Origin of the sequence: Nonomuraea gerenzanensis (genome assembly GCF_020215645.1) — a bacterium.
GTDB lineage: Bacteria > Actinomycetota > Actinomycetes > Streptosporangiales > Streptosporangiaceae > Nonomuraea > Nonomuraea gerenzanensis.
Genome location: NZ_CP084058.1, coordinates 3,497,455 through 3,607,160 on the forward strand (window position 1 = coordinate 3,497,455; position 109,706 = coordinate 3,607,160).

A 109,706-nucleotide genomic window follows, 5' to 3' on the forward strand; every position below is an offset into this window, starting at 1 on the left:
GCCTGGACCACTCGCGGGCGGTGGCGATGCTGGTCAGCTCCCTGCGCGGCACCCCCGTGCCGAACACCTGATCGGCCGCCAGCCGGATCGAGCAGCCGGGCGGGCTGACGAGCAGGGGCGCCCGATCGCCGTCCGGCGCCGCGACCAGCGACAGCCGGACCTCGCCCAGATCGAGGTGATCCATCCCGGCGGGCCGGTCGAACCCCAGCCCGCCCACCCGGTCGCCCAGATCCAGCAGCAGCGCCGCGTCCAGCCGGCCGCCCGCCACCGCCTCCAGCAGCGGCTGCCTGGTCAGCGACTCGACGCTCACGTCCAGGTCGGGGCGGCGCGCCTCCAGACGGCGGATCACGGCGGGCAGCTTGGCGGCGGCCAGCATCTCCAGCGCGCCGATCCGCACCCTGCGGCGCGCGCCCGTCACAGCCCGCCGCACCTCCTCGGCGTGGTCGAGCAGCGCCTGCGCCCTGGCCAGCAGCACGCCGCCCGGCTCGGTCAGGCGCATGCCGCGCGGGGTGCGTTCGAAGAGCGCGACGCCGAGGCCCGCCTCCAGCCGGCGCACCTGCTCCGACACCGAGGCGGGGGCCAGCCCCAGCCTGTCGGCCGCCGCCGTGACGGAGCCGGACGCGGCCACCGCCACGAACCCCCTCAACTGCCGCAACTCCACGCCTGCCAGCATACGGCTTTCCCGAACGCTCCCCCAGGCCCCGCCTGTTGAGCCACCGGGCCGCGTTTCAGCAGGCTGAGGGCCATGTTCGGTTTCTCCCTCGCCTACTTCCTGGTGATACTCGACACCACGGTCCTGACGATCGCGCTGCCCGACCTGCACGCCTCGCTCGGCGGTTCGCTGGCCGGCCAGCAGTGGGCGGTGAACGCGTACACGGTCGCCTTCGCCGCCTGCCTGCTCGCCGGGGGAGCGGTCGCCGACAGGTACGGCGCGGCCCGCGTCTTCAAGCTCGGCGTGGCGGCCTTCGGCGCGGTCTCGCTGCTCAGCGCCGCAGCCCCGGACCTGGGCGTGCTGATCGGCCTGCGGGCGCTGCTCGGCGTGGCCGCCGCGCTGTGCACGGGCGGCTCGCTCGGCCTGCTCGCCGAGCTGTTCCGTGAGCCCGCCGCCCGGGCCCGCGCGACCGGCCTGTGGGCCGCCATCACCGGCAGCGCGCTCGCGGCCGGCCCGCTGCTCGGCGGGGTCCTGGTGGACCTGTACGGCTGGCGCGCCGTCTTCCTGCTCAACCCGCCCATCGCCGTGATCAGCCTGCTGGCCGTGCGCAAGGTCGCCTCGCCGCGCGGCAGCCGCGCCATCGACTGGTGGGTGCAGGTCCTGGCCTGCGCCTTCCTCGGCCTGGTCGCCGAGGCCCTGATCGACTCCGCGCCGGTGGCGGGACTGCTCTCCCTGGCCGTCCTGGCGGCCCTGGTGCTCGCCGAGCGGCGCAGCCACGCGCCCGCCCTGCCCGGCGGCCTGCTCGCCGCCACCTGGCCGGAGCTGCTCGCGGGCACGGTGGCCAACTTCGCCTTCTCCGGCGCCCTGTTCGTGCTGACGCTGTTCCTTCAGGACACCCGCCACCTGAGCCCGCTGGCCGCCGGGCTGGCGTTCCTGCCGCTCACGCTGCCCATGACGGTGAACCCGCTGCTCACCGGCCGCCTGGTGGCCCGCTACGGCCCGCGCCCGCCCATCCTCGGCGGCCTGGCCCTCGTCGCGGCGGGGCTGGCCGGCACCGCGCTCACCGACGCGCTGACGCCCTGGCTCGTGGTGCTGGGCTTCGGCCTGTCGTTCGTGCTGCCCGCCCTGATGGCCGGGATGGTCAACAGCGCCCCGCCCGGCACGGCCGGCACCGCGGGCGGCGTGCTCAACGCCTTCCGCCAGGTGGGCGCCACGCTCGGGGTGGCGGTCATGGGCGTCATCGGGCGTCCCCTGCTGGCGGCGGCCGTCCTGGCGGCACTGACCTGCGCGGGCTACGCCCTGGCCGCGCGTCGCGCCCGCTCCCGGGTGATCGGAGTATCGTGAGAGCCTCAGCCAGGGCGGCGACGACGATGGGGTGCACGTGTTCTTCCAGCATTCGAGCGACATCTGGCGCGACTTCCCCGAGCTCGTCCCGGCCGCCCTCTACGCCGAGGGCATCACCCCCACAGCCGTCCCCGACGCGCGCATCGCCGCCCACGCCGAGCGGGCCGCCGCCAGGCTCGCCACCTCCTCCGAGGGCGAGCTGCCGGAGATCCAGGCGTGGCGCCGCACCTTCACCCGGATGGGCCTCAAGCCGACCCAGTACAGGTGCGCCTCGGAGGCCCTGCTGCGCCGCTTCAGGAAAGAGGGCTCGCTGCCGCGCCTGCACCCCCTGATCGACCTGTGCAACGCGGTCTCCCTCGCCTACGCCGTGCCCATCGCCGTCTTCGACGTCTCCCGCATCAGCTCGTACGTCGAGGTGCGGCACGCCTCGGGCGACGAGACGTACCTGACCTTCGGCGGCGACACCGAGCAGCCGCCCGCCGGCGAGGTGATCTTCGCCGACGCGGCGGGCAGGGCGCACGCCCGCCGCTGGACCAACCGCCAGAGCGGCCACTCGGCCGTCCGCGACACCACGTCGAACGTGCTGATCGTCGCCGAGGCCCTGCACGACACGGCGGCCGGAGACGTGGAGTCGCTCCTGGCCACGCTCACCGACGAGCTCAACACCCTGTGGCCGGTCACCCCCAAGTCGGCGATCCTGACGCCTGCCGCGCCGCGCTTCGAGTTCCCCGGCCAGTGAGCCGCCCCGCCCGTCAGACGAACGCGCTCTTGTAGAAGATGCTGGCCAGCCGCGGCCCCGGCTCGGAGGCCAGGCCCAGGCACAGCCGCGGCGCCCCGGAGACGAGCTGGATGCCCATGCCCTCCGGCTCACGGAAGTCCAGCGACTTGCCCGCCACGCTCCTGGCCCGCTGCACCTGCTCCCCGGTCCGCAGGTCCAGGCAGGTGAGGTACGTGTTGCCGGGAGGCGGGCTGATGTCGTAGGAGTCGCCGGTGAGGAGATAGACGAAGTCCCCGTAGGCCGCGTAGCCCTGGAACGTCCCCAGGCCGCCGGGCTGGGCGATGTCGTACACCTGCTGCGGCGCGCCCGCCTTGACCGAGGCCAGCGTGAAGGCGGCCAGGCGGAACGAGCCGCCGGCCCGGTAGCGCATCACCAGCCGGTCGGTCGACGGGTCGATCGTGCACGTGGTGTTGGTCGCGCCGGCGATCGGCGCGTACGTGGTGAGCGCCGCCGACGACGTGGTCAGCGTCTGCCCGTCGGCGAACCTGAAGCGGCACAGCCTGGTGCCCCGGGAGCTGCCCTCGGAGTTGGGCACCCCGTCGGTCTCCGTCCACAGGTAGGCGGCCGAGCCGGACGGCTCCACGCCGATCTGCACGCCGTGGCCGAAGCCCATGAGGTACATGTGGCCGAGGATCGTGCCCGACAGGTCGAGCTTGGTCAGGCAGAGGTGGCCGGCCGCGTCGGAGCCCGCGCCGTTCTTGAGCTGGACGGTGTAGAGGTGACCGTGGGCGCTGTCGATGGCGAACGACTGCATGACGGTCTCGTCGTACAGGGCCTTGCGCCAGATCAGCGACGTGGACGGGGCGGTCAGCTCGAAGCGGCCCTCCGCGGCGGAAGCGGCCCGCGCGGGCGCGAGCGTGGTGGCGGCGGCGGATGCGGTCTGTGGGGGCGCGAGCGTCGTGGCGGCGGCGACCGCGGCGCCCGCCTTGAGCAGTCCTCTGCGGGTGACCGGGAACGGGGGGATCGTCATGCGGCATCCGTTCGGCTCGGGGGTCGATGCATGATCACCCTAACGGCGGACACGCCGGCGGCCCTGCCACCCGGGGAGCGGATGGGAGGGCCGCCGGCGGTCAGCTCTCGCAGTTGACCTCGGTCTCGGCCGTGCACGAGTCGACCCCGGTGCCGCCCTGGGCGCTGTCCACGCCGGCGTTGCCGGACAGGAAGTCGTTGCCGGGGCCGCCGTCGAGGAAGTCCCTGTCGGAGCCGCCGGAGAGCCGGTCGACCCCGTCGTTGCCGATCAGGGTCGTGTCGATGGTGGTGGAGCTGACGCGCACGACGTCGTCACCGGACCCCATCCTGGCCTGGACCGACAGCTGCGTGGCCGGGCACGACACGACGGCCCCCAACTGGACGCAGGGGGCGCCGCCCGAGGTGACCGAGTGCAGCACGGAGCTGATCCGCACGCTGTTCCCGGACTGGACGACGTCGATGCTGTCGTTGCCGGTCGTGCCCTGGATGATCACGATGCCGCCGACCACCCTGGCCGTGGCACCGGCCGCCTGGGCGGGTGCCGCCAGGGCGGCCGTGGCGCCGAGGGCGGCGGTGGTCAGCGCGAGAGCGGCGAAGTACCGACGGGCACGGAACATGGGTATCTCCCGAGTTTGTTCACGGAATTTCGTACGCCCGTGAAGTGAAGCAGGAGGGTCCGCGCTGCTCCGTGTCCTAATCCACGCAACAGCTGTGCCCTGCGGTACATCCCGGGACGGTTAGTCGCCGGCCTCGTACGGGATGATCTCGGACAGGGCGGAGGCCCCGCCCATGCCGTAGTCCACCCGCAGCCGCACGTACCTGGCCGTGACGCCGTCCATGCCGACGTCGTTCGGCTCCGTCAGGCGCGGCCACTCGACCCGCTTGACGTCGGTGAACGTCGTGCCGTCGGTGCTGACCTGCACCACGCCCTCGAGGATGGTGCCGTTCATGTTGGAGCGCAGCTTGGGCTGGAACCGCACCGCGGACAAGGTCCTGACCCTGCCCAGGTCGACCGTGATGTAGTGGGGCTGCGGCGCGACCTCCGGGTAGTAGGAGTGGTAGTCGGTCAGCGGGTTGCCGTCCACGGCGTTGCCCGGGTCGCCGATGCCCGGCTTGAACGTGGTCGCGGTCGCGCTGAGCTCGGCCGGCGGCACGCGGACACCGGCAGGGGTCGTGCGCCAGACCTCCTGCGCGCTCGCCGGCTCCTCGTTGACCGGGGGCCGGTCGGGGCCCGTCCCCCTGCCGCGGATCAGCACGTCGGTGATGACGGAGCCGTGGTCGGAGTAGAACGGGAAGGGCTGGTCGAGCCGGCTGTCCTGGTGCCGGGGCAGGCGCCGCACGTCCGTGCGGGAGCCGAGGACGCGCACGTCCCTGCCGCGCGCCCAGACGTAGTCGATGCGGCCGGGCGTGGCGGTGAAGCCGCTCAGCGGGCTGAAGGTGCGGCCCGGGTAGCGCCCGGCGTCGGGGTTGGCGTGGCGGAAGGTGTCGATGAAGCCCGCGTCGGTGTACAGCTTGGTGTACGGCCACGGCAGCGTCAGCCCTCCGTGCCCGCGCGCGTTCGCGAACTGCTCGGTCCAGTCCAGGTACGGCAGGGCGTTGAGGTCGCCGCCCATGAGCACCGGGGCGTCGTCGTCGCCGATGAACGACGGGATGGCCTTGTCCAGGATGGCCTTGCCCATGGCCATGCGGCGCTGGTGGTCGTTCTGCAGGATCTGCTCGTCGGTCTTCGTCCGGGGGAAGCCGTGCAGGTTCTCGATGGCCGCGGTGTGGGTGTCGCCGGGGCTCCAGCCGTCGTGCCAGGTCCACATGCTGAAGGCGTGCACGTGGCCGCCGTTCGGCAGGCCCAGCCGGGCGCCGCCCAGGTTGAAGGAGGAGATGTCGGCGTCGGCGTAGCGCGGGTAGACCTTCTCGATCTTGAGCTTGGTGTAGAGCCACAGGTTGTCGCCGTTGGCGCTGTAGTCCTCCGGCGTGGTCAGCCGCACGGCGGAGAAGCGGTCGCCCTCCGGCCGTCCGGCGTTGAGCCCGTCGAGGATCTTCTGGCCGGATCCGTACGCCTCGACCACGAAGAAGACGTCGGGATCGACCTCGTCGATGTACTCGATCATCTGCGTCAGGTTCTCACCCGTCGTCTCCTGGCGGTTGATCGTGCCGCCGACGAACAGGTTCCACGCCATCAGCCGCAGCGGCGTGCCGACGAACTGCTCGGGCATGGTGCTGGCCTTGACGTCCACCGTCACGGCCTGCTCCGGCAGCACGAAGGGCCGGCTGCGCACCTGGCTCTCGCGGCTGTAGACGGTGTCACGGGCCCAGACCCGGTCACCGCTCCTGACCGTGGTGCTGAACTCCGCCACCTGGCCCGGGCGCGGCTTGGCGGTCGTCACGACCGTGCAGGTGCTGCCGGGACGGTCGCCGTCGCAGTCGAGCCGGTAGGTGGCGGGGATCGGCATGGCGGGCCGGAAGGCGATCCGCCGCGCCCCGGGCTCGTCGGCGGCGGCGGGCGCCGGGGCGAGTAACGCGGTGAGGGCCAGCGCGGCGGCCATGGCAGGGATGGATCTGTTCATGAGCTGTCCTTCGCTCGAGGGAGGGGAGGGCTAGGAGGTGAGCTCGTACGGGATGATCTCCGCGAGGGCGGAGGCCCCGCCCATGCCGTGGTCCACCCGCAGCCGCACGTACCTGGCCGTGACGCCGTCCATGCCGACGTCGTTCGGCGCCGTCATGCGCGGCCACTCGACCTGCTTGACGTCCCTGAACGTGGTGCCGTCGTCGCCGACCTGCACCATCCCCTTCAGGACGGTGCCGTTCATGTCGTAGCGGAGCTTGGGCTGGAACCGGACCGCTGACAGCGTCCGCACGCGCCCGAGGTCGACCGTGATGTAGTGCGGCTGCGGTGCGATCTCGGGGTAGTCGGAGTGGTAGTCGGTCGTGAGGTCGCCGTCGACCGCCCTGGACGGGTCGCCGGCGCCGGGCTTGAAGGTGGTCGCCGTCGCGCTGAGCTCGGCAGGGGGGACCCGGGTGCCGGCCGGGGTGGCGGGCCAGACGCCGGGGGTGTTCTCGGGCTCGTCGGCGACGACCTGCCGGTCAGGCCCCGTGCCCGCGCCGCGGATCAGCACGTCGGTGACGACCGCGCTGTGGTCGGAGTAGAAGGGGTAGGTCCGGTCGAGGGTGCTGCCCTGGTGCGCGGGCAGGCGGCGGTCGTCGATGCGGGAGCCGAGCACACGGACGTCCTTGCCGCGGGTGAAGATGTAGTCGATGCGCGCGGGTGCGGAGCGGTAGCCGCTCAGCGGGCTCCAGGTGCGGCCGGGGTGACGGCCGGCGTCGGGGTTGGCGTAGCGGAAGGTGTCGACGAAGCCTGCGGCGGTGAACAGGCTGGTCATCGGCCACGGCAGCACCATGCCGGCGTGCCCGCGGGCGTTCTTGAACTGCTCGGTCCAGTCCAGGTGCGGCCAGGCGTTGAGGTCGCCGCCCATGAGCACGGGCGCGTCGTCGTCGCCGATGAAGGACGGCAGCGCCTTGTCGAGGATGGCCTTGCCCATGGCGACGCGGCGGTAGTGGTCGTCCTGGAGGAGCTGCTCGTCGGTCTTGGTCCTGGGCAGGCCGTAGAGGTTCTGCACGGCGGCCTCGTGGCCGTCCCAGTTGGCGGACAGGTCGTGCCAGGTCCACATGCTGAAGGCGTGCACATGCCGGCCGTCGGGCAGGCCCAGCCGGGCGCCGCCGAGGTTGAAGGAGGTGATGTCGGCGTCGGCGTAGCGGGGGTAGACCTGCTCGATGTCGAGCTTGGTGTAGAGCCACAGGTTGTCGCCGTTGACGCTGTAGTCCTCCGGCCGGGTGAGCTGCGCGCCGGAGAACCGCTCGCCGGTGGGCCGCCCGGCGTTCAGCCCGTCGAGGATCTTCTGGCCGGAGCCGTACCCTTCGACCACGAACAGGACGTCGGGATCGACCTCGTCGATGTACTCGATCAGCTGCTTGAGGTTCTCGCCTGTCTTCTCCTGGCCGTTGATCGTGCCGCCGACGAAGAGGTTCCACGCCATCAGCCGGAGCGGGGTCCCCACGCGCTTGTCCCGGAGCTTCGTGACGGAGACGTCGGCCGTCACCTTCTCCGCGGGCAGCACGAACGGACGGCTGCGCGCCCGCCCGTCGCGGCTGTGGACGGTGTCCCTCGCCCAGACGTGCTCGCCGCTCCTGGCCGTCATGACGAACTCCGTCACGTGCCGAGGGCCTGGCGGCCTGCTGGTCGCCACCATGGTGCAGGTGCTGCCGGGCTGGTTGCCGTCACATTCCAGGCGGACCTGGCCGGGACCGGCTGACTCGGTGGCCGCGAGGACCGCGGGGGCCGGGGTGAGCAGCATGGCGAGGGAGAGGGCGACGGCGAGGCGAGGGACGAATAAGCGCATGCGCGTGTCCTTTGGGTGGTCGTGCGGTGTTCTGGAAAGCCGGATCGGTCAGGCGAGCCGCTGGGGCGCGGCCGGGCGCGAGATCGAGCCGTCGGGTGAGAAGAAGTGCTCGTCCACGTGGTCCAGGGCCAGGCAGGCGGCGCCGAGCGCGACGCATTCCTCGCCGAGCGTGGAGGGCCGGATGTCGGGGACGCGCAGGCAGTGAGGTTCGAGGGCGCGGCGCAGGGCGGGCAGCAGGACGTCGGCCGAGCGGGAGAAGCCGCCGCCGAGCACGACCAGCTCCGGGTCCAGCGTCAGGACCATGGCCGCGGTGCCGAGCGCGAGGTGGTGGGCGTAGGTGTCGACGGCCGCGAGGGCGCCGGGGTCACCGGCGCGGGCGGCCGTGAAGACGCGCCCGGCGGCGTCCTCGGGCGTGCTGCCCTCGGCGGCGGGCGCGTCCTCCAAGTGGGAGGCCATGGTGCGCCAGCCGGTCATCTCCATGAGCCCGACCTCGCCGGTGGCGCCGCTGAAGCCGTGGTGCAGGCGGCCGTTGAGGATGAGCGCGGCGCCGGGCCGCCGGCCGGCGTGCAGGTAGACCAGGTCGTGGACGCCCGCCGCGACGCCCAGCCGCTGCTCGGCGAGCGCGGCGAGCTTGCTGTCGTTCTCGACGGTGGTCGGGCAGGACAAGCGCTGCCCGAGGTGGCCGGCCAGGTCGACCCCCTCCCAGTCGGGCAGCGCCTTGACGCGGGTGACCATGCCTTCCCTGTTGACCACGCCGATGCTGCCGACGGCGACGCCCCACAGGTCGCAGTCGTCCAGGCCGGCGGCGACGAGCGCGGCGTCCACGGCCCGCCACATGGCTCGCAGCCGATCGCGCTGGGTGGTGTCCGCGTCCACGGCGACCCTGCCGCTGGACAGGGTCCGGCCGGCGAGGTCGGTGACGACGGCGAGGACCTTGTGGACCCCGATGTCGATGCCGAGCACGCGGCCGGCGTCGGCGCGGAAGCGGTACCGCTTGGCGGGGCGGCCCATGCCGCCGGAGGCGGGCTCGACCTCGGCGATCCAGCCGCGTTCGCGCAGGTCGGCGATGACGTCGATGACGGAGTTGCGCGACAGCCCGGTCAGCGTGGCCAGCTCGGTGAGGGTCAGCGGGCCCGGCGCCTCGCGCAGGGCCCGGATGCTGTTCAGCGAGTTGAGCTGACGCAGCCGCTGAAGGTCCCCACCGCTGACCTGCACGGGCTCTCCTCCTTTTTCGGCGGTGTCCGGATTATGTGAGCGGAGGATGATCCTCGCCACCAGGATCATCCGCCACGGAGGGGCTTGACTGCAAGACCGAAGTCGTGACTATCTATGGACTCCGCATTAATTCGGGGAGTCCGGTACATGAGCGTGACCTTAGCCATCGTCGGGGCAGGAGCCCGCGGCCAGATCTACGCCAGGGCGGCCGTCGCCGACGGCAGGGCCCGGATCGTCGCCGTGGCCGATCCCGACCCGGCCAGGCGGGACGCCCTGGCCGACGAGCACGGCCTGCCGGAGGAGGCCCGCTTCCCGGGCTGGGCCGAGCTGGCCGCCGCGCCGAAGCGGGCCGACGCCGTGGTCATCGCCACGCAGGACCGCCTGCACGCCGGGCCGGCCGTGGCCTTCGCCGAGCTGGGTTACGCCATTCTCCTGGAGAAGCCCATGGCGCCCACCGAGCGGGAGGCCCGCGGGATCGTCGAGGCCGTCGAGCGCACCGGCGTCGTCTTCGCCGTCTGCCACGTGCTGCGCTACACCGCCTACACCAGGGCTTTCAAGGAGCTCGTCGGCGGTGGCCGGCTGGGCACGGTCTCCAGCGTCCAGCACCTGGAGCCGGTCGGGTGGTGGCACATGGCCCACTCCTTCGTCCGGGGCTCCTGGCGCAGCGAGGCCGAGTCGGGGCCGATGCTGCTGACCAAGTCGTGCCACGACCTCGACTGGCTGCTGCACCTCGTCCAGGACGAGCCCGTCAGCGTGGCCTCCTTCGGCTCGCTGACCCACTTCCGGCAGGAGAACCGGCCGCAGGGCGCGGGCGGGCGCTGCGTCACCTGCGCCGTCGAGCCCGCCTGCCCCTACTCCGCCAAGCGGCTCTACCTCGGCTGCCTCGGCGACCCGGACCGGGAGTTCTGGCCACTGGGGCCCGTCACCTCCGACGCCACGCCGGCCGGCGTCACCCACGCCCTGGAGACCGGCCCGTACGGCCGCTGCGTCTACGACTGCGACAACGACGTGGTGGACCAGCAGGTCGTCATGCTGGAGTTCGCGCGCGGCGCCACCGTGTCGTTCACGATGACCGCCTTCACCCCGCTGGAACACCGCAGGACCAGGGTCTTCGGCACGCACGGCTACGCCGAGGGCGACGGCAGGACCATCAGGGTCGTCGACTTCACGACCGGCGCCGAGGAGATCGTCGACACCGGGACGACGGCGGGCGCCTCGCTGGCCGACGGCCACGGGGGCGGCGACCTGGGCCTCGTGGGGGCCTTCATCGACGCCGTGGAGGCCGGTGACCAGGCGCCGCTCGGGGCCGGCGCGGCCGACGCGCTCGCCGGGCACCTCGTCGTCTGGGCTGCCGAGCGGGCCCGCGAGCGCCGGACGGTGGAGGCCCTGTGACCACCATCCCGGCGCCCCGCCGCCTCGTCCCGGCGGACGGGCGCTTCGTCCTCACGGCCGCGACCCGGCTGACCGCCGAGCCGCGGCTGGACAGGGCCGCGGCCTGGCTGCGCGCGGTCCTCGGCCCGGCCACCGGCCTGCCGCTGCCCGAGGGCCCCGGCGGGATCGAGATCCGGCTCGGCGAAGGGCTCGGGCCGGAGGAGTACCGGCTCACGGTCACGGCCGCGTCGGTGCTGATCGAGGCCGCCGCCCCGGCCGGCGCGTTCTACGGGGCCCAGACGTTGCGCCAGCTCCTCGATCCGGCCGCGTTCCGCGCCGGCCGCACGGGGGAGCGGGCCTGGAGCGTCCCCGCCGTCAGGATCGCCGACGCGCCCCGGTACGCCTGGCGCGGCTGCCTCATCGACGTGGCCCGCCACTTCCTGACCAAGAACGACCTGCTGCGCTACGTGGACCTGCTCGCCGCGCACAAGCTGAACGTCCTGCACCTGCACCTGACCGACGACCAGGGCTGGCGGCTGCAGATCAGGAAGTACCCGAGGCTGACCGAGGTCGGTGCGTGGCGGCGCGAGTCGCCCCGGGGCCACGTCCGGCACGGCCTGTCCGACGGCCGCCCGCACGGCGGCTTCTACAGCCAGGACGACATCAGGGAGATCGTCTCCTACGCGGCGGACCGGTTCGTCACGGTCGTCCCGGAGATCGACCTGCCCGGCCACACCCAGGCCGCCATCGCCGCCTACCCGGAGCTGGGCAACCTCGGCACGCCGCTGGACGTACGGACGGAATGGGGAGTCGGCGAGAACGTGATCAACGTCTCCGACGAGACCATCGCCTTCTTCCTCAACGTCCTCGACGAGGTGCTGGAGCTCTTCCCCGGCGAGTACGTCTGCGTCGGCGGCGACGAGGTGCCCAAGACCCAGTGGAACGACAGCCTGCCCGCCAAGGAGCGCATGCGGGAGCTCGGCCTGCGCGACGCCGAGGAACTGCAGAGCTGGCTCATGCGCCACTTCACCGACTACCTGCTCGCCAGGGGCCGCAAGCCGCTCGGCTGGGACGAACTGCTGGAGGGCGGCCTGCCTCCGGGGGTCACCGTGGCGGCGTGGCGCGGCGACAGGTGCGCGACGCTGGCCGCGCGGGCCGGCCACGACGTGGTCGTCTCGCCGTTCGCCGAGACCTACCTGGACTTCCGGCAGGCCGGCGGCGAGCAGGAGCCCGTGCCGATCGGCAGCGTGACCTCGCTGCGCGCGGTGCACGCCTTCGACCCCGTCCCGGCCGGTCTCAGCCAGGAGGAGCGGACCAGGATCCTGGGCGCCCAGGCGGCACTGTGGACCGAGCACATCGACTCGCCCCGGCTCCTCGACTACATGGCCTTTCCCCGCCTGGCCGCCTTCGCCGAGGCGGTCTGGAGCGGCGGAGGCGACTTCGAGGACTTCCTCGCCCGGCTCGCCACCCACGAGAAGCGGCTCGACGCCCTCGGGGTGGAGTACCGCCCGGCCGGCGGCCCGCGCCCGTGGCAGCAACGCCCCGACGCCCCCGGCCATCCCGTCAGCAGAGCCGCGATCGACGACAAACTCGCCGCCTGGACCGCCAACCTGCGGCCCTGAGACACCCCCTGGAGGACCCCTTGCGTTTCCGCCTGCCCCTGGCCGGGCTGCTCGGCCTCACCGTGCTGGCCGCCGGCTGCGGCTCGTCCGGTGAGACCGCCGCCGATGGCAAGGTCACCATCAGCTACGCCATCTGGGACAAGAACGACCAGCCCAGCTCCGAGAAGATCATCGCCGCCTTCCAGCAGGCGAACCCGAACGTCACGGTGAAGCTGGAGGTCACCCCCTGGGAGCAGTACTGGACCAAGCTCCAGACCGCCGCCTCCGGCGGCGTCACGCCCGACGTCTTCTGGATGAACAGCCTCAACGTCCGCATGTACGCCAAGGGCGGCATCATCGCCCCCGTCGAGGAGCCCAAGGCCGCCGGGCTGCCGGGCGCGGTCGTCGACGGCTACCGCTACGACGGCAAGCTGTACGCCCTGCCGCACCACGTGAGCATCCCGGCCCTCTGGTACAACAAGCAGCTCTTCAAGGAGGCCGGCGTGGAGCCGCCGACCGCCGACTGGACCTGGGACGACGTCAAGGCCGCCGCCGAGAAGCTGACCGACCCGGGCAAGCAGCAGTTCGGCATCCTGGCGCCGATGCTCAACCAGGTCGGCTACTACAACACGATGCTCCAGGCCGGCGGCCAGGTGATCTCGCCCGACGGCAAGCGGAGCGGCTTCGGCGACCCCGCCTCCGTGCAGGGCCTGGAGTTCTGGACCGGCCTGATCGAGGAGAAGACCGCGCCCGCCGCGGAGGTGTACGGCGACACCGACCCCATCCAGCTCTTCCAGTCCGGCAAGTACGGCATGTTCTACGGCGGCATCTGGTTCGCCTCCACCTACTGGGCCGACCCCGCCTTCCGCGAGCGGATCGACGTCGCGCCGCTGCCCAAGGGGCCCGCGCGGGAGGCCGTCATCCTGCTCGGCCTGGCCAACGCCGTCTCGGCCAAGACCGAGCACCCGAAGGAGGCGGCGGCGTTCGCCGAGTTCATCGCGTCCGAGCAGGCCCAGAAGATCATCAGCGACAGCGCCGGCGGCGCCCTCTCGCTGCGCCCCGGCACCCAGGACGGCTGGTTCAAGGCGTTTCCCTCCTTCCACCTGAAGGAGACCTACGACGCCTCCATGCCGCACGGCGTGCCGTACCCGGTGTCGCTGAACACCGCGCAGTGGCAGGAGGCGGAGACCCGGCTGCTCGCCGACGCCTGGGCGGGCAAGCGGCCGGTGGCCGACGCCGCCAAGGAGATCGCCGTGCAGATGAACGAGATCCTCGCCAAGGAGTAACGGATGCTCTCCAAGCGCGAGTGGGCGTGGGGCTACCTCCTCATCGCCCCGATGGCGCTGGGCCTGGCCGTCTTCTACCTGTGGCCCATTCTCCAGACCCTGTACCTCAGCTTCACCGAGTCGGGCGTCTTCGGCGGGTACACCTGGGTGGGGACGGCCAACTACGCCGGCCTGCTCGGCGACGAGGACATGGCGGGCGCACTCGGCAACACCCTGCTCTACGCCGTGCTCGTGCTGGCGGGCGTGCCGCTGTCCATCGTCGTGGCGGCCCTGCTCAACGTGCCGGGGCTGCGCGGGCTGAGCGTCTACCGGACGCTGTACTTCCTGCCGGTCGTCACCATGCCCGCCGCCGTGGGCCTGACGTGGAGATACCTGTTCAACGGGGACTTCGGGGCGATCAACCACCTGCTGGGACTGGTGGGGATCGACGGGCCGTACTGGATGGGCGACCCGGACGTGGCCATCTACGCGATCGCGATCGTCGGCGTCTGGAGCTCGATCGGCTACAACGCCGTGCTGTTCCTGGCGGGGCTGCAGGGCATCCCGCGGCACTACTACGAGGCGGCCTCGATCGACGGCGCCGGACGGCTGCGGCAGTTCTTCCGCATCACGCTCCCGCTGCTCACGCCGACGACGTTCTTCGTCGTCGTGATCACGATGATCAACGCGTTGCAGGTCTTCGACCTGGTCTACCTCATGATCGATACGACGAGCCCCGCGCTGAGGGGCAGCCGCACGATCGTCTACCTCTTCTTCGAGAAGGCGTTCGTGCACAACCAGCGAGGGCTGGCCGCGGCGATCGCCGTGCTGCTGCTGGGGCTGATCCTCGTGCTGACCGCGATCCAGTTCAGGCTGCAGAAGAAGTGGGTGCACTATGAGTAGGCCCAGGACGTGGCCCGCCCACGTGGTGCTGGCCGGCGGCGCGCTGGTGATGATCGCGCCCTTCGCCTGGCAGGTCGTGGTGTCGTTGCAGACCCTGCCCGAGTCGCTGAGCGTGCCGCCGAAGTTCACGCCCTCCTGGCAGTGGTCGAACTTCCCCGAGATCTTCCGTACGGTTCCGCTGGGCAGGCAGTTCCTCAACACGGTCGTGGTCACCGCGGCCGTCACCGCCGGGCAGCTCCTGCTGTGCTCGCTGGCCGCCTTCGCCTTCGCCCGGCTGCGCTTCCCCGGCAGGGGCGCCGTCTTCATGCTCTTCCTGGCCGTGCTCATGGTGCCCGGCGAGCTCTTCCTGATCCCGCGCTACGAGATCATGGTGGGTCTCGGCTGGCTCAACACGCTGCAGGCGCTCATCGCGCCGGGCGTCTTCGGGGCGTTCGGCACGTTCCTGCTCCGGCAGTTCTTCCTGACCCTGCCCAGGGAGCTGGACGAGGCCGCGCAGCTCGAAGGGGCCAACCCGCTGCAGATCTACTGGCACATCATGCTGCCGCTGGTCCGGCCCGGGTTGCTCGCCCTGGGGATGCTGACCGTGATGTGGTCGTGGAGCAGTCTGCTGTGGCCGCTGGTCGTCAACACCGACCCCGAGATGATGACCCTCTCGGCGGGGCTGGCCTCGCTGCGCGGGCAGTTCCAGACCAACTTCCCGATGTTGTTCGCCGGCTCGGTCGTGGCCACGCTGCCGGTGATCGTACTTTTCGTGATCATGCAGAAGCAGCTCATCGCCGGCATCGCGTTCACCGGCTCCAAGGGCTGAACATGGGACGGCCCGGCATCGCGGTGTCGGATGCCGGGCCGTCCCGGAAGGCGTGAGAGACCTACACGTCGTAGAACTGACATATGAACGTAGTTGACCAGGTAATCCCTTGATCATCCAGCGCCCTGTTCGGTCACTGTTCGGTCACCCGTCTACCGTGCCACGACGAGGCCCCTCCCGCCCCGCCGACGACGCGGTGAGCCTACAGCGCCGCCCGCCCCACCGCCTTCTGACGCCCGGACCAGGTGAAAAGTACACGCCTGAAGCCCTTGCCGTGCGACTGATCGACCCCGCCGAACGCCGTGTCGATGGCTCTCCGCGTCCTGTCCTCGCTGCCCGCCATCAAATGCGTGTACGTGCGCAACGTGTAGCCCGGGTCCTGATGCCCGAGGTACTCGGCCAGCGCCTTGATGGACTCGCCCGCGTGGAGCAACACGCTCGCGTAGTGGTGCCGGAGCGCGTGCATGCCGTGCTTGCGATACTCCTGGTTGCGCCGGCCCGGGATCGGGGCGGGCCGATCCTTGGGAATCACGCCAACCCGGACAAGGGCAGGCTTCCAGACGTACTCGTTGATGTAGTTGCGGTTCAGCGCCTTGGACTCCCTGCTGGTGACGATCAGCCGCAGAGTCCTCGGCCGCCCGTCCAGCTCCTCCCACGGCAGAGTGACCTCCCGCGCCGGAAACTTGGCCAGGTACTCCTCCAAGGCGCGAGCCACTGACTGGGGGAGTGGGATCGTCCGCTCGCGGTCGTGCTTGGGCAGGCCGAACAGCAGCTTGGCGCTGAGCATCTTGACCTGCTGCCGCACGTGAATGACCCTCGCCTCGAAATCCACGTCATCCACGGCGATACCGAAGATCTCGCCCTGCCGAAGCCCGCACCCAGCGCCCAGAAGCGCCATGATGGCGTACCGCTCGGGCAACGCCTCGATCACTGCAAGGACGCGGTCCGTAGACCACGGCTCGATCTTCCGTTTCGGCAGCTTGGGCTTCTGCACGGTCTTCGCCGCGCATGGGTTCTTGGCGATCAGCTCATCGTCCACCGCACTTTCAAAGAGCTGGTCGAGGAAGGCGAGTACCCGTCCGGCCGTACTTGGCGCCAGCTTCTTCTCAAGCTGATTGACCCAGGTGCGGATCTCGCTCGGCCGGATTGCGCCGATCTCTCGGTTGCCGAACTTCGGCTTGATGTGCTTGTCCCAGTAGATGCGCCGAATCTGGCGTGTGGACGGGTCGGCCGACTGCGAGTTCAGCCAGTTCTCGGCGAAGACGACCAGACGGGTCTTGGCTCCATTCGGGTCGAGGTAGCGCCCTCGCGCCTTGTCGGCCTCCATGAGTGAGCCGTGGCGCTCGGCCTCGACCTTCTTGGCGAACGCCTTGGTCTGCTCTCGACCTTCGGGGTTGGTCCAAGCAGCTAACCAGCGCTTTCCCTTGCCGTGGCGCTTGGTCGGTTCTCGGTGGATGCTGCCGTCCGGCAGCGTGGTGGTCTTGAACCACAGGTCCCTGACGTGAGCCATCGTGCTTCTCCTAAGGGGTTGAGGCCGGCGCGCGGCGGGCCGCTCCGGGCTGGCGATATCGCCTGGTCGCGAGCCTCTAAGCCCACGCGAACCGCCGTCTGCGGGGTCGTCCGATCGCGCTTGGTGATCTTCGCTCGCACGTCTCGTTTAGACGCATGCAGCGCGCTATGGTGTGTCTGACACGTCAGACGCGTCGAGTTGTATTGTTTGTATCACACGAGACCACCGGAACACGGCGAGAGCCCCCGGGACCGCCACCCCCTCAGGAGCCGCCCCAGACCAGACCACGAAAAAGGCGCCCCCCGCCTAAGCGGAGAGCGCCTCACATCACCAACGACACCGCACCCCTGACCGGCTCCAAGGTTGGTCGCCCAGGCGAGCCGATCGGGTTGGTGCCCCTAGATGCTTGGAGCAGAAGATATCACCTCGCCAAGCGTTCCCCTCGGCGCGCCCGCATCACCGGCGCCCGCCACGGCCGAACGCCTCACAACCCTCGCTCATCCCATCCCGCGCGGCGGTCCTGTCGGCCGTGCCCGAGGGCATGCGCCGCGCCTCCTCCCAGCAGGCGTTCATCCGCGCCGTCAAGCAACACCCTGACGCGCTCGCGCTGAAGTGCCACGCCTACCGCAACCTCACGGAGGTTGTGGCGAAGCTCGCCGACTGGGCGGACTGGACCACCCTGACCACCCGTCCCACCGAGCAGCGCATCGCTGATGACCTCGACCTGGCGCTGTCCACCGTGAAGCGCTGGATCCGGTGGCTGCGTGAGCGCGGCTTCCTCGGCGTCGTCGAGAAGGGCACGACGAACCGCTACCGCAGGGGCAACCAGTGCGGGCTCACTGATGACGGCTTGGGAAACCGGGCGGCTGTCTGGGTGCTCTGCACGCCCGCCCCTGAGCTGGACGAGGGCGACATGTGCACCGACAAAACGACAACTGAACCCCCTTCCTTGACTCTCCCTAAGAGAGTCAAGGAAGGTCCTACGCACGCGCGCGAGGAAAGATCAACTCCGCGCCGCCGAAACCGAATCTCGACGACGACCGAGGCCACCGCCACGCCGGGGACTCGCAAGCACGCGCTCCAGACCGCCCAGAAGATCCACGACGAGAGCACCACGATGCGGCGGCTGTCGCCGTGGTACATCCGGCACCTGACCAGGGTCTTCGTCGCTGCTGGGTGGACCGCTGGCGACGTGCTGCACGCCCTCGACCACCAGCCGGACGGCGCGGCCTGGACCTACACCTGGACCAGTCGCGACCAGATCCGCAACGTCCCCGGCTGGGTGCGGTTCCGGCTGTCGGCGTGGCTGGACGAGCACGGCCGGCCCCTGCCCGGCAAGTCGCAGCGGCTCGCGGCCGCTGCCGCCCAGCTCCGCGCCGAGCAGGCGGTCATGCGGGAGCGGCTGCAGGCGATGCACGCTGGTCGCGTCGGCGGGCCGGTCGAGCAGCCGACGAGGTTGAGCAGGGCGGAAGCTCTCGCGCGCCCGCCCGTGGCCGGGCCGGGTGGCTCGACAAGTCCGGGGGAGACCTACCGGGCGGCGCGGGCCGCCTTGGACGCGAAGCGGCTGCAGCGCGAGACCGAGCGTCTTCGGTGGCTGGCGTCATGAGTGACGAGTACGCCAAGCGGGCGCAGCAGGCGCGGGAGTTGCTGGCGTGGTCGTCGCCGGCTGCTGCTCGGGCGATGCGTGCCCGGGAGCGGGAGGCGGCGCGGCCACGTCGGACGGTGGAAGAGGGGCGGTGGGCCTGGATCGACTGGCGGGTGCGGCAGTCGATCGAGGAGCAGCCCCGGCTCGTCGAGACCTCGCCATCGGCGCCTGAGGTTGAAGTCGAGGATGAGCAGGCGGAGCGGCGCCGGGTGTCGCTGGCGCGGGCGCGGATGCGAGCCCGAGCGTACCGACAAAACGACAAATCCTGATCTACGCAGTAAAGCCGGACGCTCAGGGCAGCGACTGGTCAGAATCAGCGCTGTACGCGTGTCAGATCAACGCAGACGCGCGCATAGAGCGTGTCTGGTACATCTGACGCGTTATGCGCGTGCAACCTCTTAGAACGCGTCTGACGCGTTAACCAAATCGTTACATCGAGAGGAGTCGTTGGACCCCCACATGTATAGGTATCCCCCCTGCATGTGTTAACGTCGAAGACGTAACACCACGAAACACCGCACCTGACCAGCCGAAACGCCGAAGAGGGCGCCGCACTTCGGCCCCGCCCGGCTGGACAGATCCGACACCATGTGCTGATAGCGGCACCGCAATCAACGAACAGGCTCCGGCCCCGCAACCGCCACGGTCGCGGGGCCGCGGCATGTCACAAGGGAAACGACATGACCACGATGATCACCCGAACGCACGCCGAACTGCTCATCACAGTCAAGGCAATCCGCTACGCGGGCGGAACCACCAGCCAGATGCTCGCGACCATCGCCCGGATGCTGACCAACCCGGCCGCCCCCGAGCAGTACGAGGACAACCTGCACACCGTCACCGCGACGGCTGCCCACCACTTCGCCTACGAAAAGGACACCGGCCCCACGTCGTACCCGGAGGACGCCACGTACGACGACCTCACCCCCGAAGGACAGATGGTCGTCATCCGGCACGTCATCTTCGACCTCGGCGAGCGCGACCAGCCGGCCGAGACGGCTGCCACCACGGCCCAGACGATCGCCGCGACCACTCGCTACCTGGCCATCGCGATCGACGAGTCCGACACCTTCGCGCTCGGCCTCGACGGCGCTCCCCTCCCCGCGCACCACATGGTGGCCATCGCCGAAGCCGAGGAGGACACCGAAGACGGCGAGACGACGCTGTTCCCCCTGCCGAAGATCGTCGCGATCCTCGACTCCGGCGTCCCCCTCGACAACGACGCCCCCGCGCTGGACGGCCTGCTCGACCGTCACGGCTGGAAGCTGATCGGCGAGAGCGACGGTTACCCCGACAACGACGAGCACGAGGTCACCCCGACCAACCCGACGACGACGCCACCCGCCATCGAGTACCACGACGGCCGCCCGATGCCGTACTACGTCGCCGGCCGGAAGAAGCTCGACGAGCGCGGCTCGCTGGTGGACGCGCTCCTCGTGACCACGTTCACCGCCGCCCAGGCCACCGACCCCGGCAAGTGGGGCCTCGACCACACCGGCGTCGAGCTGCTGCTGACCGGCGCTGTCCGCGCCGCCGTGGACGACCGGCTCGACTTCGAGCAGGTCGTCCGGAGCAACGCCGGGCTCGACTGCAAGCGACGCCTGCTCATGGCCGCGTGCGCGGCGATCGACACCGCGCTCGACGTGATCGGGGAGCGCGCCACCTGCCGCACCTGCGACGGCCCCGCCGTCTCCCGCGCCACGGACGGCGAGCCCGTCTGCGCCAACACCGGCCACTGAGCCAGGACGAAAGGACCAGGAACATGCTGCGTGACCTGATCGACCTGCCCGAGGGCTGGGAGTGGAGCATCTACGGCGACACCCCGGTCTGTCCGGACGGCTACGAGATCGAGGTGGACGGCACCTGCCCAGACGGGCACGTCTCGCCCCTCCTCGACATGGGCCTCATCTGACCTTCGCTCCCGCCACCCCGAATGGAGCCCACCATGGACACCACAACCCGCGGCATCGCCGAAGACCTGCTGCTCCTCATGCGCCGCCTCAACCAGGCCGATGACCAGAAGCTCGCCCGCGACCCCGGACCGTACGGGCACGCCCAACGCGCGCTCATCGCGATCCTGGAGACCGCCGACTGGGGGCCCACCCACGCCAGCGAGGCCATCCAGCACGCCATGCAGGAAGGCTGCACGCTGTTCGATGCGATGATGGCCACCCGCGCAGGTGATTGCGGTGCCGCAATCAACAGCGCGAGCACGGTAAACGCGTCTATCGCCGAGATCAATGACGAGCTGGCGCAGCAGATCGCCGACGCGATCGGGGAGCACTTCCACGGCGACCGCAACTACTGGCCGCAGGTCATGGACGCTGACTGGGACGACGGCGACGGCCGCGTCATCGTCTGGGAGCACGGCGTGGATGAGTGGACGTTCCTGGTCTCCCACGGCGGCCGGCCGGACTATTCGCCGATCGAGTACGAGCCGGTCCCGCTGCCCGCGGGTGTGTGGGTCGAGGCGGTCAACCACTGCGCCCTGCGTGTCATGCCCTGTGAGTAGGCCCGCGAATGCCGATGGCCGGGCCCGCCACAGGCCCGGCCATCCCAACACCACAAAAGCCCCGGACCCTCGTTGCCACACGAAGACCCAGTACGTTACAGCGTAACGCACTGGGTCTGTCCTTACTGGGCTCAGGCCGCCAGCCATCGCTTGACTCCTGGGATCGTTCTACGTGTTGCCATAGCCGTCGTATATCCCTAGCACCATATGAGTCAATCTGATAGTTTCCAGCGCTTCTTGACGCATATCTGGTTCATCGAACTGGGCGCCTTGCAAGTTGGCTCCATTGAGATTCACGTGATGCAGGTCTACTGCAACAAGTATTGCGCCACGCAGGTCAGTGTTGCCGAACAAGGCTCCGCGAAGATCGGCCCCGACAATGCTGTAACCCCATCGCCGCCCCCAGATCAACCTAGTGGAGAGTCGCTTAGGGTCCGCGTGCACGAACGAATGAATAAATCTGGGAAGTATGCTTCCCAGCCGTGCTTGGCGCAAATCGGCCGAGCCGAGCCGGGTGTCACGCAGATCGGCCCCAACCAGAGAGGCGTTGCGCAAATTTATTCCGGTAAGGTCTGCGCGACGCAAATTCGCGCCGAAGAGGCGAGCATTGCGAAGGTCTGCCCAACTAATATCAGAGTCTCGCAGGTCGGCACCCTCTAAAGCTGCACCGCGAAGGTCTGCACCCTCAAGTTTGAATCGACGCATGTCCATCCCACTAAGCTGTGCGCCACGCAGATGCAGATCGCTCAGATCTACATGTCTGCGAAGCGCGTGCCCATTTGCAGGACGCGTTCCCTGACGGGGGCGACGTCCCAGAGCGGTCAATGCAGCCTGGACATCCTCCGAGGGGTGGAGAGGAAGATGGTTTCCATTCGACTGAGACTGCCACGGCCATCGGAACCGCCTGCGCTGCGATGGTATCGACACATCGCTTTGCGCCGGGGGAGTGCGCGCACGGATAAACGCGGCTAGCACCTGAGTGACATCGTCACGATGGCTGGGGGAGTCGCGTATGACCCGCTCAAGCGCGTAGATACCACCAATTCGTTCATATAACTCCGCAGAGCCAAGCCGCTCTAAGGCTTTACTGAAGCGGTCAGTGATTTGGCCGCGCCGGGACAAAAGATAGTTCACCCCGGTGAAGATGAGGCCGCCGAAGACGACGAGCGCACCAGCGATAGAAGTAACAAGGAGTCGGGCGCCTTGCTCGGCATTGAGGCGATCGCTGAGTGTGGCTTGTGGATTGTGAAAGATTTCCTCGTTTATCAGATGGCGTGGAGCCCACGCGATTGCCATCAGGTAAATGCCCAAGACCGTTGCCAATAGCGCCGTGAAGGCAGTCCATGACACCCATCTACTCCGCAAACGGCCACGCGTCATCCGCCCGCCTCCTTGATAAGCCTCGGCTGAGCCGCCGACAGGCAATCAGGATGACTGCAGCAGAAAGCGAAGTGCAAGAGCTAGCACTCCTGAACCGGGCTGGAACAACTGAAAGGAACCTCATGCCCCTCATGTACGTACCGGGCGTCGCCCGCGTCTTCTACGACAGCATCCAGAACAGCCGCCACGCCCAAGCCGACTACGTGGCCGTGCTCGACGGCTCCTGGGCGCTGGCCGTCGCGGTGTGCGACGGCGCGGGCGACGACTCCGACGCGGCCGACGCCGCCCAGATCAGCGCGCAGATCGCCGCGGCGGTCACCGGCTCCACCAATAGCGGTGTCCAGGGCCTGCACACGGCCCGGACCCACCTGCAGCAGCGCAACGAGGACGCCCCTCCCGGGCAGGAAGGCATCACCACGGCGGTCGTCGCCGCGATCACCCCCGGCTTCCTCGACATGGCGTGGGTCGGCGACTCACCCGCCTGGGCGGTGCGCCTGGACGGAAGGGTCATCCCGCTGACCGTCCCGTCCTGCCACCCCTGCGGGAAGCCGTGCAACGTCGAGGAGAAGCACGAGGGCGAAGGCACCTGGCCGCACCGGCTGCTCACCTACACCGACGACTACGCCCGCATCATCCTCGCGTCGGATGGCCTGACCGCGCACCTGCCGCTCGCAGGCCGGGCCGACCACATGAACGCGATGCTCGACGAACTGGCGCGTATGGCCGCGCCGGACCTGGCCGGCGAGTACGTTGCGGCGTCTCTGCTCGACCTGGCCAGACGAGGCCGCGGCGGCGACAACACGACGATCGCCGTGATCGACCTTCTGGCGCACGAAGGCGAGCCCGCGTGACGAGCACCGTGATCGGGCTGCTGCTCGCTGCAAGACCAGCCTGGGTCACCCGCGTGCAGCTCCGGACGGCTGACGACGGCGACAGCTTCGACACCCGGCACCTGACGGCCGCGCTGACTCTTGGCGACGGCGACAACGACACCGAGATCTCCGAGGTCGAGGAGTACCCCGCCGCCCGCCTCATCGTCGGCCGGCTGTCGCACCCCGGCGACCGGCCCCGCAACGAGTTCGCAGCGGCGCTGCTCAGCCACTACTTCCCGCCCGCCGCCAACCGGTGGTGGCTCAACATCCGCGGCGGCGTCATCATCACCGGCCTGTGCCAGTGCGGCGCCCCCGCAGACCTTCCCAACCCCGTCTACGACACGGCACGCGTCGTGTCCGCACTGAGAGGCACCCGATGAGCAGGAGAACCAGGCCCGCCATCAACCCGAACACCAGCCACAGCGTCATCACAACGAAGGCACGGGTCTGCGGGTGGGCCATCGAGCCCGGCGAGACCAGCGACGACGGCACGACGGAGCTGATCCTGACCCGCGACGACTGGAAGATCGTCGTGGCGTTCCAGGGGAGCACCGCCCTGGCGGCCGCCCTGCAGTACCCCGGCCGGTCGAAGCCCTCGGAGCTGATCGGAAGCGAGCAGTTGGCCCGCTTCCTGCGCGGCAACCGAGAGCAGATGGGGCGGTTCCGCATCGACCAGCGGGTCCTCGTCGGCGTCCAGGCCGGGACGGTGAAGGACATCAGGCCCGACGACGAGACGAAGGTCCGGCTCATCGTCCGCTACGACGGCGGCGCTATGGGCGACCCGTTCACCACGCACGTCCGCGCCGAGGGCAAGGCGGCGGTGTGACCTCGCGCGCAACACCCGTCAAGGCCGCGGACGTCGTCAAGGGTCGGGACGGCTCGTACGTCGTGCTGCGCGTCCGCGAGAACGGCGGCCTCATCAAGGCTCGCCACTCGGCCACCAACACCATCTGGCACCTGGAGGTGAGGGATGGAGCCTGGGCCCGTATCTGAACTGGCCATCCCGTCCCAGGCGGTCGAGCCCGACACGATCGCACTCGAAGGCGTCCTGCTCAGCCCGGACGAGCCGAACGCCCTGGTGCGTGAGGGCGTGATGGTCTGCCCGTACCCCGACTGCGGTACGGCGGACCGCATCGTCGAGCTTGACGTCGCCACCCGCACCAACCAACTGCAGATCGTCGCGCCCGGCGAGATCACGGCGGGCACTGGCGACGGCACGTACGAGACCGACGGCTACGAGTGCGAGGCGTGCTGCCGCCGGGTGAGCCTGCCGGACGGCTACGAAATCGTCTCCTGGGACTGATCTATCCACACTGGCCCTGCCATATGGCAGGGCCAGTAGGTCAATAGCGCTACCGCAATTAGTCAACTGAACAGGGAGAACGCCACCATGGCGACCACGAAGAGGGGCCGACGCCGCCCCGTCACGCAGGCCATGAAGGACCGCAGCGCAGCCAGCCGCACCGCGGCGCGAGAAGCGCTGCACGCCTATGCCGTGCTGTGCCTCAACGACCCGGCCGAGCTGGAGCAGTTCCGGTCGATCGCCGCGAGCATCGGCTGGAAGCTCGACCCCGCCAGCGACGACCCCGGCTACTCGCTACAGAACGCGCTGCTCCTGGCCGCGCAGCGCCGACCGCTGACCCACTGCGGCGGCTTCGACTACTGGATCAGCCAGGGCCGGTGCGTGGCCGAGGGGGAGAAGTCGCTCGACACGTTCCGCCACATCGGCCGGAAGAAGACCGACGAGGAGAAGGCCAGGGAGAAGGAACTGGCCGACGACGGCTGGCAGTCCTCCAAGCGCGGGCCCCGCTACTACGTGAAGAAGGGCACGTTCGACGTCGCCCAGACCGTGCCGCGCGAGCGGTGCCCGCACTGCGGCACGGCCCCGGCTGGCGAGGACGACCGCACCACGCAGTGCCCGCCGGACTGCGCCGTGTTCGTGCCCCGGCCCGTGTCCAAGCCGCCCCGCGTGATCGTCGTCGAGCTGCTGCAGGCCCAACTCCTCGACGGCGACGAGGCCGAGGGCGAGGCCGACCAGTGATCACGATCAGCCACACCCACGAGGAAGGCACCCTCGTGGACGGCACCGTCAAGGGCGACGGCGCCTGGGAGATCCTGCGCAAGCACGGCTTCCACTACTTCCGGTCCATCGGCATGATCGGGATCCGCCAGTCCCGGGACCAAGTGGCTAAGCGCTGGAAGATCAACGGCGCGGCTGACGCCCTGCGGGCGGCCGGGTTCGAGGTCACCGTCGAGATCGACGACACCCCGCGCGACCGCGCCCAGGTCCTCGCCGACCAAGCTGATCGGCTGGACGACCGGCGTGACGCGCTCGCGGCCAAGGCGCAGCGCCACGCCGGCAACGCGGCCTCGGCCGCCGACCGGGCCAACCAGCTCTCGGAGCGGTTCGCGGGCGGGCAACCGATCCTCATCGGGCACCACTCCGAGCGCGGCGCTCGGCGCGACCAGAAGCGCATGGACTCCGCCATGCGCAAGAGCGTCGAGGAGGACCGGACCGCGCAGGAGGCCGCCCGCCGAGCCAACGCGGTCGGTCGCCAGGCTGCATACTCTGCTCGGCCGCGCGTCACCGCCCGCCGGATCCAGCGGCTGGAGGCGGACCTGCGGCGGGTACAGCGCAACCTCGACGGCTACACGCGCAGGCACCTCCGGCACGACGGCACGCCCTACTACATCGACGAGCAGCCGCCCGCGAGCGGCGAGTACCGCGAACAGCTCCTCGCGCAGAAGGACCACATCGAAAACCAGCTCGCCTACGACCGGCAGCAGCTCGCCGCCGCCACCGGGCAAGGTGAATTCGTCGAGTGGGGCAAGCACAACATCCACGTCGGCGACCGCGTATGGGCCTGGGGATACAACGGGCTCGCCCTCAAGACCAACCCCACCACGGTCAAGCTCGACTTCCGGGACCACTGGAAGCCGAAGGTCAAGTACACAGACGTGGCCAAGGTCGAGTGCCCGCACGGCGACGAACCCACGGTCACCGTCCCCAACAAGCCCGCGCGCGCCCGGCCGGCGGCGCCGAAGGTGAACGTGCCGAAGCTCGACACGGACAAGCTCAAGGCCGCAGCGAACGTGGCCGACAGTGTGCGCGTCGGTCGGGACCGCGAGGCGTTCGTGTCACCGCCCGCCGTGGTGGACACCCTCATGGACCTGGCCGACATCTGGCCCGGCATGACGGTCCTGGAACCCTCGGCGGGCACCGGGAACATCGCACTGGCGGCCGTCGAGCGGGGCGCTGTCGTGGACTGCGTCGAGATCGATTACAACCTGGCGACCGTCCTGACCAGCCGCGTCCCCGGCGCGAACGCCGCCTCTGTCCGTGACTTCCTGGACGTCGATCCGACCGAGCGCGACGGCTATGACCGGATCGTGATGAACCCGCCGTTCTCCGGCGGCAAGGACATCGCGCACGTCACGCACGCGCTCGGCTTCCTCAAGCCCGGCGGGCGTCTCGTCGCGGTGATGGCTGCCGGGGTGCTGCACCAGAAGTTCAAGGCAGCCGAACGGTTCCGCGCCCTGGTCGAGGAGCGCGGCGGCTGGTTCGAGGAACTGCCCGAGGGGTCGTTCGCCCCTGTGACCGGCATCAACACGGTCGTCGTGGTCATCCCCGCCGAGCAGTAACCGCCACTTCAAGCCCCTGGCCTGGCCTGCCCTCGCCGGGCCTTCTACTCGCCCCCGTCTCCGCCGTCGCCAAATCCCCCGTCTCCGCTTCTCCCGCCCCTGTCGTACCCCGCGCCTCCGTCACGATCGGCACTCCCGCCTTGACCGGCACCTGCGTCCGGGAAGTCACGAAACACGTACGCGAGGAGTAGACAGATCAGGAAGATGCCGAGCGAGAGACCCCAAAGCCCGTCCGCGTCCCCTTTGACCGTCAAAAAGAGGACGAAACCTCCCATAAACGCCAAGATGAGTTGCGTGCTCGGGCGCACGACGACCTCCTTGTTTTCCGAGAAACCTCACCTTTCTCTTTGAAAGCAATGAAGTCAATACACCCCATTTTTCGCGGCGCAGGACGGGGGCCTCTCCGGAGACCCCGTGAAGATCATCTTTTCGTACGGGCTCGGCCTGGACTCGACGGCGATCCTGCTGCGGTGGCTCACCGAGCCCGCGTCGCGCTGGTTCGACCTGCGGGACCTCGTGGTGGTGACGGCGCAGACGGGGGACGAGTGGGTGGAAACCGCCTACCTCGTAGAGCAGCACATCTATCCGCTGCTCGCCCGCCACGGCGTTCGCACCATCCAGGTCGCCCGCGCCGGCCGCCGCCAGGCGGATGGCATCGTAGTCCTCGACGACACCACCCACCCGATCCTCTGCCTGACCTCAGCGCCAGGCGCCTACCGGCTCAGCGAGGAACTGCTGTCGGTGGCGACCGTGCCCCAGTCCGGAGGGGTACGCAAATGCTCGCTGAAATTCAAGGGCTGGGTCCTTGACCAGGTCATCGCCCAGATCGTCGGCGACGAGGAGTTCGTCCACGTCATCGGCTTCGAGGCAGGCGAGGCCAAGCGGATGATGCGCGACATGCCGCTCGGCCCCGGCACGCGGATCCCGTCCTACCCGCTGATCGAGTGGGGCTGGTACCGCGACGACTGCGAGCAGTACGTCCTCGACCAGCTCGGCGTGAAATGGCCCAAGTCGGCATGCGTCCAGTGCCCCTACGCATTTTCGCTGGCAGAAGGCCGTGACCGGACCATCCCGCGCTACCTGGCCAACCCCCATGAAGCGCTGCTCGGCCTCACGATGGAGCACCTGGCCGTCGCGGTGAACCCGCGCCAAGGGCTCCTCGCTGGCCAGCAGTTGTACGACCTCATCGCCTCGAACCCCGACAGCGGGCCGCTGCTGGACCTGTTCGAGCAGCACCTTGACCGCATGCCGTGGGCGATCTACGACGTGCGCCGCGCCATGGCGGCCAAGCCCGACGACGCGATGGCCCGCGGCCAGACCCACCGGTCGCTGGAACTCCTCGTCGAGGGCACCCGCGCCGACATGCTTGCCCACCTCGACCGGGCCGCGTACCTGCTCGGCCGCGAGGTCGAGACGGACGGCCGCCACCACCGGGTGTGGCTGCGGACCCGGAACCTCTACTACCCGTGCGTCGAGCACATCCTGACCGCCGCGCCCGCGCTGGCGCACGACAAGACCTATCGCTCCTTCGAGACGGCATGGCTGGCCGGGCTCAACGGGCCCGCCCAGCTCTCCCTCTCGTTCTAACCCCTCGCAATTCGCGAAAGGCAACACCACAGATGAACCGCCACTCCGCAGTACCCCCTGCCCAAAATCACTCCGCAAAGGCGCTCGTCAAAGCGAACCGAGCCCTGCGGGCCGTGTCCGTGTTCTGGTCATTCCCCGGCCGCTACGAGGCGGTCGTCACGGCCACCGGCCGCATCATCTACCGCCAGGTCCCCGAGATGATCCGCATGCCGCTCCTCATCGAGGGCGAGCTGGCCAAGGCTGTCGCGCAGACCCGCGCCGCGCGGGCCGCCGTCGAGGAGTCGTCCCGCAGGGAGTCCGGGTGCTGAACCGGCTCTTCCCCGACGACATCGACGTTGTCGAGATGTTCGCGGGCGGTGGCGGCTCCGGGACCGGGATCGCCGCCGTCCCCGGCACCAAGATTAGGTTCGCCGCCAACCACGCTAAGCCCGCCAAGTGGACGTACGTCGAAAACCACCCCGACGTGGACTTCTGGCTCGGCGACGTCCAGCAGGCCGACGCCATCGAGAAGTTCCCGTACGCCAGCTTCTTCTGGGCCTCGCCGGCCTGCTTCGTCGCGGGCACACTCATCCTCACCCGTCGTGGCCTCGTTCCGATCGAGGACGTCCGCGAAGGCGACGAGGTGTTCACCCACCAGCGCCGCTGGCGTCTGGTGACCGGCACCATGAGCAAACTTGCTCCCACCGTCATCGTGTCCGGCAAGGGCTTCCACCAGGGCATCGAAACCACTGCCGAGCACCCCTTCTACACCCGGAAGCGAACCCGGACCTGGGACAACGACGCCCGCACCTACCGATACTCCGTCGCCGAAGAATCCGAATGGACCGAAGCGAAGGACCTCGGGCCGGGCATCTGCTGGGCGACCCCGACCGACTTCGGTGAAGCGCTGCCGGTGCCGGAGGTCGGCGGGCGCGGCATGAAGTTCACGCCGGAGTTCTGGTGGATGGTCGGCCGGTGGGTCGGAGACGGCTGGCTACGAGCTAAGCGATCAACCAAACTCGACCCCAAGCCGCGCCGACGCTCCCAACCGGCTGGATCGCCGTGCGTGATGTGCGGCGGCAAGACACGACAGCACGGCAAGAGCACCACGGGCCGTGTCCGACTGTTCTGCTCGGACACGTGCAGGCGAGCCAGTGTCCGCCGCAACCCTCATCACGGGCGGTACGACCTGGCCATCACCTGCGGCTACCACGAGGTGGAGGACCTGGCCCAGAGGCTTCACGGCCTCGACGAGCTGACCTGGAACCGAGGCCGAACCAAGACCGCCGCCCGGTTCGTCGCGTCACACCGGGGCCTGGTCGAGTGGATGGCCGAGCACTTCGGGCAGCACGCCCACGGCAAGACCATCCCCGCGTGGGCGATGACCATGCCGCGAGCGTGGCGTGAGGCGCTGCTCGACGGCTACCTGTCGGCGGACGGCACCAAGGACGCGAAGTACACCAGGGCGTCCACCGTGTCCAAGAAGCTGGCGATCGGCATCCGGATGCTGGCCAACTCCCTGGGGCACGTCGCCAACCTTGGCTACCAGTCCGCCCGCAAGCGGCAGCGCGTCATCGACAGGAGGGCCGTCAACGAGCGGCCGACGTGGACCGTGTCCTGGATCACGGCCGGGCCGCAGCGCTTCCAGTACACCGAAGCCGAAGGCCACCGCTGGTCGAACACCCACCACCCGGCCCCCACCGGCCGCCTGGAACTGGTCTACAACATCCACGTCGCCGACGACGAGTCCTACGTCGCGGACGGCATCACCGTCCACAACTGCCCCGCGTTCTCCACGGCCTCGGGCGAGACGAGGTATTTCGACAAGGAAAACCAGATGGCCTTGTGGGCCGACGACCTGGACAACCTGACCGAGCACCAGAAGACCCGCATTCGGTCCCGGGCGCTCATGGAGGAGGTCGTCACCTACCTGCGCCACTGCCAGGAGAAGCACGGCAAGCCCGTGCTCGGGTTTGGCGTCGAGAACGTCGTCCAGGCGAGGTTGTGGGCGCACTGGGACCGGTGGATTCGCGAGCTGCGGAAGCTCGGCTACATCATCCAGATCCACGCCGTCAACGCCGCGCACGTCCAGGGCCGCACCACGCTGCCGACCCCGCAGTCCCGCGACCGGATGCTCATCTCCGGCATCCACGAGTCCGTGGGCCGGACGCCGAACTACCGCAAGTGGTTCGACCCGTACGCGTTCTGCCCCCGCCACGGCGGATGGGTGCAGGCCGTCCGCGCGTGGAAGAAGCGCGGCACCGACATGGGCGTCTACGGCATCAAGAACGGCCAGTACGTGTGGGTGTGCCCCGAGGTCGCCTGCCAGGGACAGCTCATCGAACCGCCCCGTCTACCGGCCGCGTACACGATCGACTGGACCGACCTCGGCACCCCAATCGGGTCCAGGAAGAAGACCAAGAAGAAGCCCGAGGGCCTGGCCCCGAAGACGATCGCCCGCATCCGCGCCGGAGTCGAGGAACATTGGATCAAGCCGTTCATCACGCCCGCTGGCGGCACCTGGAACGACGGGCCCAGGGGAGTGGACGAGCCGATCCCCGCGCTCACCACGCGCGAAGCCAACGCGCTCGTCGTGCCATGCGAAGGCCGGGACGGGAAGGTAGCGCGGCCGGTCAACATGCCGAAGCGGACCAGCACCACCCGGAATGAGGACGGCATCGCTTTCCCCCCGGACGCGCAGCCAGGCGTGTTCCCCTCGTTCCTGTCGCTGATGCGCTCGGGTAGGCCGCGTAACACCGACCCGACCACGGACCCGCTGGCGACCCTTGTCTCGAACGGCTCCAACCACGGGCTGGCCACTGACCCGGCCTTCAAGGACGACATGTTGCCGCTGGTGTTCCCGTTCCGGGGCGGTGGCGACGAGTTCAAGTCGAGGCCCGCGTTCGAGGACCCCGCGCACGCGGTCACGGCCGGCGGCTTCCACCACGGGCTCGGCGTCCCTCCCGGTTGGCAGCCGCCGCCAGCGCTGATCATGCGGAACAACGGCTCCAAGGGTGATGGGCGTGAGCACGTCACCCCAACGAGCGAACACATGCGCACGGTCACCACGACCGGGCACCAGTCGCTCGTCACCGCGCCGCCCGGCCTGCCCCTGCCCGAGACGCTGCTCATGGCGTACTACGGCAACGGCCGCACGCAGAGCGTGCACGAGCCCATGGGGACGATCCCGACCCGCGACCGGTGGGCGCTGCTCACCCCGGACGGCCAGATCGACGTGTCGTCCATCCTGTTCCGGATGCTTCGGATCCCGGAGCTCCAGCGGGCCCAGTCGTTCCCGGACCGCTACGTGTTCGTCGCCGACTCCGCCCGCGACAAGGTCAAGTTGATCGGCAACGCGGTCCCACCGCCCATGGCCGAGATCCTGACATGCGCCCTGATCGAGGCGTTCCTGGGCATCGAGCTGTCCAGGTTCGATTACGACGTCGCAGCTTGAGCGGCTAACGCAATTCGGCTCTGCCCCGCGCGGGCAGCCCCTTCGCCCGGAGATTGTCACGGTGCACGCGCCGCCGTACTCGGCGCTACCGAGCATTCGATCGGGTCCGAGAGCGCATCCACGCGGGCCAGCTCAGCGGGTTCATCGACCGATCCTCCGCGAATCACGTCCCGGAGGATTGGATGTCAACACTTGGGGATACCCGTAGGTGGCGCCTCTCCCGGTTTCTTCGGTAGGTCCGTGTAGAGGTCCGATATCCAGCTGCCGTTCGTAAGCCGATTCCACACCGGCCAGGGCTTGGAATATCGACTGGGGTCACCTTCTGGATCGGAAAGGGAATCTCCATTCCGTTCCTGGCATTCGACGTAAATCACGGCGCCTTCCGGCAAATGCTCGGGACTGCCTCTGGAGGAGTCGGTCCTTGGCTGTGTATGCGTATATAGACCTTTACCTTCGGTGTGTGAGACGGTTGTCGCCCGTGCCGTACCAGAGGATGAATGTTGGCCAGAGTCCTCGGGCGTTGGTTGGGCACTCTCTGCGTCGTTCCTTGCAGGAGGGGAGACTGATCTATCTTCCGCCCACCTCTGAACGAGGGGGGCTCCAAGCGACGCCCCTCCAGCGATGAGGGCGGCGATTAACGCTGCTCCCCCAGTGATGACGGCGGCGATCAGTACCGCCCGGTTTGCGGGTGATTTCAATGTCTGTTTGTCGCTTTCTTCTGACATGAAAGTCACTTAGATGCATGGTGCTGTACGCGAGTAACTAGGACTACCGGCCTGTAAGGCGACGGCGCAGTTGACTTGCCTTCCGTCGATCATAGGCGTGTGCTTCCAGGCATACCGGTCGCCCGGACGGGTGCCGATCTTGCCGCTGGATGGGTACCACACCGAGCCCAGTGTGTAAGGGTCCGTGTCTTGGATGAAGACGTCTACAGGTTCGATGGATCCAGAATAGATCCGCACTACCGCCCAGTTGGCTGCACAGGACGGGGAGTAGTGTTCCTCGACTCGACCTCCGTTTGCGCCGAACTGGAAGTATTCGACGGATACTAGACGATCATCGGCCGCGCAGTGAGTCGTGTACGGGTCTTTCCATTCGCACGTGGCGCCGCGACAAGGCGTCGCTTGGGCTGAAGCTGGCACCTGCGACAGAGATGTGCCGACTAGCACGACAAAGGAGAGGATGGACATCTTTGTCCGTTTGTGCATTGTTTGTCTCCCGGTGATCGGTGCCCTGCATGCGCCAGAACTACAGGGTAGCCAGCGACATAGGTCTATTGGGCGCAAATGGTGCACCAGTTATGCTTTGCCGCTCGCTCTTCGACTGCGACTGACCTCTGACGTATATGCGCATAGAGGCTTTCACCTGCAACATTTCGTCACAAGAATGGCCAATACAAGATCTGCAATGCATGTCTGTGTGACGCCTTTCACACAAGCATGCATCGTGCGGCCCTCTGCCTCGTTGAGCAAATGATCTATCGCAACCTGCTCACGCGTCCGGTGTGGACAAGCCGACTGCCATGGCTGCTCAGAGTTGCCTCAAGTCTGGAACTGGTGGGACTGCGACGATTTCGACTGCCTGTTCGTCGGCGGATCGACCGTCTGGAAGCTGTCGCCGGCGGCGGCCGTGCTCGCGCGCGCCGCGTGCGCTGCCGGGCTGTGGGTCCACGTCGGCAGGGTCAACTCGTTCAAGCGGATACGGTACGCCGCGGCGGCCATGGACGCCGACTCGGCGGACGGAACGCTCCTCGCCAACGGGCCCGACAGCACCTGCCCTCCGTTCTGGGGTGGACGTGGCAACTGCTGCTTGAGGAAGCGCCGTCGCTGCTTGACGCGCGCGAGCTGGTGCACGAGCCGTATGACGGCTGATACGACCTCGCATCCGCGCGCGGCCACGGCAGCACCGCGCACCCCCGCCCCCGCTATCGAACCCGTACAACTCACCCTGATCTGAAAGGGGCTTCTGATGCACGTCATGTGTTTCCACTGCCGCGAACCGCTCGACCAGTGCAGGCGCACCCTGCTGCAGGACGCCACCGACAAGGCCGTGGAGGAGATCGGCTTCGCCGCGCTCGTCGCCGAGTCCGACGAGGGCCAGGCCGTGCAGGTCGTCTCCGCGTGGGACGCCGCCCGCGCGATCAACAACCTGGTGGACCTCATCGTCGCCCAGAACTACGGCATCGACGTGGACGAGGCGTATGAGCGAGCCCGCGCGCTCATCGAGGAGACCGCCTGTGCCTAGCCGCAAGCCGGCCCGGACCCCGAAGCCGAAGATGTACCAGATGGCGACCGCGTGCAGCCCCGCCGCGCATACGGCATGGTCGGTCGAGTCGTGAAGGTGATCTACCGAAATAGGCCCGCCTTCTTCGGCTACCTCGTGGACTTCGGCGACCACCAGCGCGAGCTCGCTGGGACCGATGTCGTTGAGCCGCCTCGGCTGCTGCTGGAGGAGTACCGGAAGTGGCAGGACGACTACCTCGGCTGGGAGTACATCGCCCTCCTCGATCACACATCAGTCGATCGGCGTCGTCGCCTCGTGGAGAACGGAAAGGGCACACAGAAAGAGCGCCTTCTCCATACCTGCGGATCAGCTAACTAGGGGAGCAGCTCCATGCCATCGCCGCATTCAAGCTGTGCCTTCGATCGGTCGACCCTTCTCGGGCATCGCCTGCAGTGCTGTCAGTAGCTTGGCGGGGTCCGTCATGAGAGTCGGATTGCGTTCCATGTGAATTAGCTCTTGCATTGTGAGATCACGCACGATTACGATGCTTCCCGACTTAAGTACGAGAAGTGACCCGACCATGATTACGGCTCGCTCCTGTCCTTCTAGCGACTGGATCAAGCCTGCTACGGCTGCCGCCTTTTTCTCGTCAACCTGTGCTTGTGGCAGTTGAAGACCTTGGAGTCTCGCTGCCTGGTGAACCTCCTGCACGATCTCCTTCGCGATATCTGATGTGGCGACGTTCTTGGCTCGGCCGAATACTTGCCGGAACCAGGAGCCTTTCATGGCAGGAGGCGAGTTCATCTCCTCCAGTCCAAATGTCGCCATCAGCTCGAACAGCGCCTGTTCGGTGGACTGGTAAGTAGTCTCGTCTCCGAGGTAGATGGAGATCGGTAGGAGCGCAGGGTCGGCAGCGTCGGCGAATATTGTATGATCATGTAGCGCTGCCCGATATATGGCACGCTGAGCATTGGCTAGTTTGCTGGCACGTACACGGCCAGGCCTCCTGGCCGTCTTTGCAAGCTCCGCGAGCTCGGCTAATTTGTCCTCCGGAATTGACATAAAGTCGGCGAACGCCAAGAGGTCTACTTGGGCTAAGTAAGTCTGAGCGGTCTCAATTCGAGACACCTTGTCGACGGACCACTTCAAAGCCATGGCGACATCGTTCTCGGTCATCTGCAGCTTCTCGCGAATGGCGCGTAGTTCGCGGCCAAGCTGGATCGAAAAGGCATTTGGTACCCTCGACGGTCCGCCCCCAGTCACCTGTCTCTCCTTGCTGCCGTTGGTTAAGTGTTTCAGATTAGATCTCTTGATTTGGTACTCTTCGCGGTCAATCTAGTGTGGCTCATCGGCCTAGCCAGAGCGGCAACTCAGGGGTAAGAGTCTCGTTCGTGGTCCCGCCTGCGTAGACCCGTGCCCGCGCTGGTCCTGTCGGGCCGTGCGTGCAGGTGAGAGCCGCGCCAGCCTGCGGGCAGCAGGTTGGCGCGTCATCGCGCAGAGACGGCCCCGGTCCGGTTGGGACCGTCCATCCCGCCCGCGACAGATCACCGGCAGCGAAGGCATTCCCCGCACACAGTGGGAGGCAGTGTAGCCGCCGGAGTTGCGCGTCTGACGCAAATGATGTGTCATATGCGTCAGGCGCGTGCCATGCGGTGTCGTGCCGATCCAGTCGTCACTTTCGGGGGAGTACAGCGTGAATAAGACAGACGTCATCGAGGAGTTCCGCCAGCGCACCGACGCGCGTCCCGCGTCGCCGCGGCGCGGAGCGTTGAGGCGTTCATCGACATCATCGTGGGCACCGTCGCCGCCGGTGGTGAGGTCCGCATCGGCGGGCTCGGCGTGTTCGACCGCAGCTACCACAAGGCCACGGCCCGCCGGAACCCGAACACCAGCGAGGTGGTCGAGGTGCCCGGCAAGTGGGTCATGCGGTTCCGGCCTGCCATCAAGGTCAAGGCCGCCGTCAACAAGTAGCACCAGCTCGTCGGTGGTCCGTTGCGGGGGCGTGGACCGCCGACGTTTCCATTTGTGAAGGACACCACATGCGACGATCTGACATGGACGCAGCCCTCGATGAGCTGTACGCCAAGGTGCCGCAGCCCGGCTGTAAGGGATTGTGCGTCGATAGCTGCGGCCCGGTCGGGATGAACCCGCGCGAGCACCAGCGGATCCGCGAACGGGGCGTGAACATCCCGCACTACCGGGACGCGCTCGCCCAGCTCGCCGAGACGGGCCATTACACCTGCCCAGCGTTGAAGGACGGGCAGTGCAGCGTCTACGACGTCCGGCCGATGTCCTGTCACCTGTGGGGCGCGGTCGAAACGATGCCTTGCCCGTACGGCTGCCGCCCGGAGGAGGGACTACTTCCGGACGGGGAAGGGCACGCGCTCCTCGCGCAGTCCCTTGACGTCGGCAAGCCGGACGCGCTCGACGCTGAGCAGTTGGGGCGTCTCAAGCAGCGGTTCGACGATCCGCAGTTCCGGCAGACCGTACGACAGTACGTGCAGGAGAACCGGCCTGCTGCGAACCCCGGACAGGCCATCGAGCACTGGCGAAGCAAGGCCGCCGGGTACGGCCCCAGCGTGCCCGCTGGGCCGAAGAAGCGACCGCGCCGCCGGCGCAGATAGGGCGCGAGGCTCACGCGGTGGGATCGGAAGCGACCACCAGAACACCACGACGCCGGACGGCCGACCGGCCCCCGGGCAAGTTCACGGCCTTCTGCCCGTGCCAGTGCGTCACCAACCGGTCCAGGGCCCGCACATGAGTGGCCGACAGCACGCCGGACGGGGAGCCCGCGGCGATGGCCGCCCGGCGCAGTACCCGTCGTCTTACCGCGTCGGGAAGCTTCTCCAGCTCGGCCACGACCAGGGTCACCGACTCGCCAAGGTCGCCTCGTACAGAGTGTTGGTAAGCCGAGTCGGCCCACTCGTCGAGCGCGTCGGCGTCTTCCCGCGCGAGCGCGGCGGTTCGAGCCAGCGCCTCGATCACCCCCGGCCCCAGCTCTTGCTCCAGGAGTGGAAGGATCTTGTGGCGCACTCGGACGCGGGTGTAGCGCAGGTCGGCGTTGTGCGGGTCGTCCCACGGGGTGAGGTTCTGCGCCCGGCAGGCGGCCACGGTGGTAGCCCTGGGAAGATGCAGGAGGGGGCGCCGGTAGCGCCCCGTCGTGGCCGCCATGCCGGACAGGGACCGGGGTCCGCTGCCCCTGGCCAGCCCGAGAAGCACGGTTTCGGCCTGGTCGTCGAGGGTGTGTCCGAGCAGCACGGCCGATGCGCCATGCCGGTCGGCTGCCTCGCTGAGCGCGGCATACCGGACCTCTCGTGCTGCCGCCTCTGGGCCGCCCTCCCCGCCCACGGTGACGGTGAGGACTTCCGCGGGGGTGAGGCCGAGGTCCGTGCCCAGGGCCGCCACGGTTTCCGCCCTCTGGCGCGAGCCCTCTTGGAGTTGGTGATCCACGGTCAGCAGGCCGGCGCGCAAGCGGAGGCGTGGGGCGACGAAGGCCAGTGCTGCAGCCAGGGCCAGCGAGTCGGCCCCGCCGCTGCAGGCGGTGAGAATGAGCGCGTCCTTCTGGACGTCGGTCAGGGCTTCGCGGACGGCTCGGCGGACGTCGGCTACGGCTGGATGCGGACCCACATGTGTCATTGTCGTGGATCCGGGTGTCGATCAGTGCGCCTGCGGCTGCTGGGCGTCGCTCTGCTCCAGGTCGAGCTCGTCCAGGTATGCCTCCATGGCGTCGTTGAGGACGGCCATGCCACCCATCTGCTCCTGGTGGCACGCGGCGACGAGCCGCGCTCGCGTGTTCCGCTTGAGCCGCACTACGGAGCCTGGCGCAACCGGACGGTCGCGGGGTGTGCCAGGCGGCGGCGGGTTGGGGTCACGGGGCACTTTGAGCTTGGCCTTGTCGATGGGCTCGGGGAACACGGCGGGGATGGGCGGCTGCAGCGCGTCGCAGTAGGTGTTGATCGCCAGTTCCCACGCTTCCTGCGGGCCCATGCCCATGTCGTCGAGGGCGGTGGTGAGGCGGTCGTCGATGTCGCTGTACAGGTAGATCGTGGTGGGGACGAGGTTTGTCCAGCGCACTGCGCGGAGGCGACGTGGCCCACCTCGGCGGGTCGATTGCGGTTCCGCTGGCGGCTGTTGTCCGGCTGCGGAGTCCTTGGATGGGTTGAGCTGAGGTGGCTTCGGGGCGCGCGTCATGCGGGGCTTCCTGTGTGGTGTGTGGCGTGGTTCAACGGTACGGCGTTTCTGCCGCCGTGTCGTCTTCAACGTGCACCGTAGCGGTCCGATTACTGTATGTCATTATTGGTTTCCTGATTATCCTTATCGATCCCCCACATGTAATATCGAAGTGATCGCAGAGCTTCACGATCAACCCCTTCGCCACCTGGTGGCATGCCGCTACCAGCACCAACACCACAACCCGGAGAGGCTCACCGCATGGAAACCCGGCTCTACACCCGCACCAACCCCGACAACGGGCAGATCGAGATCAAGCACTACGAGATCACTCCCGACGCCCAGCCTGACGAGCCCGGTCCGGTCTTCATGACTCACTTCTGGGGCACCGAAGCTCCGGCCGACTTCTTTACCGCCCACAGCGACTACGACAACGATGACGTGCTGTGCCTCATGGACCTCTACGGGCGCGAACTCGACGGACCGCTGGACGAATTCCTCACGGCCACCTGGAAAGAGCACGACGCCGAAGGCTGGGTCCTCCTGCCCTCGCTCCCCGAGTCGCACGAGTACACCTGCGCAGGCTCGCCCGTCGCTGTCCTTCGTGCAGATGGCAGCAACCACATCGAGATCGCTGCCCTGCCCGGCAGCCGCACCGTCGAAGGCAGCCTCGAAAGGATCACTCTCGAAGAGGCCATGGGGCTCATCAACAGCCTCACCGACGCCATCGACGAGGAGAAATGGGCATGACCGCCCAGCAGTCCGAGCTGGCCCGGCGCCCGCGCGAGGTCTTCCGCTTCGGCTTCTACGCGTGGAACATCACCGCCGCCCTGCGCATCGTCGAGGGTCGCGAACCTGACCGCGTCAACGTCAAGGAGGCCGCCACTCTGCTGTGGCTGATCTACGTGAACGAGTCCCACGCCGCCACCGTGGACCTCGCCCAGCCCGTGCTCCTCGCCCCCTTCGCGGGCGCCGGTCACATCCCCATCGACGGCTGGCACCGCATCTGGAAGGCAAGACGTGAGGGCGTCGAGACGCTTCCCGCGCTCGCCCTCACGCCCGAGGAGGAATTCCGGGTCCGGATGCACGGAGGCGATAAAGGCCCTGGTTATTACCGCTAATAGCGGTACCGCCGTTTGCTTCCTTGCCCGCCCGGGCGGGGAAGCTTCCCCCTCACCTGGAGAGGCACATGAAGAAGCTCGCCTTCCTCGACCTTGAGACGACCTCCCTCGACGAACGCCACGGCGACCTGTGGGAGATCGGCCTCATCATGCGCGACCTACGCCAGCCGGTCAGAACCGACGTCGAATACTGGTGGCAGGTCCGCCCGGACCTGACGCTCGCCGACCCCAACGCCCTGAAGGTCGGTCGCTACTACGAGCGGTGCCGGGTCAGGCGCTCGTCCATCGGCGCCGGCCGGAAGCTCTCACCTGCCATCAACCTCGGCAGCCCGTGGATCCACGAGTACACCGGAGAGCCCCCGGCCGAGGGCGACTGGTACATGAACGCTACCGCCGGAAGCATCGCCGCCACGGTCGCCCGAGAGCTGGACGGTGCCACGATCGTCGCCAACAACCCCACCCGCGACCGCAAGTTCCTGGCGAAATTCCTGCGGGTCCACGGGCAGCTTCTCACCGCCCACCACCGCATGATCGACATCCGCGCCCTGCTAATCGGCTACGTCGATGGGCGGCTGTCCGCCTACGACGGCAAGGTGGACGAGGCGTTCGAGGCTGAGGCCGTCCCGTACGTCGATGACTGGCTGGGCGGCTACATGGACAGCCCGTCCTGGGAGATCGTCGGTGTCGCCCAGGACGCGGGCACCAAGCACACCGCGCTCGGCGACGCCCGCCTCGACCGTGACGTGTACGACGCTATCCGGAGCAGCCGGTGACCGTCGCCACCGTGAGCAGCATCCTCGCCGGTGCTGCAAACCGCATCGAGAGCGGTGGATGGGCATCCCGCCACCAGCAGCCAGGCGTCCCCCTCAGCGATGCCATCGCGCTGGAGGTCCGGGACGCCCCGGGCACGAATGCGAAGAGGGCTGCGCTCCTCGCCGCGGCGTTCGCCGCACTCGAGCAGCATGTCAGCGCGGCGTGCTTCCCCGACTGGCTCCGCGACCCCGACCGCACCCAGGCCGAGATCGTCGCCGCTCTCCGTGGAGCCGCCGAGTCGGCTCACGAGGAGAGGCGATCTCTGTGATCACCGGATGGGATGCACTGTCTTTGATCTGGGCCCTCGGAGTCGCCTACAACGCGCCGCGCATCCTCAAGCGGTGGTCGCTCATCACCACCTGCGACCCCATCGACCTGTGCCAGGGCTGCCGCGACGAGCGCAGACAGGTCATGCAGGACGCCATGGTCTACGACGCCATGGGGTCCGTGGGCGGCGCACTGCAGGTGCTGATCGAAGCGTTCATCTGGTACCTCAAGCCATTCGTCCCCGCCCTCCGCAAGCTCGCCGGGCGTGAGCCGCTTCCCACCTGCTCGAAGGGCCCATGCCTGGCCTACACCCGCAGGCGGGCGTAAGCCACAGCGTCACCCACTTCACCTCTCTCTACACCGAAAGGACTCATCATGAAGCCCACCATCCGCGTCGTCGTCTGCCTGATGGCGCTGCTCCTCATGCTGGCGATGTGGCTGACCTTCGCCTATCTGATGAAGGACACCGGCCTGATCACCTGGATCCTTGGCCTCGGCCTGGTCGCGGTGCTCGTCATGGGCAACTGGATCACCGACCTGGCGGCCGACCAGCCGGCCGCGCGCGAGCCCGCGCAGGACGGTGAGAAGTGACGGCTGTTGACTTCAGCCACCTCGGAGTCACTGACGACCAAGCGCGCGACCTCTTCAAGTTCGGCGCGGCGGCCTGCGCGGCCGCCGACCTCAAGTTCAACTCGCTGTGGTGGGCCCTCGACCACTTCGAGAACGAGGACGAGCTGGTTGAGACCGGCGCGCAGGTCTGGGAGCGGATCGATCAGCAGAACGGGAGCGTGTAGGGGCGGCTCACGCTACGTGTGGATGTGTCTTGACGCGGTAACGCCGAGAGATGGCGCGGCGTAGGCTGGTCCTGCGTATCTGCACACATACGCGGAAAGCCCCGGCGCCTGTTGGCGCCGGGGCTTTCTTCTCTTCGGGCGGCTCGTTGAGCCCCTATGTGTCTATAAAGGTTCCCAACATGTATGCTTCGGCCATGACGAAACGAGGCCCCCGCGGGCCGGTGCCGATCTACCAGGTGATCATCAAGGCCATCAAGGACGACATCGCCGCCGGCACGCTGAAGCCCGGTCAAGCCCTGCCCACAGAGGCCGAGATGTGCACCATTCACCAGGCGTCGCGACTGACGGTGCGCAGAGCCCTGGAGGTCCTGCGCGAGGAAGACGTCATCTACACCGTTCGCGCCGAAGGGTCCTATGTGGGGCCCCGCGACGCCCCGCAGATCCGCGAGCCGTGGGAGTTCGAGAAGATCGCGTCCGAGTTCGCCGACCGCATCAAGCGGGGCGACCTCAAGCCGGATGAGGTGCTGCCCTCGCAGTCGGAGCTAATCGAGCAGTACGGCGTGGCCAAGAAGACCGCCCGTGCCGCCATGGCCTTGCTGCGAGATCAGGGGTGGGTGTACACGGTGCCTACGATCGGAACGTTCGTTGCAAGCCGCGATAAATGGCCTACGGAGAGTTGACCTTAGCGATTGCTGAGAATGGCCTCGGCGCGCGATGTAGCCAATATGTAGACACGGCTGCGCCGCGTGTCTCTTTTGTCAGCGATCGGCGCTGACCTGCTGTAACTCTTCTGCGTAAATCTGCGCGGCGGTAGTGACGCCATTGATGCGCGGTCGCTGACGGCTGATCAGTGCCACCGTCGCACCCGCGAGCAGACAGGCCGCTCCCGCGCCGACGATGTCGATGCCGCCGACCTCGCCGGTCCAGGCGACGTGGACAACGGCTGCGACGAACGCCAAGCTGCCGACGACGAAGGCCGCCGTGAGGGCTGCCACCGCTCGGTTCATTGATTCCGCCTTTCTCGTGAACGATTCCAGAGCGTTCTATCATCCACGTCCGACAAGTATGCACCTCACTGGGGGTCGTTCTTGTCAGGGGACCCCTGCGTGAGTCATTGGCAATCTCGCGCAAGCCCGTGTCATAGAAGTGCCATGTCGTCAACATGCTGTCCGAAATTGCTAGACAACGGACGGTCAAGCCACTTTTATGGTCACTCCATGGCGTGACGCCCCGAGTGCCTTTAATGCCGCCCGGCGTCCGCAATCTTCTGTTGCATCGATCCAATCCTGAAGGAGTCCCACCATGTCCATGGGAGCGCTTCCGCGTCTGACCAGGTACGTCATCGCCTTCGCCGCTGCGGGCCTGATCTTGTCAGCGTCCAGCATCGCTTACGCTGACGACGTCATCCCGGCCCCCGAGCCGACCGTTACCGTCACCGCGCCGACACCGGCTCAGGAGACGGACCCCGCGGCCGAGGCGCCGTCGCCAACCCCCGCCCTGATCGACACTCCGGTGGAGTCGGCGCCGAACTCGCACACGGGCGGCATGTAGTTGGGGCGTCGAGCCCAGAGGACGGCAAGAACCCCAGCGAGTCTCGGAGAATCATGATCATCTGTCACGCCATCCGCATGTGGCTGCTCAGCCTGGCCGTGATGTCGGTCGCGGGCTGGGTGACGACCGCTCTTGCCTTCCTCGCCTTGTACGTCAACGAAGCTCTCACCGTGAGAGCCGCAGTCATGTTGGGTGTGTGGACGGCCGTGGCGCCCATGGCTGCCACGTTCCAGATCGTCTGGTGGCAGAAGAGGCTTCGTGTGGCTCGGCAGACGATCCTTCTCGGGCAGCATCACAAACGTTTGTTCGAGAACATGCGTGGGGAGATCAGCTCTATCGCGCGCTGACAGCGCAGTCACGCGCCATCGGGGAGGGAAACGACGTGCCGCACCGGATCGCCGGCCTCAGCCATGAGCAGGAGCGCCTCTATCGGCATCTCTTGGCCACCGGGCCCGCCAGCATCGGTGAGCTGGAGGGCCAGTTCGGTGAACAGGTCCACGATGACCTGTACGAGCTCACGGTCCGGGGGCTTGTGCACGGAGACCCCCCGATGGCGCGGCGTCCGTCCATCGCGCTGAATGGCGTCCTCACGGCGCACGAGGCGGAGCTTCGGCGGGTCCAGTCCTACGTCGAAGACCTGGACCGCATGTACGACAACGCCCACCAGCCCGAGGACGGCGACGCCACCACCGTGCTGCCCAGCCGCGAACAGGTCCTGCACTGGTACGAGGTCCTGAACGCTACGGCCGAGCACGAGATCATGCAGCTCGTCACGCACCCCTTCCTGCCCTTGAAGCGGCCCGAACGTACTGGCGAAACTTCGAGCCAAGATCGTGTAAACCACCCCGCGAAGTGCCGCGTCATCTTTGAGTGGCAAGCATTCCAGAGCCAGTCGGCGATCAACGGCCTGCATCACTCCCTCGATCGGGGGTGCGAAATCAGGCTCGCTGAAAGGCTGCCGCACAAGCTCCTGATCTCGGATCGGCGCATGGCCATGACACCTCGCTACCCTCGCGACCGCGAGCGCAGCCCCATGCTGCTCGTGCAGCCCGGCGCGTTGGTGGACTTCCTTGTCCACGCCTTCGAGTCCGAATGGGAACGGGCGCTGCCACTTCAGCCCGACCCAGGGCAGTTCACGAGCTCCAGCGGCTTGGACTCCGACGAGATGGCGGTCCTGGAGATGCTGGTGGGTGGCGCCCCTGTCGAGCGCATCGCCAGCGCGCTCAACGTGCACACGCGCACCGTGAACCGACGCCTCGAAGGCATCAAGCGCAAGGCCGGCGTGACCACTCTGTTCCAGCTCGGCGCATTCGCGTCGCGTCACTGGCTGAACTGAGCATCACTCCGGCCGGAGGATGCGCAGTTGGGCACCGTAGGTTTCCAAGGTCGTATTGATCTGGGCCAGCAGGATCGCTTCCATCTGGCTGCGCTGCTCCTTGGGGACGCCCTTCATGGTCCGTATCTCCTGGAGCATCGCCTGAAACCTCTGCTGAACATGCTCAGGCGTGACATCCGCGTCAATACTGGCCAGAGCGGAGTCCGTTCTCGTGCGCTCTCGGATCCACTCCTTGAACAGTTCGGCCGCCACCGGCCGGCCCCGCTCGTACAAGTCGTCCGGCGCGATGAGAGGATCGCCCGCCAAGTCGTTGATCGCGGCTGCCATCAGGACGAGTTCCCGATCCTCCGGAACCTTCTCGCCGGACTCAATGCGTCGCCATGTCGGCTCGGAGAGCGCGTCGCCGGCCAGGTCTTTCGCGCGCGCGGCGGCGGCGCGGGTGGAGATGCCTCGTTTAAGTCCTCCTGGGTTCTTGCGTCGATCAATGAGGAATTGAACCACTTTTGAGGGCTGGCTGATGTCGGCCACGGCGAGTCGGGTGTCCCTTCAAGGCGTCTGATGCGTCATACGAGTCTGGCGCAACGGTATCAACTGACGCGTGCACGCGTGCTATGTCATCGCAAAGATAGTGATTACAGAGCGTGACATAGACGAGGTAGCTGCGATGACGCATGAGACGCGTCAGACGTTGCACGATGCGTCAGGACGCGATAGTGTCGGTTATGTCGGTGTGATCGTGTGCGACCGAAACGGAACGCGCAGATGAACGCCCGGCGACCCAAACCCCCAAGCCACGGAGCGTCATATCGCCATGCCCATCGGCATCCTTCGCTGGGAAGACCCGGCGCCCGTCAAAACCCACATCAACAAGGAGTACGAGCCGATCGCCGCCGAACTGCAGAAGAACCCCAACCGATGGGCTGTCGTCGCAGAAACTCCCGACACCCCTGAGGGCAGGCGTGACGCCAACCGCCTGTACAACGCCGTCAAGAATGGCTACCGCGGCTTCCGCAACGACGACTGCGGAACATTCCAGGCGCGCACTCGCACCATCACCAAGGACGACGGCGGCAAGGCCGTCCTCGTCCACGTCCAGTACGTCCCCCGCTAACAGCGGTGCCGCAATCAGCATGACCAACATCACGCAAGCGCCGCATCCCGACGACCTGGTGCAGCTCATCGCCACAAGAGCTGCCGAGCACTGGAACTACCACGCCAAGTCCGCGCTCACTCATCTGCTCGCCGACGTCCTCGGCGACTACGACGCCGCCTACCAGCTCGTCGAGGAGACCGGCCGAAAACTTCTGGCCGCCGAATACGAAGAGGACCTCCCAGTGACCCCACCGAGCACTGCGCTCCCGAGCGGAGCGGAGCCGCTGCATCACCAACCCAGCTACCGCGGCGGGCCCGCGCTCGACTCGATGACCGAGGACGAGTACCGGTTCGGCTGGTTCGGCCAGGCCGACTATGACGGGCACCTCGGCGGTGGCGCGTGAGCGTCCAGATCCGCGAGGACGAGCGCGACGAGCACGACCCGAGCCACGCCGTACCGACCAGCGCGGGCCGCTACTACTGCGACCCCATGCTGGGCCCGGACGACCCGCACCGGATGAAGATCTCCGTCACCAACGCCATCGACCAGCACATGATCGAGGCGCTGGCCCCGGCCGCCGCGCGGGACACCGCGATCTGGCTGATGGACAACCTCCCCAACGCGATCCGCGCGGCCGGTGACCCCGACGACATGGAAGCGTTCATCAAGCTGGCCAAGGCGCAGTACCGAGTCCAGTGGGACAAGAAGGCCGACCTCGGGAGCCGGGTCCACAACATCGCGGAGGCGATCAACCTCGGCGCCCCGTACATCCCGGACGAGGAGGCCGCCCCGTTCGTGGACTCCTACCTGGAATTCCTGCGTGACTTCGGGGTGGACATCCGCCGCGACATCAAGGCGGCCGAGTGCACGGTCATCAACCGCACCATCCCGTACGCCGGTACGAGCGACATCTGGGCCGACCTGCGGTTCCCCGGCCCGACGTCGCCCATCATCCCGAAGTTCAAACCTCGCGCGGTCCCGGCCGACCCGCTCCCCACGCCGTCCGGGCTGTGGCTCGTGGACATCAAGACGAGCCTCACCAAGCCGGCCAGCGCCGTCTACGAGGACCACGTGATGCAGCTCGCCGCGCTGCGGCACGCAGAAGTCGCGCTCATCTGCCCGCCAGAGTGCAGGTACGGCGAGAGCGACAACCACGACGCCAGCCACGAGTTCGCCGTCCCGCCGTTCGTGGGGGCAGCGATTCTCAACCTCCGGGAGACGGGCTACGGCTTCGTGCCGCTCCCGGCCGACCAGGACGCGTTCTCCGCGTTCTGCGGGCTGCTTCCGCTCGCGCGCTACGTCCACGGGCTCGAAATGCGCGGCTTCAAGCCGATTCAGCCCCCGAGCAAGACCACCACCAGGAAGGACGCCGCCTGATGCCCATCGACCCCTCCGTACTGCAGCGCCGCCACTGGCAGGACGGCCGGATCCGTCTTGGCATCAAGAAGATGAGCCGGAACGGCAAGGAGTACCCCAGCAAGATTGACACGTTCCGGTTCACGTCGCCGTCCGAGGACATGATCCGGGGCGTCGCCGAGAAGTACGGCGGCGAGGTCAAGCCGTGGAAGTCGCCGCAGGGCCCGCAGTTCGAGGTCATCACCAACGCGCAGCGCATCCCCGTCATCGTCCCGCCCAACGGCCTGAGCCAGAACATGGAGCTCTGGGACGGCAAGCTGTGCATCCGTCGCTGCACCGGCGTCGCGATGCAGGCCCCGTTCGTCGGCCCGTGCCTGTGCGGGGCAGACGTCGAACTCAAGAGACGGCCGTGCAAGCCGCACACCCGGCTCGGTGTCTTCCTCAAGGAAGTGCCCAGCCTGGGCCTGTGGCGGCTGGACAGCAAGGGCGGCAACGCTGCGGCAGAGCTGCCGAATGCCGCCGAGTTCCTAGCCCACGCGGGAACGTACGTGGACGCCTGGCTGTACGTGGCCGAGCGCACCGGCTCGTTCCTCGACCCGAAGGACAACGTGGTCAAGGCCACGACGTACATGGTGCCCGGCCTGACGATCGAGGGCATCGGCTTTGACGAACTGATGTCGGGCGAGGTCGCACGCCGCGCCGAACTGGGCCGCGGTGGCGGTGGTCAGCGGGCGATCGAGGCCGCGCCCGCGACCGACTACCTCAAGATGATCGAGGCGGCCGCAGACCGAGACGCCGTCGAGGCGATCTGGAGGACGTCCAAGCTCGACCCCGCCTGGCAAGGTCGGGAGCAGGAAGTGGTGGCCGCTGCCAAGGCGCGCGTCGCCGCCTTCCCCCCGCAGCCGGAGAAGAACGCGCCGCAGGGGCAGCCCGCCCCCGCAGCCCCGCAGCCGGGCGAGGCCCCGCGCCGAGAGGAGCCTCCGCACAGTCCGCCGCAGGGGCCGGACGCGCCGCCGGCGGCGAGCGACCCCGAAGCCGACCGCATCCGCCAGCACATCATGACCGCCTGGTCCGGCACGACGAGCCAGCTCCACACCGTATTCCGCGACCGCACCGGCACCACCATGAAGGCCGCCACCGTCCAGCAACTCCAGGAGTTCGCCGACAACCTCGGCCAGCCCGCTGCTGGTCCGATCGCGGACGAGCCCCGCAAGGCGTCTGAGCGAGCCGAAGCGCTCCTCGAGGCCGCCCGCGCGCAGAACACCGCGGCGGCCGACGACGGCGACGACATCGTAGACGCGGTGGTCGTCGAGGACGAGGAGCAGCCGAAGCCCACCGCCAAGGCGCTGCGCGACCTCGGGGTGTGGTTCGGCGAGGCCGGCGTCACCATCCACACCGGCAAGGGTTCGGCCGCGAAGAACGACGAGGCGCGGTTCGCCTGGATCGTCGAGCACCTGGGCGTCGAGGTGACCTCGACGAAGGAGCTCAGCGCCGAGCGGGTGGACACCGGTGTCAAGCTGCTCATGCAGCAGGCCGCCGCCCGCCGGAAGGACCTGCAGCAGCGCATCGTCAACGTCTGGTCCGACCTGGACGGCAACAACCAGCAGCTTTCGGCCGCGTTCGAGCAGCACATGGAGAAGCCGGTCGGCGAGGCCACCAACGCCGACCTCGCCGCATTCCTGCAGAAGCTCAGCAACAGCGAAGTCACCCCCGGCGGCGGCCAGTGATGGCCCTGACCAACGACCAGCGAGCGGCGCTTCGCGCTGACCGACTGGCCCGAGACAAGCGCGAGCGTGAGCAGCGCGCCACCACCTTCGCCGAGGTCGCACGCCACGCGGGAACGTGCCCGGACCGCCGCCACTGTCTGCTCTGCAGGGCGTTCCGGCTGCTCGTCGAGTACATGCCCGAACCCACCGTCCGCGAGGACTACGCCAACGTCCGCTACCAACTCGACGAGCTCCGGGAGCGCCTGGAGCGGATCCGGGACGTGCACAAGACCGTCGCCGACGCGGCCCGCATCGGCACACCGCTGGCCCGCACCCCCAGCGACGCCGCATGGGTCTTCGCGGTCCGTCTCGCCAACGCCTGGCACGGCGACGAGGTCGAAGACCCCTACGCCCCGCTTCCCCCCGACTACCTCTAACCGCCCGGTGCAGTGCCCGCGCAGCCCGCGGGCACTGGCCGCCCCCTCAAGGAGTGCCTCATGAAGTCCATCACCGTCGAGTACGACGATGTCACCCCCGCCACGATTGAGCACCGGCTGGCCGCCGAGGAGACCGTCCTCGCGATGGGAAACCGCCGCTACCCCGCCGCCCTGAACGACCGGGCCGCCCTGCTGGAGGCCCTCCAGATCGCCGACCGGCTGTCCTCCGCAGTCGTCGGCTGGCGCGGAGACATCGTGGCCGCGCTGCAGAAGCTCGACAACGACCAGTACGCCCGCGAGAACGCCACCACCTGACTCCTCGCACCCCATGACCGGCACCACCGCCCCGGGAGTTCGCATGCACAGCGACCCGCACATCACCCCGACGATCGCCGCTCACGTCCTGTTCCACCTCGGCCGGGGCGGCTGGCCCGGCTCCACGTTCGTGCAGAAGCTCCTCGCCGCGTTCGACGCCGCCGACGCACCCAACCGTCTCCAGCTCGCCGCGGGGTTCCCCGGCTACGCCGCCGCGTTCGAGCTTGCCAAGTCCACCGCTGACGGCGTCGGGTTCCTCCAGGCCCGCGTCGACGCCGACCACTAAGGAAGTCATGAGCCGCTACACCATCCCCAACGCCCCCGGCTCACCCGACACGCGGGTGACCACGGTCGGCTGGGACGCCCCCCTCAACACCTACTGGGCCACAGCGTTCGACCCTCCCACCTCCATCGACGGGGAGGACGCCGAGGTCTTCTGGATCGGATACACCCCATGTGCGCTGCCCGACGTCGCATCCCTCGTCACCGCGCTCCACGAGTACGGCGTCAAAATCCCGCCCTTCACCCTGGACGCCCTCGGCAGGGACAAGCCGACCGAGGGCGAGCAGTTCGCTGGCCGGCCAGCGACCAAGCTCATCGCCGAGATGACCCGGCCGCACGTCCCCGCCGACCAGCAGGCGCGCATCGACGCCGCGCTCCAGGACGGTGGCCGATGAACCGCTACAACGACAACACCGGACTGTGGGGCTGCGGCATCCTCGTCCTCGGCGCGCTCATCTTTCTCGCAGTCAGCCTGTTCAAGCTGTCCACCGCTCGCGTCGAGACGATCACCGTCGAGGACAAGGAGCGGGTCTGCGACAGCTCCAAGTCGTGCCGCTACCTCATCTGGGACCGCAACGGTGACGTGTACGAGAACACCGACGCCTGGCTGTCGCTCAAGTTCGACAGCTCCACCCTGTACGGCGAGCTGAAGGAAGGCCGCACCTACCGCGTCAAGGTCAACGGCTGGCGCGTCCCCGCCACCTCGTCCTACCCCAACATCCTCAGCGTCGAAGGCGAGGTCACGAAGTGACAGTCGAGATCAAGGTCCAGCCGTACCAGAAGTACCTCATGCTCGGCGTGGCCATCGCATTCTCCGGCGGCCTGATCGTCTTCGGCGGCGTGCTGGCGCTCATCCTCGTGCCCGCCGGTCTGCTCGCCGCGATCATGTTCGGCCTGATCGTCGGAGCCGAAGTGATGCGGCAGGACATCGAAGCCGAGATGAGCGCACTGCGCACCCAGTACGAGGCCGTGTCCGAGCTGGCGTACAAGCTGAACCTGGAGCTGAACGCTGCGGCGCAGCGCGCCGAGTCGGCCGAGCGCGACCTGCTCGCCACCGCCGCCGAGAAGACCTCGCTGCGCGCCCAGCTCGACGCCCGCCTGGACGGCACCGCGTGAAAGACGTCCTGGCGGCGATCGGCGCACTCACAGTGCTGGCCGCCGCCGGGGTCGTCGCCCTCTCACTGCTCGCGCACCGCGCTGAGCAGCGACGCCTCCGAGGCAACCGCGACCAGCGAGCCGCCCGGCCGGCAGAGCAAGTCGCCGCCAATCCGGCCTTGTGGTCCGACTTCTTCGTTGACCACGACCTGCACAAGGTCCTCAAGACCCCGAAGGAATGGAAACCGTGATCCCCTTCCACATCGTCGGCCTCGACATCTCCCTCACCAGCACCGGCATGGCGACCGGTCTCGGCTGGTGCGAGAAGACCGGACGCGACGGCATCACCAAGCTGCCCCTGCAGAGCAAGTACCGCGCGCTCAACCGGCTGGCCAGCGACATCATCGTGCTCACCAACGCTGAGAAGGCTCACCTCGTCCTGGTGGAGAAGCTGGTGTTCAACCGGCAGGACGGCGGCCGCGGCGGCGCCGGGGAACGCTCGTACCTCTACTACCGGACGATGGGCATCATCGCGGACGCCGGGGTTCCCGTCGTCGAGGTGCCTCAGGCGACGTTGAAGACGTACGCGCTCGGCAAGGGCAGCGGTGAGAAGAACGAGATCGTCGATTCGGTCGCCCGCCGGCTCCCGATGTTCCACACCGGCGGCAAGCACGACATGGCGGACGCCGCAGTGCTCGCCGCGCTAGGAGCCGACTACCTCGGGCACCCGCTCGCGGACATGCCGAAGGCGCACCGCGCCGCGATCGACAAGCTGACATGGCCGGAGGTGGCCAGGTGACGCGCGACCCCTACGCCGAAGCACGACGCCGCTACTGGCAGAAACGCGACAAGGAAAGAAGATCGGGCACCTGGCAGGGCCTCGTCGATGCCGAAGAAGCGCGCCAACACGTGCGGGAGTTGCATCGAATCTGGCTGGTCAGCTACGAGGCAATCGCCGAACTCGCAGGAATCTCGCACACGACAGTCAGGCACCTCGCTGTAGGAAGTGCGACTCGGCAGCTACCGCCACCGGCTCGGATCGGGGCATACACAGCCGAAGCGCTTCTCACCGTCACCGTGGACGACCTGCCGAACAACTACCTGGTCAACGCGACCGGGTCAATGCGGCGGATGCGCGCGCTATCGGTCGAGGGGTGGCCCGTGCGGTACATCGCCAACCAGATGGACGCCGCCTGGGACGGTCTCAAGCAGCTGCGGCGCGGCGAGAGAACCACGGTCGTCCTACGAACTGCCCGCCTGCTCCGGCGGACGTACGACGAACTGATCCTCCTCGACCCGTACGCGCACTGCCGCAAGACCGTCGTGACGACCCTGCGCAAGCAGGCCGCCGCCAGCGGCTGGTATCCAGCGGCAGCATGGGCCGACGCCATCGACGACCCCGCCGCCAAACCATGGCAGGTCGTCCGCTGCTCCTACCAGACCTGCATCAACGGGTCCAAGGACGAGCGCCTGCTGTGCGACACCCACCTGAAGCTGCTCAAGAAGCGGGGCACCCTCGAAGGGGCCCGCCTGATGCGGAACACCCAGGCCCTGCTCGAAGACGCCCGGTTCATCCTCGCGACGGACCCGCCGATCAACCGGCGCACGCTGGAGATCGACAAGGAGCGGCTCGCCGAACGGCTCGGCACCACCTGGGAAGCGCTGGAGCGTGTCCTGCTCCGAGCGAACATCAACCTCGGCGAGCTACGCGAATCCGCATGAACCAGAAGCGGAACCGCAATCAGGCAGTCGAGCAGGAGCGACACCCATGAGCAACACGGCGACCGAGGTCATCTCCGACGCCCTCACGTCCACCTCACCCAGCGCCGACGACATCCTCGACGCCCTCGGCAACGCGGGCTACCACGTCATCCGACCCGAGGACGGACCGGCCTGGATCCCCGTCACGCCGAGAAGCCTCGCCAAGGCGCAACGCATCGCAGCGCTGATCAACGACGGCAAGACGCTGCAGCAGATCGCCGCTGAGACGCGGATGTCGCTGCGCCAAGTCGAACGGTACAGCGCCGCCGCCCGCGAAATGGAACTCATCGAGCGGAGGCGCTGATGCCCGGCCGCAAGGGGTGGCGGAACCGTGCCGCCTGCCGAGGACAGGACCTGGTCCTGTTCTTCGGCCCCGGTGAGGGCGAGCCCCGCGAGAGCCCCAAGCAGAAGGAGAACCGCATCGAGCGGGCCAAGCACTTCTGCCGCACCTGCCCCGCCCAGGCCGACTGCCTGGACTTCCATCTGCAGGTCAGTGCGGCGCAGTACGGCGTCGCCGGAGGCCTCGACGAGGACGAGCGCACGGCCTACCGGCGGCGCCTGCAACGCAAAGCAGCACGAGAAAGGAGAGCACCGTGACGACCGCTGCCCGAGAGAACGCGATCAAGGCGCTCGCGCACCGCGCGTACGACCGCGACCACTCCGAGCCGGGGGAGCGGGCCAGCACGACGGACTTCGCGTTCGAGTTCATCACCTGGCTCATCGCCCAGGGATGGAGCGAGCCGCCGGAGGCTCAGCCCGCACCGGCGCCCGCACCTCCGAGACCTCCGCACGGGCTGCGCGGACCAGCCCTCGCTCGCCACGCCCTGGCCCAGCTCGCCCTTACGAAGGGGGACGACGGTGACCACTGACCTCGACGACGACAAGGCGTTGGTGCCGTACGACGAGTACGGCAACCTCCTGCGCGCCGCATGGACCCCGGAAGGGGAGATCGTTTGGCGCGCACCGGAGTCGTTCACCGCGCGACTCCAGCTCGGCCAGTTCGCCCGCGGCCGCGCCGCCGGCTACGTCGTGTGGCTCAACGACGAGAGTCGCATGTTCCCCATGTCGATGACGGAGTTCGTCGAGACCGTACGCACGGTCGGCGTCGAGCCCGGCGGCTACGTCGAAGCGGAGTGGATCGCGCACCGCCGCGGCGGCGCGTACGGCATTCAGCTGTACATGTCGCGGCGCGAGCGGCGCCAGGTACGGCGCGGCCATGGATGAGCGGGTGCTGGCGCAGCCGTCCGGATGCCGCTGGTGCGGCCTCGCGCAGCGCGACCACTTCCAGCGCTGGACGCGAGCGGCCGGCTGGCACGGCTGGACTCCACCGACCCCAGAGCAGATCAAGCAGCGCATGAAGGCGCGCCGGACCTTTCAGGGCCAGCGCGCCTCTCTCGTGATCACCGATGAGGCCGTGAACTGGCCCGTCACCATCGGAAGGACTGAAATGCCCGCCACGGACGCCCCTCAGAACGGCGTTGACCTGCGCGCCGCGTTCGACCGGATCGACGCCCGCCACCAGCCCGCCACGACCGAGATGTGGGTCTCCTGCGACGCCCACTGCGGGCAGTGGGTGACCGGGGTCCTGATCATGTGCGCGATGTGCGCGCCCCGGCCCGTCACCGTCTGCACCAACGACGACTGCCCCACCTGGCCCTGCCCCGATCACCTCGCCCTGCATGGCGAGACCGCCGACACCTGCACTCACAAGGACGGCTGATGCTCAACCACCTCACCGCGAGCGAGCGAGCCGTCCTGCTCATCATGCTCAACCGCAGTCTCGACAACCAACTCGTCCCACCCGCAGCTGCCGACCACGTCCGGCAGCACTTCCGGGACCAGCTCGAAGCCTTCGTCAGCCCGCGCCCCGCCACCCTGGTCTACACCGGGTGGCGGGGCGCCGCCCGTCACCGGGTCCGCGCCGACCTCGAGTCCATGCTGGCGCGAGCCCGCGGACGCCTCCACGTGATCGTCGGCTACAACCCCGACACCGACGAACCCTCGGGCGGGGATCGGTGGACGTACGAATGGGCGATCCACACGCCGGGCGTGACCGTCGAGACGCACCCCGCGCCGTGTCACATCCCCGCCCTGTCGAGGTCAGCGGGGCCGTACCGGAACGGATTCATGCTCGGCGTCGCCGCCAGCCGCAGGGGCGCCTTCGAGGTCCTGGCCCACCTGCACCCCTCCAGCAGAGGCGCAGCCGGTACCGCCGCGTACGCCGACCACCTCGGCCTACGCATCCGGAAGGAGCCCGCCATATGACAAACAAGTCCGACGTCAAGAAGCTCGTCGAGACCGAGACGGAACGCCTCGGCTTCACGATGCAGCTCGCCAACGGCAAGTTCCTCATCACCAACCCGGAGAACGGCCGCACCGGAGAGATCCCGCTCCAGGCCATGGGCCGCGGCCTCGACAACTACAAGACCAAGATCCGATCCCTGCTGAACGACCACCCCACGAAACCCTCACCCATGGTCGCCGCCACCGACCCCGCCACACCCGAGAAAGCCGACACCATGCCCCGTGACACCTGGTGGAGCGTTGACGAACTCGTCGGCGCAGCCCTCGCGAACGGCATCAAGCCGTACGTGTCAGGAGGACTCCTCCACACCCCCGGCCCCGTCGAGTCCAAGTCGTACACGGACATGCTGCACGCCCGCGAAGCCGAAGTCATCGCCTACCTCACCAAGAACACCACCACCGCCACCACCGAAGGAGACACCGAAGTGCCGAAGATCGGCGACACCGCGACCGTCGTCCGGACCAAGCCCCGCGACATCTTCGCCGACGCAGAAGCGCTCTGGGGGCTGCTCCGCGACGCCGCCCGCGACCAGGGAGACAAGCCGCTGACCAACGGCAACGTCCCGGGCGTCCAGTGGGTCGGCGCCCTCGCCGACATCATCAAGGCCGCCTGCCCCGACTGGGACTCCGAGCACGAGAAGGACGTCCGCCAGTACCTGAACCGGACCGAGCACACCCGCTGCCACCGGCCCCGCGCCAACCCGCCCGTCTGGTGGATCGCGCTGGAGTGGAACGACGGCGGACTCACCGTCACCAAGACCACCCCGAAGCCCGATTTCAGGACCGTCGCAGCCGCCGCCGCGAAGGCCTCGACGAAGAAGACACCCACACCCGTCCCGGCCCCGGCTGACACCGCGCCGCCGGCCACAGCAGGCCCCGCGCTCCGGGCGCTCCTCGGGTTCGAGCAGGCCATCCAGCGGACCGAGGCCGAGCGGGACCAGGCCATCCGCGAACGCGACGACGCCCGCACCGCGCTGGAGGAGATGCGCGCCGACCGGGACAACCTCCTCGTCGAGCTGGACGAGATGAAGACCGAACGCGACCAGGTGAAGACGGAGCTGGACGCCATCAACGCCGTGTTCGCCCGGTACAACGGAGGCACCGCGTGATCGAACTGTCCGGATCGGACACGGGGGAGTGGCGTGTTCTCTCGCGCTGACGTGAAGCCGTGCAAGGGCAGCAAGGACAAGATGCCGTGCGGGCGGTTCGTCCGCTGGACCCGCACCGTGGCCGGCGTCCCCTTCGCGGTTGACCTGGCCCCGCACGAGGACGGCAACACCGCCGTCTGGAGGGACGTCCACGGGATCCTCCGATCCCGCCGCATCACCGAGGACCTGCCGCTCGTTCCGCCGGAGAAGCGGATGATGCCGCACGCTGCGACCTGTCCCGGCAAACCGCGCGTCCAGACCCCGCCGCCACCACCACCGCGGCCGCCACGCAGACCCGCACCACCACCGGCCGGACGGCTGTACGACCTGCTCGGCGTCACCAGCACCGCGGACCCGGACGACATCAGGAAGGCGTACCGCAGGCTCGCCCGCCAGCTCCACCCCGACGTCAACCCTGACCCGAAGGTGGCGGCGCGGTTCCAGGAGATCGGGGAGGCGTACCACGTCCTGTCCGATCCCGGCCGGCGGCGGACGTACGACCTGACGGGTCGGCCACCACGAGCCGGATGAACGCTAATAGCGGTACCGCTATCGTTGCGGGACGCCTCTTCCCTCGGTGGCTCCCTTGGAATACCAGCACGTAAGGGGCCTGATGGGTTACAAGTTGGCCGACGAGGTGGCGATCAACGCGCCTAAGAGCACGCCTCCGAGGGACCTGCTCGCGTTGATCGCCATCGCTCGCAGGATCAACGACGCGACTCGCACCGGCTGGCTGACCCGCGAGGAGATCGCGCACTGGGCGAGGATCGACGTGCGGTCGGTGAAGGCGATGCGGGAGCGGCTGGTCGAGGCCGGTCTGCTCGTCGTGCTCGAATCGGGGGGCGGCCGCCGGAAGGCGACCGTGTTCTACATCCCGCCGATGCCCGGGTACCTGCCCGGGCAGCCGCCGCGTCCGCTGGACCTGGAGCTCGAAGCGGGCCCCTCGGACTTCCCCGTTTCGGGGCCGGACGGGTCCACGGGGGACCGGAAAGGGGGAAGTCCAGACTTCCCCGTTTCTCCTGTGGATGACGCTGTGGACAACCGGGAGACCGGTGGAAAAGGGGGAAGTCCAGGCTTCCCCGTTTCCGCGACCGAAAGGGGGAAGTCTGGACCGCAAAAGGGGAAGTTTGGGGTCAAAAGGGGGAAGTCTGGACTTCCCCCCAATCCTCTCTCCACTCCTCAACTTCAATCCTCTTCATCTCCGTACGGGGTCGAGGAGGAACCGGACCGGCCAGCCGCCGACCACCACCCAGAAGACGACAAGATCAGTAAGGGGGAGAAGAAGGACACCCCGGCGGTCAGCCGCGCCGCCCGGGTCATCACCAAGCGCATCGGAGTGCCGCTCGACGAAGCCGAGCGCATCGCCCAGACCATCGCCCACGAAAACCGCGTCCGCCGGGCCCTGCACGTGTACGTCGCGGGCATCCCCGCAGCGGACCTGCGCACCTGGCGCGAGACCGCCCGCAACCACGAAGCCCGCGAACAGGCCAAGGCCACACGCACCAACCGCCCCGCCGGCCGGTGCAACCTGCACTGGCAGCCCATCCCCTGCATTGGGTGCGCGGCCGACGCCAAGGCCATGCCCGACGCGTGACCCGCAGGTTGGCGGATAGAACGACACCCCGCAAGCCTGCTACCAGCACAAACGCGGAACGCACCCGCAAGGCAGGCCGCCGGAACCACGCGAAAACAGGTCAAAGAGCAGCCAAACCGAGCCGGAAACCCATCAGAACGAGGCTGAGCCACCTCCTCGTCGCTGATGGGTTTTCGCATGCCCGGAGACGCTTCATGACGCATCTGACGCACCATGAGATGCGCGACGCACCCCACAGAACGCTCTGAGGTGGACGCAGAGGGACAAACACCGGTCCTCCGGTATCGAGGTGTACCTCCGGGATGGGGGAGCGCTCTACGTCGATCTGAGAGCGTTCAATCAAGATTAAGAGTTGGGAATGCGAGCCGGGGCTGGATGGCGCGTCGGCGGTCGGCGGTCTAGGCGATTCTGTGCCAATGCAGACGATCAGCCGTACCGACTATCAGTAGAACGCCTGTTCGATTTGCCCTCCGGCCGGCCCATTTTGTGATCTAACCGTTATAAAGCCGCCGGAAAACCGTTACAGAAATTGGGCCCCCCAAAATCCGCACTGGTCTACCGTTTGTCATGTGCAGATACGAACAAGCGAACGGCTCGCGTGGCTCACCGCAGTTGCGGCGCTCGCGTTCCTAGTAGCGAACACGCAGGCAGGAGGGGATGTGACCACGGCAACGCTGGTAGCGGACGAACCAACCGCGACCGTCACTGTCAGCGGTCCCCCCGGCCCGCCCGGACCCCAGGGCCCCCAAGGCGACCCCGGGCCGATGGGCCCCCAGGGACCGCAGGGCGAACCCGGCGCGTCCGGCCCGCCCGGACCCCAGGGCGACGCCGGGCCGATGGGAACCCCCGGACCTTCCGGGCCGCCCGGACCCCAGGGCGACCCCGGCCCAACGGCGACCGTCACCGCCGTACCGGTCCCCGGCCCCAAGGGCGACAAGGGCGACGCCGGACCCCAGGGCGAGCAAGGGCCCGCCGGACCGTCCGGCCCCCCGGGACCGTCCGGCCCGCCCGGCCCCCAGGGCGAGCAGGGCGACACCGGACCCAAGGGCGACCCCGGACCGACCGGACCCCAGGGCGACCCCGGACCCACCGGAAGCGCCGGACCGTCCGGCCCGCCCGGCACCGGCGACCCCGGGCCGACCGGAGCCGCAGGGCCCGCCGGACGGGACGGCACCGCAGGGAGCCCCGGCCCTTCCGGCAAGCCCGGATCGCCCGAACCCAAGGGCGACCAGGGCGACCCCGGAACGGCGGACACGCCGGAACCCGGCAAGATCGACGCGGCGAACACGGCCAACGGCGACCCCGTGACCGTGTGGGCCGCGTGGCTTGCCGCCCTGCTGGCAGTCGGAGCCGCCACGCTCGGACTGCTGATCAGGCGGCGACGCCGCAACCGCAGAGCGGCCAGCGAAACCGCTGGTCAGCCTGCTAACAGCGGTTCCGCTATCGACGACACACGGCAGCTCTAGCCAACTCGCCCGCCCGGACCGTGCGGGCGGGCACCCACACCACGAAAGGCACCACCCATGCAGATCAGCATCAACCCCGCCGAGATCTTCGACGCCATCGAGCGCGTGACCGTCGCCCACAAGGCCACGTTCTCCCGTCAGGGCATCTCCCGCCCGACCGGCAACGTCGTGATCGGTCTGGCCGCTTCCGGCCGCCTTGACGAGCTGGCGAACGCCGACGCTGAGGGCAGCGTCGCCGACCGCATCATCACCGGCGATGAGCTGAAGGACCTGCCCGCCGAGTACATCGCCACTCTCGGCACCGGCAAGAACGCGCCCAAGTTCACGACGTACGCCCTGATCGGCATGCGCGTTGCCGCGCAGCTCGGTTTCGGACAGGCGACTCTCGCGGAGCTGGGCAAGGTGCCCGGCACCAGCGCCACCAAGGTGCAGAACTTCCTTGCTGAGCTTCCCGAGATGGCCGAGTACCGCAAGGAGATCGAGGCCCGGAAGAAGGCCGCCGCGAAGGTCGCCGCCGACACGGCCGCCGTCCGCCTCGTGTGGAAGTTCGCCGAGAAGTTCAAGGCCGACCACAGCGAAGAGACGTACGCGGAGGTCATGGAGGAGCGCGGCATGTCGTTCGACCGCGTGCAGGAGATCATCCGGCTTCTGACCGCTGAGGCCGACGTCAAGGCCGCCGAGAAGGCCGACGCCTAACCCCCACCGGGCGCGCCCGTGTCGCCACCACGGGCGCGCCCGCCCACCCCTTACTCACCAACACCACAACGCCGCAGGAGGCCCCCAACATGATCCGCCGTGAGCAGGTAGAAGTGACCCGAGAGCACGCGCTGAACGCGCACCGGTCCGTCAGGGACCACATGAGCCGATGCCGCCCGTGCACCAAGGAGCCCATCCCGTGCGAGCTGGGCAGCATGTTGCAGCGCGGCGCGGGCAAGATCTCCCGCGAGGCAGCCGACGCCCTAGCCGCCTACCTCCCGCCCGGCACCGAGGTCACCTACCAGGGCGACCGGCCCGAGTATCGGGGAAGAACGTTCGTTGTCGTGGGGCTTGCCCCCCGAACCCCGTGGATCGGCTACGTCCTTCGTGGGAGCGGCATTCGACCGTTCTTCGCGACGCTGCCGAACGTCCAGCCGAGCAGCCGCGAGGCTCAGCAGCGGAACCGGCTCGAAGCCGTCAAGCGCACGGTTGCCGTGTGCTGCGCCGTGCTGGCTCAGCACATGGTGTATCTCGACGTGAAGACGGAGCGGAGCGACACCGGCGTTATCTGTGTGACCTGGAGTAGCGCGGAGTTCGTAGGCGCGGAGAACCGCGCGACGAGCGAGAGCGGCAAGCAGTCCGGGCAGTACATCGCCGGAGCGCTGTACCTGTTGCAGGTGCTACGCGCGCACACGCAGCGCCGTTCGTGGGATGACGTGGCGCGCGTCGCCCACAACGCGCAGAAGCTTGCCGACCGTGCGGGCGTTCGCGTGTAGCGCGACGCGCGACCAGCGCCGGACCGCATCGCGCGGTTCGGCGCTTCCGCATGCCCCCCGGGGGCCCCGGATCGGGGCCGGCCATGGCTGCATTCGGCTTGGTACCTGCGAAAAGAATTTGATCTTGTAGCCTTGTGGGCGTTTCGTCTCGGGGTCGGGGGTGCCGTGTCTGGTCTTGCTTCTGGGGTGTCGGTGGTGTCGGGCGCGTGTGTGGGTCCGTGTAACGCGAGGTCGCGGCGGGCGTGGGCTGCTTTCGAGGCGGCTCGTGATGAGCATGCGGACGCCGTGGATGAGTGGGTACGGGCGGGGGAGTCGGGGGAGCCGCCGGTGGAGCCGGAGGTTCCGGAGGTTCGGTGGCGGCCGGGGGAGCCGTTGGTGTGTGGTCGGTGTACGGCGTCGGTGCGGGCGGCGTTGTTGGAGGTGGACGCGTTCGCTGCGCAGCTCGCTCGGGAGGCGGATGGGTTCCGGCCGCCGTCGAAGTGGTCGAGGGTGTCGGGGTCGCGGCCGAAGCCTGCGGTGTCGCCGGTGGGGGAGCTGCTGGAGAAGCTGACGGGCGGGCTGCTGGAGTTCGAGGATCGAGCACGGGTGTGGTTGGGGGCTGGGTCGCGTCTGGGCGGCGCGAGGTCGGCGGTGGCTCGGTCGCGTGCGGTGGGCTGGCTGTCGGAGTCGGGTCGGCTGGAGAGCGTCTTGGTGCGGGAGGACCTGGTGGGCCTGGTGGACTTCGCTCTGTCGTGGCGGCTGGTGTTGGAGCGGCTGGTCGGGGATGAGCCGCCTGCGTGGACGCCGGCGCGGTGCCGGTGTGGTGAGCGGTCGTTCCGCTGGGATGTGAAGGCGGGCTTCTACGTGTGTGCCGCGTGTGGGTCGCACGTTTCGGAGCGGGAGGCGTCGGCGAGGGTGGAGGAGGAAGCGGCTCGTTGATTGCGGTGCCGCTGTCGGCTTGCGCTCGGTGGGTGGGTGTGTAACACTTCCGGGCGACGGAGAGACGTGTGCCCTCGGACCGATCATGGTTCGGGGGCTTTCCGCTGTTCGGGGGGTGCTGATGTCCCCTGCGACGGCGAAGACCGCTGCTGCCCGCCTTGACAGGTCTGCGGTGACGGTTCGGCAGTGGGCGCGACGCTACCGGGCGCGTGTCCTCGGCCGGGCCGGCCGTGAGGTCGTGTACGACTTCGACGACTTGGCCACGATTGAGGGCTGCATCTGGCGCGGCGATCCTGTCCCCTCAACCCCGGAAGCTCGTGATGGGCTTCGAGCCCGTCTCGCTCGGGCGGCTTGACGAAGGAGTTCCCCTCATGAAGATCGCGAAGAACAAGCGCATCGTCGGCCTGGAGCGGGCCCAGCTGGCGGCGGAGGTGGTCCGCCGGTACGCCGTCGGCGACTCGGTCCGCGACATCGCGGAGTCGATCGGCCGTTCGTACGGGTTCGTGCACCGTCTCCTGGAGGAGGAGCAGGTGACGCTGCGGTCGCGGGGTGGCGTGCGGAAGGTGCGCGCCGCGGTTTAGCTGATGATGTTTACCCAGATGCCGATGGGGACAGACAACATGGCGGAGATGATGAGGCCGGCGCCGAACATCCGCCATTGCAGGAGTCGCTCCGCTCTGGCTTCTATCTTGAGGATTTCGCGAACACGTTCGGCGTTCTCGTCGCTGAGCTCGATGAGGTTTTGGTAGTGTTCGAGCTTTTCCAAGGCCTCTTGGGTCGCTGCCATCGTCTTTCGTAGCTCGGCTTTGCGTCTTCGCAGGTCGTAGTTGATTCGGTCGGTGCTATGCCGGGCGTCTATCACGATCTTCGCCTGGAGGTTGTGAACTTTGTCCGCTTTGCGGAGGAGGCTCGCATGTCGTTGCGCTCGCCTGAACGTCTGGATGTGGTCCCAAAGACTAAAAACCACAAGCATCGGCACCACAAGGATCGCCCAGAACACCGCTTCCTCGCCTTTGGGCGTCAGAATGATCCGGAGGGTGTACTCGCCGCTCGCGCCTAACCAGTGAAGGCTGCCGAGCTCGTTCAACCATGTGAGGGCGGCGTCGATTATCCTTTCACGGTGTACCAGCAATGGGATCACGATGATGGCGCAGATGGTGCAACCTAGCGCGGTGATGAGTCGCTGAGTGGTTGGATCTAGCTCGTCCTCGGGTTCATCCTCGTTGAGCTGGTCCAGAAGCTTCTGCTGATCCTGCAGGTCCGGTTCTTGAACCGTCATTCTTCCATTGGACCCAATGTGGCAGAGCTGTCCGAGGCTGAAGTACCCTGTGAGCTATTTGGTGCAAATGAGTCGGAAATAGTGTCATGTGTGGTGGCGGCACATTGTGAATTCGAACGCTCTGGCGTCCCTCTAGCTGATGTTGTTCACCCAGATGCCGATGGGGATAGACAGCGCGGCGGACAGGAGCACGCCGGCGAGGAAGATGACCAATTCGCGCCGACGCTCGGCGCGGATGGTCTTCTTGGTCTCGCCGAAGAGGATTTGTCGGATGTTCTCGGCCTCGTCCTTGTTTAGTTCGAGGAGCCGCTGCTGGTGTTTGGCTTCGGCGAGGAGTGCTTCGCGCGTCGCCTGTTGAGCTTCGAGGTCGCGCTGGAGTTCATCCATCAGAGTGGCGGCTTCCGCGAAGGCCTGGTTGACGGCTTGGACGCGACGGTGGAGTTTCTCGGCAGGGTCTTCTTTGGCTTGGCTCAGTCGTTCATACGCGCCGCCGAGCACCCTGGCGTAGAAGTATGCCAGGACCAGGTATGTCACGACCGCCGTGAGTACGCCGCTTGTGGTGGCCTTCGGGATGCTGTCCTCGATGAGCCACACCGCAGCTGCCATAGCGACGCCCCCTACGAGGGACATGGCTGCGGCAATGTATCGACGATCCATTCCTTCATTGCAGCGCAGTGAATTGCGAGGTGCTGGCACCGTGATCGGATTGCTACGTGACAGCTTGAAACAAGATCACTAAGACCGGAACATAATCCAAATTATGTTCCGCTCTCTGTGCTACCGTCACGAGTGATCCACATCCCTCGTGAAAGGTGCTCTCATGAGCAACCACGGAAGCGACCGGCTCCACCCGGCCGCTACCGGCCTACCCGGTACTGAGCTGGCTGAGGCGCCACGCGCCGCCCTCGCGTTACCGCTCGATCTCCCGCCGATCATCCTCGACTTGACCCGCGCGTGGCTGTGGTCGTACGACTCGCCGAACACGCGCGAGGTGTACGAGCGGAACATCCGCCGGTGGTTCGAGTTCTGCGCGGAGACCGGCCTCGACCCGCTGGAGGCGCGCAAGCCGCACGGCGACGTGTTCTCCCGCTGGTACCAGGAGACGGCCCGCCGGCCGCCGAAGCCGAAAACGGTCGCTCAGGTGCTGTCGTCGGTGTCGTCCTGGTACGAGTACCTGCACGCGACCGAAGCCCTCGACGCCAACCGGTTCAAGAAGACGCGGCGGCCGAAGATCCCGCGCAAGCACTCCGAGACGGTCGCGCTCACGAAGACGGAGGCGCAGGACTTCCTGCGGGCGGCCGACGCCGACCACGGCCGGGAACGGCTGCGCACCTCAGCGCTGCTCCGGCTGCTGCTGCAGACCGGCATCCGCATCTCCGAGGCGATCAACGCGCAGATCGACGACCTCGGGTACGCCCGCGGCTATCGGACGCTGCGCATCACGGTGAAGGGCGGCGACACGATCACCCGACGTCTGCCGGTGGAGACGACGCACGCCCTGGACGTCTACCTCGCCGAGCGGGCGCGCCGCGAAGGGGTCGAGCTGCAGGACCTGGCGGGCCCGCTGTTCGCGACCTCGACAGGCCAGCGCTGGAGCAGGTCGAAGGCGTTCGAGCTGGTCCAGCGCATCGCCAAGCAGGCGGGCATCACGTCGAAGGTGTCGCCGCACTCCCTGCGGCACACCTACGCGTCGCTGGCGCAGGAGGCCGGCGTCGCGATGCGGCAGATCCAGCTCGACCTCAACCACGCCGACGTGTCCACGACGGAGATCTATTTGCACAGCCGGGATCGGCTGGAGAAGGACGCTTCTCAGGTGGTGGCGTCGCTGTTGGAGTAGGGGGATCACGTGCCCAGGTCGAGGATGAGCGCGCTGGATAAGGCGGCATGGCTGCACCATTGCGGTGCGATCAACCTGGGCACGTGGACCGACCGTGCGGTGTGCGGCGGCTGCCGGTACTCGGTGGGGCATGCCGAGGACGTAGAGCAGTTCCGGCTCGTGCGGGTCTGGTGATGCGGTGCACGAATCATCGTATTCGTTGTGCTCTGGAGCCTTTGGGACGCTGATCAGCGGGATGTGTATATCTCAGAGCAACATTCACGGGCGGCGCCTAGCTAAAGGGCCCACTGGCCGGAGTGTGGATGCTTAGGTGGAAGCCTGCGGGAAAGGGTTGAAGTCTACGGGCGCAAGGGCCAACTCTTCGCGCACCGCATTAACGAACTGTATGAATGCATCTTGCGAGTGCAGTCTTTCCCGGTGCCAGTCCTCTACCAGGAATACACGTTCCTGGGCGTCGTAGAACAGCTTCGTTATGGATTTGTCCAGCGAGTTGGCTGCGGCGACGACGGCGGGTGATCCGTGAAGCCATACCGCAGTGAGGGCGCAGTCCCAGGCGCGATCGCGCCGAGCCTCTTCGACCGCTTTCTGGAAGTTGTCAGTTCCGGGATCTGCCAAGGCGACGGAGCGAATGCCTTCATAGACCGACTGAAATTGCTCGGCGAAACGCTGATAGCTAGCTACCTTCTGATCGCGACGCCAGCGTGTGGACTCTGATCGAGTATCCCAGAGTCTGCCGATGATGATCCCGAGAATTCCTGCTATGGCAGCTATCACCGCCGTACTCATGCCTGCATTATCGCTTGCATCGCACATGTGGGCCAGGGATACCTGCTGTTGGCGGAGAGGAGATGATAGCCATGGAGATCAAGGAGTACCGGCACGCGTCGGAGCTCATCGAGGCCGTGCAAGTTGTCGGCGCCGAGGTCGTAGGCTGTCGGGCCTGAATCGGCACGTTCTCGAATCAGCACTGCCTCGTCTGTGAACCGCCATCCGTGGCCGATCGGGTGAGTACGTCCTACACGACCGTGGAGGCCAGTTCTGGCCTGCTCGAAGCCGATCTTCGAGCAGGGGTACACCCGCTCGCTTGTCGGATGCCTAAGATTGATCCCGCTTCACTCTGGTGTCGGGTGGGGGAAGGTTACCTGTAGCTCGTGGCGGACGCATGTGTAGAACGCGTCACGGGCGTGACTGAACTCTCTAGAAGCCTCCTTCCAGCTCCTCTCGGATGCTGGTGTGAGCTGTCGGGCTATCCATTCGAGTTGGAAAAGGCTTCGATTGAGACGGTGGCCAGCTTCGACCGTGGTGCTCTCTCCCAAGATGGCCACGGCCTGAAAGGCGAGGCCACGGTCTATCTCGCCGGAACTGAGCAGCTCAGCGGCCTGCTGCAGCTCGATGGTGGGGAGCTCGGGGCCGATGCCGATGGTAGCGGCAACTCGTCTAGAAATCGTGATCTGGTGGGTGACCGCCGCTAGGTAGTGGGTGTACGCGTCGAGTCGTTGTTCATCCCATCGGGTTAAGCGTTCCCGCCGAACGCGTCTGCTCTCGGTGAGCGTAGTGGCAGCGAAGGAAAGCAACGCGCCGAGAACGACCGCTGCGAGAGTCCAAATGGGACTACTCATGGCCGGGCCCTCCGTCTCCTTTTCGACAGTGCCTCTTGGGAAACCTGCGGGTCACCCCAAGCATTCGATGACATGCCCTCCCGAGGGCGTCAAGGGAGGGTTGATGGCGAAGATCGCGCTGCAGGAGTACCGGATGGTCGCGGTCGGTGACCTGGAACCGCACCCGGACAACCCGCACCGGGGCGACGTGGATGTGATCGCAAAGTCGATCGAGAAGAACGGCTTCTACGGCACGATCTTGGTGCAGAAGTCGCGGATGCGGATCATCGCCGGTGAGCACCGTTGGCGGGGCGCGAAGGCTAAGGGCCTGGCCCAGGTGCCCGCCTTGATCCTCGACGTGGACGACGACGCCGCGCTGCGCATCCTCCTCGCCGACAACCGCACGGCAGAGATCGGCGGGTACGACGACCAGGCCCTTACCGAACTGCTGCGCAGCCTGAACCACCTCGACGGCACCGGCTGGACGGAGCAGGATCTCGACGACCTAGCCGACGCCATCGCCGCCGACAACGCAGTGGCCCTCACCCCCGACCGCGCTCCGGCCTCGGGCGGTGGCCGCGCCGACCAAGCCGGCACCGACGACGAGGAGGAGCTGCCCGAACCGGGGGACGCCGAGACTTACACGCGGCCCGTCGTCTGGGGTGTTGTCGTCACCTGTGAAAATGAAGCCGAGCAGATAGAGCTGCTCGGACGCATGGTGGAGCAGGGCTATAAAGTCCGTGCCCTCATGTAAGCTTGAGCTTCTAAGATTCGATTCGGCGCAGTGTGGCTAGTCCGGCTCCATCTCTGAATGAATACGAGAGCTGGTCATGGTCGCGCCGGATAAGCGTTATTGTGGCCACAGCGCAGTTTAGGGTGTCAGGTTCTTCCTCCACTACTATCCGATTCCTGCTGAAGTCAATCAGCTTTAAAACGCCGTTACAGCCGAGCAAGCCATACGTTGTATGCCCGATCGGGTCCCCGAGCTCGCCACCCGTTATCGTCATGGTTACGGGATACTTCTTGTACGACGGAGAATCGGGCTGGCTAACGATACCCTTGAAGCTGCCGATAAATGCGCCGGGAACGTCGCCTACTTCGCTGGGCGGTCGAACGGTCTTGGTTGGGATCGGGTCTGTTGATGATGGAACGATTGTGGATGGAAATGTGCGTGCTGTAGTAGGAGTGTAAGACTCTCCGGAAATGCTCGACTGAGGTTGTGCAGGGCTGGTGCTCGAGGGTGTGTCATTCTGAAGGACCTGCACAATAAGTGTTAGTACGCCCACCACGAAGGCGCCTATAGTTGTGATAGCAACGGCCTTTGGCCAGTAGGCCGTCCTAGGCGATCTTTGCTCTCGTCGATCCACCTGATCCTCCCCTCGGTGAGTCGCTGACAGTCAATGAATATTGAAGCCCCGATTGGGCTGGCAGTCTTCGTTGTGACCTAACCGTGAGTGCGCAGATACCGACACAGGCACTCATAAACGTGCACGAGATCCGAAGGAGGCAAGGTGCGCGCTGACATCACTCTGTCGTCCCCCGTTCAGCTCTCGGCCCGGGTCCTCCAGCTCCAGGGCATGTTCGACGTCGCCATCGGAGAGAAGCTGAGCAACTCCTGGGCCATGAGCCTGCCCATCGAGGACCGGTCATGGAGCGTTGGCCTGATCGTCGGCCCCTCCGGGGCGGGTAAGACCAGCATTGCGCGGCACCTGTGGCCCGACCACATCGCCAGCCCGTATACCTGGTCTGGTGATCGATCGCTGGTGGACGACTTCCCGCCGGACATGTCCGTCAAGGACATCGTGGCGCTGCTGGGTGCGGTCGGGTTGTCCTCCCCGCCGGCGTGGTTGCGGCCCTTCCGAACACTGTCCAACGGAGAGGCGTTCCGGGCGACGATCGCGCGGGCCCTGGCCGAGTCTGGCGGCCTGGTCGTCATCGACGAGTTCACGAGCGTCGTGGACCGCCAGGTCGCGAAGGTGGCGAGCCACACGATCCAGAAGACCGTACGGCGCAGCGGCCGCCAATTCGTCGCGGTGACCTGCCATTACGACGTGCTGGAGTGGCTTCAGCCGGATTGGGTGCTTGACGTCTCAACGGGATCGTTCGAGTGGAGGTCGGTTCAACCCCGACCAGCGCTCCAACTCGAAATCCGGCCGGTCGATGGCCAGCTCTGGCCCGTCTTCGCACGTCATCACTATCTGAGCACGGAGCTGCACCGCTCCAGCAAGAAGTTCGCCGGGTTCATCGACGGCGAGCCGGTCGCGTTCCTGGCCTACCGGCACTTCCAGCACCCCGCGACGCGGAACTTGAAGATGGAGCACCGGCTGGTGGTTCTGCCGGACTATCAGGGGCTCGGCATCGGGAGCCGCTTCTCCGAATGGATGGGGCAGCGGCTCTACGAGCAGGGGTTCCGCTACCGGTCGGTGTCGTCACATCCGGCGCTGATCGCCTACCGAAGCGCGTCGCCGCGGTGGCGGATGATCCAGGGCCAGAAGAAGCTCGGCACCCGCTCCAAGCACCAGTGGATGCACGCGCAGACGCTCGACCCGCGCCGTCTCGGTGTCGTGTCGTTCGAGTACGTGGCACCGCGAATCTAGGCAGCGAAGGCCTTCGTCCACCCGGCCGGAGCCGGCCGTAGCCCCAGCGCCCCAACCGCGGGCATCGGCGTGACGGCCGGTCGAGCGTCGGTGACCAGCCAGTGATTCACCCCGGCGCGGGCCCACAGCGAGCTGCTGTCCTGGCGGATGTCCACGAGGTTCACCGACCCGAGGATCATGCCGCGCAGCATCGGCCCGTCGAGGACGATCCCCAGTTCCTCCATGAGCTCGAACCCCTCAGCGTCGATCTTGAGGCCCGAATGGATCAGGAGCCTGCCCCGATACGGCGTGCCCCAGCTCCGGTTCTCCACGTCCTTGATGCCCGCGACGAGCAACGCCGCCCATGGCTGCCGGACGGTCAGCATCCGCATCCGCACCCGAGAAGCGTAGTAGTTCAGGAGCAGCCCTCATGGTCGTCAGCAAGGCCCGTCAGGTCGAGATCTCCCAGCGGCGCTACCAGGCGGTCCAGATGCGGATCGCCGGAGTGTCGCCCACGGTCATCGCCGAGCGGCTGGGCTACTCGGGCGCGGCCTCGGTGTCGAAGGACATCGACAGGGCGCTGCAGAAGGCCGCCAAGCAGGAGCAGATGGCCAGCGAGCAGCTTCTCAAGCTGGAGATCGACCGGCTCGACCGCATCATGGCCTCGCTGTGGCCGAAGGTCGTCAAGGGCGAGGTTCAGGCCTGCGAGACGGCGCTGAAGTGCATCAACCGGCGGTCGGCTCTGCTGGGCCTGGACCTGATCAACCGGAACGGCATCGCGGACGGCGACATGGCGTCTCTGCTGGGCAACCTGCTGCTCCAGATACAGCAACGGCACACCATCCCCGACCCCGACACGGACACCATCCTCGAGGCCGAGGTGATCGGTGAGATCGAGTCGGGGGACGGCCTGTGAGCACGCCGGCGCCGACGCCGCTGAACCTGTCGCCTAAGCAGCTCCGGTCGATCGGCGAGTCCACAGCGCGCCTGAACATTTGGTCGGGCGCGATCCGGTCGGGAAAGACGATCGCGAGCCTGTTGCGCTGGGTCATGTACGTCGCGAACGCGCCGCGCGGGGGCTCGCTGGTGATCGTGGGCAAGACATCGGACACGATCGCCCGGAACGTCTTTGACGTGCTGCAAGACCCGGCGATCACCGGCCCGATCGCGCGGCGGATCATCTACACCCGAGGCGCTCCCACGGCGAACATCCTCGGGCGACGCATCGAGATCATCTCGTCGAACGACGCCCGGTCGGAGAACCGGCTGCGAGGCATGACCTGTGCCGGGGCTTACGTCGATGAGATCACGCTGATCGAGCGGGAGTTCTGGGACCAGCTCTTGGCCCGGCTCAGCGTCACGGGCGCCAAGCTGTTCGGGACGACGAATCCCGATGCTCCGAACCACTGGTTGAAGCGCCAGTTCCTTGACCGCAAGTACGAGCTTGACCTGCGGCATTGGCACTTCAGGTTGGACGACAACACCGCGTTGGACCCGGCATACGTCAAGGCGCTCAAGGCCGAGTACACCGGGCTCTGGTACAAGAGATTCATCTTGGGCCAGTGGGTCATGGCCGAGGGCGCGATCTACGACATGTTCGACCCAGACCGGCACGTCGTGGACGTGCTGCCGCCCATGGAGCGGTGGCTGGCCTGCGGCGTTGACTATGGCACCGTCAATCCGTTCGACGCCGTCCTCATCGGCGTGTCCACTCCGGACAACGCCGGCCAGCGGCGCCTCTACCTCGCGTCGGAGTTCCGCTGGGACTCCCGCGCCGAGCGGCGGCAGCTCACCGACGCCGAGTACTCGCAGAAGCTCGCGACGTGGCTCGACAATATCCCCGACACCTACGGCCCCGGCACCCACGGGGTGCGGCCGCAGTGGGTCGTGGTGGACCCGTCCGCCGCGTCGTTCATCACGCAACTCCAGCGCGACGGCTTCACGCCGACCATGGGTGACAACTCCGTCAACGACGGCATCCGCACCGTCAGCAACCTGCTCGGCGCGGATCATCTGCGGGTGCATCGTTCGGTGTCCGGGTTCCTCGACGAGGTCGGGTCGTACGCGTGGGACGACAAGAAGGCCGAGCGCGGCGACGACGTTCCCGTGAAGGTTGATGACCACGCGTTGGACGCTGTCCGGTACGGCCTGCACACCACGCAAGCGGCCTGGCTGCCACTGCTGCAGCCGGTCTACTGACCATGAACGCGCACCCCCGTTCTGTGGCGGGCTGAGGGGTGCGTTGCTCCGCACGTCCACCCGCGTGCGTCGAGCACCGGGCGCGGTTCCGGCCCTGTAGTTGAGGGGCTACCAGGCCGGGGCCGCGCCTACGCCACATCGTGCATTCACAACGTCAGGGCCATCCGCGTCGGGTGGCCCTTCTGCATGTCCGGGAGGGCACCATGCGGGAGACCGCGCGACTGACCGAGGGAAGCCACCTGGCGGCCGGCCTGGGCCGCCACGACGCCGCGCGGTGGCGCTGCACCTGGCGACTGGAGAAGTTCCACGGCGACGACACCGGCCCGGACGCGGTCCCGTTCGAGGTGATCGAGCGCGAGGGCAACGCGCTGATGTACGGCGGCGTGTCCGCGCTGTGGCACCGCCTCACCGGCGGCACCTCCGTAGCCGCGTTCGACGCGACCAACGCGAGGATCGGTGTGGGCGACGGCACCGCCGCGGCGGACCCGCTGCAGACCGACCTGCAGGGCACGAACAAGGTCCGCAAGGGCATGGACGCCGGGTACCCGCAGCACACGGACAGCACCGGCGCCGCCGCCAACACAGTCACCTTCAGGGCGACGTTCTCCACGGCCGAAGCGAACTTCGCTTGGGCCGAGTGGGGCGTGTTCAACGGCGCGTCCGGCGGGCGGATGCTCAACCGCAAGGTGGAAGCCCTCGGCACGAAGACGGCCGCCGCGTCCTGGGTCTTCACGGTGCAGCTCTCCCTGACCTGAGCCACGCGACTGCCTGACGGGGAGGGGGCGCGGTGGCGACCATCCTGGAGGACTTCGAGGACGACACCTTCGCCCTCACCATCGAGGGCGACTGGGCGCGGGACAACGAGTTCGCTGCCCTCGGCACGTCGTGGTCTTTGAAAAGCGCCGACATCGGCGGAGAAGCTACGACGGAGGTCGTGGTCATCGTCCCGGCTGGGGCGACATCCCTGAGCTTCTACTACAAGGTGTCGTCCGAGCTCGACTACGACGAGTTCCACGTCTTGATCGACGACGTGGAAGTGCTCCTCAACTCCGGCGAGGTGGACTGGACTGAGGCCACGTTCACCCTGACCGGCGCGTCGCAGGTGACCTTCCTCTACACCAAGGACGACTCGATAGACAGAGGGCGGGACGCTGCCTGGATCGACCAAATCCAGTTCACTGTCCCCGGCGAGACCAAGAGCGCCACCGACATCGGCGCGGTGCTGACCGAGACGGCTGCAGTCGCCCACGTGCCGGAGATCGCCAAGGCCAGCAGTGACAGCGGGCGTTTGGTCGAGGCACGCTGGGTGGGCGAGCCGCCAGCGGCCGGTACACCGCCGACGATCCGCTCAACCTCAACGGGCACGTCGGGCTCGTCGAGCTACAACGTCACTGCGCCGGCCGGGGTCGCAGCGAATGATGTGCTGATCGGGATCCAAGCGGCGGACCGGGGGTCCACCGCAAACATGACGACCCCGAGTGGCGGCAGCGCGTGGCAACCGCTGGACTCGCTGGACGGGAGCAGCGAACTCGGCGTCATTCAGGCGATCCGAGTGTGGTGGAAGCGTGCGGGGTCATCCGAACCGACCGCGTACGTCTTCGCCCAGGGCAGCGGCTCGGACGGCACCTGTCTGATCGTGGCCATCAAGGACGCATCGCTGACGGCGACACCCAAGATCGTCCGCTCGACGGACGGCACCGGCCTGAACATCACAACGCCAGGCATCACCCCGGACTCGGGAAGCAACGTTGAGGTCCGGCTGGTCGCGGCCTACGCGCTCGGCACTGCCATGACCTTTACAACGCCGGATGGGCTGACACCGCTGACTCGTGTCCAGTCGCGGACCTACACCGTCTTGGCAGCGGCGGCTCGTGCGCTGCAGTCGAACGCGGCCACGTCGCCCGCTGACTTCGTGGCTTCGGTTGATGCGGTGGAGTGGCGGGCCGGCTACACCTTGGCCATCGCCCCGGCTGTCAGCGGGCCTCCGCAGGTGACCAAGTCAGCGGCCGATGCGGGAGCTGTGGCGGAGTCGTCTGCGGTCACCGTCCTGCCGGACGGCATCCCCAAGGCGGGCAGCGACACCGGAACCCTGACCGAGATGGCAGCGGCTACGGCCGGCATCACGTCGTTGGACGCGGCGACGCTGGCAGAAGCCGCCGTCCTCGCCGCCGAGCAGGCCGGTGCCGATCAAGCGTCGCTGGTCGAGACGTCGATGCTGACGGTCGGCTGGTCCGGCACGGACCAAGCAGTATCAGCTGAAGCTGCCCAGGTGGACGTCCAGGTGACGACCAGCGACAGCGGCACGCTGGCCGAGTCGGTGGCCATCGCCGAGACGATCGGCCCGATCTCCAGCGACCACGCAGTGCTGAACGAAGCTGCCGCGCTGGCGGTAGGGACGACAGCCGAGGACCTCGGCGCGCTGACCGAGGTCTCAGACGTTGCCGTCCTCAAGCAGGCCAGCGACTTCGCGCAGCTCGTCGAGTCGGTCGAGGTGGGCCTGACATCGGCCGACACCGCAACGCTCGTCGAGACGATGCAGGGCGCAGCGGGCATCGCTGCCAGCGACAGCGCCGTGATCGACGACGAGGCCGTGGTCGAGGCGCCGCGTGCCGCGACGGACTCGGCGGTTCTGGTCGAGACGGCCACGGTGGCAAGCCTGGGCCGGGACATCACCGGGCTTGGCCCGATTTACCGCCGCTGGTCGGCGGGTTCCCCGTACCGCAGGTACTCCGCTGGTGAGCCGCGCCGCGACTGGGGCGCTGGCTCACCGCGAACGTAGGGAGGACCGTCCCATGGAACCAATTTCCTCCCTTAGTCGGGAGTTCCTGTACATCCCCGTCAAGGGCCCGTCCGGCGGTGAAGGCGTCGAAGTCGCCTTCACCAACGAGGACGGCAAGCCGGCCGAGACGGACTGGCACGCCGCGATGTGGGACAACCACAGCGCCGCCGGGGCTGACGCGAAGATCCTCGTCGGCCCTGGCGGTGACGGCGCGGTCGAGCTGCCTGAAGGCACCTACCGGGCGTGGGTCCGGGTGTCCGCCCTCGTCGAACAGCCAGTCCTACCCGGCGGCCTTGTCCCTGTCATCTGAGGAGACCCCATGCTTCGCAACCCAGCCACCGGCGACATCGTCCGCTACCGAGGCAAGCAGGGCCTCCACGCCGTGCGCGCCGCGATCGTCACGGCGGACACGATGACGCTCGACCCCGAGGGCGTCAGGGTCGGCGCGGTGCCCCCGCTGGACGACGCATCCCACGTCCACCTGTGGGTGTTCACGCCCGGTCAGGTGGGCGGGTTCCACGAGTACAACGTCGCGCCGGGCGACGAGCCAGGCACCTGGCACTGGCCGGTGACGGCCGGATGACCCAGCAGACGATCACCTGGCGACAAGCCGCGGCCCACGCCGCCGCTGTCCTGGAGCGCGCGGACTGCGAGCCCAACCCGGACATGGTCGAGGCCAAGGTCTCCATCGCCGACGGCTGGACCAGCCTGGCCGTCGCCCTGTCGGAGATCGAGAAGACATGAGGAGGGTGGCCGATGCCGCTTCCCGAGACTAATCAGGAGTGGCCGCCGCCAGCGATCCGACAGGAGATGCGGCTCTACGACACTCACGGCGCCTGGTACGCCGGCGACCCGGACAAGCTGGCGCAGGTGTACGGCGGCAACCGGGCAGCGCCGATGGTGGGGATGGACCCGAAGGGCTGGGACCGTCCGATCAGCCGCATGGGCGGCTACCTCGGGCGAGCTATCCGCTACTTCTGGGGAACGCCCACACCGGCCGCGCAGTCACGAGCGACCAAGCTGCATATCCCGCTCGCCGCCGACATCGCCGCCACCAGCGCCGACCTGCTGTTCTCGGAGCCTCCGACTCTGAAGCTGAAGGGCAAGAAGGGGCAGCAGCGGCTCGACAGCGTGCTGCACGAGGCTGGCGTGTACGGCAGCTTGCTGGAGGCGGCCGAGCTGGCCGCCGCGTACGGGGGCGTCTACCTGCGGGTCGGCTGGGACACGACGATGGCTGACCACCCGGTCGTGGACGCGCTGCCGCCGGACGCCGCCGTGCCCGAGTTCCACAACGGCCGGCTCAAGGCGGTGACGTTCTGGCGGGTCGTCTACGAGGACGACCGGTCGGGCGAGGTGTGGCGGCACTTGGAGAAGCACGAGAAGGGCCGCGTCTTCCACGGCCTGTACCTGGGCGATGAGGATCACCTGGGCAGGCAGATGCCGTTGGAGGATCACCCGGCGACCGCCGAGTTCGCGGATCTGGTGGACGAGGATGGGGGGTTCGACAGCGGGTTCGATCGGGGCCTGCTGGTCGAGTACATCCCGAACATGCGGCCGCACAGGACGATCCGGGGAACGGCGATCGGCCGCAGCGACTATGCGGGCGTCGAACCGCTCATGGATGCGCTGGATGAGACGTGGACGAGCTGGATGCGGGACCTGCGGCTCGGTAAGGCGAGGATCATCGTGCCGGAGATCTACCTGACGACGGCTGGTCGTGGCCAGGCCGCGTCTTGGGATCCGGACCGGGAGATCTACAGCCCGCTGGGCGGCATGCTGCCGTCGCCGCAGAACCCGGGCAGCATGATCACGCTGAGCCAGTTCAAGATCCGCGTGCAAGAGCACGCGGAGACGTCGAAGAACCTGGTGGAGCAGATCGTGCGCGGTGCCGGGTATGCGCTGCAGTCGTTCGCTGAGGGCGGCGGTGGTCAGGCGAAGACAGCGACCGAGATTCACATGGAGAAGCACCGCTCGTACTCGACGCGCGGTCGGAAGATCGGCTACTGGACGCCGCGGCTCGCGTGGTTGTCGGAGGCGATGCTGGCAGTCGATCATGCGGTGTTCGGGACGAAGGTCGTGGCCGAACGCGCCGTCGTCGAGTGGCCGGATGGCGTCATGCCGGACCCTGAGTCGATGGGCCGCACCCTCGACATGCTGAACCGGGCGCAAGCCGTCAGCCTGGACACCAAGATCCGTTGGGTGCATCCCGACTGGGACGACGTCCAGGTCCAGGCTGAGAAGGAGCGGCTTCGCGACGAGCTCGGGCTTAACGTGCCGGACCCGGCGGCCCTGGGCGAGACGTGGATCCCTGACGCGAGCGGCGACGACTGATGACCATCACTCCAGCCGCTGCCATCGAGGAGGGCCTGGAGCAGGCGCGCAAGGTCGCCGCCATGTACGCCGACGCGGAGACGGCGCTGCTGGAGCGCATCGCCGCGCGGGTCGGCAAGGACCTCGACAACGACGATGGCGACGACTGGGCGGACAAGCGGCTCTCCGAGGTGACGCAGCTCCGGAAGGAAGCCGAAGCGATCGTCCGCCGGTTGCAGGCCGCGTCGAGAGCTGCCGCTGAGGCGGCGGTGCTGGAAACGTGGGCTGAAGGCATGGACGCCGCGGTGCGTGGTGCCGTGTTGCAGGTCCACGACCGGAAGGTCCGCAAGCGGCTGGCCAAGGTGCTGGAGGACGCGAAGAACCTCGGCGCGAGCCGGGGCATCAACGCCGGCCAGGGCGTTGCCGAGCTGGCCGCGCACACCGTTCGTATGGTCACGTCCGTCCATGAGGGCGCGCTGCGGGCGGTGGACGACATCTTCCGCAACGTCGTCGCCGAGACTGCCAGCCGAGCGCTGATCGGCGCGGAGACTCGGCGGGAGGCGGCGCAGCGTGCGCTCGACCGGTTCACGGCCGAGGGCATCAAGGGGTTCACTGACTCGGCCAACCCGCCCCGGACCTGGAGCATGGCCAGCTACGCCGAGATGGCCATGCGGACGGCCGTCGCTCGGGCGGCGGTGGACGGGCACCTAGCGACGCTGCGTGACGCCGGGATCAACCTGGTCAGCGTGTCGCGGCTGCCGTACACGTGCGACCGGTGCGCCCGCTGGGAGGGCGAAGTGCTGGCCCTGTCCGGGACGGCGGGGACGCGCGTGGAGGAGAACCCGGCGACGGGCGTGCAGGTGTTCGTGCAGGTCGCGGGGACGGTTGCGGAGGCGCGGCTGGCGGGCCTGCTGCATCCGAACTGCGGCCACAGCCTGAACGCCTACTTGCCGGGCGTGTCGAGGCCGGCGGCCGCGGTGCAGTCGAAGACCACCTACAAGGAGTCGCAGCGGCAGCGCTACCTGGAGCGGAAGGTCCGGGAGAACAAGCGGCGCGCGGCGGTCGCGCTCGACGACGACGCTCGCGCGAAGGCGGACGCCAATACGGCCGCCTACCAGCGGCAGCTCAAGGACCTGACGAAGGCGACAGGGCTGCGGCGCAAGACCGACCGGGAGAAGGTCGACGCACCCCCCGCAGACCTGGGGAAGCTGACCGACAAACAGCTCGCCGACCTGGCCAGCAAGTTCGGCCATGACGAGCAGGTGTTGGCCCGGCTTGAGCAGGAGACGAAGCGCCGCGACGAGGCCGCAGCCAAGCAGGAGACCATCTCGGGCGCATAGACGCGCCATTCACGGGTCCGCCAGGCGCGGGCCTTACCCATGTTCCGACGACACGCTCCAGGAGGGCGATCTCGTCATGCCTGAAAACACTGTGCCGACCACCGATGGCAGCAGCGAAGGCCAGCCGCAGCAGGGGGAGCAGCGTCCTCCCGCGCAGGCCGAGGTCACGCCGCCCGAGCCGCCGGCGGCCGACGACTCGGCGGTCAACCCCGACGCCAAGCGAGTGGACGAGCTCCCCACGTGGGCGCAGAAGCTCATCAAAGACACTCGCGCTGAGGCGGCCGACTGGCGGTCCAAGCTTAAGGACGCGCAGAAGTCCGCCGACGAGGCGACCGCCAAGCAGGGGCCGTCCCCGGAGGAGATCACCGAGAAGGTCAAGACGGACTTCGCTCAGCAGATCGCTAAGGCTCTGGGCCTGGCGGCTGAGGAGGAGAAGCCGCTCGACCCGCAGCAGGTGATCGAGACGCTGACAGCCGAGCGGGACAGCACGGCCCAGGAGCGCGACAAGGAGCGCGAGCGCCACCGCCGCGCCCTGATCGAGCTTGCGGTCCACCGCGCCAGCCAGAAGGTCGGCGCGGACCCGGACGCCCTGCTCGATTCCCGGTCGTTCCTGAAGGCGGTCCGGGACATGGACCCGGACGCCGACGACTTCTCCACCAGTCTGGCCGAGACCATCCAGACGGCGGTGGAGAACAACCCGAAGTTCAAGTCGGCCACCCAGGCGGGGCCGCCAGCCAGGAGCGGAGGCGAGTTCACCGGCGGGCCTGGTGAGCGAGCGCCGAGTTCCGAGCCCTCCATCGACGAGTTCCGCGCCAGGCGTAAGAAGCGCGCCTTGTCCTAGCCGCTGATTGCGGGACCGCAATTAGCTTTCTGAAGAGGTGAAAGGCCCGAATGGCTAACACTTTCCTGACTCCGAGCATCATCGCCAAGGCGGCGCTTGCCACGCTGTACGAGACCTGTGTCATGGCTCAGCTCGTGCACCGTGACTATGAGCAGGAGTTCGTGTCGCGTGTCGGTGACACGATCTCGGTGCGGAAGCCCGCTGTGTTTCAGGCGAACGAGTTCGACCGTGCGACGGGCATCCAGATCCAGAACGCGTCCGAGGGCAGCGTGCCGATCACGCTGAACCACTTCGCCGACGTGAGCTTCGCCGTCACCGCCGAAGAGCTCACGTTGGAGATCGAGGATTTTGGCACGCAGCTCCTCAACCCGGCGATGGAGGCGATCTCTCAGAAGATCGACCGGGACATCCTGAGCCTGCGCAACGACATCGTGCAGCGTGTGGGCGTGACCGACGCGACGGTGCCGGGCGTCCCCGGCAAGGTGATCCACGAGTACTCCGACCCTAAGACGGCGATCGACGCCAGGCGCGTGCTGAACCAGAGGAACGTCCCGGCTGCGGACCGGTACTTGGTCGTCGGCCCGGAGATCGAGGCGCTCTGGCTGTCGGACCCGCTGTTCCACCAGGCTGACGTGAGAGGCGACACGGACGGCCTTCGCGAGGCTTCTCTGGGTAGGCGCGTATTCGGTCATGATGCCTTCCAGACGCAGAACATTGTGGCTCCGCCGACCACGCCCCCGCCGGCGACCGGCGCGCCCAACACCGAGATCGGTGTGGCGTTCCACAAGACGGCCTTTGCCTTGGTCACCAGGCCCTTGGTCCTCCCGCAGGGCGCGGCCAACGCGGCCGTAGAGAGCTATAAGGGCTTTGGCGTGCGCGTGGTGATGGACTACGACATCAAGGCCAAGCAGGACGTGGTCTCGGTGGACTGCCTGTACGGCGTCAAGACCCTGGACCCGAACAGGGCCGTGCTGATCCACGGGGTGCAGGCCCCGTGAGCTGGGTCAAGATCGGTTTGATTATCCGGCCGACCTCCGCGATCACGAAGATCGTTCTAGTGCAGCAGAACGGCGGAGGATGGGCCTTGCAGGTTCATTTCGCTGATCCGGCCGCCACGAGCGGATCCACATACGCGCAAACGCCGTCCGTCGCAACTAAGGACGAAGTCCTCGAAACAGCGCGGCAGGTGATGGTGGGCGCCTACTGGGACGGTACCTGATGTACGTCTACCGCAACTCCAACACCGGGCAGGTGGTCTCGCTCGAACAGCTAGACCCCTGCCTGGACATGTTGGACAACTGGCGGATCATCGGCGGGCCCGAGCCCGCCGACGCGTCCGGCCCGGCTTCTGCCGGGCCGGACCGCCCATCCGAGCACGACAACAAGGCCGCGTGGATCGAGTACGCGGTCGCGCGCGGCATGTCCGAGAGCGACGCCAAGGCGCTGTCGAAGGCCGCGCTGATCGAGGAATTCGGGGAGGACGACGATGGCGAGGACTGATCTGGCCGTCCGGCCCATGTCGCGAGCCGGCGTCGCGCTTGGCGTCGGCCTGGTTGCGGCCAACGTGGACGGCAACGCCTTCGACCACACCGACCGGCGCATGCTGCTGATCAAGAACAGCAACGGCGCGCCCGCGACGGTGACCGTGCAGATCCCGGCGACGGTCGAGGGCCAGGACGTGGAGGACCTGCCGGTCACCATCCCGGCCAACGACAGCGTGCTGCTGCCGCCGTTCAGAGCGGTGTACCGGCAGGAGAACGGCAAGGTGTACATCGACTACGCGGCCCCGGCCGGCCTCTCGGTCGGCGTGCTCGAACAGCCGGTGTAGCCATGGCGTACGCAACCGCTGCCGACTACACGGCATACAGCGGCCAGGCCGCGCCGCCCGACGACATCGACCGGAGGTTGGAGCGCGCGTCCGAACGCATCGACGAGATGCTGTTCGCCTCGATCTACCCGACCGACGACGCTGGCCTGCCCACCCGGCCGGAAGACGTCGAGGCGATGAAGCGGGCGACGTGCGCGCAGGTCGCGTGGACGATCGCCACAGGCGATGAGTTCGGCGTGGCTGCGGCGTTCAAGTCGGTGTCGATCGGCTCCGTCCGGCTGGACCGTGGAGGCTCCGGAGACGCGCCGCCCCCGCGGTACTCACCGGACGCCTCCTCGATCCTGCAGCGGGCCGGCCTGCTGCCCGGCTACATCCTCGACGGGAGCGTGTGGTGATGCTGCCCGAGTGGCTGCTGCGTCACACGGCGACCATCGAGCCCTTCCAGGGTGATGGTGCATACGGTCCCGTGTTCGGGGAGCCGGTCGAGTCCCGCTGCCTGGTGGATGACGAGCGGCGCCTGGTGCGCGACGCCCAGGGGGCCGAGGTCGTCAGTGATACGACCGTGTTCTTCCCTCCGGGCACTACTTGCCCGGAGGGGAGCAGGGTCACCGTCAACGGGCGGCAGACCACCGTCATCACGTCCTTTTCCCGCGATGGCGGTGGCCTGCCGACGCCTGATCATGTCGAGGTGGTGTGCCGCTGATGGCCAAGGCCAGGTTCAGGGCGAAGATCAACGGCGAGGAAATCACCGCTGAGACCCGCCGCGCGGCGGCGCGCGGTCTGCGTCTGGGCACTGAGCACGTGCTGTCGGTGTCCAACCAGAAGGTGCCGCACGACGTGGGCGACCTGGAGCGGTCGGGCGCGACGGTGGTTGACCGTGAGGACCTGGTTGGCGTGATCTCGTACGACACCCCATACGCGCGCATTCAGCATGAGAACTTGGACTACCAGCACAAGCCGGGGCGGACGGCGAAGTTCTTGGAGCTCGCGCTGCGCGAGGAAGCCGAGACGGTCAAGCTGCTCATCGCCCGGCAGCTCCAGCAGGTGTTCAAATGAGCTGGACGCGCGACTTACTGACCGGGTTCGCGGTTCTGCTGAGCGAGGCCGGCGTGGCGACGTGGAGCCCGAACGGGATCTACACCGACACCCAGACGGCCATCACGATCGGTGGTCTCCCGGCTAAGCCGGACACCGCGATTGCGCTCGCCGTGTACGGCGTGGGCCAGGCTGGCGACGACGTCGAGCAGCCGGACTCCAGCGTGCAGATGCAAGCTCGGTTCCGCGCCAAGACGGACCCTCGGGTTGTGGACGACCTGGCGGACGGCGTGTTCGACGCGATCCACGGCCTGGCCAATCACCCGCTCTCGACAGGCGTGCTTGTGCTGCTCTCGCGCCGCACGCTGATCGCCCCGCTTGGCCGCGACTCCAGCGGCCGGTGGGAGCGGGCCGACTCCTTCGACCTGATGGTTCACCGGCCGTCGCCGCACCGCGACTAGTGACCTCACTTTCTCCGCTGATTGCGCTGCCGCAATCAGCGCTTTGACGTGCCCATTTATAGGAGTGATCATGGCGCTGCGAAGCCTGCTCGCTAAGGACTGGAAGCTCGACGTCGCGACCGGTTCCGACCCGGAGAACCCGACCTGGCTCCCCGTGCGGGGCCTCACCAGCTTCCAGGAGACGACCGACGACAACACCGAGGAGGACTCGGACTTCGACGACGAGGAGGGCTGGGGCAGCTCCGTCGTGACCGGCCGGACCTGGCAGATCGAGGCCGAGGGCCGCCGCAAGCGGACCGACGCCGCGGTGTTCACCGCCGACCCCGGCCAGGAGGCGATCCGGAAGGCGGCCCGCAAGGTCGGCTTCGAGGCGAACATCCGCGCCCGCTGGTACCGCCGGGACGGCGCGAACGACGCCTACGAGGGCACCTGCACCGTCTCCGAGTTCACCAAGGGTGGCTCGGTGACCGACCTGGAGCCGTTCAACTTCACCCTGCTGGGCCAGGGCGCCCCGGTCGAGATCGAGAACCCGGTGGCCGCCCCGTGACCGAATTCCGGGATCTCGACGAGTTCTTCGACGACAGCCTCCGGCTCCCGGTGGGCGGGAAGGTCTACGTCATCCCCGCCCCCGACGCCGAGGTCGGGCTGCTGTGTCAGCGGCTCATGCACGCCAGCCTGCAGGCCGAGCAGGGCGAGACGGTGGACGACCCTAAGCTCAACGAGCTGGCCGAGGTCGTGCTCAACGACGATGAGGAGCGCGACCTGTACCAGCGCATCCTCGGGCCGGTCTGGGACGAGCTGCACGCCGACAAGGTGAAGTGGCCCCGCATCCAGCACGTCGGCGCAACCGCGCTGGTGTGGGTCGCAGCCGGCAAGGAGGCCGCCGCGAAGATCTGGGCCTCGGGCGGCACGGGGGAAGCCCCGGCCCCGAACCGGGCGACGCGCCGGGCGACGGCCGCGGCGGCGACCTCGACCCGGTCACGGGGCTCCGGGACTACTACGACCCGGACGACGGCCTCTCGATCTCGAAAGGCCGCACCGTCTCGTGGCAAGACATCCTGACACGCTGGGCGCTCGTCGAGCCGGACCTGCACGAGGTGTACGGCATCGACCTCGGCGAGCCCGGCGCTCTGCGCGCCCGGTCGTGGCGCTGGTTGCGGACACGGGTCCACGGGCTGCTGACGTGTGACTCGCGGCTGGCCCGCGTGCTGGATCCAGGCGAGGAGCGGTGAGGCGGGTCCTCGACGCGTTCTGCGGCGTGGGCGGGGCGGCCCGCGGCTACCAGCGCGCGGGGTTTCACGTCGTGGGCGTGGACCTCCGGCCTATGCGGCGGTACTGCGGGGACGAGTTCGTTCGCGGCGACGCGATCGAGTTCATCGCCCGGCACGGTCACGAGTTCGATCTCATCCACGCGTCCCCGCCATGCCAGGCGCACACCGCGCTGACACTCGGCACGAACCAGGGCCGCTCCTACCCGGAACTGATCCCGGTGACGCGGCGCGTGCTGCGCGGGACCGGCCAGCCGTGGGTCATCGAGAACGTCCCGACCGCGCCCATCCGCCGGGACCTGATGCTTTGCGGCGCCATGTTCCCTGAGCTGGCGGTGCTGCGGCACCGCTGGTTCGAGTTCGGCGGCGTCCGCGTCGCCCAGCCCGAGCATCCGCAGCACCGCGGCCGCGTCGCAGGGTTCCGCCACGGCGAGTGGCACGAGGGCCCATACGTCGCGGTGTACGGCAAGGGCGGTGGCAAAGGCGCGCTGTCGCTGTGGCAGCAGGCCATGGGCATCGACTGGCCCGCCGCCCGCCGCGAGATCCGGCAGACGATCCCCCCGGCGTACACGGAGCTGATCGGGCTTGCTGTCCGCGATCAGCTTCCGGCCGCTGGCTTCACCCCATTCGACACCCCAGGAGGTGAGATCCGGTGGCGCTGAACGTGGGCGAACTCTTCGCGACCATCGACGTGAAGGACCGGGGCACGAGCAAGGTCAGCCGCTTCATGGCCTTCATGCGCGACGCCGCGAAGAAGCTCGACATCGACGTGGGCAAGCTCGGCAAGTCGGCCGCCGCGACGGGCGCCAAGTTCACTGCCACGGCGCTCCAGATGTCCTCCATGGCGGCCTCAATGGCTGCGGCCGCGCAGGGCGCGGTCGGTCTGGTCGCGGCCCTGGCCCCGGCGGGAGGCATCGTCGCTGCCCTGCCGGGCGTGATCGCACTCGGTGTCGGCGCGATGGCCACCCTCAAGGTTGCCCTGCTCGGCGTCGGGGACGCCTTCGGCGCAGCCCTGGGCGACGACCCGAAGAAGTTCGAGGAGAGCTTGGCCGGGCTCTCACCTGCGGCGCAGGCCGCCGCGCGTGAGCTGCGCTCGGTCAAGCCCGCGATCGACGGGCTGCGGTCCGCCGTCCAGGACGACTTCTTCGCGCCGCTGGCCGGCCAGATCCGAGCTGTAGCGGACGCCGTGGTCGGGCCGCTGCGCAGCGGAATGCAGGGCGTGGCGCGGGAGTTCGGTCTCGCTGGCGCGGAGGCGGCGCGGTTCGCCTCCTCCTCGGCGACGGTGGCGGCGATCTCGTCCATCTTCGGATCGCTGCGTTCGGCGGTCGCTGCACTGCAGCCCGCCATCCAGCCCGTGCTGGCTGGCTTCCGCGACATCGCTGTGGTGGGCGCGTCCTTCTCCTCCGGGCTGGCTCCCGGCATCGCTTCAGCGGCTCAGCGGTTCGGAGAGTTCCTATCGAACGCTGCTAACAGCGGTACCGCACTTAGCTGGATGCAGGGTGCGCTGGACGTGTTCAAGCAACTCGGCCAGGTCGGTGGCGACGTGATCGGCATCTTCAAGTCGATCTTCTCGGCGATGTCCTCCGGCGCGTCGGGGGCGCTGGGCGCGATCGGCCAGCTCCTTGATCAGCTCAACGCGTTCCTGGCCAGCGCGCAGGGTCAGCAGGCCCTCGTCGCGATCTTCGGCGCGTTGTCGCAGGTCGGAAGCGCCTTGATGCCGATCTTCCGAGCGCTCGGAGGCTCGCTCGCGCAGGTCGCACCGCACATCGGCGCCATCGCGACGGCGCTCGGTCCGGGGCTCGCTGCTGCGGTCTCCGCGCTCGGGCCAGCCCTGGCGGCCTTGGGTCCGGGGCTGACCATGGTCGCCCAGATGCTCGCACAAGCGTTCGCGAGCCCTGAGCTGCAGTCCGGCCTGCTCATGCTGGGGCAAGGGCTCTCCGCGGCTCTGGCTGCGGTGGCTCCTCTGCTGCCAGTGGTAGCGCAATTAGCGGGGATCTTGGGCCAAGTACTCGGCATTGCGCTGAGTAATCTCTCGGCTGCGCTCGGTCCGGTGATCAGTGCCTTGTCGAGCGCCCTACAACCGGCCCTGGCGTCCATTTCGTCCGCTTTTGCCCAACTAGGGCCCGCGATGCAGCCCATTTATGCAGCTTTTGGGCAGATTGCAGGCGCAATCGTGCAGTCTGTGCTGCCGCCGATCTTGCAGCTCGTCCCGTCGCTGCTGGATGGGCTAGTTCCTGCCTTTGTCGAACTGATCAATGCTGTTAATCCGCTTATTCCGCTCTTGACCGATTTGCTGGTCATGGCGATCAAGGACATCCTGCCAGCGGTCGTCCCCGTCATCCCGATCGTGACCCAACTCGGAGTCGCCTTCGTGCAGATGGGCGCCAAGGTGGCCCAGATCGTCGCGCAGATCAAGCCCGCCATCGAGGCCGGAGTCGCGATCTTCCGCTGGATGTACAACGTCCTTGTCGGTCACAGCGTGATTCCAGACATGGTCAACGCCATCGGCACGTGGATCGGGACGAAGTTGGTCGGCTGGTTCACCGCGCTGCCCGGCAAGATCAAAAACGCGATGTCGTCCATAGGCCCGACCATGGCAGGCATCGCCTCGGACGTCGTTTCCGGCTTCTGGAACAAACTCCAGTCGCTGGCCAGCGGCCTGTACAACAACGTCCGCAACTTCTTCTCCAACATCGTCAAGAGCGCCAAGGACGCCCTCGGCATCAAGTCGCCGTCGAAGGTGTTCGCCCAAATCGGAGCCTTCATGATGCAAGGCATGTCGATCGGCGTGGACAAGGGCCGCGGAGTCGTCGTGTCCTCGCTGAAGAAGGTGGCCACGCTCGCGACGCGGACCGCGATGCCAGACCTGTCGGTGCCCGGCGTAACCGTCCCGGACGGTCTCGGCGGGGGTCGCGCCTCGTCGCGGACGGTAGTGAACGTGACGAACCACTACCCGCAGGCCGAACCGACCTCCGTGACCGTGAACCGGTCGCTCCAGTACGTCGGCGCAATGGGGGTGATCTGACATGCCGAGCTACCAACTCGACGGCGTGCCGCTGGACCACCCGGCCGGCTGCTGGCGAACCAAGAAGGGGACGCAGAGGCGGCCATTGCCCGGCGCGAGGGCCGTGAAGGTCTCCGTGCCGGGCCGGCATGGGGACATCCCGGTTGCGGGCCTCGACCTGGAGGCCACGACGTTCGGCCTGACGTTCAAGGTGACGTCAGCCACCCCCTCGGGGGCGGACGGCGGCTACGAGCAGATGGAGCGCAACCTGGAAGCGCTGTCGGCGCTCCTTGGGACGCGCCACCGGCTGATGAAGCTGCGCTACCAGGCCGGGTCGCTGGTCCGCGTCGCCGACGTGCAGATCACGGCCGCCAGCGAACCGGACGTCAACACCGGCGCCGCGACCGCCCGGCTCACAGCTGTGGTCGAGGTGCCCGGCGCGCTGTGGCGGGACGAATCCGAGTCCACCTGGGCAGGCGAGCCCAACCAGCTCGCCCAGGCGGTGACCACGCTCGCGGGTGCGACCGGGCCCATCACGGATGCGCTGTTGCGGTTTACCGGCCCGGCCGTGCAGCCGTCGATCGGGGACGTCGCCACCGGCGGATGGGTGCTGCGTCCGGGCGGTCTGCTGGCGGGGGAGAGGCTGCTGATCGACTGCGGGCGCATGCAGGCAGCGGTCGTCACCGACGATACGTGGGACTTGGCCGCTGGGGACGACGTGACGGGGGAGATCGACGCGATCGGCCCCGGCTCGCAGTTCCGGTGGTTACACCTGACGCCGTCCGTCGCAGTAGCCGATCCCTTCTCGCGCGCGGTGCTCGTCTCCACCTCGGCGACGAGCACTGACGCCTTATCCACGGTGGAGATCAGAGCCCGCCGCGCTTACCTATAGACCGCAAGGGCAGGCACAGTCAGCAGAACGATGGAGTGCGCAGAGGATTGGCAGGGGCCATCTAATTCATTTCATTCCATCCATGGATGAAATGAAATGAATCCCCGGATGGAAAGAAAGTTAGATGAAAAGAATCCATCCATGGATGGATTCTCGGCGGACGGCGGAGTGAACCGCAGAGGAGGGGTTGCCCTGACTGGGACGCGTAGTTGCTAGACTGTGTCTGCTCGGACGGGCGGCTAGTACCGCCGCCACGTCGAGAGATCTGGGGTGACCCCGCTCCTGGCCGCCTAAACCGTAGAGCGGGGCCTGACGGACCAGCTAGCGCTACTACTAGCTAGGCCCGATCCCCTTCAGTAGGTCAAGCAGGGCGATCAGGAGTTGGATCATCACTAACCACTCCTGATCGTCCGGCTCGCCGGAGCCTACTGCTTGCATTCGTTCCTCCATCCGGACCGATGTGCCTTGAGGGGCGGCCGCGGTCCGTTCAGCCGCTCCGCGAGACACCCACGTGGACTGGGCCAGTTGGATCTCTCGCGGCACGGCCGAGCGAAATGTGGAGCGAAGGCGAAGCGTGGGCTACGAGCCGTAAGTCTAGCGTGACTAAAGCCTACGTACGCCATTCTCTGTGGATGTCTGTGCAGCGAAAGGAAGCAATCGTCATTGACGAAGACCTTGACTTCTCCATAATTCTGAAGTCAGGAGCCTGTAAGGCGAGTTCATGGCAGGTTTTCTGGGCGAAGTTGCTTTCTCTTGCAGCTTGAGTCAAGGCGGTGCGTGGCGTGACTTATGATCTTCGTCTCGTCGTCTTCGCCCCGACTGGCCCTCGTCGAGGAGTGCTTTCACATCCATCGAGCCTTGAGGTCGCCTTTCCTCTCAATGACGTGCCATCGCTCAAGCTCAGCTACACCACCATGGCGACCGGCGCTGCCTTGCTCGACCAGCCGTGCGAGATCGCCGTCGAGTGGAGCACGGATGGAACCGTGTGGACCGAAGCGCCGGACTCGCGCTTCCTGCGTATCAAGCGCCGTGGCGACGACTGCGACACAACCGGGCTGGCCCAGTTCGAGCTGCCGGGTTTCGTGTGGATGCTCCGCAAGATCGTGCTCCATCCCGGTATGGCGCCGCTGGCGGACGGCAAGAGGGCGTTCCTCAGCGCGACCGCCGGGGAGATCCTGCAGACGTTCATCGGGGAGGCCAAAGGCCGGGGCGCGGTGCCGGGCCTGCAATGGGACTTCACACCGGACGAGGACAGCGCGGGCCAGGCGTGGGACAAGGTCATCACGATCTACTACCAGCCGGGCATGGACGCGCTCACGGCGCTGCAGAACCTTGCCGAGCAGGGCGTGTGCGACTTCCGCACGTCCGGCCGTACCGTCCAGGTGTTCAACGCCGACACTGCGATCGGCCGCGACCTGGCGTCCGGGCCCAGCCCGGTGGACTTGCGGTACGGGCGCGACGTCGCCGAAGCGCCCGACGAGGGCACGCTGGAGGACACGGCGTCATCCGTGCTCATCGTCGGAGACAACGGGCTCGTCAAGACGTTCACCAACCCCGCCGCTGTCCAGCCGTGGGGCCCCTGGGAGCAATACGTCGGCGCGGGCGGCGTCTCCGACGAGGGGACCGCGACGATTCTCGCGCAGTCCGCGCTCGAACGCGCCGGAGGCGAGCGGGTGCAGCGGACACGCGGCGTCGTTTTGTACGGCGCGCGCTGGCTGCCGCTGAAGGACTACCGGCCCGGTGACCGGGTGCTCGCGCCGGGAGACGGCGGGACGCTGGAGCCGCTGCGGATCCGGCAGGTGACGTTGGCGCGCAATTCGACAGGCGTGCTCGGTGGGTCGCTGGTGCTGCATGACCGGTTCCTGGAGCGGGACATCCGGCTGGCCAGGCGGACGGCTGGGATCGTCGGTGGTTCGACGGCGGACGGAGGGTCCGGGGCGCAACCGAGCCCGGAAGCGCCCGAGCCGCGCACGCCGACGGCCCCTGCCGGGCTGATCGTGAACCCGCTCCCGTACATCGACGAGCACGGCCTGCCGCACGGGCAGGTGACGGTCTCGTGGGGCGCGGTCACCTCCGACGTCGGCGGGGTCGCGTTGAACGTGGGCGGCTACGAGCTGTTCATGCGGCTCAACGAGACTGGCGCGCCGTGGTTCTTCGTCACCTCGACGGAGGCGGGCGACACCACGGCGACGTACTCGCCGCTCGTCATCGGCGAGTCGTACGTCTTCAAGGTCCGGGCGGTGAACCTCGGCAAGGTCGGAGCGTTTTCGCCCGAGGTGGCAGTTACGATTCCCGACGACGACGAAGCGCCGCCGGTCCCGACCGTGCCGCAGCTCTCCACGCGTCTGGGCGTGGTCCGGGCCACGTGGAACGGGCTCGGGGTCGGCTCGGTGCCGATGCCGCCGGACTTCCTGCACGTCCGCGCATGGATGCAGGACCCGCTTGCGCCCGGCTGGTCGGAGATCGGCATGCTGGGCGAGGCCGGGGCGATCCTCGTCCCGAACCTGCCGTACGGCGCGGACAGGCAGTTCCGGTTCACGTCCATCGACCGGTCCGGCAACGAGTCGGCCCCGTCCGCGTCGGCGACGATCGCCGCGGTGCAGCTCGTCCAGGGCGACGCCGCGAACGAGAGCATCACGACGGGCGCGCTGGTCGCGAACGCGGTCACCGCCGACAAGCTGGCCGCCGGGGCGGTCGAGGCCGAGCACATCACCGCTGGCGCGGTGGTGGCCGACAAGCTCGCCGCGGTCCTGACGCTGTCCACGCGGGTCGTCGCGGGCGGCGCGTCCGGGGCTCGGGTCGAGCTCAACAGCTCGGGCCTGGTGGCGTTCAACGGCTCCGGCCAGCAGACCGCCAGCATCTCGGCTGCCACCGGCGCGGTAAGCATCGTGGGCCAGCTCGCGTCCGGGGTGACCGGCGCGCGGATCGTGGTCAACCCCGCGGGTGCGGCGAATCCGGAGATCCGTTTCATCCCGGGCAGCGGCGTCAACCAGTCGCGCATCTACAGCGACGGCTCCCGCTTTACCGGGGAGGCGACGCTGGTCATGGAGTCGGGCACCAACCAGGCGAGCACCGCGATGTGCCGTCTGACCCACGCGGCCGGGTTCTGGCAGGCGGCCATCTTGAATCCGTCGAACGGGGAGCAGCGCGGCGGCGCGGTGTCGGCGGTTGAGGGGCAGGCGTCGATCGGGTGGGTGCACCCGAGCCAGCAGGACCAGCTCCTCGTGTTCGATCAGTCCGGGACGTTCCACCGGGGGACGTGGCTGTATGCCAACGACTCCGGCTTGATCATGCTGTCGGTCTCGGTGTCCAGGGGTGCCACCTACTACCAGGTGGCTCTCGGCTTCTCCTTCCCGACCGTGCCGAAGGTGACGTTCACGGCTGAGCAGGTGACCACGATGCAGTTGTTCTCCCGGACCAACAGCGACTTGTTCTTCTTCGACCCGTCCGCCGGGACCTCGCCGCCGGTGCGGACCTTCCATATCTGGGCCTGGAGGTGACGCGGTGCCGGACGACTGGCAGGTCACGGAGGTGACCGACACGGCCGATGAGTCGGGGCGGGTTGAAGCGTGGGAGATCACGCTGACCCGGGCGGCCGATGGCGTCACGGTCGGGGTGTTCCTGCCGAAGGTGGCGATCGAGTCCACCGCCGTGGCGTGCGCGCTGGCCTCGACGGATGAGGCGATCGACGTGCTGATGCACCGCGCGGTCCATCCAATCTACGAGCCGAACCTGCCCGAGACGAACCCGTGGCAGCTCAGCGGCGAGCAGGCCCGCGCCGCCGTGCTTGAGCGGGTCGAGCGATGCAAGCGCGACCATGCGATCGTCACGACAGCCGTGCCGAGGGCTCCTACTGCGGCCGCGCGGAAGGCAGCCGACGTGCTCGCCCCGGTGAGGTCGCACGTGCGGATCGACCCGGTGAAGGCCGCCGCCACGCGACTGGAGCACCAGCGGGCTCTCCTGCAGACGAGGGCGTGATGGAAGACCTGGTGGTCGAGCCGGGCCGGATCATCGCCGTGCTGCGCCGCCGCATCGAGGACCTGACGTACGAGAACGCTGTGCTGTCGGCGGCTGTCGATCAGCAGCGCGATGAGATCAACGAACTGAGGGGGAGCAGCGGTGCAGGTGATCATCCCGGGTGAGCCCACGAAGTTCGCGCTACGGCTGGTGGCGTACGAGCCGAACCGTGATCGGCTGGGTGTGCTGCCACAGCACAACGGCTTCGAGCTGGGCGACCCGCTCAACGACGTGCCCAGCCTCAAGGTGACCTACCCGGACGGCGGCCTGAACGCGAACCTCATCGCTGGGCACTGCGAGGTCGCGGTGGAGTACGCGGCGAACGGCGGCCCGTGGGTCGAGCCGCCCAACGCGCGGTTCCTCCGCATCAAGAGGAGCGGCGACAGCATCGACCGGGCCGGTTCCCGGTCCTACGATCTGCCGGGCTGGGCGTGGCTGTTGAGGAAAGTCGTGCTGTACCCCAACGGCGCGATGGTGGACGGCAAGCGCCAGTTCAACGCGGTCAGCGCCGGGGCGATCCTCCTGACGTTCATCCAGGAGGGCAAGGCGCGCGGCGCGCTGTCCGGTCTGACCTACAACTTCTCCGACACCCGCGATAGCGACAACAAGGAGTGGGACAGCGCGCGGCGGCTGACGCTGGCCATCGAGCCGGGCAAGGACCTGCTCAGCGTCCTGATCAACCTCAGTGAGCAGGGCGTCCTCGACTGGCGGATGCAGGGCCGCGAGTTGCAGGTGTTCAACCCAGACACGGTGCTCGGCACGGACCGCGCATCCGGGCCCTCCCCGGTTGACCTGCGGCTTGGCCGTGACATCACCGAAGCTCCGGACACGGGGACGCTGGAGGACGCCGTGTCCGCCATCCTCATCGGTGGCGAAGCCGGCCTCTCGGTGGAGGTGACCAACCCGGCCGCCGTCGCGCCGTGGGGCAGGTGGGAGACCTACCAGTCGCAGAGCGGCGTCTCTGACGCCGGCACGGCGAGGCTGCTGGGCCAGAACGCGCTGGAGCGTGTCGGCAGGGAGCGGGTCCAGGTCACCCGCGGCCTGATGCTCGACCTCGCGCGGTGGCTGCCGTTCGAGCACTACCAACCGGGGGACTACTTGCTCGCGCCGGGCGACGGCGGGGCGATGGAGTCGCTCCGTCTGCGGCAGATCACTCTGTCAGTGGGTACGGACGGCCAGGTCGGCGGCAACGTCGTCTTGAATGATCGTTTCCTGGAACGCGAGATCCGGTTGGCCAGGCAGGCCGCAGGGATCCTCGGCGGCGGGGTGGGATCGGGCGGCTCCGGTGGCGAGCCGGCGCCGGAGACGAACAACCGGATCCCGGCCGCGCCGCAGGGCCTCGTCGTGGCGGCGGACGCCTATCTGGATGAGCACGGATACGCGCGCGGGCAGGCGACGGTGACGTGGAACGCGGTGGCCGCCGATGTGAACGGGGTCGCGCTCAGCATCGACTCGTACGAGGTGTATGCCCGCCGCGACCTGCCGGGTGAGCTGTGGCTGATGGTCGCGCAGACGGCCTCGGGCGACACGAAGGCGACGGTCTCGCCATTGGTGGTGGGCTGGGAGTACGCGTGGAAGGTGCGCGCCGTCTCGGCCGGTGTCAAGGGCGACTTCTCCGGCCAGGTGGTCGAACTCGTGCCCGACGACACGACACCACCACCGGTGCCGACCGCTCCGCAGCTCTCAACTCGGTTGGGCGTGATCCACGCTGCATGGGACGGAAGGGGCGTCGGCGGGGCGGTAATGCCTACCGACTTCGACCGGCTGCGCATCTGGATGGACGACCCGCTCACGCCCGAGCCAGCGATCGAGGTCGGGTACCTCGACGCTGCCGGGTCGATCGTCGTGCCCGGCGAGCCGTACGGCGCGGACCGGACGTTCTGGTTCACTTCTGTGGACCGGTCGGCCAATGAGTCGGGCCCTTCTGCCTCGGCGACGATCGCGACGCAGCCGCTCGTGGACGCGGACCTGATCGGTCAGATCATCGACGGCGCTGAGCACATCATCGACGGCACGATCCCCGGTGACGCGAAGATCACCGCCGACTCCATCACAGGCCGCCTGATCCGGGCACTGGCGATCGAGGCCGACAAGATCGCCGCGAACGCCATCACAGCCGACAAGATCGCGGCAGGGTCGATCCAAGCGGGTCACATCAGCGCGAACGCCATCACAGCCGAGAAGATCGCCGCGAATGCCATCACGGCCGCGAAGATCGCTGCCGACGCGATCAACGGTAAGACGATCACCGGTAGCGTGATCCGGACAGGCGCAACAGGGCAGCGGATCGTGATCGATCCAAGCACACTGGACATCCGCTTCTACCCGGACGGCAACACCAACTACAGCCGGTTGTGGACGTCCGACGACGACTTCGCCGGTGAGGCGACCTTCCGCATCACGTCCGGCACAAACCCGGGCATGACGGCCAGGACGTACTTCACCCTCGCCGCAGGCTGGACGAAGCTCGAAGTCCTGAACCCGAACAACTCCAACGCCAACGGCGGGTTCCTGGAGAGCGCGGAGGACTACAGCCGGATCGGCTACGAGAACGACACCTCCGACAACCAGTACATGTGGTTCGACGCGTCTGGCATGACGACCCACTACGGCAAGTGGTGGGACAACAGCTTCGCCTCGAACACCTGGGGCGTTCATGCCGGATCGCGGATCGCGAGCGACGGCTGGACCGGTATGGAGATCAAATACGGGCCCACCATGCAGGGGAACATGGGGCCTGTCGCGGTGCTCAGGGACGGCGCGATGCTCAACAACCCGAACCTGCGGCCGAACTTCTACTGGTGCATCGAGTTCTCCACGCAGACGTCATTCATGATCTCGTGGTCGGACGGCGGCGGCGTCCGGTCCGGCAAAGGGATCTATTGGTGGGCCCATCGACACAACGGGAGCGCATGATGCCTTTGACCTGGACCCTGTGGGATGCCGAGCTGTCGTACGGTCCCGTCTACTACTCACAAAGGGACGCGGCCCGCGCTAACCCGCTGGGCGCTGAGCCGCTGTGGGGCGTCGCGGTCGTCAAGGAAGACGGCAGCAGGTTCCTCAAGACGTTCCCGCACAGCACGCTGGAGTGGCGGTCCGCCGAGTACGGTATCGACCCGGACGACAAGGACACCCTGCTCGACGTCATCCTGCACGAGAGCTACATCCCGCGCGAGGACGACCCGCTCGCCCTCATAGACCCGGCCTCGGCGAAGATCCTGACCGAGACGCGGGACATGCCGACCTGCTGGACGCCCGGCGTCTCGGACAAGGACCGGCTGGACGCCCACCTGGCCCGGATCGCCGCGGTGAAGAAGCACCGTGTGCGGCTGGACCCGGCCAGCATGGATGACCGACAGGGCGCTCTCGCGTTCGTGGGGTCGCGTCGGATCGCGCCGGCTGACCCGCTGGACCTGATCCGTGCGGCACAGCTCGACCCGATCCGGGTGGAGTCGCGGCGCCTGGCAGTGAAGTGGGCCCGCTCGACAGGCGGTATGGCTCAGGAGCCGAACTTCCTGTTGAAGCCGCCGGACGCGTTTCTGGGCATGCCGACCGAGATGGGCGCTGCGTCGGTATGACCGAGGAGACGCCCAACCTCGCGCTCGCCCTCGCGGAACTGCGCAGCGCGGTTGAGCTGGGGTTCGAGCGCACCAACGGCAGCACGGCGTTGATCCTGCAGCGCCTCGAATGGGTGGACGATCGGCACGCCGAGCTGGTCAAGCGCGTCGAGGAGGACCGCGCGGCGGCCGAGCTCCGGTACGTCGCGATGGAGGGGCGCCTGGACGCGGTGGAGCGGGAGGCCGTGACTCGCACGCAGTTGGCCGAGCGGACGCGGCAGATCATCGCCGTCGTCACCGTCCTGGTTGCCGTGGCGGGCGCGGTGATCGCGCTGATCCAGCTCACGCGCGGCTGACCAGCCGCGACGACACCAAGGAGGACATCGCCATGCCATGGCTGACGCAGCTCGCCGACATCGCCCGCCGGACGGGCTTCCCAGTGACGGAGGTGGGAGGCTGGCAGAGTCGCGGGCACGGACCGCAGCCCTCCGTGGAGGGGGTGGTCTGCCACCACACCGCCGGGTGGAATGACCGGCACATCGTTGTCCACGGCCGCCCCGGACTCGATGGGCCACTGTCGCATATATGGCTGCAGCACACCGGCCGAATCTGGGTCGTCGCCGCAGGCCGGTGCTGGCACAACGCGCCGAGCACCAGTCCGCACCACATGAACTCGACGAGCATCGGCATCGAGGCCGAGAACGACGGTCGCACGCCATGGCCCGACGTGCAGATCGACGCCTACGAAGCGCTGTGCGCGGAGCTCTGCCGAGAGTTCGGCCTGCCGCCCTCGCGGGTGAAGGCCCACAGGGAGGTCAACACCGGCAAGCCGGACCCTCACTCCATCAACATGACCCACTTCCGGGAGCGCGTGGCCGCACTGATCAAGAGTCCCGGAGCCCCGACCAAGCAGGAGGAAGACGTGCCCGAGGTCATCTCTCTGGGTGCCGGTGAGGACCAGGAGGCCCCGGCCGGCGGCGAGCTGGCGGTGCGCTGGCACACCGAGTACACCGACGACCCGCCCGGCCACAACGCGGACGGAGTCGCCGTCATGGCCAAGGCCGCGCGTTGGTGCATCGTGGACGGCCTGGTGAAGATCCGCGGGCTGAAGCCCGGTACGGAGATCGACGTGGCCTGGTCTCGCTACTCGCGCGACGGCAAGACGTTCGAGGACGACGCCTGGCGGCTGTCCTTCCGCGCCGACGCCAACGGGCGGGTGGAGGAGTCCGTGGGCGGCCAGTTCGCGCTCAACACCAAGAACCAGCTCCGGCTCCGGATCATTAACCCGACCGACGCTGCGGCGGTAGTCGAGAAGGTGACCATGGCCAAGCTCGCGATGTTCAACCGCTGATAGCGGTTCCGCTTTCGACAGGAGGCACTTCCATGTCCACCCCCACCGAGACCGCGCCGACGATCGGCCGGATCGTTCGCTACAAGCTGTCCGGCCACGACGTCAGCATGATCAACCTGGAGAGCATGCAGTCGTTCGGCGGCCAGGGCGTAATCCGCTCTCCGGCCAAGCTCGGCGACGTCCTCCCGGCGATCATCACGCGCACGTACGAGGGTTCCGGGACCGCCGTGAACCTTCAGGTGTTCCTCGACGGCAACCACTCCTACTGGGCGACGTCGCGCTCGCAGGGCACCGACCACGGCCAATGGTCGTGGCCGCCCCGAGCCTGATCTTCAACCCCCGAACCCTCCCGCCATGGTGGCGGGCTGTCCCGAAGGAGGGGCATATGCACGCAGATCCCCAGATCAGCTACTCCAAGCCGCCCGTCGAGACCAAGGTCAAGGCCATGGGCCTGACCGCCTACCTCGCTGGTGTCGCCGGTATGGCGGTGCTTCAGGCGGTCGCTGACGACCCCAGCATGATCGCGGTCCTGCCCGACTGGATCGAGGCGATCACGCTGCCGCTCGTGCCGACCGCGCTGGCGGCCGTGGCCGGCTTCAAGTCCAAGCACACCCCGCGGCCGGACCTTCCGGCCGACCAGCGATAGTTTTCGCCGTTCACCTGGACGCCCCGCTCCTCCCCTGGTGGGAGGAGCGGGGCGTTTTCGGTTTCCTCAGCTGATGCTGATGGCCGGGTAGAGCGGATATCCGGCCATCAGGTCGGCTGCCTCCTCGCTGACTTGGTCGCGGATCTTCGCATCCAGGGTGTACTTGGCTGGCGAAGTCTTGCCGTCGGGCGTGGTGGCGGGCTGCGTGCTGGCCAACACCGTGTGGATCAGGTGGGCGATGCGGTCCATGTCGGCCTGGTTGAGGCCGCGGGTGGTCAGGGCGGGAGTGCCGAGACGGATGCCGGAGGTGTACCAGGCGCCGGCGGGGTCGCGCGGGATGGCGTTGCGGTTGGTGACCACGCCCGCGTCGAGCAGGGCGGCTTCGGCCTGCCGTCCGGTCAGCCCGAAGGGGGAGACGTCGAGCAGCACGAGGTGGTTGTCGGTACCGCCGGTGACCAGGGTGACGTCCCTTCGCCGCAGGCCCTCGGCAAGCGCCTGGGCGTTGGCGACGACGGCCTCGGCGTAGCGGGCGAAGTCGGGCGTGCGTGCTTCGGCCAAGGCGACCGCCTTGGCGGCCATGACGTGCGGGAGCGGCCCGCCGAGCACCATCGGGCAGCCGCGATCAACCTGGTCGGCCAGCTCGGACTGGCACAGCACCATCCCGCCGCGGGGGCCGCGCAGGGTCTTGTGCGTCGTGGTCGTGACGATGTGGGCGTGCGGGATCGGGTCGAAGTCGCCGGTGAAGACCTTCCCGGCGACCAGGCCGGCGAAGTGCGCCATGTCCACCATGAGGGTGGCTCCGACCTCGTCGGCGATCTCCCTCATGATTCGGAAGTTAATCTTCCTGGGGTAGGCGGAATAGCCTGCGATGAGGATGAGCGGCCGGAACTCGCGGGCCTTGGCGCGCACCTGGTCGTAGTCGAGCAGGCCGGTGGCGGGGTCGGTGCCGTAGCTGGCCTGGTGGAACATCTTGCCGCTGATGTTGGGCCGGAACCCGTGGGTCAGGTGGCCGCCGGCGTCGAGGCTCATGCCGAGCATCCGCTGATTGCCGAGGTCGCGGCGCAGTTCTTCCCAGTCGCTGTCGGACAGGTCGTTGACGTGACGGGCTTGGGCGCGGGCCAGGGCCGGCGCTTCGACGCGCTGGGCGAGCACGGCCCAGAACGCGACCAGGTTGGCGTCGATGCCAGAGTGCGGCTGCACGTAGGCGTGAGCGGCGCCGAACAGGGCGGTGGCGTGTTCGGCGGCGATCTGCTCGACGGTATCGACGTTGCGGCATCCGGCGTAGAAGCGGCGGCCGATGGTGCCTTCGGCGTACTTGTCGCTCAGCCAGTTGCCCATCGCGGCCAGGACGGCGGGTGAGGCGTAGTTCTCGCTGGCGATCAGCTTGAGGCTTTCACGCTGGTCCTGGAGTTCTTGCCGGATTGCTTCGGCGACGCGCGGTTCGACCTTCGTGATGAGGTCCAGCGCGGCGGTGAAGGCGAGCGAGTCGGCGGGCTCAGCAGGCAGGGCCATGATCGTGTCTCCGAAGTATGGGCGAGGAACGGCAGCACGCTAGGGCGCAAGGCTTTCACACTCCGTGCTCGTTGCGCTGCCATGCGGGCGGGGCGGCGGCTGCTACGGCCACGGCTCACTGGCCAGCACGACGAACCTCGTTCCCTTCGGCCCGATGATCAGCAGCGTCTGGAAGGCGTCCATCACTGCTTGGAGCTGCGGCAGCTTGCCCTGACGTTCTACCGCGTCTTCGTCGGCGTAGACCTCGATCGACACGAAGCGGTGGGGATCGGCAGGGTCTTGCAGGATGTCGAAGTCGATCACTCCTGGCACTTGGCGGCTGGCATCGACCAACTCGGCGAATAGCCGATGAGCGCGCTGCAGGTGGCCAGGGTCCACCGTGACGGCCACGCGGTACAGGATCATCCGTCCTCCTGGCGGGAATCAGTAGCGGGCGCTGAGCGGATTGAGCCCGCCGTGGCCGAGCAGTTCCAGCAGCGGCTCGTCCTCGCGCGTGCGCGCCTGTTCGAGCACCCGTTGATAGGCGGCCGAGGGGAGACTGGGCTCGAAGTTGAACTCCGGCATGAAGATCGACGACAGTTGCAGAGTGAGCAGGCGGCGCGTCTGCTCACTGTGGTTGGCGCCGCCGCGGTGCCACAGGGCGGCGTTCATCAGCACGATCTGGCCAGGCTCGATGCGGATCATGACCTGGTCGTCGAAGGTGTCGTCCGTCGCCGGTGGCTGGTCGTGACGGTGGTGGCTGCTCGGCACCACCAGCAGCGGGCCGGTCTGGTCATCCGCCGCGTCGAGGTAGATCAGGCAGGTGATCACGGTGGGTGCGGACACCAGGCGTGACGGTGGTGAGGTGTGGGGCCGGTAGTCGGTGTGCCACACGGTTCCGTCCCCGGTCCGGGGGCGGGTGACGCGCACGTTCGAGTTGCGCAGCACGATCCGGGGGCCGAGCAGGCAGCGGACGGTGTCGGCCAGGCCGAAGGACTGCAGCGGGATCATGGCGATCCGCGGGTCCTGCTTGTGCGGGTCACGGACGTACTGCCCGGCGAACTCCTTGTCGTACGTCTTGTCGCCGGGTGAGGGGAAGTGGGCGGCCACCTGCTGGTCGATCGCCTCGCGCAGCAGGTCGAGCAGGCCGTCAGGAATGCGGTTGTCGGGGACGACGACACCTTGACGGACGAAGGTGTCTTCCTCCTGCTGGGTGAGCATCGTGGTGCAGGTCCGGTCGGGCCGGGTGACGTCGGCGTTGTGGATGACGAACGTGGTGGTGGGCATGGTCACCTCTCACTGGGGGCTTTGCAGCAGGCAGGTGCGCTGCAGGATGTGATCGGGGAAGGTGTGCCTCTTGAACTCGTACAGCGGCCTGGTTTCTGAACCGCCGAGGTTCAGCGCCGAGGCACCGGCGCGGCGCTGCTGCAGGTAGATCAGCCACAGGAAGTAGGTGACCAGACGGGGCTCGCTGCGGGCGGCCAGGTAGTAGCCGTGGGCGATGCCGGTGATGTCGGCGGTGATGGCAAAGGCGGCCAGCCGGTCCCGCCGGGTCAGATAGTGGTAGGTGAGCCGATCATGGTGCAGGGAGATGAGGCTGGCCGTGACGGCGTCGTTGAACCCGAGCTCGTGCAAATCGTAGTCGTTGGCCCGCGCTGCGTCGGCGTGGATGAGCGTGGTCTCGCCGATGCCAAGCGGCGTGGGCCGGGCGGTGTAGTGGTAGCTGGAGGCGTGCCGGAACACCGCCTCCCGCAGCGGCTTGTACTTGCGGCCGCCGGGCAGCTCGACGGCGGGAGCGGTGACGATCACTTCAGGGTGGGTTTCGTCGTCGGCCGGCGCGTCGGCGTGCCAGGGCCCGCTCATCTCCGTCCATCCCTGGTCGCGTAGGTAGTCGGCGACGGCTGGTGAGCAGTACCGGACGACCAGGGGCTGCTCTGCCCGGTCATGGGCCACCCGGGCGACATCGTCGAGGAGCCGCACCACGGCGTCAAGAGGGCCGACCGGGCGGATGGCGATCAACCGTTCAACGTCGTCGCGCCAGGACAGGCCCATCGCGGCGTTGTCGCGGCTCACGACGTGCCCCCGGCCGCGGGCACGCAGCCAGTAGAACAGGCTGTGGCTGCCGTGCACGTCGGCACCGGCCTGCAGATAGGTGGGCAGCAGATCGACACGGTTGAGGGTCGCCAGGGTGATCGGGCGTATGTCCGTGCCGAAGTGGTGATGCAGCTCGCGGGACATGGTGGCCAGGGGCATGTCTACCTCGCCTTCTTCCGCAGAGTCCACACGTGGGTGAACGTGGCAGGGTTGTAGCGGTCGCTCTCCAGGTCGCGGACGCGTTCCACGTGCATGCCTGCTGCGTCGGCCAGGTCGTGTAGCTGGTCGGCGTCCACCGCGTACTGGGTGTGGGTCTCGCGCCAGCAGGTCGCGTGGGCAGCGTCGCGGCGTTCGACGACGCTGACGCACCGGTCGCGCTCGGGGTCGTAGCGGTGGTGCCAGTGCACGGTGCCGTCTCTGAATTCCTGCACGTCGTTGTGGTCGCGCCAGTGGCAGCGCAGCAGGTGCGGAGAGGACAAGTCGGCGATGAGCCGGCCGCCCGGCCGCAGGCAGCGTGCCACCTCGCGTAGGCACTGGCCGAGTGCCGGGATGGGCAGGTAGTTGAGGGTGTCGAATCCGGACACCATCAGGTCGGCTGACTCGTCGCTCAGCGGCAGGACGTCGATGGAGGAGAGCAGGGTGTGCTCGTAGGCATCAGCGGCCTGGGCGAGCATCGCCGCCGAGCGGTCCACGCCGATGCGCGTGAGTTGGGGCAGGTGGGTGGCGAGGAGCCGGCCACCGATGCCGGTCCCCGCCCCGAGATCGACGACCACCGCGGACGGGCGCGGCCGGGTGCTTACGGCCTCGGGCAGGATGCCGACGCGCCAGGTGTGTTCGGCCAGGTCACCGAGCAGTGTGTGATAGTCGTCGGCGAGCCCTCTGTAGGGCTCTGCCCCCATGGTCACCTCTCTCCAGCCGATCCAGCGCATCAGCGTTCGGACCCATGGCCGTGGCGGGCCGCTGGGGATGTAGTAGGGGTGGGCGATGAACGGGTCCAAGGGGTTTCCTTCGTGAGGGAGGGCAACCGTGGGACGGCATGAGCGGCTTCGCCGCCCCACGGCTGGGGCCGCCCCGGACCGGGCCCAGCCGAGGGCGGCGAGAGGCATGCGGGCATGCCTCCCTTCAGGTGGTGCGGGTGGTGGCGCGGAACATGTGGGCGAGGTGCTGCTGCTGGGCCAGCGCGGGGGCCAGCGTGTAGCAGTCGGGTGCGCGGATGACGAGCTTGACTCCCGCCGCCTCCATGGGCTTCGTGATCGTGAAGCGGGGAATGGCACCCCACACCTCAACGTCGTTCTCGCGGCCACGCATGATGTCCCAGCCCGGGTATACGCGGCGAAGGGCGTGAAGCTGCAGGTGTGCCCTCGTGGTGGGGTTGTCTCGGCTCATATTGATCACCGGGTTGTGCTCGTGGCTTGGTTGGTGATGTGCGGCCGTGGGACGGCGGGTGAGCAGTTGCGAACGCCGTCCCACGGCCCCCTTCACCCTGGCCAGGGGGGAGAGCGCGCAGGGTGAAGGCACGGCGGGTCCGAGACGGGGTAACTCGGGATTCGCCGCGTGAGGAGGGGTCTCCTCGGTCCTCTGGACGCCGTAACTAGGAAGCCCGGCTCGTGCGGGCAGGCGCCGCCCAGGGGAGTCTGGTGCTCGCCGCTTCCGGTGGCCATCCCACCGGAAGCGGCGAGCGTCGGCCAGCGCGGGCCATGACGGTGCTGGATCCTCCGAGGCCCGCGCCGGTAGCGCGTGACCGGCCGTGGACGAGCGGTGCAGGCCGGTCACGCTGAGACGCGGCGTAGCTGCCCCGGCTGCGTACGGGGGCGTCTGTCTGGCCGCGTCTCGTCTCATCACCCGACCGCCGTCCGCAGCGCGTCGGGGAGCTGCTGCTCCAGGACAGGCGGTACAGGCCGCACGCCGTTCTGGATCGCCCACAGACGGCTCTGATGCTGCGTGTCGCGAATGCACGCCCACAGCGCCTCGGGGTCGTAGCAGTCGCCCGTGTGGTAGACGCCAGCCGGGTTCCAGTAGCCTCGGTAGAACGCGATGACCAACTCCTCCACCTGGAGAACCAGCCACCAGTAGCCGGTCTCCAGCTCAAGGCGATCCGCCCACCCGCGGTCCGTACGATCGCTGACCCGATTCACGACGCCACCGCCATGGATCGGCCGAACGCCGCCACCGCGGCGACGAAGTGAGCGCGGCCAACGTCGAGCGGCATCGCAATATCAGGTCTCCAGGCGGAGGCCTCCACCAGGCCCGGCTCAAGGAGTTCGAGGCCGCCGAGGAACATGGATCCAATCACATCCAGGGAGCGGGGATAGATGTCGGCCGTCGCCTTGTAGTCCGCGATCATCTTGGCCCGCTCCTCCGACCTCAGGAGATCGTCCCGGGCGTGGCTGAAGATGAAGTATCCGGACGGAAAATGCGCCATGTAGCGACGCAAGATGCTGGCTGGCTTCTGCTCGTCCGGCGCGAAATGCGCGAGCGCCGTGGCGATGATCCCCACGGGCTGGCCCGGGTCGAGCAGGCTCCTCGTCGCCTCGTGCCTGAGCACGGCGTCCACGTCCCAGGCATCGCCCTCGATCAGGCCGGCCGCGCCGGGGATGTCGAGCAGCGCCCGCCCGTGGACCGCCACGTGCCGGTCGTTGTCCACGTAAACGACGCGTGTCCCCTTGTGGTGCTGAACGGCTGTGTCGTACGTGGTCTCGCCGTTCTGCGGCGGGAGACCACACCCCAGGTTCAGCCACTGGCGGATGCCGTGCTCCTTGGCGATCACCCTGGTGGCGCGGGTGACGAACTCCACCTGCGCGCGGGCGGCCGTGCGGATCTGTCCCGCGGTCTGCTCCAGTGCGTCCAGCACATCCCGGTCCGGAGGGAGGTTGTCCTTGCCGCCCGTGGCGAAGTCCCAGACGCGGGCGATGGACGGTTTGGTGAAGTCGTAGCGGCCTCCACCGGCCGCATCGTGGGGAGCCATCCTGCTGACGCTCATGAGGCTTGCTCGTTGTGGTGCCGTGGAGCTTGGATGGCTTTACGCTTCTGCATGGGTCAGGACCTCGATTCCTGATCAAGGCCCCGGGCTTTCCCGGTGTTCACGCACCGGGCCGGGGCCGAACCATTTCTGGAGGCGAATCAGGGCCGACAAGCAGGTTGGCCAGCGTGATATGCCTTCTGTCAGCCATGGAATCGCCGACTGGGGCTACCGTGGGAGATGTTGACCGTTGCCCTTCGGTCAGCAGGCAACAGTGGTCAACAGGTCAACACCGTTTCCGACGCGTGGGCAGGCAATGACTAGCTTCGGTGAGAAGATGCGAGCGCTGATGGAGGAGCGCGGCGTCTCATTGCGCAAGCTGGCCACGGCCATCCATTACGACGTCGGATATCTGTCAAAAGTCGCGAATGACCTGAAGCGCCCGTCTCTGCCGCTGGCTCACAAGCTCGATGGGGAGCTGCAAGCTGCTGGCGAACTCGTGGAGTTGGTTCCCGAACGCGCGAATGCTCGAAGCCGGACGAGGGCCGCTACAGTTCCGCCTCACGACGACATGAAGGTGGTGAATCCGCTGGCTCTGCCTGTACCCCTTGAGGACCCGCTGGTGGATCGCCGCATGCAGCGTCTATCTCCGAGTCATACCGAGGAACTGCTTTCGCATGTGGGAGAGCAGTGGCACACGCTGGTTCGGACAGATAACTTGCTGGGCCCGCGGCATGCCCTTGGCGGCGTTTGCACTCAGCTCACGATCTTGACGGCGTTACTTCGCCATGTGCGTCCGCCGCTTCGGGACGGTTCCCTCCGCCTCGCAGCGAAGTACGCCGAGTCCGCGGCATGGCTGTATGAGGATGCTGGCGACCTGACCGCGAGCCGTCTTTGGACGGGGCACGCGATGGAGTGGGCGTTGGAAGCTGGCGACCGTCCGATGGTCGCGTGGACGTTGTTCCGGCGCAGCCAGCAGGCGCAATCGGTTGGCAATGGCGCTCAGGTGGTGAGTCTCGCCGAGGCCGCATGCCGTGAGCAAGGCAACGTCGCTGGTCCCATGTTGGCTGCGATTCTTCAGCAACAGGCACATGGATTGGCGCTGGAGGGAGCTGAGCTGGCATCGCACGACCTGCTTGATCGCGCGCGCGAGTGCGCGATCACGGACGATGCTGGCGACGCTCGGGCTGGCCACGGCTCTTTCTGCACGCCGGCGTACATCGAGATGCAGCGCGGCCGGGTCTGGCTCACTCTCGGGCGTCCCGGGCGGGCAGTGCAGGCGTTCGAGTCCGCGATCACGGATCTGTCGCCGACGTACCAACGGGACCGCGGGCTTGCCCACGCCGGGTTGTCGGTCGCGCTTGCTGCGGAGCGCCAGCCGGAAGCTGCGGCGAGCGCCGCCATTCAAGCGCTTACTGTTGCCCAGGACAGCGGATCGACCAGAATCCTCTCCATGGTCACTTCGGTCGCACCTCAGCTCGCACGCCATGCACATCTGAACCCTGTCGCCGAGTTCCTGGCCGAGCTCGACGCCACGTCTGCGGTCTGATGGCGTCCACAGTAGAGGTCGCAGCGATGCGGCGTGCGATTGCGGTGTCGGCGCTGGGGCTCGGCACGACGAGCCCGAACCCGCCGGTGGGCTGTGTGATCCTCGACGCTGGCGGACGGGTGGTTGGCGAGGGCTTTCACCGTCGCAAGGGTGAGGCGCATGCGGAGGGCAATGCCCTCGCTGCGGCCGGCGCCGCTGCACGCGGCGGGACGGCTGTGGTGACCTTGGAACCCTGCAACCATGTGGGTCGCGCTCCTGCCTGCCGCGCGCTGCTGATCGAGGCTGGGATTGCTCGCGTAGTGGTTGCCGTCATTGACCCTACGTCCCGAGGAGAAGGTGGCGTGGCCGAGCTGCGCCGGGCAGGGGTAGACGTCGAGGTTGGGGTGTTGGCCGACGAGGCCGAGCTGGTGCTGCGTCCCTGGCTGACCGCGCTGGGGCGAGGTACCCCGTTCGTGACCTGGGCGTACAGCGCCGGCGCCGAGGATCACAGCCAGGTTCCTGCTCTCGACGCGCACGGGTACGACGCTGTGGTGGGCCCGGATGGGCAGTTGCGGGAGGGCACACCGGGCGGGCATGGCGACACGTTCGGCCTGCCTGGCGAACTACCGCGGGGCAAGCCGGAGAAGGTGCTGCAGGCCCTATACGCAGCGGGAGTCCGGTCGCTGCTGATGCTCAGTGCAGGTGGACTCGCCGAGCTGTACGCCGATGCAGGTCTGGTTGACGAGATCCTTGTCCACCTGCCCGGCCGCGCGGCCTCCTCGACGGGAGGCGAACTGCCTACCGCAGGCTTCCGTGTCTCAGCCGTTCGTCGTCTGGAAGATCACGTGCTGGTGCGGGCTCAGCGAGAGGATCCGCCGTTCAGGGCGACGTGAGCGGCAGCCGCTGATCCACGATGTGCACCCTTTGCGGGTTGGCCAGCCGGCGCAGCAGTTGAAGAGGCTGGCCAGCCTGGTTGTAGGTAATACGGGTGAGGTCGAGCAGAGGACTGCCGCGACTGACCCGGAACGTCAGTGCCTCCTTCGGGCTGGCCGCACGGACACGGGTCTGCAGCTCTACAAGGGCCGTTGAGCGCTCCACATCGTAGCTGCGGGCGTCGTGCCGCTCCATCGACCAGTACAACTGATCGAGGCACACGAGTTGGCCTTCTATGTCGCCGCGTATCTCGCCGATGATCACTTTTGCCTTGGCCGGAAGACGGAGGATGTGGGAGACCTCCTCAGTCGCGGGCGTGGCAAGACTATTGACGGTTGTTAGATGGCCAGTGATCCCGGCTCGACGGCACGCGGCTGCCCACGCGGTGGGCTCGTCGCGGAAGTCGATGGCCATAGGGATCTGGATGGCGACGGCTGGTCCGAGGACGATCATGCCCTTGTTGGCGACGCGCCAGACCAGTCCCTCCTCCTTGAGGGCCCGCATCGTGTTGGTGATGACCTGTCTGCTGACGCCGTAGGCGCGCATGAGGTCTTCGGTGTGGGGGAGGGGTTCGCCCGGGGGATAGGTGCCGTCGAGGATCTTGGTCCTGAGGTCGGCGAGGACCTCGGGAAACCTCGCGACCGGCACGGGCGGGCTCCTTCGTTGGGCTGTTCTGGCTGGCGTTGATCGTAGTACGGCGACGCGGATGGTGCTTCTCACCTGCGGGCTTGACAGTGATCGTCCGGTGATGCAGCATGGCTATTGCCACGCTGTTTACTAGTAAACACAGCGTAGCAGAGCATGAAAAAGCGGCCCTCCGCTCCACCGGAAAGCCGCACACCACAAGCCCCTGCGGGCCCACACCCGGAACTCCACTTCCAGGCGGGGCCCTAAACACCAGGTCTCTCCACCCTCGTGAAAGGAACCGAGACCCGATGCCCAGCCACATCGTGGCACCGCCGTTCGGCGTTGTCACATCCGACCCCACCCCTGACCTCGACGCGATCCTCACCAGCGACGCCAAGTGCCGCCAGCCCGGCACCGACCCCGACGACTGGTACCCCCTCGACGACAGCCAGGCCCACGACGAGGACTACGCCCGCGGCCTCTGCGCCGGCTGCCCGTTCACCGGCCTGGCCGGCGAGTGCGTGAACCGCGCACGGACGATGCCGTTCGACGCCTGGGGCGTCATCGGCGGCACCACCCCGACCGAGCGCCGCCGCCTCGGCATCGGCTTCTACGAGGTGGCTGCGTGAGACTGCTCGCCCCGAACCCGAACCGCGAGCACGCACGGCTTGAGGCGGAGCGCATCCGCCTGGAGCAGGCGGGGCTTCGCGAAACGGCCCGGCGCAAGCAAGAGCTCGAAGAGGCCGAGCACCGCGCCGCACTGTCCGAGCGGGCGGGCGAGCTGGCCGAGCAGGAGCAGACCCGGATCGTCGCCGAGGCCGACGCCGAGGCCGAGCGCAACCGCGCGAAGTGGCGGAAGCGGCGCGAGGTCTGGACCGAGCGGACCCGGACGGCTGGCCGCCTGCTGGTCATGAGCACGACAAACCTCGGGGTCAACCTCGTCGCTGTCAGCGGTCAGGCGATGGCGTTCCTGCAGCGCGGTCTCCCGCCTGTGTGGGCCATCCTCGCGGCCGGGATCGTCGAGTCCGTCGCCGTGTACGTCTCCTGGCACGCTCACGTGGCGCTGCGGGAGGGTGACGCAGCCTGGACGACCCGGATGACCTCGTACCTGATCGGCGCGGGCGCCGGGTACCTGTCGTACACGCACGTGCAGGACTACCCGGAGCTGTTCGCCGCCTGCTCGCTCGCCTCGCCGTGGCTGTGGTCGATGCACTCTCGGCATCTGCACCGCCAGGACCTTCGGGCCCAGGGGTTGATCGACCCGAGGGCGCCGAAGTTCAGCGTGCTGCGCTGGCTGCTGCACACCAAGGAGACGTTCGCCGCGTTCAAGTGGGCGATCAGCGAGGGCGTGCAGTCGCCGCACGTCGCCGTCGAGGTGGTGCGGACGCGCCGCGCCGTCCGGGCGACGTGGCGGACGGTGGACGAGGCGCAGACGGCGGTGGTCGTCGCGCAGCGGACGCAGTTGGAGCTCGCGCTGACGCAACTCGCCGCCCTGTCGGAGGAGCTGCACGGCGTGGACCCGGACGCGCTGGCGGCCAAGCAGACGATCGCGCAGTTCGTCCACCGCGTCGGCGGCGGCATGTTCCCGATGTACCGTCCGCTGGCCGTGGCCGAGCTTCGTCCGGCGGACGAGCGGACGGACGGGGCGCGGACGGACGGCGCGGACGACAGCCGGACGGACGGCGGCCGGACGGCGGACGAATCGGCCCGCCGCGCGCGCTGGCGGGACGTGCTCATGCGCAGACGGACTGCGGACGAGAACTCCACGGACGAGCAGACGAGCCCGGCGGACGAAGGCCAGACGGACGGCGGACGGACGGCGGACGACGAGCCCGAGCAGAAGCGGACGGACGATGTGGTCAGCAAGTCCCGTCCGGCCGGACGGCGCGGCAAGAAGCGCGCGGACGGACGACGCCTGTCCGGGCGGACGAACGGCGGACGGACGGCGCAGACGGGCGGACGGTCCGCAGGTACTGCGGACGTCGCGGACGTGCTGCCGCTCGGACGGACGATCCTCGCCGACCATCAGCGGGCCGGCGTCCGGCTGACACGCGACCGCCTCGCGGCCGGGGTCAAGGCGGCCGGACAGACGATCAGCAACGAGCGTGCCAGCGCGCTGCTGAGGGCGCTGCAGGCGAACGGCCCGTCCGCCACGGACGGCGCAGACGAGACCGGCTCGTCCGCGCAGACGGAGCGGGCGACTGCCGACGGCCCGTCCGCCACGGACGGCGCGGACGAGAACAGTTCGTCCGCCGACGACAACGACGACAAGGGGACGAACTGATGAGCACCAACCGGACGGACCAGACGACCGAACTCGGCTGCTACCTGCCCATGTGGGACGAGGCCAACGACGAGTTCCACAACGGGTGGCTGACCTACCGGACGGACGACCCGTTCTTCGTCCGCCTGGAGATCGAGGACTGGCCCCTCACGGTGGCTGCGCCTCGGATCGTCCTCCTGGACGGCTTGAACGGTCGGGCCGAGTGCCTGTCGAAGCCGGACCGCACCGCACTGCGGGTCCAGCCGTCCTCGGACGGCGCGTACGTGCTACTCGGGATCACGCAAGGGGACCTGCTCCTGGCGGTGTTCCGCACGCCCGCTGACGTGCTCGCCCGGCACCTAGTCGGCATGCACGAGCTGGTGCCGGAGCAGGAGGAGATGACCTGGATCGACTGGGACACCGTGATCGCCACCCTCATGCAGGCGTGACCGCCCGTGACCAGCCGCCAGGCCGCGCTCACTGCCGATCAGAGGCTCAGACCGCCGTCGCGAGGCGACCCAACGCGCGCGGGTGTACGTGCGCGCACGTGCGCGAGAGCGTACCACGGCCCCGCCAGCCGTAACCGTCCGTGACGATCGGGAGGAGTCACGTGTCCACCAAGCCGACCCGCCGCAAGGCCCGCAAGGCCCGCTTCCACGCCCGCATCGCGGGCGCGCAGACCGCCAAGGAGGCGTTCCACGAGGCCATCCGCTACCTCACGGCCGAACTCGCAGACGTGCACAACGCCGACGAGGCCGAGGGCGATCGGCTCTACACGCACTACGCCGCCGAACTCCGTAGCAGCGGCGACGACGTCAACCGCCAGAGGAGGTGAACATGCGCAGTATCCGCTCCCCGTACCCCGCCGAGTCGCAGCCGAAGGACGAGCAGCCCGACCAGAGCGCCGAGCAGCCCCAGCCCGCCACCGACGAGGGCGAGACGGTCGCCCCAGTCGTGCCCCTGCGCGACGACCAGCCGCCGGCGCCCACCAGGCCCGCCGCACCGCGACTGGACCAGTTCGTCGAGTTCGTCCAGGGCCCGCTGTCGGACTGGATCGCCCGCGAGCGGCCCTCCTACCTGGCCAGCCCGGTCACGTTCGTCCGGGAGCGGTGGTCGCCGCCGTGGCTGCCGGGCGACGTCGGCGCGCTGGTGTGGGCGTGGCGGGTGCTGCTGCTGGCCCGCGCGCTGCTGTACACGGCGTTCTATATCCCCGCCATGACGATCTTCCTGCCCGAGCTGACCACGGCTGCGATCGTCGCCTCGCTCATCCTGTACTTCTTCGCCTGAAAGGACCCCTCACGGTGGACAACCTGCTCGTCGGACTCGGCGGCGTAACCGCCCTGATGCTCGCATTCGGTGTCGGATTCATCTGGAAGAAGACCGCGCCGAAGTTCACCGCCTGGTGGATGCTCGTCGCCGGCGTCGGCCTGATCGGCACGTTCTTCGAGGCCATCGTCCGCGCGGTCACCGGCCGTCTGCACCCCGTCATCCCGGCGATCCTGCTGGGCGTCTGCGCGGCCATCTGGCTCGCGGACGTCTGGGGCAAGTCGAACAAGGTCGGCCGCGCCACCGCGATCGTTGCCACGGTCATCCCCACGTTGCTGGTCGTCAGCGCCATCACGGTCTTCGGCATCAACACCGCCGACCTCGGCCGCGACGCCAAGAAGGCATGGCAGGACACCATGACCGCCGACGTCGAGGGAGGCCGCAGGTGATCACCGTCCTCCTGCTGCTGGCCCTGTCCGGAGTCATCACCGCCGCGCTGGTCAAGCGCCCCGACGCCCGCGCCGCCACCATGGGCGGCCTCCGGGCCGGCACGGCGCAGGCAGAGCTCGAGTTCCGGCGCGGTTTCACCGCCGCGCGCACCCACTACGACCAGGCCCAGAAGTACCT

Annotated in this window: 137 protein-coding genes and 1 pseudogene (2 of these 138 only partly in view); 110 read left to right on the forward strand and 28 right to left on the reverse strand. The window is 68.0% G+C overall.

Going from position 1 to position 109,706, the window contains the following annotated elements:
* Positions 1–661, reverse strand: partial view of a LysR family transcriptional regulator gene (locus tag LCN96_RS16635; RefSeq protein WP_225273538.1) — the 5' portion only. Its footprint begins 170 nt before the window's first position; the window shows 661 of its 831 coding nt (coding positions 1–661); it begins with the start codon at positions 659–661; the stop codon falls past the left edge of the window.
* 84 nt (positions 662–745) lie between these two features.
* On the opposite strand from LCN96_RS16635, the gene LCN96_RS16640 reads away from it, so the two are divergent.
* Both LCN96_RS16640 and LCN96_RS16645 read left to right on the forward strand, forming a co-directional pair.
* Entirely contained in the window at positions 746–1,996 is a 1,251-nt protein-coding gene (locus LCN96_RS16640) for an MFS transporter (RefSeq protein WP_225273539.1), read from the forward strand.
* A 37-nt stretch (positions 1,997–2,033) separates the two neighbouring features.
* The gene (locus LCN96_RS16645) at positions 2,034–2,735 is read left to right on the forward strand and encodes a B3/B4 domain-containing protein (protein ID WP_225273540.1); all 702 of its coding nucleotides are present in this window, start codon (positions 2,034–2,036) and stop codon (positions 2,733–2,735) included.
* Between the two features lie 13 nt (positions 2,736–2,748).
* On the opposite strand, the gene LCN96_RS16650 is transcribed toward LCN96_RS16645, so the two are convergent.
* From LCN96_RS16650 to LCN96_RS16670, 5 genes are all read right to left on the reverse strand, one after another.
* The gene (locus LCN96_RS16650) at positions 2,749–3,744 is read right to left on the reverse strand and encodes a phage baseplate protein (RefSeq protein WP_225273541.1); all 996 of its coding nucleotides are present in this window, start codon (positions 3,742–3,744) and stop codon (positions 2,749–2,751) included.
* A 100-nt stretch (positions 3,745–3,844) separates the two neighbouring features.
* Positions 3,845–4,360: a calcium-binding protein gene (locus LCN96_RS16655; RefSeq protein WP_225273542.1), complete on the reverse strand. Its 516-nt coding sequence runs from the start codon at positions 4,358–4,360 to the stop codon at positions 3,845–3,847.
* Positions 4,361–4,480: 120 nt separating this feature from the next.
* The gene (locus LCN96_RS16660) at positions 4,481–6,304 is read right to left on the reverse strand and encodes a discoidin domain-containing protein (protein ID WP_225273543.1); all 1,824 of its coding nucleotides are present in this window, start codon (positions 6,302–6,304) and stop codon (positions 4,481–4,483) included.
* A 30-nt stretch (positions 6,305–6,334) separates the two neighbouring features.
* Positions 6,335–8,134: an endonuclease/exonuclease/phosphatase family protein gene (locus LCN96_RS16665; RefSeq protein ID WP_225273544.1), complete on the reverse strand. Its 1,800-nt coding sequence runs from the start codon at positions 8,132–8,134 to the stop codon at positions 6,335–6,337.
* Between the two features lie 48 nt (positions 8,135–8,182).
* Positions 8,183–9,349: an ROK family transcriptional regulator gene (locus tag LCN96_RS16670; RefSeq protein WP_225273545.1), complete on the reverse strand. Its 1,167-nt coding sequence runs from the start codon at positions 9,347–9,349 to the stop codon at positions 8,183–8,185.
* 147 nt (positions 9,350–9,496) lie between these two features.
* On the opposite strand from LCN96_RS16670, the gene LCN96_RS16675 reads away from it, so the two are divergent.
* The 5 genes from LCN96_RS16675 to LCN96_RS16695 are packed head-to-tail and all read left to right on the forward strand — an operon-like array spanning position 9,497 to position 15,297.
* Positions 9,497–10,741, forward strand: coding sequence for a Gfo/Idh/MocA family protein (locus tag LCN96_RS16675; protein ID WP_225273546.1), 1,245 nt, complete (start codon positions 9,497–9,499; stop codon positions 10,739–10,741).
* Complete coding sequence (locus LCN96_RS16680) at positions 10,738–12,342, forward strand: beta-N-acetylhexosaminidase (protein ID WP_225273547.1); 1,605 nt, start codon at positions 10,738–10,740, stop codon at positions 12,340–12,342. Before LCN96_RS16675 ends, LCN96_RS16680 begins: the two co-directional genes overlap by 4 nt.
* 20 nt (positions 12,343–12,362) lie before the next feature.
* Positions 12,363–13,607 (forward strand): ABC transporter substrate-binding protein, encoded by a 1,245-nt coding sequence (locus tag LCN96_RS16685; RefSeq protein WP_225273548.1) that lies wholly within the window; start codon positions 12,363–12,365, stop codon positions 13,605–13,607.
* Between the two features lie 3 nt (positions 13,608–13,610).
* Positions 13,611–14,489, forward strand: coding sequence for a carbohydrate ABC transporter permease (locus LCN96_RS16690; protein ID WP_225273549.1), 879 nt, complete (start codon positions 13,611–13,613; stop codon positions 14,487–14,489).
* On the forward strand, positions 14,482–15,297 hold the full coding sequence (locus tag LCN96_RS16695; RefSeq protein WP_225273550.1) for a carbohydrate ABC transporter permease: 816 nt from the start codon (positions 14,482–14,484) through the stop codon (positions 15,295–15,297). The genes LCN96_RS16690 and LCN96_RS16695 overlap by 8 nt, the downstream gene beginning before the upstream one ends.
* 202 nt (positions 15,298–15,499) lie before the next feature.
* Here the strand turns inward: LCN96_RS16695 and LCN96_RS16700 are convergent, their stop codons facing one another.
* On the reverse strand, positions 15,500–16,807 hold the full coding sequence (locus tag LCN96_RS16700; protein ID WP_225273551.1) for a tyrosine-type recombinase/integrase: 1,308 nt from the start codon (positions 16,805–16,807) through the stop codon (positions 15,500–15,502).
* Between the two features lie 529 nt (positions 16,808–17,336).
* Here LCN96_RS16700 and LCN96_RS16705 point away from each other — a divergent pair.
* The 5 genes from LCN96_RS16705 to LCN96_RS16725 all read left to right on the forward strand — a co-directional run bounded on the left by LCN96_RS16705 (position 17,337) and on the right by LCN96_RS16725 (position 20,964).
* The gene (locus LCN96_RS16705) at positions 17,337–18,413 is read left to right on the forward strand and encodes a hypothetical protein (RefSeq protein ID WP_225273552.1); all 1,077 of its coding nucleotides are present in this window, start codon (positions 17,337–17,339) and stop codon (positions 18,411–18,413) included.
* Positions 18,410–18,721, forward strand: a complete 312-nt coding sequence (locus tag LCN96_RS16710; RefSeq protein WP_225273553.1) for a hypothetical protein — start codon at positions 18,410–18,412, stop codon at positions 18,719–18,721. Before LCN96_RS16705 ends, LCN96_RS16710 begins: the two co-directional genes overlap by 4 nt.
* A 411-nt stretch (positions 18,722–19,132) precedes the next feature.
* Positions 19,133–20,191, forward strand: a complete 1,059-nt coding sequence (locus LCN96_RS16715; RefSeq protein WP_225273554.1) for a hypothetical protein — start codon at positions 19,133–19,135, stop codon at positions 20,189–20,191.
* A 23-nt stretch (positions 20,192–20,214) separates the two neighbouring features.
* On the forward strand, positions 20,215–20,364 hold the full coding sequence (locus tag LCN96_RS16720) for a hypothetical protein (protein ID WP_185112792.1): 150 nt from the start codon (positions 20,215–20,217) through the stop codon (positions 20,362–20,364).
* Positions 20,365–20,397: 33 nt separating this feature from the next.
* Entirely contained in the window at positions 20,398–20,964 is a 567-nt protein-coding gene (locus tag LCN96_RS16725; RefSeq protein WP_225273555.1) for a hypothetical protein, read from the forward strand.
* Between the two features lie 168 nt (positions 20,965–21,132).
* On the opposite strand, the gene LCN96_RS16730 is transcribed toward LCN96_RS16725, so the two are convergent.
* On the reverse strand, positions 21,133–22,314 hold the full coding sequence (locus tag LCN96_RS16730) for a pentapeptide repeat-containing protein (RefSeq protein ID WP_225273556.1): 1,182 nt from the start codon (positions 22,312–22,314) through the stop codon (positions 21,133–21,135).
* Positions 22,315–22,466: 152 nt separating this feature from the next.
* Here LCN96_RS16730 and LCN96_RS16735 point away from each other — a divergent pair, with 152 nt between their 5' ends.
* From LCN96_RS16735 to LCN96_RS16780, 10 genes are all read left to right on the forward strand, one after another.
* Positions 22,467–23,195, forward strand: coding sequence for a protein phosphatase 2C domain-containing protein (locus LCN96_RS16735; RefSeq protein WP_225273557.1), 729 nt, complete (start codon positions 22,467–22,469; stop codon positions 23,193–23,195).
* On the forward strand, positions 23,192–23,596 hold the full coding sequence (locus tag LCN96_RS16740; RefSeq protein ID WP_225273558.1) for a hypothetical protein: 405 nt from the start codon (positions 23,192–23,194) through the stop codon (positions 23,594–23,596). The genes LCN96_RS16735 and LCN96_RS16740 overlap by 4 nt, the downstream gene beginning before the upstream one ends.
* Positions 23,593–24,042 (forward strand): hypothetical protein, encoded by a 450-nt coding sequence (locus LCN96_RS16745; RefSeq protein WP_225273559.1) that lies wholly within the window; start codon positions 23,593–23,595, stop codon positions 24,040–24,042. The genes LCN96_RS16740 and LCN96_RS16745 overlap by 4 nt, the downstream gene beginning before the upstream one ends.
* Positions 24,039–24,209 carry a hypothetical protein gene (locus LCN96_RS16750; protein ID WP_185112800.1) on the forward strand — a complete coding sequence of 57 codons (171 nt, stop codon included), beginning with the start codon at positions 24,039–24,041 and terminating at the stop codon, positions 24,207–24,209. The genes LCN96_RS16745 and LCN96_RS16750 overlap by 4 nt, the downstream gene beginning before the upstream one ends.
* Positions 24,187–24,519 carry a hypothetical protein gene (locus tag LCN96_RS16755; protein ID WP_225273560.1) on the forward strand — a complete coding sequence of 111 codons (333 nt, stop codon included), beginning with the start codon at positions 24,187–24,189 and terminating at the stop codon, positions 24,517–24,519. The genes LCN96_RS16750 and LCN96_RS16755 overlap by 23 nt, the downstream gene beginning before the upstream one ends.
* An 87-nt stretch (positions 24,520–24,606) precedes the next feature.
* The gene (locus LCN96_RS16760; protein ID WP_225273561.1) at positions 24,607–25,257 is read left to right on the forward strand and encodes a hypothetical protein; all 651 of its coding nucleotides are present in this window, start codon (positions 24,607–24,609) and stop codon (positions 25,255–25,257) included.
* Positions 25,254–26,858 carry a DUF3560 domain-containing protein gene (locus tag LCN96_RS16765; protein ID WP_225273562.1) on the forward strand — a complete coding sequence of 535 codons (1,605 nt, stop codon included), beginning with the start codon at positions 25,254–25,256 and terminating at the stop codon, positions 26,856–26,858. Before LCN96_RS16760 ends, LCN96_RS16765 begins: the two co-directional genes overlap by 4 nt.
* A gap of 414 nt (positions 26,859–27,272) precedes the next feature.
* Positions 27,273–28,445, forward strand: a complete 1,173-nt coding sequence (locus tag LCN96_RS16770) for a hypothetical protein (RefSeq protein WP_225273563.1) — start codon at positions 27,273–27,275, stop codon at positions 28,443–28,445.
* A gap of 113 nt (positions 28,446–28,558) precedes the next feature.
* Complete coding sequence (locus tag LCN96_RS16775) at positions 28,559–28,753, forward strand: hypothetical protein (protein WP_225273564.1); 195 nt, start codon at positions 28,559–28,561, stop codon at positions 28,751–28,753.
* Positions 28,747–31,878, forward strand: a complete 3,132-nt coding sequence (locus LCN96_RS16780) for a DNA cytosine methyltransferase (RefSeq protein ID WP_225273565.1) — start codon at positions 28,747–28,749, stop codon at positions 31,876–31,878. The genes LCN96_RS16775 and LCN96_RS16780 overlap by 7 nt, the downstream gene beginning before the upstream one ends.
* Positions 31,879–32,612: 734 nt before the next feature.
* Here LCN96_RS16780 and LCN96_RS57415 read toward each other — a convergent pair.
* Both LCN96_RS57415 and LCN96_RS16790 read right to left on the reverse strand, forming a co-directional pair.
* Entirely contained in the window at positions 32,613–33,086 is a 474-nt protein-coding gene (locus LCN96_RS57415) for a DUF2690 domain-containing protein (protein WP_404823971.1), read from the reverse strand.
* A gap of 333 nt (positions 33,087–33,419) precedes the next feature.
* Complete coding sequence (locus tag LCN96_RS16790; RefSeq protein WP_225273567.1) at positions 33,420–33,731, reverse strand: hypothetical protein; 312 nt, start codon at positions 33,729–33,731, stop codon at positions 33,420–33,422.
* Between the two features lie 115 nt (positions 33,732–33,846).
* Here LCN96_RS16790 and LCN96_RS16795 point away from each other — a divergent pair, with 115 nt between their 5' ends.
* Entirely contained in the window at positions 33,847–34,122 is a 276-nt protein-coding gene (locus LCN96_RS16795; RefSeq protein WP_225273568.1) for a hypothetical protein, read from the forward strand.
* A 90-nt stretch (positions 34,123–34,212) separates the two neighbouring features.
* Positions 34,213–34,479 carry a hypothetical protein gene (locus tag LCN96_RS16800; RefSeq protein WP_225273569.1) on the forward strand — a complete coding sequence of 89 codons (267 nt, stop codon included), beginning with the start codon at positions 34,213–34,215 and terminating at the stop codon, positions 34,477–34,479.
* A gap of 27 nt (positions 34,480–34,506) precedes the next feature.
* On the opposite strand, the gene LCN96_RS16805 is transcribed toward LCN96_RS16800, so the two are convergent.
* Positions 34,507–35,364: a helix-turn-helix domain-containing protein gene (locus LCN96_RS16805; protein ID WP_225273570.1), complete on the reverse strand. Its 858-nt coding sequence runs from the start codon at positions 35,362–35,364 to the stop codon at positions 34,507–34,509.
* A 492-nt stretch (positions 35,365–35,856) separates the two neighbouring features.
* Here LCN96_RS16805 and LCN96_RS16810 point away from each other — a divergent pair.
* Positions 35,857–36,072, forward strand: a pseudogene (locus LCN96_RS16810) (HU family DNA-binding protein); the annotation flags it as partial.
* Between the two features lie 68 nt (positions 36,073–36,140).
* The gene (locus LCN96_RS16815) at positions 36,141–36,725 is read left to right on the forward strand and encodes a YkgJ family cysteine cluster protein (RefSeq protein ID WP_225273571.1); all 585 of its coding nucleotides are present in this window, start codon (positions 36,141–36,143) and stop codon (positions 36,723–36,725) included.
* Positions 36,726–36,735: 10 nt separating this feature from the next.
* Here LCN96_RS16815 and tilS read toward each other — a convergent pair whose 3' ends face one another.
* Positions 36,736–37,737, reverse strand: a complete 1,002-nt coding sequence (tilS, locus tag LCN96_RS16820; RefSeq protein ID WP_225273572.1) for a tRNA lysidine(34) synthetase TilS — start codon at positions 37,735–37,737, stop codon at positions 36,736–36,738.
* A 21-nt stretch (positions 37,738–37,758) separates the two neighbouring features.
* Positions 37,759–38,175, reverse strand: a complete 417-nt coding sequence (locus tag LCN96_RS16825) for a hypothetical protein (RefSeq protein WP_225273573.1) — start codon at positions 38,173–38,175, stop codon at positions 37,759–37,761.
* Positions 38,176–38,532: 357 nt separating this feature from the next.
* Here LCN96_RS16825 and LCN96_RS16830 point away from each other — a divergent pair, with 357 nt between their 5' ends.
* From LCN96_RS16830 to LCN96_RS16865, 8 genes are all read left to right on the forward strand, one after another.
* Complete coding sequence (locus LCN96_RS16830) at positions 38,533–39,021, forward strand: hypothetical protein (protein WP_225273574.1); 489 nt, start codon at positions 38,533–38,535, stop codon at positions 39,019–39,021.
* Positions 39,018–39,392 (forward strand): hypothetical protein, encoded by a 375-nt coding sequence (locus LCN96_RS16835; RefSeq protein WP_225273575.1) that lies wholly within the window; start codon positions 39,018–39,020, stop codon positions 39,390–39,392. Before LCN96_RS16830 ends, LCN96_RS16835 begins: the two co-directional genes overlap by 4 nt.
* 68 nt (positions 39,393–39,460) lie before the next feature.
* A complete protein-coding gene (locus LCN96_RS16840; RefSeq protein WP_225273576.1) occupies positions 39,461–40,165 on the forward strand; it encodes a hypothetical protein in 705 nt (234 codons plus the stop codon).
* 11 nt (positions 40,166–40,176) lie between these two features.
* Entirely contained in the window at positions 40,177–40,473 is a 297-nt protein-coding gene (locus LCN96_RS16845) for a DUF6197 family protein (RefSeq protein ID WP_225273577.1), read from the forward strand.
* A gap of 23 nt (positions 40,474–40,496) precedes the next feature.
* Complete coding sequence (locus tag LCN96_RS16850) at positions 40,497–40,799, forward strand: hypothetical protein (protein WP_225273578.1); 303 nt, start codon at positions 40,497–40,499, stop codon at positions 40,797–40,799.
* Between the two features lie 48 nt (positions 40,800–40,847).
* Positions 40,848–41,063, forward strand: coding sequence for a hypothetical protein (locus LCN96_RS16855; protein WP_225273579.1), 216 nt, complete (start codon positions 40,848–40,850; stop codon positions 41,061–41,063).
* Positions 41,060–41,266, forward strand: a complete 207-nt coding sequence (locus tag LCN96_RS16860; protein ID WP_225273580.1) for a hypothetical protein — start codon at positions 41,060–41,062, stop codon at positions 41,264–41,266. The genes LCN96_RS16855 and LCN96_RS16860 overlap by 4 nt, the downstream gene beginning before the upstream one ends.
* Before the next feature lie 194 nt (positions 41,267–41,460).
* Positions 41,461–41,946, forward strand: coding sequence for a GntR family transcriptional regulator (locus tag LCN96_RS16865; RefSeq protein ID WP_225273581.1), 486 nt, complete (start codon positions 41,461–41,463; stop codon positions 41,944–41,946).
* A 78-nt stretch (positions 41,947–42,024) separates the two neighbouring features.
* Here the strand turns inward: LCN96_RS16865 and LCN96_RS16870 are convergent, their stop codons facing one another.
* Positions 42,025–42,273: a hypothetical protein gene (locus tag LCN96_RS16870; RefSeq protein WP_225273582.1), complete on the reverse strand. Its 249-nt coding sequence runs from the start codon at positions 42,271–42,273 to the stop codon at positions 42,025–42,027.
* Between the two features lie 301 nt (positions 42,274–42,574).
* On the opposite strand from LCN96_RS16870, the gene LCN96_RS16875 reads away from it, so the two are divergent.
* The 3 genes from LCN96_RS16875 to LCN96_RS16885 are packed head-to-tail and all read left to right on the forward strand — an operon-like array spanning position 42,575 to position 44,153.
* Positions 42,575–42,817 carry a hypothetical protein gene (locus LCN96_RS16875; RefSeq protein ID WP_225273583.1) on the forward strand — a complete coding sequence of 81 codons (243 nt, stop codon included), beginning with the start codon at positions 42,575–42,577 and terminating at the stop codon, positions 42,815–42,817.
* 53 nt (positions 42,818–42,870) lie between these two features.
* Positions 42,871–43,164, forward strand: coding sequence for a hypothetical protein (locus LCN96_RS16880; protein ID WP_225273584.1), 294 nt, complete (start codon positions 42,871–42,873; stop codon positions 43,162–43,164).
* A 35-nt stretch (positions 43,165–43,199) separates the two neighbouring features.
* Positions 43,200–44,153, forward strand: a complete 954-nt coding sequence (locus LCN96_RS16885) for a LuxR C-terminal-related transcriptional regulator (protein WP_225273585.1) — start codon at positions 43,200–43,202, stop codon at positions 44,151–44,153.
* A 3-nt stretch (positions 44,154–44,156) separates the two neighbouring features.
* On the opposite strand, the gene LCN96_RS16890 is transcribed toward LCN96_RS16885, so the two are convergent.
* Positions 44,157–44,681 carry a hypothetical protein gene (locus LCN96_RS16890; RefSeq protein ID WP_225273586.1) on the reverse strand — a complete coding sequence of 175 codons (525 nt, stop codon included), beginning with the start codon at positions 44,679–44,681 and terminating at the stop codon, positions 44,157–44,159.
* A 283-nt stretch (positions 44,682–44,964) separates the two neighbouring features.
* Between LCN96_RS16890 and LCN96_RS16895 the strand changes: the two genes are divergently transcribed.
* The 26 genes from LCN96_RS16895 (at position 44,965) to LCN96_RS17020 (ending at position 61,681) form a co-directional block, all read left to right on the forward strand.
* Positions 44,965–45,264, forward strand: coding sequence for a hypothetical protein (locus LCN96_RS16895; RefSeq protein WP_225273587.1), 300 nt, complete (start codon positions 44,965–44,967; stop codon positions 45,262–45,264).
* 19 nt (positions 45,265–45,283) lie between these two features.
* Positions 45,284–45,649 carry a hypothetical protein gene (locus LCN96_RS16900; RefSeq protein WP_225273588.1) on the forward strand — a complete coding sequence of 122 codons (366 nt, stop codon included), beginning with the start codon at positions 45,284–45,286 and terminating at the stop codon, positions 45,647–45,649.
* Positions 45,646–46,623, forward strand: coding sequence for a hypothetical protein (locus tag LCN96_RS16905; RefSeq protein WP_225273589.1), 978 nt, complete (start codon positions 45,646–45,648; stop codon positions 46,621–46,623). Before LCN96_RS16900 ends, LCN96_RS16905 begins: the two co-directional genes overlap by 4 nt.
* Positions 46,623–48,329, forward strand: coding sequence for a recombination directionality factor (locus LCN96_RS16910; protein WP_225273590.1), 1,707 nt, complete (start codon positions 46,623–46,625; stop codon positions 48,327–48,329). The genes LCN96_RS16905 and LCN96_RS16910 overlap by 1 nt, the downstream gene beginning before the upstream one ends.
* 173 nt (positions 48,330–48,502) lie before the next feature.
* Positions 48,503–48,745 (forward strand): hypothetical protein, encoded by a 243-nt coding sequence (locus tag LCN96_RS16915; RefSeq protein WP_225273591.1) that lies wholly within the window; start codon positions 48,503–48,505, stop codon positions 48,743–48,745.
* A 60-nt stretch (positions 48,746–48,805) separates the two neighbouring features.
* Positions 48,806–49,060: a hypothetical protein gene (locus LCN96_RS16920; RefSeq protein WP_225273592.1), complete on the forward strand. Its 255-nt coding sequence runs from the start codon at positions 48,806–48,808 to the stop codon at positions 49,058–49,060.
* Positions 49,061–49,103: 43 nt separating this feature from the next.
* Positions 49,104–49,346, forward strand: coding sequence for a hypothetical protein (locus tag LCN96_RS16925; protein WP_225273593.1), 243 nt, complete (start codon positions 49,104–49,106; stop codon positions 49,344–49,346).
* 7 nt (positions 49,347–49,353) lie between these two features.
* Positions 49,354–49,737 (forward strand): hypothetical protein, encoded by a 384-nt coding sequence (locus tag LCN96_RS16930; protein ID WP_225273594.1) that lies wholly within the window; start codon positions 49,354–49,356, stop codon positions 49,735–49,737.
* Complete coding sequence (locus LCN96_RS16935) at positions 49,734–50,093, forward strand: hypothetical protein (RefSeq protein WP_225273595.1); 360 nt, start codon at positions 49,734–49,736, stop codon at positions 50,091–50,093. Before LCN96_RS16930 ends, LCN96_RS16935 begins: the two co-directional genes overlap by 4 nt.
* Entirely contained in the window at positions 50,090–50,458 is a 369-nt protein-coding gene (locus tag LCN96_RS16940) for a hypothetical protein (protein ID WP_225273596.1), read from the forward strand. The genes LCN96_RS16935 and LCN96_RS16940 overlap by 4 nt, the downstream gene beginning before the upstream one ends.
* Entirely contained in the window at positions 50,455–50,688 is a 234-nt protein-coding gene (locus LCN96_RS16945; RefSeq protein WP_225273597.1) for a hypothetical protein, read from the forward strand. The genes LCN96_RS16940 and LCN96_RS16945 overlap by 4 nt, the downstream gene beginning before the upstream one ends.
* Positions 50,685–51,236: a hypothetical protein gene (locus LCN96_RS16950; protein WP_225273598.1), complete on the forward strand. Its 552-nt coding sequence runs from the start codon at positions 50,685–50,687 to the stop codon at positions 51,234–51,236. Before LCN96_RS16945 ends, LCN96_RS16950 begins: the two co-directional genes overlap by 4 nt.
* Entirely contained in the window at positions 51,233–52,159 is a 927-nt protein-coding gene (locus LCN96_RS16955) for a hypothetical protein (protein WP_225273599.1), read from the forward strand. The genes LCN96_RS16950 and LCN96_RS16955 overlap by 4 nt, the downstream gene beginning before the upstream one ends.
* A 46-nt stretch (positions 52,160–52,205) precedes the next feature.
* On the forward strand, positions 52,206–52,502 hold the full coding sequence (locus LCN96_RS16960; protein WP_225273600.1) for a hypothetical protein: 297 nt from the start codon (positions 52,206–52,208) through the stop codon (positions 52,500–52,502).
* Entirely contained in the window at positions 52,502–52,795 is a 294-nt protein-coding gene (locus LCN96_RS16965; RefSeq protein ID WP_225273601.1) for a WhiB family transcriptional regulator, read from the forward strand. Before LCN96_RS16960 ends, LCN96_RS16965 begins: the two co-directional genes overlap by 1 nt.
* Positions 52,792–53,067 carry a hypothetical protein gene (locus LCN96_RS16970; RefSeq protein WP_225273602.1) on the forward strand — a complete coding sequence of 92 codons (276 nt, stop codon included), beginning with the start codon at positions 52,792–52,794 and terminating at the stop codon, positions 53,065–53,067. Before LCN96_RS16965 ends, LCN96_RS16970 begins: the two co-directional genes overlap by 4 nt.
* Positions 53,057–53,422, forward strand: coding sequence for a hypothetical protein (locus LCN96_RS16975; RefSeq protein ID WP_225273603.1), 366 nt, complete (start codon positions 53,057–53,059; stop codon positions 53,420–53,422). The genes LCN96_RS16970 and LCN96_RS16975 overlap by 11 nt, the downstream gene beginning before the upstream one ends.
* Positions 53,423–53,426: 4 nt before the next feature.
* Positions 53,427–53,918 carry a hypothetical protein gene (locus tag LCN96_RS16980; protein WP_225273604.1) on the forward strand — a complete coding sequence of 164 codons (492 nt, stop codon included), beginning with the start codon at positions 53,427–53,429 and terminating at the stop codon, positions 53,916–53,918.
* Positions 53,918–54,463 carry a hypothetical protein gene (locus LCN96_RS16985; RefSeq protein WP_225273605.1) on the forward strand — a complete coding sequence of 182 codons (546 nt, stop codon included), beginning with the start codon at positions 53,918–53,920 and terminating at the stop codon, positions 54,461–54,463. Before LCN96_RS16980 ends, LCN96_RS16985 begins: the two co-directional genes overlap by 1 nt.
* Positions 54,460–55,611 (forward strand): hypothetical protein, encoded by a 1,152-nt coding sequence (locus tag LCN96_RS16990; RefSeq protein ID WP_225273606.1) that lies wholly within the window; start codon positions 54,460–54,462, stop codon positions 55,609–55,611. Before LCN96_RS16985 ends, LCN96_RS16990 begins: the two co-directional genes overlap by 4 nt.
* A 33-nt stretch (positions 55,612–55,644) precedes the next feature.
* Positions 55,645–56,181 carry a J domain-containing protein gene (locus tag LCN96_RS57105; RefSeq protein ID WP_318528353.1) on the forward strand — a complete coding sequence of 179 codons (537 nt, stop codon included), beginning with the start codon at positions 55,645–55,647 and terminating at the stop codon, positions 56,179–56,181.
* Between the two features lie 82 nt (positions 56,182–56,263).
* On the forward strand, positions 56,264–57,244 hold the full coding sequence (locus LCN96_RS17000) for a hypothetical protein (RefSeq protein ID WP_225273607.1): 981 nt from the start codon (positions 56,264–56,266) through the stop codon (positions 57,242–57,244).
* 1,523 nt (positions 57,245–58,767) lie between these two features.
* Entirely contained in the window at positions 58,768–59,406 is a 639-nt protein-coding gene (locus LCN96_RS17005) for a hypothetical protein (RefSeq protein WP_225273608.1), read from the forward strand.
* A gap of 89 nt (positions 59,407–59,495) precedes the next feature.
* Complete coding sequence (locus LCN96_RS17010; protein ID WP_225273610.1) at positions 59,496–60,182, forward strand: hypothetical protein; 687 nt, start codon at positions 59,496–59,498, stop codon at positions 60,180–60,182.
* A gap of 327 nt (positions 60,183–60,509) precedes the next feature.
* On the forward strand, positions 60,510–61,100 hold the full coding sequence (locus LCN96_RS17015) for a TFIIB-type zinc ribbon-containing protein (RefSeq protein WP_225273612.1): 591 nt from the start codon (positions 60,510–60,512) through the stop codon (positions 61,098–61,100).
* Positions 61,101–61,471: 371 nt separating this feature from the next.
* Positions 61,472–61,681 (forward strand): helix-turn-helix domain-containing protein, encoded by a 210-nt coding sequence (locus LCN96_RS17020; RefSeq protein ID WP_225273614.1) that lies wholly within the window; start codon positions 61,472–61,474, stop codon positions 61,679–61,681.
* Here LCN96_RS17020 and LCN96_RS17025 read toward each other — a convergent pair.
* Positions 61,678–62,379: a hypothetical protein gene (locus LCN96_RS17025; RefSeq protein WP_225273615.1), complete on the reverse strand. Its 702-nt coding sequence runs from the start codon at positions 62,377–62,379 to the stop codon at positions 61,678–61,680. The two genes, LCN96_RS17020 and LCN96_RS17025, sit on opposite strands and share 4 nt — an antisense overlap.
* A 132-nt stretch (positions 62,380–62,511) precedes the next feature.
* The gene (locus tag LCN96_RS17030) at positions 62,512–62,985 is read right to left on the reverse strand and encodes a hypothetical protein (protein ID WP_225273616.1); all 474 of its coding nucleotides are present in this window, start codon (positions 62,983–62,985) and stop codon (positions 62,512–62,514) included.
* A gap of 337 nt (positions 62,986–63,322) precedes the next feature.
* Here LCN96_RS17030 and LCN96_RS17035 point away from each other — a divergent pair, with 337 nt between their 5' ends.
* Positions 63,323–64,216, forward strand: a complete 894-nt coding sequence (locus LCN96_RS17035; RefSeq protein ID WP_225273618.1) for a tyrosine-type recombinase/integrase — start codon at positions 63,323–63,325, stop codon at positions 64,214–64,216.
* Positions 64,217–64,240: 24 nt separating this feature from the next.
* Positions 64,241–64,390, forward strand: coding sequence for a hypothetical protein (locus tag LCN96_RS17040; protein ID WP_225273619.1), 150 nt, complete (start codon positions 64,241–64,243; stop codon positions 64,388–64,390).
* Positions 64,391–64,522: 132 nt separating this feature from the next.
* Here the strand turns inward: LCN96_RS17040 and LCN96_RS17045 are convergent, their stop codons facing one another.
* Positions 64,523–65,002 carry a hypothetical protein gene (locus tag LCN96_RS17045; protein WP_225273621.1) on the reverse strand — a complete coding sequence of 160 codons (480 nt, stop codon included), beginning with the start codon at positions 65,000–65,002 and terminating at the stop codon, positions 64,523–64,525.
* Positions 65,003–65,499: 497 nt separating this feature from the next.
* Here LCN96_RS17045 and LCN96_RS17050 point away from each other — a divergent pair, with 497 nt between their 5' ends.
* The 3 genes from LCN96_RS17050 (at position 65,500) to LCN96_RS17060 (ending at position 68,411) form a co-directional block, all read left to right on the forward strand.
* Positions 65,500–65,688, forward strand: a complete 189-nt coding sequence (locus tag LCN96_RS17050) for a hypothetical protein (RefSeq protein WP_225273622.1) — start codon at positions 65,500–65,502, stop codon at positions 65,686–65,688.
* A gap of 250 nt (positions 65,689–65,938) precedes the next feature.
* Positions 65,939–66,568 (forward strand): ParB/RepB/Spo0J family partition protein, encoded by a 630-nt coding sequence (locus tag LCN96_RS17055; protein WP_225273624.1) that lies wholly within the window; start codon positions 65,939–65,941, stop codon positions 66,566–66,568.
* A gap of 757 nt (positions 66,569–67,325) precedes the next feature.
* A complete protein-coding gene (locus tag LCN96_RS17060) occupies positions 67,326–68,411 on the forward strand; it encodes a GNAT family N-acetyltransferase (RefSeq protein ID WP_225273625.1) in 1,086 nt (361 codons plus the stop codon).
* Here LCN96_RS17060 and LCN96_RS17065 read toward each other — a convergent pair.
* Positions 68,408–68,782: an ASCH domain-containing protein gene (locus LCN96_RS17065; RefSeq protein ID WP_225275995.1), complete on the reverse strand. Its 375-nt coding sequence runs from the start codon at positions 68,780–68,782 to the stop codon at positions 68,408–68,410. The two genes, LCN96_RS17060 and LCN96_RS17065, sit on opposite strands and share 4 nt — an antisense overlap.
* Positions 68,783–68,820: 38 nt before the next feature.
* On the opposite strand from LCN96_RS17065, the gene LCN96_RS17070 reads away from it, so the two are divergent.
* The 33 genes from LCN96_RS17070 (at position 68,821) to LCN96_RS17225 (ending at position 95,918) form a co-directional block, all read left to right on the forward strand.
* Positions 68,821–69,306: a hypothetical protein gene (locus tag LCN96_RS17070; RefSeq protein ID WP_185112864.1), complete on the forward strand. Its 486-nt coding sequence runs from the start codon at positions 68,821–68,823 to the stop codon at positions 69,304–69,306.
* On the forward strand, positions 69,303–70,589 hold the full coding sequence (locus tag LCN96_RS17075) for a PBSX family phage terminase large subunit (RefSeq protein WP_225273626.1): 1,287 nt from the start codon (positions 69,303–69,305) through the stop codon (positions 70,587–70,589). Before LCN96_RS17070 ends, LCN96_RS17075 begins: the two co-directional genes overlap by 4 nt.
* 203 nt (positions 70,590–70,792) lie before the next feature.
* Positions 70,793–71,344 (forward strand): hypothetical protein, encoded by a 552-nt coding sequence (locus LCN96_RS17080; protein WP_225273627.1) that lies wholly within the window; start codon positions 70,793–70,795, stop codon positions 71,342–71,344.
* A 32-nt stretch (positions 71,345–71,376) separates the two neighbouring features.
* Positions 71,377–73,368 (forward strand): hypothetical protein, encoded by a 1,992-nt coding sequence (locus tag LCN96_RS17085; RefSeq protein WP_225273629.1) that lies wholly within the window; start codon positions 71,377–71,379, stop codon positions 73,366–73,368.
* A 13-nt stretch (positions 73,369–73,381) separates the two neighbouring features.
* A complete protein-coding gene (locus LCN96_RS17090) occupies positions 73,382–73,678 on the forward strand; it encodes a hypothetical protein (protein ID WP_225273630.1) in 297 nt (98 codons plus the stop codon).
* Between the two features lie 9 nt (positions 73,679–73,687).
* Positions 73,688–73,951, forward strand: coding sequence for a hypothetical protein (locus LCN96_RS17095; RefSeq protein WP_225273631.1), 264 nt, complete (start codon positions 73,688–73,690; stop codon positions 73,949–73,951).
* A complete protein-coding gene (locus LCN96_RS17100; RefSeq protein WP_225273632.1) occupies positions 73,948–74,112 on the forward strand; it encodes a hypothetical protein in 165 nt (54 codons plus the stop codon). Before LCN96_RS17095 ends, LCN96_RS17100 begins: the two co-directional genes overlap by 4 nt.
* 12 nt (positions 74,113–74,124) lie before the next feature.
* On the forward strand, positions 74,125–75,699 hold the full coding sequence (locus LCN96_RS17105; RefSeq protein ID WP_225273633.1) for a phage portal protein: 1,575 nt from the start codon (positions 74,125–74,127) through the stop codon (positions 75,697–75,699).
* Entirely contained in the window at positions 75,699–77,018 is a 1,320-nt protein-coding gene (locus LCN96_RS17110; protein ID WP_225273634.1) for a phage minor capsid protein, read from the forward strand. The genes LCN96_RS17105 and LCN96_RS17110 overlap by 1 nt, the downstream gene beginning before the upstream one ends.
* A gap of 76 nt (positions 77,019–77,094) precedes the next feature.
* Entirely contained in the window at positions 77,095–77,859 is a 765-nt protein-coding gene (locus LCN96_RS17115) for a hypothetical protein (protein ID WP_225273636.1), read from the forward strand.
* 50 nt (positions 77,860–77,909) lie between these two features.
* Positions 77,910–78,857: a P22 phage major capsid protein family protein gene (locus tag LCN96_RS17120; RefSeq protein WP_225273637.1), complete on the forward strand. Its 948-nt coding sequence runs from the start codon at positions 77,910–77,912 to the stop codon at positions 78,855–78,857.
* A complete protein-coding gene (locus LCN96_RS17125; RefSeq protein WP_225273639.1) occupies positions 78,854–79,078 on the forward strand; it encodes a hypothetical protein in 225 nt (74 codons plus the stop codon). The genes LCN96_RS17120 and LCN96_RS17125 overlap by 4 nt, the downstream gene beginning before the upstream one ends.
* Entirely contained in the window at positions 79,078–79,359 is a 282-nt protein-coding gene (locus LCN96_RS17130) for a hypothetical protein (protein WP_225273641.1), read from the forward strand. Before LCN96_RS17125 ends, LCN96_RS17130 begins: the two co-directional genes overlap by 1 nt.
* Positions 79,346–79,687, forward strand: coding sequence for a hypothetical protein (locus LCN96_RS17135; protein ID WP_225273642.1), 342 nt, complete (start codon positions 79,346–79,348; stop codon positions 79,685–79,687). Before LCN96_RS17130 ends, LCN96_RS17135 begins: the two co-directional genes overlap by 14 nt.
* 2 nt (positions 79,688–79,689) lie before the next feature.
* A complete protein-coding gene (locus LCN96_RS17140) occupies positions 79,690–80,082 on the forward strand; it encodes a hypothetical protein (RefSeq protein ID WP_185112879.1) in 393 nt (130 codons plus the stop codon).
* On the forward strand, positions 80,079–80,390 hold the full coding sequence (locus LCN96_RS17145) for a hypothetical protein (protein WP_225273644.1): 312 nt from the start codon (positions 80,079–80,081) through the stop codon (positions 80,388–80,390). Before LCN96_RS17140 ends, LCN96_RS17145 begins: the two co-directional genes overlap by 4 nt.
* Positions 80,381–80,743, forward strand: a complete 363-nt coding sequence (locus tag LCN96_RS17150; protein ID WP_225273645.1) for a minor capsid protein — start codon at positions 80,381–80,383, stop codon at positions 80,741–80,743. Before LCN96_RS17145 ends, LCN96_RS17150 begins: the two co-directional genes overlap by 10 nt.
* Positions 80,740–81,183, forward strand: a complete 444-nt coding sequence (locus LCN96_RS17155; protein WP_225273646.1) for a minor capsid protein — start codon at positions 80,740–80,742, stop codon at positions 81,181–81,183. The genes LCN96_RS17150 and LCN96_RS17155 overlap by 4 nt, the downstream gene beginning before the upstream one ends.
* 70 nt (positions 81,184–81,253) lie before the next feature.
* A complete protein-coding gene (locus tag LCN96_RS17160; protein ID WP_225273648.1) occupies positions 81,254–81,730 on the forward strand; it encodes a phage tail tube protein in 477 nt (158 codons plus the stop codon).
* A complete protein-coding gene (locus tag LCN96_RS17165; RefSeq protein ID WP_225273650.1) occupies positions 81,727–82,245 on the forward strand; it encodes a DUF7426 family protein in 519 nt (172 codons plus the stop codon). The genes LCN96_RS17160 and LCN96_RS17165 overlap by 4 nt, the downstream gene beginning before the upstream one ends.
* A gap of 35 nt (positions 82,246–82,280) precedes the next feature.
* Complete coding sequence (locus LCN96_RS56575) at positions 82,281–82,415, forward strand: hypothetical protein (protein WP_263657489.1); 135 nt, start codon at positions 82,281–82,283, stop codon at positions 82,413–82,415.
* On the forward strand, positions 82,412–83,113 hold the full coding sequence (locus tag LCN96_RS17170; protein WP_225273652.1) for a DNA cytosine methyltransferase: 702 nt from the start codon (positions 82,412–82,414) through the stop codon (positions 83,111–83,113). The genes LCN96_RS56575 and LCN96_RS17170 overlap by 4 nt, the downstream gene beginning before the upstream one ends.
* Complete coding sequence (locus LCN96_RS17175; RefSeq protein WP_225273653.1) at positions 83,104–85,476, forward strand: phage tail protein; 2,373 nt, start codon at positions 83,104–83,106, stop codon at positions 85,474–85,476. Before LCN96_RS17170 ends, LCN96_RS17175 begins: the two co-directional genes overlap by 10 nt.
* A 1-nt stretch (position 85,477) precedes the next feature.
* Positions 85,478–86,347, forward strand: a complete 870-nt coding sequence (locus LCN96_RS17180) for a hypothetical protein (RefSeq protein WP_225273655.1) — start codon at positions 85,478–85,480, stop codon at positions 86,345–86,347.
* Between the two features lie 884 nt (positions 86,348–87,231).
* Positions 87,232–89,847, forward strand: coding sequence for a phage tail protein (locus LCN96_RS17185; protein ID WP_225273656.1), 2,616 nt, complete (start codon positions 87,232–87,234; stop codon positions 89,845–89,847).
* Positions 89,848–89,851: 4 nt separating this feature from the next.
* Positions 89,852–90,325, forward strand: a complete 474-nt coding sequence (locus tag LCN96_RS17190) for a hypothetical protein (RefSeq protein ID WP_225273658.1) — start codon at positions 89,852–89,854, stop codon at positions 90,323–90,325.
* Entirely contained in the window at positions 90,325–90,489 is a 165-nt protein-coding gene (locus LCN96_RS17195; protein ID WP_225273659.1) for a hypothetical protein, read from the forward strand. Before LCN96_RS17190 ends, LCN96_RS17195 begins: the two co-directional genes overlap by 1 nt.
* Complete coding sequence (locus LCN96_RS17200; protein WP_225273660.1) at positions 90,467–93,280, forward strand: phage tail protein; 2,814 nt, start codon at positions 90,467–90,469, stop codon at positions 93,278–93,280. Before LCN96_RS17195 ends, LCN96_RS17200 begins: the two co-directional genes overlap by 23 nt.
* 5 nt (positions 93,281–93,285) lie before the next feature.
* Positions 93,286–93,942 carry a hypothetical protein gene (locus LCN96_RS17205; RefSeq protein WP_225273662.1) on the forward strand — a complete coding sequence of 219 codons (657 nt, stop codon included), beginning with the start codon at positions 93,286–93,288 and terminating at the stop codon, positions 93,940–93,942.
* A complete protein-coding gene (locus LCN96_RS17210) occupies positions 93,939–94,277 on the forward strand; it encodes a hypothetical protein (protein WP_225273663.1) in 339 nt (112 codons plus the stop codon). Before LCN96_RS17205 ends, LCN96_RS17210 begins: the two co-directional genes overlap by 4 nt.
* Before the next feature lie 32 nt (positions 94,278–94,309).
* Complete coding sequence (locus LCN96_RS17215; RefSeq protein ID WP_225273664.1) at positions 94,310–95,272, forward strand: peptidoglycan recognition protein family protein; 963 nt, start codon at positions 94,310–94,312, stop codon at positions 95,270–95,272.
* 32 nt (positions 95,273–95,304) lie between these two features.
* Complete coding sequence (locus LCN96_RS17220; protein ID WP_225273666.1) at positions 95,305–95,601, forward strand: hypothetical protein; 297 nt, start codon at positions 95,305–95,307, stop codon at positions 95,599–95,601.
* A 56-nt stretch (positions 95,602–95,657) separates the two neighbouring features.
* The gene (locus LCN96_RS17225) at positions 95,658–95,918 is read left to right on the forward strand and encodes a hypothetical protein (RefSeq protein ID WP_225273668.1); all 261 of its coding nucleotides are present in this window, start codon (positions 95,658–95,660) and stop codon (positions 95,916–95,918) included.
* A 66-nt stretch (positions 95,919–95,984) separates the two neighbouring features.
* On the opposite strand, the gene LCN96_RS17230 is transcribed toward LCN96_RS17225, so the two are convergent.
* The 8 genes from LCN96_RS17230 to LCN96_RS17265 form a co-directional block, all read right to left on the reverse strand.
* The gene (locus tag LCN96_RS17230; RefSeq protein WP_225273669.1) at positions 95,985–97,430 is read right to left on the reverse strand and encodes a glycine hydroxymethyltransferase; all 1,446 of its coding nucleotides are present in this window, start codon (positions 97,428–97,430) and stop codon (positions 95,985–95,987) included.
* A gap of 102 nt (positions 97,431–97,532) precedes the next feature.
* Positions 97,533–97,835, reverse strand: coding sequence for a putative quinol monooxygenase (locus tag LCN96_RS17235; protein ID WP_225273670.1), 303 nt, complete (start codon positions 97,833–97,835; stop codon positions 97,533–97,535).
* Between the two features lie 18 nt (positions 97,836–97,853).
* Complete coding sequence (locus tag LCN96_RS17240) at positions 97,854–98,696, reverse strand: phytanoyl-CoA dioxygenase family protein (RefSeq protein WP_225273671.1); 843 nt, start codon at positions 98,694–98,696, stop codon at positions 97,854–97,856.
* 9 nt (positions 98,697–98,705) lie between these two features.
* On the reverse strand, positions 98,706–99,662 hold the full coding sequence (locus LCN96_RS17245) for a hypothetical protein (protein WP_225273672.1): 957 nt from the start codon (positions 99,660–99,662) through the stop codon (positions 98,706–98,708).
* Between the two features lie 2 nt (positions 99,663–99,664).
* Positions 99,665–100,501, reverse strand: a complete 837-nt coding sequence (locus LCN96_RS17250; protein ID WP_225273673.1) for a class I SAM-dependent methyltransferase — start codon at positions 100,499–100,501, stop codon at positions 99,665–99,667.
* Positions 100,502–100,625: 124 nt separating this feature from the next.
* On the reverse strand, positions 100,626–100,811 hold the full coding sequence (locus tag LCN96_RS17255; protein WP_225273674.1) for a hypothetical protein: 186 nt from the start codon (positions 100,809–100,811) through the stop codon (positions 100,626–100,628).
* A gap of 530 nt (positions 100,812–101,341) precedes the next feature.
* On the reverse strand, positions 101,342–101,638 hold the full coding sequence (locus LCN96_RS17260) for a hypothetical protein (protein ID WP_225273676.1): 297 nt from the start codon (positions 101,636–101,638) through the stop codon (positions 101,342–101,344).
* Positions 101,635–102,483, reverse strand: a complete 849-nt coding sequence (locus LCN96_RS17265) for an SAM-dependent methyltransferase (protein WP_225273677.1) — start codon at positions 102,481–102,483, stop codon at positions 101,635–101,637. Before LCN96_RS17265 ends, LCN96_RS17260 begins: the two co-directional genes overlap by 4 nt.
* A gap of 229 nt (positions 102,484–102,712) precedes the next feature.
* On the opposite strand from LCN96_RS17265, the gene LCN96_RS17270 reads away from it, so the two are divergent.
* Positions 102,713–104,011: a helix-turn-helix domain-containing protein gene (locus tag LCN96_RS17270; RefSeq protein ID WP_225273679.1), complete on the forward strand. Its 1,299-nt coding sequence runs from the start codon at positions 102,713–102,715 to the stop codon at positions 104,009–104,011.
* A gap of 26 nt (positions 104,012–104,037) precedes the next feature.
* Positions 104,038–104,883 (forward strand): bifunctional diaminohydroxyphosphoribosylaminopyrimidine deaminase/5-amino-6-(5-phosphoribosylamino)uracil reductase RibD, encoded by an 846-nt coding sequence (ribD, locus tag LCN96_RS17275; protein WP_225273681.1) that lies wholly within the window; start codon positions 104,038–104,040, stop codon positions 104,881–104,883.
* On the opposite strand, the gene LCN96_RS17280 is transcribed toward ribD, so the two are convergent.
* The gene (locus LCN96_RS17280) at positions 104,870–105,571 is read right to left on the reverse strand and encodes a GntR family transcriptional regulator (RefSeq protein WP_225273682.1); all 702 of its coding nucleotides are present in this window, start codon (positions 105,569–105,571) and stop codon (positions 104,870–104,872) included. The two genes, ribD and LCN96_RS17280, sit on opposite strands and share 14 nt — an antisense overlap.
* A gap of 287 nt (positions 105,572–105,858) precedes the next feature.
* Here LCN96_RS17280 and LCN96_RS17285 point away from each other — a divergent pair, with 287 nt between their 5' ends.
* From LCN96_RS17285 to LCN96_RS17315, 7 genes are all read left to right on the forward strand, one after another.
* Complete coding sequence (locus tag LCN96_RS17285; RefSeq protein WP_225273683.1) at positions 105,859–106,179, forward strand: WhiB family transcriptional regulator; 321 nt, start codon at positions 105,859–105,861, stop codon at positions 106,177–106,179.
* Positions 106,176–107,834 (forward strand): hypothetical protein, encoded by a 1,659-nt coding sequence (locus LCN96_RS17290; RefSeq protein WP_225273685.1) that lies wholly within the window; start codon positions 106,176–106,178, stop codon positions 107,832–107,834. Before LCN96_RS17285 ends, LCN96_RS17290 begins: the two co-directional genes overlap by 4 nt.
* Positions 107,834–108,262, forward strand: a complete 429-nt coding sequence (locus LCN96_RS17295; protein WP_225273686.1) for a hypothetical protein — start codon at positions 107,834–107,836, stop codon at positions 108,260–108,262. The genes LCN96_RS17290 and LCN96_RS17295 overlap by 1 nt, the downstream gene beginning before the upstream one ends.
* Before the next feature lie 161 nt (positions 108,263–108,423).
* Positions 108,424–108,648 carry a hypothetical protein gene (locus LCN96_RS17300; protein ID WP_225273688.1) on the forward strand — a complete coding sequence of 75 codons (225 nt, stop codon included), beginning with the start codon at positions 108,424–108,426 and terminating at the stop codon, positions 108,646–108,648.
* 2 nt (positions 108,649–108,650) lie between these two features.
* Positions 108,651–109,100 carry a hypothetical protein gene (locus LCN96_RS17305; protein WP_225273690.1) on the forward strand — a complete coding sequence of 150 codons (450 nt, stop codon included), beginning with the start codon at positions 108,651–108,653 and terminating at the stop codon, positions 109,098–109,100.
* 14 nt (positions 109,101–109,114) lie between these two features.
* Complete coding sequence (locus tag LCN96_RS17310) at positions 109,115–109,528, forward strand: hypothetical protein (protein WP_225273691.1); 414 nt, start codon at positions 109,115–109,117, stop codon at positions 109,526–109,528.
* Positions 109,525–109,706, forward strand: partial view of a hypothetical protein gene (locus tag LCN96_RS17315; protein ID WP_225273693.1) — the start only. Its footprint extends 673 nt past the window's final position; only the first 182 of its 855 coding nucleotides appear in the window; the start codon lies at positions 109,525–109,527; the stop codon falls past the right edge of the window. The genes LCN96_RS17310 and LCN96_RS17315 overlap by 4 nt, the downstream gene beginning before the upstream one ends.

Excerpts from the sequence above, each read along its gene's own strand:
- LCN96_RS17230 (WP_225273669.1), bottom strand. The coding sequence starts at position 97,430 with ATGGCCCTGCCTGCTGAGCCCGCCGACTCGCTCGCCTTCACCGCCGCG.
- LCN96_RS17010 (WP_225273610.1), top strand. The coding sequence starts at position 59,496 with ATGATCCGCCGTGAGCAGGTAGAAGTGACCCGAGAGCACGCGCTGAAC.
- LCN96_RS16710 (WP_225273553.1), top strand. The coding sequence starts at position 18,410 with ATGAGTGACGAGTACGCCAAGCGGGCGCAGCAGGCGCGGGAGTTGCTG.
- LCN96_RS17030 (WP_225273616.1), bottom strand. The coding sequence starts at position 62,985 with ATGGCAGCTGCGGTGTGGCTCATCGAGGACAGCATCCCGAAGGCCACC.
- LCN96_RS17070 (WP_185112864.1), top strand. The coding sequence starts at position 68,821 with ATGGTCGTCAGCAAGGCCCGTCAGGTCGAGATCTCCCAGCGGCGCTAC.
- LCN96_RS16720 (WP_185112792.1), top strand. The coding sequence starts at position 20,215 with ATGCTGCGTGACCTGATCGACCTGCCCGAGGGCTGGGAGTGGAGCATC.
- LCN96_RS16920 (WP_225273592.1), top strand. The coding sequence starts at position 48,806 with ATGAAGTCCATCACCGTCGAGTACGACGATGTCACCCCCGCCACGATT.
- LCN96_RS16640 (WP_225273539.1), top strand. The coding sequence starts at position 746 with ATGTTCGGTTTCTCCCTCGCCTACTTCCTGGTGATACTCGACACCACG.
- LCN96_RS17235 (WP_225273670.1), bottom strand. The coding sequence starts at position 97,835 with ATGATCCTGTACCGCGTGGCCGTCACGGTGGACCCTGGCCACCTGCAG.
- LCN96_RS16835 (WP_225273575.1), top strand. The coding sequence starts at position 39,018 with ATGACCGCCCAGCAGTCCGAGCTGGCCCGGCGCCCGCGCGAGGTCTTC.
- LCN96_RS16815 (WP_225273571.1), top strand. The coding sequence starts at position 36,141 with ATGCGACGATCTGACATGGACGCAGCCCTCGATGAGCTGTACGCCAAG.
- LCN96_RS16900 (WP_225273588.1), top strand. The coding sequence starts at position 45,284 with ATGACCAACATCACGCAAGCGCCGCATCCCGACGACCTGGTGCAGCTC.
- LCN96_RS16700 (WP_225273551.1), bottom strand. The coding sequence starts at position 16,807 with ATGGCTCACGTCAGGGACCTGTGGTTCAAGACCACCACGCTGCCGGAC.
- LCN96_RS16665 (WP_225273544.1), bottom strand. The coding sequence starts at position 8,134 with ATGCGCTTATTCGTCCCTCGCCTCGCCGTCGCCCTCTCCCTCGCCATG.
- LCN96_RS16925 (WP_225273593.1), top strand. The coding sequence starts at position 49,104 with ATGCACAGCGACCCGCACATCACCCCGACGATCGCCGCTCACGTCCTG.
- LCN96_RS16690 (WP_225273549.1), top strand. The coding sequence starts at position 13,611 with ATGCTCTCCAAGCGCGAGTGGGCGTGGGGCTACCTCCTCATCGCCCCG.
- LCN96_RS17040 (WP_225273619.1), top strand. The coding sequence starts at position 64,241 with ATGAGCGCGCTGGATAAGGCGGCATGGCTGCACCATTGCGGTGCGATC.
- LCN96_RS17295 (WP_225273686.1), top strand. The coding sequence starts at position 107,834 with ATGAGCACCAACCGGACGGACCAGACGACCGAACTCGGCTGCTACCTG.
- LCN96_RS17005 (WP_225273608.1), top strand. The coding sequence starts at position 58,768 with ATGCAGATCAGCATCAACCCCGCCGAGATCTTCGACGCCATCGAGCGC.
- LCN96_RS17265 (WP_225273677.1), bottom strand. The coding sequence starts at position 102,483 with ATGAGCGTCAGCAGGATGGCTCCCCACGATGCGGCCGGTGGAGGCCGC.
- LCN96_RS16795 (WP_225273568.1), top strand. The coding sequence starts at position 33,847 with ATGCACGTCATGTGTTTCCACTGCCGCGAACCGCTCGACCAGTGCAGG.
- LCN96_RS16650 (WP_225273541.1), bottom strand. The coding sequence starts at position 3,744 with ATGACGATCCCCCCGTTCCCGGTCACCCGCAGAGGACTGCTCAAGGCG.
- LCN96_RS16990 (WP_225273606.1), top strand. The coding sequence starts at position 54,460 with ATGACAAACAAGTCCGACGTCAAGAAGCTCGTCGAGACCGAGACGGAA.
- LCN96_RS16965 (WP_225273601.1), top strand. The coding sequence starts at position 52,502 with ATGCCCGGCCGCAAGGGGTGGCGGAACCGTGCCGCCTGCCGAGGACAG.
- LCN96_RS17195 (WP_225273659.1), top strand. The coding sequence starts at position 90,325 with ATGGAAGACCTGGTGGTCGAGCCGGGCCGGATCATCGCCGTGCTGCGC.
- LCN96_RS57415 (WP_404823971.1), bottom strand. The coding sequence starts at position 33,086 with ATGCACAAACGGACAAAGATGTCCATCCTCTCCTTTGTCGTGCTAGTC.
- LCN96_RS17055 (WP_225273624.1), top strand. The coding sequence starts at position 65,939 with ATGGCGAAGATCGCGCTGCAGGAGTACCGGATGGTCGCGGTCGGTGAC.
- LCN96_RS17220 (WP_225273666.1), top strand. The coding sequence starts at position 95,305 with ATGTCCACCCCCACCGAGACCGCGCCGACGATCGGCCGGATCGTTCGC.
- LCN96_RS17240 (WP_225273671.1), bottom strand. The coding sequence starts at position 98,696 with ATGCCCACCACCACGTTCGTCATCCACAACGCCGACGTCACCCGGCCC.
- LCN96_RS17100 (WP_225273632.1), top strand. The coding sequence starts at position 73,948 with ATGACCCAGCAGACGATCACCTGGCGACAAGCCGCGGCCCACGCCGCC.
- tilS (WP_225273572.1), bottom strand. The coding sequence starts at position 37,737 with ATGACACATGTGGGTCCGCATCCAGCCGTAGCCGACGTCCGCCGAGCC.
- LCN96_RS16745 (WP_225273559.1), top strand. The coding sequence starts at position 23,593 with ATGAGCAGGAGAACCAGGCCCGCCATCAACCCGAACACCAGCCACAGC.
- LCN96_RS17305 (WP_225273690.1), top strand. The coding sequence starts at position 108,651 with ATGCGCAGTATCCGCTCCCCGTACCCCGCCGAGTCGCAGCCGAAGGAC.
- LCN96_RS16695 (WP_225273550.1), top strand. The coding sequence starts at position 14,482 with ATGAGTAGGCCCAGGACGTGGCCCGCCCACGTGGTGCTGGCCGGCGGC.
- LCN96_RS16760 (WP_225273561.1), top strand. The coding sequence starts at position 24,607 with ATGGCGACCACGAAGAGGGGCCGACGCCGCCCCGTCACGCAGGCCATG.
- LCN96_RS17285 (WP_225273683.1), top strand. The coding sequence starts at position 105,859 with ATGCCCAGCCACATCGTGGCACCGCCGTTCGGCGTTGTCACATCCGAC.
- LCN96_RS17210 (WP_225273663.1), top strand. The coding sequence starts at position 93,939 with ATGACCGAGGAGACGCCCAACCTCGCGCTCGCCCTCGCGGAACTGCGC.
- LCN96_RS16935 (WP_225273595.1), top strand. The coding sequence starts at position 49,734 with ATGAACCGCTACAACGACAACACCGGACTGTGGGGCTGCGGCATCCTC.
- LCN96_RS16895 (WP_225273587.1), top strand. The coding sequence starts at position 44,965 with ATGCCCATCGGCATCCTTCGCTGGGAAGACCCGGCGCCCGTCAAAACC.
- LCN96_RS16660 (WP_225273543.1), bottom strand. The coding sequence starts at position 6,304 with ATGAACAGATCCATCCCTGCCATGGCCGCCGCGCTGGCCCTCACCGCG.
- LCN96_RS16875 (WP_225273583.1), top strand. The coding sequence starts at position 42,575 with ATGGGAGCGCTTCCGCGTCTGACCAGGTACGTCATCGCCTTCGCCGCT.
- LCN96_RS16755 (WP_225273560.1), top strand. The coding sequence starts at position 24,187 with ATGGAGCCTGGGCCCGTATCTGAACTGGCCATCCCGTCCCAGGCGGTC.
- ribD (WP_225273681.1), top strand. The coding sequence starts at position 104,038 with ATGCGGCGTGCGATTGCGGTGTCGGCGCTGGGGCTCGGCACGACGAGC.
- LCN96_RS17255 (WP_225273674.1), bottom strand. The coding sequence starts at position 100,811 with ATGCGTGGCCGCGAGAACGACGTTGAGGTGTGGGGTGCCATTCCCCGC.
- LCN96_RS16855 (WP_225273579.1), top strand. The coding sequence starts at position 40,848 with ATGAAGCCCACCATCCGCGTCGTCGTCTGCCTGATGGCGCTGCTCCTC.
- LCN96_RS16715 (WP_225273554.1), top strand. The coding sequence starts at position 19,133 with ATGACCACGATGATCACCCGAACGCACGCCGAACTGCTCATCACAGTC.
- LCN96_RS17245 (WP_225273672.1), bottom strand. The coding sequence starts at position 99,662 with ATGCCCCTGGCCACCATGTCCCGCGAGCTGCATCACCACTTCGGCACG.
- LCN96_RS17045 (WP_225273621.1), bottom strand. The coding sequence starts at position 65,002 with ATGAGTACGGCGGTGATAGCTGCCATAGCAGGAATTCTCGGGATCATC.
- LCN96_RS16840 (WP_225273576.1), top strand. The coding sequence starts at position 39,461 with ATGAAGAAGCTCGCCTTCCTCGACCTTGAGACGACCTCCCTCGACGAA.
- LCN96_RS17090 (WP_225273630.1), top strand. The coding sequence starts at position 73,382 with ATGGAACCAATTTCCTCCCTTAGTCGGGAGTTCCTGTACATCCCCGTC.
- LCN96_RS16735 (WP_225273557.1), top strand. The coding sequence starts at position 22,467 with ATGCCCCTCATGTACGTACCGGGCGTCGCCCGCGTCTTCTACGACAGC.
- LCN96_RS16655 (WP_225273542.1), bottom strand. The coding sequence starts at position 4,360 with ATGTTCCGTGCCCGTCGGTACTTCGCCGCTCTCGCGCTGACCACCGCC.
- LCN96_RS17215 (WP_225273664.1), top strand. The coding sequence starts at position 94,310 with ATGCCATGGCTGACGCAGCTCGCCGACATCGCCCGCCGGACGGGCTTC.
- LCN96_RS17130 (WP_225273641.1), top strand. The coding sequence starts at position 79,078 with ATGTACGTCTACCGCAACTCCAACACCGGGCAGGTGGTCTCGCTCGAA.
- LCN96_RS17080 (WP_225273627.1), top strand. The coding sequence starts at position 70,793 with ATGCGGGAGACCGCGCGACTGACCGAGGGAAGCCACCTGGCGGCCGGC.
- LCN96_RS16910 (WP_225273590.1), top strand. The coding sequence starts at position 46,623 with ATGCCCATCGACCCCTCCGTACTGCAGCGCCGCCACTGGCAGGACGGC.
- LCN96_RS17160 (WP_225273648.1), top strand. The coding sequence starts at position 81,254 with ATGGCGCTGCGAAGCCTGCTCGCTAAGGACTGGAAGCTCGACGTCGCG.
- LCN96_RS17065 (WP_225275995.1), bottom strand. The coding sequence starts at position 68,782 with ATGCGGATGCTGACCGTCCGGCAGCCATGGGCGGCGTTGCTCGTCGCG.
- LCN96_RS16870 (WP_225273582.1), bottom strand. The coding sequence starts at position 42,273 with ATGAACCGAGCGGTGGCAGCCCTCACGGCGGCCTTCGTCGTCGGCAGC.
- LCN96_RS16675 (WP_225273546.1), top strand. The coding sequence starts at position 9,497 with ATGAGCGTGACCTTAGCCATCGTCGGGGCAGGAGCCCGCGGCCAGATC.
- LCN96_RS17135 (WP_225273642.1), top strand. The coding sequence starts at position 79,346 with ATGGCGAGGACTGATCTGGCCGTCCGGCCCATGTCGCGAGCCGGCGTC.
- LCN96_RS16865 (WP_225273581.1), top strand. The coding sequence starts at position 41,461 with ATGACGAAACGAGGCCCCCGCGGGCCGGTGCCGATCTACCAGGTGATC.
- LCN96_RS17140 (WP_185112879.1), top strand. The coding sequence starts at position 79,690 with ATGGCGTACGCAACCGCTGCCGACTACACGGCATACAGCGGCCAGGCC.
- LCN96_RS17110 (WP_225273634.1), top strand. The coding sequence starts at position 75,699 with ATGACCATCACTCCAGCCGCTGCCATCGAGGAGGGCCTGGAGCAGGCG.
- LCN96_RS17225 (WP_225273668.1), top strand. The coding sequence starts at position 95,658 with ATGCACGCAGATCCCCAGATCAGCTACTCCAAGCCGCCCGTCGAGACC.
- LCN96_RS17105 (WP_225273633.1), top strand. The coding sequence starts at position 74,125 with ATGCCGCTTCCCGAGACTAATCAGGAGTGGCCGCCGCCAGCGATCCGA.
- LCN96_RS17020 (WP_225273614.1), top strand. The coding sequence starts at position 61,472 with ATGAAGATCGCGAAGAACAAGCGCATCGTCGGCCTGGAGCGGGCCCAG.
- LCN96_RS16830 (WP_225273574.1), top strand. The coding sequence starts at position 38,533 with ATGGAAACCCGGCTCTACACCCGCACCAACCCCGACAACGGGCAGATC.
- LCN96_RS17155 (WP_225273646.1), top strand. The coding sequence starts at position 80,740 with ATGAGCTGGACGCGCGACTTACTGACCGGGTTCGCGGTTCTGCTGAGC.
- LCN96_RS16880 (WP_225273584.1), top strand. The coding sequence starts at position 42,871 with ATGATCATCTGTCACGCCATCCGCATGTGGCTGCTCAGCCTGGCCGTG.
- LCN96_RS16985 (WP_225273605.1), top strand. The coding sequence starts at position 53,918 with ATGCTCAACCACCTCACCGCGAGCGAGCGAGCCGTCCTGCTCATCATG.
- LCN96_RS16725 (WP_225273555.1), top strand. The coding sequence starts at position 20,398 with ATGGACACCACAACCCGCGGCATCGCCGAAGACCTGCTGCTCCTCATG.
- LCN96_RS17120 (WP_225273637.1), top strand. The coding sequence starts at position 77,910 with ATGGCTAACACTTTCCTGACTCCGAGCATCATCGCCAAGGCGGCGCTT.
- LCN96_RS17025 (WP_225273615.1), bottom strand. The coding sequence starts at position 62,379 with ATGACGGTTCAAGAACCGGACCTGCAGGATCAGCAGAAGCTTCTGGAC.
- LCN96_RS16915 (WP_225273591.1), top strand. The coding sequence starts at position 48,503 with ATGCCCGAACCCACCGTCCGCGAGGACTACGCCAACGTCCGCTACCAA.
- LCN96_RS16930 (WP_225273594.1), top strand. The coding sequence starts at position 49,354 with ATGAGCCGCTACACCATCCCCAACGCCCCCGGCTCACCCGACACGCGG.
- LCN96_RS17000 (WP_225273607.1), top strand. The coding sequence starts at position 56,264 with ATGGGTTACAAGTTGGCCGACGAGGTGGCGATCAACGCGCCTAAGAGC.
- LCN96_RS17095 (WP_225273631.1), top strand. The coding sequence starts at position 73,688 with ATGCTTCGCAACCCAGCCACCGGCGACATCGTCCGCTACCGAGGCAAG.
- LCN96_RS17115 (WP_225273636.1), top strand. The coding sequence starts at position 77,095 with ATGCCTGAAAACACTGTGCCGACCACCGATGGCAGCAGCGAAGGCCAG.
- LCN96_RS17180 (WP_225273655.1), top strand. The coding sequence starts at position 85,478 with ATGCCGAGCTACCAACTCGACGGCGTGCCGCTGGACCACCCGGCCGGC.
- LCN96_RS16960 (WP_225273600.1), top strand. The coding sequence starts at position 52,206 with ATGAGCAACACGGCGACCGAGGTCATCTCCGACGCCCTCACGTCCACC.